The following is a 114233-nucleotide window of genomic DNA, read 5'->3' on the forward strand; positions in this document are numbered from 1 at the left end:
CGGACACCCCATGCCTGGTGGTGGACGTGGACGTCGTCGCCGACAATTACCGGAAGCTCCGCCGCGCGCTGCCGCGGGCGGACATCTACTATGCCGTAAAGGCCAATCCGGCCCTGCCGGTGCTCGAACTCCTGGCCGGGCTCGGCTCTTCGTTCGACGCGGCGAGTGCGTGGGAGGTCGACCGCTGCCTGGAGGCCGGCGGCCAGCCGGCGCGCATTTCCTTCGGCAACACCGTCAAGAAGCGCCGAGACATCGCCCACGCCTATGATCGTGGCGTCCGCCTCTATGCCTTCGACAGCACCGCCGAACTGCAGAAGCTGGCGGCCGAGGCCCCTGGCGCCCGGGTCTACTGTCGCATCCTGACTGCCAGCGACGGCGCCCGTTGGCCCGCTCAGCCCCCGAAGTTCGGGTGCGAACTCGACATGGCCCGCGACCTGATGATGCAGGCCGCCGACATGGGGCTGGACCCCTACGGCATCTCTTTCCACGTGGGCTCGCAGCAGACCGACCCGGCGGTATGGGATGTGGCCATCGGCCGCGCCGCCATGGTGTTCTCGGACCTCCGCGACGCGGGCTTGGAACTCCGCATGCTCAACCTCGGCGGCGGCTTCCCGGCCCGCTACCGCGGCGACGATCTGCCGCCGGTGGAGGATTTCGCCGATGCCGTCATGCTGGCCATGGCCCGCCATTTCGGCAACCGCATGCCGGATATGATCATCGAGCCCGGGCGCTCGATCGCCCGCCGAGGCGGGCGTGATCCGCACCGAGGTGGTGCTGGTCTCTCGCAAGCGCTACGACGACCCCCGGCGCTGGGTGTACTTCGACGTCGGCAAGTTCGGCGGCCTTGCCGAGACCATGGATGAAGCCATTCACTACCCGATACGCACCCCCCATGACGGCGGGGCGGAGGGGCCGGTGGCGATCGCCGGGCCGACCTGTGACGGCGCCGACATCCTCTACGAAAAGACGCCCTACACCCTGCCGCTGAAGCTCAGAAGCGGCGACCGGGTGGAGCTTTTGTCGGCCGGCGCCTACACCTCGGTCTACGCCGCCCAGCGCTTCAATGGCTTTGCGCCCATGACGGAGTACTACATCTGAGAGCGGAGCCCCTCGGGCGCCTTGCCGTAGCGGGCGGCGATGATTTGGGCGAGGATGGCGACGGCAATCTCGCCCGCCCGGCGGCCGCCCAGGTCGAGGCCGATGGGGCCGTGGATGCGGGCGAGGTCGTCATCGCCGAAGCCGAGCCCGCGGAGCCGCTCCCGGCGGCTCGCCTGGGTCTTACGGCTGCCGAGCGCGCCCACGTAGAAGGCCGGCGAACGGAGCGCCGCCTGCAGGGCCGGATCGTCCAGCTTGGGGTCGTGCGACAGGGTCACGACGGCGGTCTGGCCGTCGACGCCGATGGCGGCCAGCGCCTCGTCGGGCCACTCGTGAGAGAGGGTGAATCCTGCGAAGCGCTCCGGTGAGGCGAAGCTCAGGCGCGGATCGACCACCGTAACGGCGAACCCGGCAAGCGCCGCCATCGGCGCCAGGGCCTGGGCGATGTGGACGGCGCCGACTATGATCATCCGCGACCGGTGGCTGAAAACGGTCGCGAACAGGTTGCGGTCGTTCGCCCCGAGACGGAGGCTTCGGTCCTGCGCCAAGGCGGCTCGCGCGTCTTCCACCATTTCCGGTGCGAGCGTCAGATCGCCCGAAACGCCGGCGGCGTCGACCAGCGCGTGCCGTCCGCTGTCGAGATCGGTCACCAGCGCCAGCGGCGGGTTGTCGACGAGCGCCCGGACCATCGCCGGCTCCGCTGCAGCCTCGACGAACACGCTGAGGCGCCCGCCGCAGGCCAGCCCGACCTCCCAGGCGCGATCATCGGGAATGCCGTACTCCACGAGGCGCGGCCGCCCCTCGTCCAACACTGCCAGTGCCTCCGACACCACCGACCCCTCGATGCAGCCGCCGGAGACGGAGCCCTCGAAGCGCCCGTCATCGCGGATGGCGAGCAGGCTTCCTGCAGGGCAGGGAGACGACCCCCAGGTGTCGACGACGGTGGCCACGGCGACCTTATGCCCGTCGTTCAGCCACCCCAACGCCTGCGCCAACGTCCGCGTCTGCTCGTTCATACGAGGGAGACCCGCTTACGCACTCGCCCGTCACTTGCAGCCGCCGGGTGCGGTGCGCTGCAGCTTGACGCCGGCCAGCGCCTGGACCTGGGTCACGGTCGCGTCGGGAGTCTTGTCGGCGATGCCCCGGTAGTGCTTCAACCGCGCCGCGTTGATGCGTTCCACCAGCGCGGAGATGGCCGCCGGGGTTCCCGGGCAGGCGGCCAGCATGCCGTCGGAGCGCTCGACCACCTGACCGGCGGCCTTGGCTTGATCGACGCTCTGGGCGTGAACCGGAGGGCCGAAGCAGCACGCTGCGACGGCCACCGCGGCAACGACCGGCCCACCGCCAGACCCAACATCCTGTGCCGCAGACACCTGCAGCAAGTCCTGGCCCGTGTCCTCCTGGCCCGTGTCATCATCGTCCAAGGCGTTGCCGTCATCAGAACAACTCCGGATTCTTGCTGATCAGGTCTTCCAGTTCCCGGTCGACCTTGACCCGCACCTCGTGCTCGATCTTGACGTTCATGTTGATGGTGATCGGCTCCTTCGGCGCTTCCAGCGCGACCCGCGGCGTACATGCCGAGCCCAGCAGCACCAGGATCATCAGCGCTTGGTTTCGTGCGTCGGTCATCTCTGGTTTAGCCTGTCCTGGATCCGGTCCGGGAGCGTCACGCCCAATAGCCCGCTCAACACGACCCGATCGAGATCGCCGCTCAGATTGATGTTGAACACGAACGGATATCCTTCCATGAAATCCGGGTTCTTGCCAGAGATACTGACGCTGCTGGTCCAGCCGCGACCGGAGCCGCCGTCGACTTTGATCTGCAGGGACTCGTAGTGGAAGTTCTCCAGCGCCTGCAGGGCAAGGCCGAGCCCCTGACCCTGCCCCTGTGGCTGCAGCGCGGCCGGCGACGCGCCAGGCGTGTAGCGCAGCACCCCCGGCTGCTCGGTCGCCAGCACGCCGCCGTCGATGCCGAGCGCGCCATCCTCGAACAAGATGGGGATGCGACCGCTGACCTCGCCGGTCGCCGTCGCCGCTTCCAATTCCGCCAGATCCAGCAAGGCCTGCAGGTCCAATCCGGCGACGTCGAGGGCGCCGCGGTACGTTGGGCCCTCCAGGTCCATCCACCCGTCGGCCTGATCCACGCGGCCGCCGAGAAGATCTGCCGCGGCGCGCGTGATGTGGAGTCGCCGGCCGTCGTCGAGGTCGAAGCGAAGCTGGACGTCGGTGATCGGCACGCCCGCCTCGATGCGGCCGATGGTGATCGCCTGCATGGACGACGCCTGCAGCGGGGCGAAGCCGGTGATGCGGATGGCGCCGTCGATGTCCTGCAGGCGCGCGCCGAATGCCTGCATCGAGACGGTATCGAGCCGGATCCGCAGATCCGGTCGCAGCCGCTGGCCGTTCCAGGTCAGCCGGCCGCTCGCCGCCACCCGGCCGTTCACGTCGGTGACCGGCAGCGCGAGCGATGGCGCAAGGACCTGCGGCTGCAGCCTGCCGGGCGCAAAGCGGACGGGTTGCAGCGTGACCTTGGCCTCGCCGATACCGGTGTCGCGATCCCAGGCTCCGGAAACATCGGCCTGCACGCGCTCATCGGCGGCGCCGAGTCGGGCGCTGACGGCTAGGGTGCCGTTGACCTGCGACGCCGAGGTCGTGAAGTCGAGACTGCCGCTGATCTCGGCCTTGTCGTCGGCGGGAATCTGGACGACGCCGTTGAACTGCACCGCGCCGCGGTACCCGTCGGTGTCCTCGCGCGCAAACACTTCGCCGTCGATGTTGAGCCGGGCGCCGACCGGGCCCTCGACGGTGACGGCTGCGTCCTCGATCGCGATCGCCGCGACCGTCCAGCCGCCGCTGCCGTTCACATCGTCTGCCGGCGGAAGAGCCTCGAGTCCCTCAATGACGGCGCCATCCCCGCTCAAACGAATCGTGGCATCGAGACCCTGCACGTCGATCCGGTCGATCCGCTGCTCCAGCAACGCGCCCGGGGTCGAGGCGAGCCCGAGGCGGCGGACGGCGATCCCGCGATCCTGCCCGATGCGAAGGTCCGTCACCACCAGGCGCTGCAGGTCCGCCTCCTGCACGGCCAGCGCCGCCGGCGCCACGCCCGCGTCAGCCAGGCCACGGCGGATGGCCACGGCCGCGAGGTCGCGGCGGAACGCCACCGCCGCGGCCGCAAGAGCCGTTACGGCCACGGCGACAAGCAGCGCGGCGATGCCGGCGCGGCGGAGGACACTGCGCCTGGGCGCGGGTTGCTCGCTTGCGGGTCCTTCGGCCATGGCCTGCTGCATTTACCGTTCGTCAACCATAAGACCGTATCGTCGCCATCCTATCTCGGCAAGCGGTCCGGCCCTCATCCCGATCCTCTCCCGCTCGCGAGATCGAGGTGCGAAGCGGATCGGCGAGGAGCCTGCTTTAGCGGGAAGGCGAGGGCGTCTTGCGCGCCGTCGAGCGTCCGGAAGGGAAAGATCAGGAAGGGTAAGACATGCCTGCAGCGGTAGAATCCGCGTTCGATATCGCACTGTGGTTCGTCGACGCGGCGCTTGAAACCGGCGAGCATCTGCAGCCTCAGAAGCTGCAGCGCCTGTTGTTTCTGGCGCAGGCGTATTACGCCGTCCTGCACGAGGGGCGCCCGCTGATGCCGGCGGTGTTCGTCGCCGACGCCCTCGGCCCGATCGAACCCAACGTGTTCGCGGCGTTCGCCAAGGGGCGGCCGCACCTGGAGTCGTCGCGATTTCTGCCTGCGGCGGCGGAGGCGGTGTTGCGCGGCGTGTGGCGCCGCTTCGGGCATCAGTCCGCAGACGCGCTGGCGCGGTTGATCAAGGAAACGCCGGCGTTCCACGAAGCCCGCCGACGCGGGCACCGGGCCGAGATCCCGCTGGCGGCGATGGTCGCCGCGTTCGCCGCTGCCGACGGGCCGCCGAGCGCCGACAAGATTGTCCGCCCGACCGTGATGTGCACCCAGAACGGCCGGCCGGTCGTGGTCAAGACGTGGCTGCCGAAGGCCGCCGCACGCAGTTAGCTCAGCCTCGGCGTTGCAGGACGTCCCCGCCCGGCCAGCTTCAGATTGAGCAGCATCAGCAGCACGAAAACGGCCGCGCCGGCGAGGTGGATCCACAGGCCCAGCGGCCACAGCAACACGACGCCGAGCGCTGCGAACAGGATGCGCATCACCCAGCCGAGCGGCGCCTCCGCATAGCCCTGCAGGGCCGCGGTCAGCGCGTAGATGCCGGCGGTGCCGAACACGAAAATGGTCAGCGCCGCGATCACGTCGCCGGACAGGAACGGCGTGTAGGCGAACAGCAGCGGCACGATGTAGAGGCCCTTGGCGATCTTCCAGGCGGTAAGCCCGGTGGCCATGGCCGGGGTGCCGGCGATGGCGGCCGCGGCGAAGGCAGTAAGGCACACCGGCGGCGTCACGTTGCTGTCCTGGGACAGCCAGAAAATGATCATGTGCGCCGACAGGAGCGCGGTGGTGAGCAGCGCCGCGTCGAGGGTCTGCTGGATGACCATGCCCTTCATGTCCGGCGGGATCTTGTCGATCAGCGCCGCCGCATGGTCGGGCGCCATCGGCGTCCCCAGCGCGCCGGCGGCTTGCGGATCGATCAGCATCAGCACCGCCCGCGCCGCCTCGGGCACCGCGCCGGACGCCACCGCTTCGATCAGATGGCTCTGGACGATCAACTCGTAGATGGCCGGGGCGGAGAGGGTGCCGAGGACGATGTAGGCCGCCGTTACCGGCAGCCCCATGCCGAGCACCAGGGAGGCGAGCGCGACCAGCACCAGGGTAATGATCAGGCTGCCGCCGGCCCAATCGGTGACCATCAGCGAGAACGTGTTGCCGATGCCGGTGGTGCCGATGACGTTGACGATCAGCCCGACCGCCACCAGCAGCACCGCCACGCTGATCATGTTGCGGGCGCCTAGCGCCAAAGCCTCGAGGATCGCCCACGGGCCCATCCGTTGGGGCGACAGCCACGACGCGATGACGACGGAGACGATGCTGAAACCGGCGGCATAGGTCGGGGTAAACCCGTAGATCAGCAGCGCGATCAGCACCGCGATGGGGATCAGCGAGTGGCCGCCGTCCCTTATAACGTCGAGGAAGCGCGGGTTGTCGTCTTCCTCCATGCCGCCGATGGCCTTGCGCTTGGCTTCGATGCGCACCCAGAACGCGACGGACAGAAAGTACATCAGCGCCGGCAGGGCGGCGACGGCGATGATGGTGAGGTAGGGAATACCGGTGTAGCTCGCCATGATGAAGGCGCCGGCGCCCATCACCGGCGGCATCAACTGGCCGCCGGTCGACGCCGACGCTTCGACGCCGGCGGCGAAGCGGGCCTTGTAGCCGGCTTTCTTCATGAGCGGGATGGTGATGACGCCGGTGGAGACGGTGTTGGCGACGGCCGAGCCGGAGATCGAGCCCATCAGCCCGGAGCCGATTACGGCTACCAGGCCGGGACCGCCGACGAAACGGCCGGCCACGCTCCGCGCCAGGTTAATGATGAAGTCGCCGGCGCCGGAGCGCACCAGGAACGCGCCGAATAGAATGAACATGAACACGTAGGTGGAAGAAATGCGGGCGATGGTGCCGAACATGCCGTCGGTGCCGAAGAAATTACGGAACAGCACCGTCTCGACCGTCAGCCCCGGAAACTGGAAGACGCCGCCGACATAGCGCCCCCACCAGGCGACATACGTGAGCGAAATGATGATCAGCACCGGAATCAGCCAGCCGGTGGTGCGGCGGGTGAACTCGATGGCGAGCACGATGCCGAGGATGGAGACCATCCAGTCGCGCCACAGGAAGGTGACGCCGCGTTCGAACAGTGCCTGCTCGTTCCAGATGAGATAGACCACGGACAGCAACGCCAGCAGTCCGATCACGAAGTCGACCGGCAGCAGCGCCCGCTGCAATCCCGGCTTCCGCGTCGCGATCAGCGGGAAGGAGAGGGCGCACAGGAAGCCGAAAGTGCCGAAGTGGATGGCCGAGGTCCACAGCTCGGAGAGAGTGCCGAGAGTGTTGAAATAGAGGTGGGCGAGGGATGTGGCGATCCCCGCCCAGAACACGATGCGGCCGGCGACGGTATGCTCGCCGCGCACCACCGCCTGCGTCTCGCCAATCTCCTTGTCGAGATCCGCGCGTTCATCCGCCATGACGCCATCCTCCCCAGCAGCGACGGGGCAGCCGGTCCGTTACTTCGGCGGCATCAGCTTCTCCGGAATGTTGACGCCCTGCTCCTGGTAGTATTTCGCGGCGCCCGGATGCAGCGGGAACGGCAGGCCCGCGATGGCCTTCTCGATCGCCATGACTTTTGTCGCGTTGTGGATCCCCTGCAGAAAAGCGAGATTCTCGTAGATCGCCTTGGTGATCTTGTAGACCGCCTCCTCATCCACGTCGGCGCGAACCGCCAGGAAGTTCGGCTGGGCGATGGTCATGATGGGCTTGGACTGGCCGGGATAGGTCTCCGCCGGGATTTCGTAGCGGGTCCACAACTCCAGCCCCGCCTCTTCGTTGACCTGATTCACCTGCTCGTCGGTGAAGTCGAGGACCCGCATGCCGCTGCCGAGCGCCGCCGCCGCCTGGGCGATCGCCGAGACCGGCACGCCGGCCGGGATGTTGGCGCCCTCGATGGTGCCGTTCTGCAGCGCCTCGGCGCTTGGTCCGTAGCCCAGGTAGGCGAGATCGAATGCTTCGGGATTGATGCCGATCCCTTCCAGGATCGTCCGCCCCGAGCCTTCCGTCCCGGAATTGCGTTGGCCGATCGAGAACTTGCTGCCCTTGAGGTTGTTCATGTCCGACATGTCGCCGCTCTTGACGTTGCCGGCGCGAACCACGAAGTGCTCGACGTTCTGCCACAGCATGGTCACCGAGCGCAGGTTCTTCTGCGGCCCCTCGGCCTTGACCTGGCCGGTGCCGTTCCATGCCCAGGCGCCGTAGAGGCCCTGGAGAATGGCGAACTGGGCCTGGTCCTCCCGCATCAGCTTGATGTTCTCGCCCGACCCGGCGGAGGTGATCGCCGATATCGAGATGTTCTCGGTCGGCTGTAGCTTCACCTTGATCAGCGTGGCGAGCGCGACGCCGACCGGGTAGTAGGTGCCGCCGGTGGTCGCCGTCCCCATGATATAGGAGCGTTCCTCCTGCGCACGGAGGGGGGTGACGCCCGCCGTCGCAGCGACCGCCGCTGCGAGCAGCATCAGTACAGAGCGCCGTGCGATCATTGTCCTGGAATGGGTCATTCGTTTCTCTCCCTCGGTTGTCGCGAATGTGCCGGATCGGCCAGCGACGACATCTTTACAGGGCAGGCACTCCGGCTCGCCCGTCTTTTCGTTAACCATAGAGCGTGAACCGCAAGGATCAAGCGTGGCGATCGAGCACAACGGTTATCGGTCACTTGCCTATTTTTCATGCACACGCCATGGCTTGCGCAAGCGGCGTGCATCTGTATGATCGAGGCAAGGCTTGCGAACGCTGATCCTTGCCTTCCAACGGCGGGGGAAGACTCCGAATCTTAGCGGACACACGGCCTGACCACCTTGACCGCCGCCGGTATGGCGGCGACTGGGCGGGTGGCACGGGGATTGCTCCGCTTTCCGGACGGACCGGAGCACGAGCCCGGAGAACGAGCCCGAAGAACGAGCCAAGACTTCCAGAGGTGCGGACGCGTGTCGATAAGCGTGAGCGATGTCTTCGACGAAATGCGCGGGTTCGATGGCGAGGTGCGCGCGGCTTACAGGGGCTACGAGACGTGGCTCCGGGACATGCCGTTCGATCGCCTCGCCGAAAAGCACCAGCGCGCCGATGCGTTGTTCCGCCGCCTCGGCATCACCTTCGCCCTCAGCGGCGACGTCGACGGCGGCGAACGGCTGATCCCGTTCGACATCATCCCGCGCATTCTGGCCGCAGAAGAGTGGGCGGTCGTCGCCGCCGGCGCCTGTCAGCGCGTGCAGGCGCTCAATGCCTTTCTTCACGACATTTATCATGAGCAGGAGATCCTGAAATCCGGCGTCGTGCCGGCGAGCCTGGTTCTGGACAATCCGGCGTTCCGCCCGGAGGCGCTGGGGCTGGACCTGCCGCGGGGCGTGCACGTACACGTCGCCGGCATCGACGTGGTCCGCGTCGGCCCGGACGAGTTCCACGTCCTCGAAGACAACGCCCGCGTGCCGTCCGGCGTCTCCTACATGCTGGAGAACCGCGGCACCATGATGCGGTTGTTTCCAGACCTGTTCGCCCGCCAGGCAGTGGCGCCCGTCAACCACTACCCGGAAGTGCTGCTGCGCACCCTCAAGGCGGTGGCGCCGCCGGGCGTGGTCGATCCGTCGGTGGTGGTACTGACTCCCGGGCACTACAACAGCGCCTACTTCGAGCACGCCTTTCTGGCTCGCGAGATGGGGGTTGAGTTGGTGCAGGGCGTCGATCTCGTCGTCGACGACGGCCGCGTCCATGCGCACCACCGAGGGGTTGAAGCGGGTCGATGTCATCTACCGGCGGATCGACGACGACTTCGTGGATCCGCTGGCGTTTCGGACGGATTCCGTCCTCGGGGTCCCGGGGTTGCTGTCTGTCGTTCGCACCGGCGGCGTAGCCATCGCCAACTCCATCGGCACCGGCATCGCCGACGACAAGGCCATCTACGTCTACGTGCCGAAGATGATCGAGTTCTATCTCGGCGAGAAGCCGATCCTCAAGAACGTCACCACATTCAGCCTCCGCAACCCCGACGAACGGGCCTACGTGCTCGAGCATCTGCAGGAGCTGGTGGTGAAGGAGGTGGCCGGCGCGGGCGGTTACGGCATGCTGATCGGGCCGGCAAGCACTGCAGAACAGCGGGATGCATTCCGCGCCAAGATCCTCGCGGAGCCGGAGGCATTCATCGCCCAGCCGACCCTCGCGCTGTCCACCTGCCCGACGCTGATCAACGGGAGCATCGAGCCGCGTCACGTGGATCTCAGGCCGTATGTGCTGACCGGGGAGACGACGACGGTGGTGCCGGGGGCGCTGACCCGCGTCGCGTTGCGCAAGGGCTCGCTGGTCGTCAACTCGTCCCAGGGCGGCGGCACCAAGGACACCTGGGTTCTGGAGCAGTAGGAGGAGCGTATGCTGGGGCGCACGGCGAACAACGTCTACTGGCTGGCGCGCCATGTGGAGCGTGCCGAAAACCTGTCGCGGCTGCTGGCGAGCACCTACCACATGTCGCTGCTGCCGCCCGGCGACGGCAACGGCACACGGCACTGGGAGGCGCCTCTGGCACTCTGCCCCGACCCTTCCTCGTTCGCCGCGCGCCACGATGCGGTGACCGCCGCCACCGTTATCGACTTCATGGCGCTCGACACGGATAACCCCGGCAGCATTCGCTCCAGCATTCGCCAGGCGCGGGAGAACGCGCACGCGACCCGCAACGAGTTGACCACCGAGGTGTGGGAGGCCATCAACCAGACCTACTACGAGCTGGAATCTCTCAACTACGCCAAGTTGCTGGACCGCGGATTTCAGGAGTTCTTCGACTGGGTGAGGGAGCGCTCGCATCTCTACCGGGGCGCCGTGTTCGGCACCATGCGCCGCGGCGAGGCGTTCACGTTTTCGCGGCTCGGCACCTTCATCGAGCGGGCCGACAATACCGCCCGGTTCCTGTCGCTCAAGTGGGGCCTGCTGACGCCCGGCGCGTCGCGGCCGGTCGCCGCCGAAGACTACTACCGATGGGGCGCGCTGCTGCGAGCGTTCAGCGCGTTCAAGGCCTACCGGGAGGTCTATTCGGTCATCATCGACCCGCGGCGGGTGGCCGAGTTGCTGGTCCTGCGGCGCGACATGCCGCGCTCGCTGTTTGCATGCGCAGGGGAAACCCTTTCGATCCTCGACGATATGCGGGGCAATGCCGACTGCACCCGCCTCGCCCGTCAGATCTACACGCGCATGGAGGTTAGCCGCATCGACGGCATCCTGCGATCGGGTCTGCCCCGTTACCTGAACGAGTTCGTTCGCCGCAACAGCGAACTGGATGGTCTAATCGGCAAGGAGTTCATGCTCGTCCCATGAGGTTGAACATCATTCATGAAACCCACTACCGGTTTCAGTCGTCGGCGCAGCACAGCATCCAGTACCTGCGGCTGACGCCGCGACCGGATCCGTGCCAGCATGTGCGCAACTGGCGCCTGTCGACGCCGGGCAAGTTGCGGAGCTGGATCGACGGCTTCGGCAACATCGCCCACATTTCGGTACAGGCGGGTCAACACGACGAGGTGGCGGTGGTCGTGCGCGGCGAGGTCGAAACCGTCGACACGGCCGGCATCGTCTCTTCCGATGACGGCTTGCCGCCGCTGATGTTCCTGCGCCAGACCAGGTTCACGACGCTCGGCGACAGCATCCGCGCCTTGGCGGAGCCGTTCCGCGAGCGCATCGACGACGAGGGGATGATCGCGGGGCTGCACGCACTGATGCTGTCGGTCAACGGCACGCTCGATTATCGGCCGGGTCTCAGCGACGTCGCCAGCACGGCTGCGGAGTGCATCGACAACGGACACGGCGTCTGCCAGGATTTTGCGCACCTGTTCATCGCCTGCTGCCGTTCTCTCGGCGTGCCGGCGCGCTACGTCAGCGGCTATCTCTACGACGACGGAGCCTCCCGGGGCACCGTCGCCAGCCATGCCTGGGCCGAATCCTATGTGGACGATCTGGGCTGGGTGTCGTTCGACCCGACCAACGGCTGTTCCGCGACGGAAAGCTACGTGCGCCTTGCCGTGGCTCTCGACTATGATGGCGCGTCGCCGGTGCGCGGCGTCCGCAGGGGCGGCGGCATCGAGGAGATGAGCGTCCGCGTCGAGGTCCTCAGCGAGACCCAATAGCCCCACTGATGCAGAACGGGGGAGGCGCCGCCTACATGGCGGAGCGGCGCAGGTGCCAAGCCGCGGCAAGGTCGCCGCGGAACGTCGGGGCGGCGATGGCAATGAGGGCCTCGGCGCGGGCGTCAACCGACAGGCCGCGGAGGTCGGCGATGCCATGTTCGGTGGCGACCAGGTCCACGTCTCCCCGCGCGACGCTCACCGCGGTGCCCGACTCCAGTTGCGGCACGACCCGGGACACCGTGCCGCGCCTGGCTGTGGCCGGCAAGGCAACGACGGAAAAACCCCCCTTCGACAGGCGGGCCCCGCGCATGAAGTCGGTGATGCCGCCGGCGCTGGAGATCTGGCGGCCGCCGATCATTTCGGCGTTGACCTGGCCGAGCAGATCCACCTCGATCGCCGCGTTGATGGCGGTGAAGCGGTCGATGCCGGCGAGGGTGCCGATGGCGTGGGTCCAGCCAACCGGCGCGAAGCGGACGCGGGGATCGTCGCGCACGAACCGGTAGAGGGCGTCGGAGCCCCACGCGATGCCGGTGGTGATGGCGTCGTCCCGCTCGGCGATGGCGCCCGCCTGCACCAGCGGCAGTACCGCGTCGGTCAGTGCTCCGGCATGGATAGCGAGGTTGCGCTTGTCGGCGAACGCCGACAGCACGCCCTGCACGCCGCCGATGCCGACCTCCACGGTGTCGCCGTCGTGGATGAGCGACGCGAGGTGACCGCCGATGGCGGCGAACACCGGGTCGACCGCGGCGGCGCGGCCGGCGAGCGCGCAGGGGGCCTCTATCACGTAGTCCAGCTTGGCGTAAGCCAAAGTGGTGCCGCGGGTCCGCGGCATCAGCGGGTTGACGTGGGCGACGGTAGCGCCGGCCATGTCAAGGATCGCCGGCGCAAAGTCGTTGGCGATCCCGAGGCTGACCCGCCCCGCGTCATCCGGCGGGGAGACATGCAGGAGGGCGAGGTCGACGACCTCCCTGTCCCGAAGATGCGTGTAGATGCCGACGTACGACACGGGCACATAGCCGACCCTGCCGGCCGCGAATGAGTCACGCAACTCGGGGCCGACGAAGAACGCCGTCGACCGCGCCTCCGGATGGAGTCCGGCATAGTCGGTGCAATTGTGGCCCGGGAGCCAGACGCCGGTGAAACGGACGCCGGCGGCGGCGTCCGGCGTCGCCTTGAGGGCGTCGACGACGAGCGCCGATTCGCCCTCCAGCCCCGGCGCATACACCGTCATGCCGGGGCGGAGCAGGCCGGGGAGGTCTTCCGGCTTGATGGACCGGGGCATGTCGCAGTTCGCCTATCCCGTCATGGGCCGTCATCGCGAGGAGGCGGAGCCGACATGGCAATCCGCATGGCGCCGGATGCCGACCCCTGGATCGCCCCGCACCTTGGCCGAAGATGCCCGCAAAGACGACGGTTTGCAACGAGCGGCGGCGTTACGATCCGGCGCCGCGCGGCTTCGGCGCCGGATCGTGCCCCGCTCCGTTCCCGCTACGGCACCGCGCGCCCGTCCCCGTGGGCCGCGATCATCTCGCCGTAGTCGTGGAGAAAGACCGAGCCGCGGACGGTCCGCTGGACGTTGATGCTGCGACGGTCGTCGTCGTCGACCTTTCGCCGCACGAAGTCGAGCGCCGCCAGGCGGTTGAGCCCGCGGGTCACGGCGGCCTTCGAGATCCCAAGGGCGGACGCCAGTCCGCGCACCGTGTGCGGCGGCGGGGTGAGATAGACGGTGAGCAGGATGGCCATCTGCCGGACGGACAAGTCGGGGAGGTTGCTGCGGACGGAACTCACCAGGGTACGGTGCCACAGTTCCAGCCCGCCTCGCGACGTCAGAGGGACGAGCTTGTCGGAAGCGTTCATTGTCGGGGTCTTCGCGGGTTGCGGGTGCGCGCACCGGAGCACTATACCACTGCCGGGGGTGGCGGTCTGCGTCCGTTGCCGTTTTTCCCCATCTGCTCTAGTCTCTTTCCCGCCAGACGGCCGGATGGCCGCCTTCGGCGCTGCGGCGACGCGGCGCCGGGGGAGGAAAGTCCGGGCTCCACGGAAACACGGTGCCGGGTAACGCCCGGCGGGGGCGACCCCAGGGAAAGTGCCACAGAAAGCAAACCGCCCGGTCCGGCCTGCACGCCCGCCAGGGCCGCAGGCGGCGACCTCGTCGCCTTCGGCAGGCGCACCGGGCAAGGGTGAAAGGGTGCGGTAAGAGCGCACCGCGGCTCCGGCAACGGAGACGGCACGGTAAACCCCACCGGGAGCAAGACCAAGTAGGGACGGCACGCCGGCGGCAACGCCGGCAGGCGGAGTTTTCGCGCCGCCGTCCGGGTCGGTCGCGCGAGGCGCCCGGAGACGGGCGTCCCAGATGAATGGCCGTCGCCTGCTCGCAGTGCGGGTACAGAACCCGGCTTACAGGCCGTCTGGCGCCATCTCCCGAACGGCAACTTCAGAAACGACCGGCGCCGCGACCGTGACCGGCAAAATGGAACATTTGACGAACAAATAACGGGCGGGTTGCGAAGGCGTCGTTGTTGAGACAAGGCGGCGCCGCGGCAAGATGTTCGCTCCTTGAATTCCCGGGTTTGTTTCAGGAGCTTCAGAACGCCATTCATGCCGACCTGTTAACAGCCGCTCTTCAAAACTTTGTAGAGGAAGTGAATCCAATATCTCCCATTGACCACCATTGCATCCCATGGTATCCCATTTGGTATCAGGGAATGCTTCGAAAACGTGCGCGTCCCGCCGGCGTTGGGTGGGCGAGATGCAGCGGGGACGTGAGGAGCCGTCATGGCTCTGCTGATCGGGCGATTCGTCAACAAGATCGACGCTAAAGGGCGAATATCCGTGCCGAAGGCTTTCCGCGACTCGCTGTCTGTCCAGAACTCCGACTTCGCAGGCGTCTACGCATTCCCGCATTTCAAAGCAGCAGCCATCGAGCTTTGCGGCGAATCCTTCATGCAACAATTGACGGACAGGATTGACAATCTTGATATGTTTTCGGACGCGCGCGACGATTTGACGTCTATCCTTTTGGAAAGCGCGCATCCTTTGCCGTTCGATCCGGAGGGCCGCATTACGCTGCCGAAGGAACTGATCAGCCATGCTCATCTTGACAAAGAAGCATTGATTGTTGGCCGCTCCAAGAGCTTCCTGATCTGGGAACCGACCCTTTACAAGGAGCACCGGGCGCTCGCCTTCGAGCGGGCCCGCACCACCGGCGCCACCCTCAAGCTGCGCACGCCACAGGAGGTCGCCCCGTGAGCGACCTCGGCTCCAATGTGCCCCCCGATGTGCGCCCTCCTGTTCCCCCGCATGTCCCGGTGATGCTGGCGGAGATGCTGGACGGTATGGCTCCGCGCGCCGATGGCGTGTACGTGGACGCCACCTTCGGCGGCGGCGGCTACACGAGGGCGCTGCTCGACGCGGCGGCGTGCCGAGTTTGGGGCATCGACCGCGATCCCGATGCGGTGGCCCGAGCGGATGTGCTGTGCCGCCGTTACGCGGGCCGGCTGACCGTGCTGCCCGGATCGTTCGGCGACCTCGCAAATGGTCTTGGCACGGCGGGGATCGATCGGGTGGACGGCATCATCTTCGATCTGGGCATGTCATCGCAGCAACTGGAGACGCCCGAGCGCGGCTTCTCGTTCCGCCTTGACGGTCCGCTCGACATGCGGATGGACCCGTCCGTCGCCGTCAGCGCCGGCGACGTGGTCAACACTGCCTCGGCGCAGGATCTCGCACGCATCCTCCGCAGCTACGGGGAAGAGCGCTCGGCGCGGCGCATCGCCCGCGCCATCGTCGAGGCGCGGGAAACGGCGCCGATCATCCGGACCGGGCAGCTTGCGGCGATCGTGCATCGGGTGCTCGCTGGCCCGCCGACCGGGATCGACGCGGCGACCCGCACCTTCCAGGCGCTCCGCATCTACGTCAACGACGAACTCGGGGAACTGGATCGGGGGCTGCTTGCCGCCGAGCACCTGCTCGCGCCTGGCGGGCGGCTGGGCGTCGTCGCCTATCACTCGCTTGAAGACCGCCGCGTCAAGATGTTCATGCGCACCCGCAGCGGTGTCGCCCCGCGCGCCTCCCGCCATCATCCGGACGGCTCCGCAGAGGGCAGCGCTCCCAGCCTGCGACTCGTGCACCGCCGTGCGCTCCGCCCGACGGCCGCGGAGATCGCCGCCAACCCTCGCGCGCGTTCAGCCCGCATGCGCGTTGCGGAACGCACTGCGGCGCCTGCGTGGCCCTCTTCATCGGAAGGCGGGCGCACGGAAGCCTTGCCGACGGATCGTCAAAGCAGCGACGACCGGTCGACGCACGACCGGCGAACAACGGACCAGCGGGCAGCAGTCCAGCCATCAGCAGACAGGAGAGCGGCATGAACGCCGGTTTCTTCCGACAGACGACCCTGTTGTTCATGGTGCTCGCCATAGGGCTGGCGCTTGTCCTGTTCGGCGTCAAATACGAGGTCCAGGACGTGGAAGAGGAGTTGGCGCAACTCGACCAGGACATCGCCAACGAGCGCCGCAGCATCCACGTGCTCCGCGCCGAATGGGCGTACCTCAACAACCCCGACCGGCTTCGCGGTCTCGCCAAGTCGCACCTGGATCTGCAGCCGTTGGCGCCCGAACAGCTTGGATCGTTCGCTTCCCTGCCGTGGCCGACGCCGCCGACACAAGCCGGGATCGCCTCTGCGCTGAAATCCGGGCCCATCAACGTCCCGTCGACGGCGTCCCGCTGGAGTGCCGAGCCATGAGCGGTCTTCAGCACAAGGGCAGTCTGGAAACCGCCCGCGGCACCGCGGTTCGCCGCACCGTGCGGCTGGAAGGCGCCTATTCGCGAACTCTGGACGTCGCACGCAATCGGCTGGTCGTCGCCGGGATATTCTTCCTGTTGGCGTTTCTGGTGATCGGCGGGAGATTGGTGACGCTGGCAGCCATTGGCGGCGGCACGGAGCGGGCCGCCGCTGGCGGCAGCGCCTGGGTGGCGGGCCGCGGCGACATCTTCGACCGCAACGGTGTCCTTCTCGCCACCAGCCTGCCGACACCCTCGTTATACGCCGATCCCTCGGAGGTCCTGGACCCCATCGAGACCGCCCGGCGGCTCATGCAGGTGTTCCCGGACCTTGATCGCACCGTCTTGCTCAACCGGCTGTCGCGAGATTGTCGTTTCGTCTGGATCCGCCGCAATATCACGCCGGAGGAACAACACGCCGTCAACTGGCTCGGTCTTCCTGGTCTCGGCTTCCGCATCGAGGCGCGCCGCGTCTATCCGCACGGCTCGATGGTGTCCCACCTCGTCGGCTTCACGAACCGTGCCGCTCGCGGCGTCGCCGGCGCCGAAAGTGCGTTCGACGCCGAACTTGCGGCGGATCTGCCGGTCACCCTCTCCGTCGACGTCGGTGTCCAGAGCATCCTGCACCAGGAATTGATGCGGACGATCAAAACCTTCCGCGCCGTCGGCGCCGCCGGCGTGGTGCTCGATGCGGAGAACGGAGAGGTCCTGGCGATGGTGTCGCTGCCGGACTTCGACCCCAACGATCCGGCCTCCGGCGACGAGGAGCTGCGCTTCAACCGCGCCACCCAGGGCGTCTACGAAATGGGCTCCACGTTCAAATTGTTCACGGCGGCGATGGCGCTCGACAGCGGCACCGTAACGCTTGAGAGCGGCTATGACGCCAGCCGCCCGATTCGAATTTCGCGCCATACGATTCGGGACTTCCATCCGGAAAATCGGTGGCTCTCGGTACCGGAAATCCTTGTTCATTCATCGAATATCGGCGCCGCCCAGATGGCGCTTGACGTCGGAGCGGGCCTCCAGCGCAAGTACTTGCAACAACTTGGTCTGCTCACGGCGCCGGGCATCGAACTACCGGAGGTGGGCAAGCCCTTGCAGCCCGGACAGTGGCGTGACGTGAACACGATGACGATCGGTTTCGGACATGGCATCGCGGTGAGCCCGCTGCAGGTCGCCTCCAGCGTGGCGACCGTGGTCAATGGCGGCGTTCAGCACCGCCCGACCATCGTCCGCCGCGAGGCGCCGCGTCCGTTGGGCGAACAGGTTCTGTCTGCGCGCACCTCGGAGCGGATGCGGGCGATGATGCGGCTCGCGGTCATGCGCGGCACCGGCACCAAAGCGGACGTTCCCGGGCTCCGCGTCGGCGGCAAGACGGGCACGGCGGAGAAGCTGATCGGCGGCCGCTATAACCGTAGCGCCAAGCTGGTTTCCTTCGTCGGGGCCTTCCCGATCGATCATCCGCGCTACGTGGTGGTGGCGGTGGTCGACGAACCGAAAGGCACCCGAGAGACCTACGGTTACGCGACCGGCGGTTGGGTCGCGGCGCCGGCGGTCGGCCGCATCGCGGACCGCATCGCGCCGATCCTCGGGGTCGAGCCGGTGATGGCGGACATCGAGGAGATCAAGGCGCGGGAGCGGGGCGAACACCGCATCATCCCCGCGGTGCTGCGGGGCGACGCCCCGATGACCGCGTTCCTCCGGCAGGCGATGGCCCAGGCGCGGGGACGACCCGGTGCGGCTCACTGACTTGCTGAATGGATTCGATGTCGAGGTGACGGGTACGACGGAGAGCAAACGAAGCCACATTACGGGTTTGACCAGCGACTCACGGCAGGTCAAGCCGGGCTACCTGTTCGCGGCATTGCCGGGTGGCCGGACCGACGGCACTGCCTTCATCTCCGAATCTATCGCCCGCGGCGCCGCCGCGGTGCTCACGCGGGCGCCCGACTTCGAGCGGCGGGAGTCCGTCGCGGTGATCGTTGACGCCAACCCACGGCGCCGCCTCGCGCTGCTGGCAAGCCGCTTCTACGGTCGGCAGCCGGATGTCGTCGCCGCCGTCACCGGCACCAACGGCAAGACCTCCGTCGTCAGTTTCCTGCGCCAGATCTGGACGCATGCCGGCCGCGCGGCCGCCAGCGTCGGCACGCTCGGCGTTCAGGCGCCGGACGCCGCGCGCTCCGGCAGCCTAACCACCCCCGATCCGGTCGAGTTGCACGCGACCCTCGCCGAACTCGCCGACGCCGGCGTCGATCATCTGGCGCTGGAGGCGTCGAGCCACGGGCTCTCCCAGCACCGGCTCGACGGGGTGCGCATCGCGGCGGCGGCGTTCACCAACCTCACCCGCGAACACCTCGACTATCACGGCTCAATGGCGGATTATCTCGACGCCAAGCGGCGTCTGTTCGCGGAGCTTGTAGACGCCGGCGGCAGCTGTGTGGTCAACGCCGACGATGCCGCCGGTGCGGAAATGATCGCCGCCGCCGAGCCGCGCGGAATCGCGGTCATGACCTACGGGCATGCCGGACGGGACGTGCGTCTGACGGCTATCACGCCGGCGGCCGAGGGTCAGCGGCTCGAACTGGTCGTCGAAGGCAAGACACACTGCGTGTCAGTGCCTCTGGTCGGCGTCTTTCAGGCATCCAACGCGCTATGTGCAGCCGCCCTCGCGATGGCGACCCGGGTTCCGGCCGAGGTGACGGTCCAGGCACTGATGGCGCTGCAGGGGGTGCGTGGACGCCTGGAGCTGGCAGCGCGACTCGACAGCGGCGCGCGCGTTTATGTGGATTACGCCCACACGCCGGATGCCCTGGCGGCGGCGCTGGCGGCGCTGCGTCCGCACGCCGCCGGTCGCCTGATCGTCGTGTTCGGCTGCGGCGGCGACCGCGACGCGGGCAAGCGACCGGAGATGGGGCGGATCGCCGCGGTCCTCGCAGACCACGTCATCGTCACCGACGACAATCCACGCGGCGAAGACTCCGCCGCCATCCGTCGCGCCATCCTGGCCGGCTGTCCGAGCGCGACGGAGATCGGCGACCGCGCCGAAGCCATCGCCGCCGCGGTCGCCATGCTGGGTACGGGCGACGTGCTCCTGATCGCCGGCAAAGGACACGAGACCGGCCAGATAGTCGGCGACCGCGTCCTGCCGTTCGATGATGCCGCGGCGGTTCGCTGCGCGGCCGCCGGGAGGCAAGCATGAAGACTCTTCCGCAGCCATTGTGGACCGCCGCGGAGGCGGTTGCGGCCGTTTCCGGTCGCAGCGACGGCGCCTGGCGGGCTACCGGCGTCTCCATCGACAGCCGCACGGTGGAGCGGGGGGACCTGTTCATCGCGCTCGGCGGTCCGAACTTCGACGGGCACGACTTTGTGGCCGAGGCGCTCGACAAGGGTGCGGCGGCGGCCATGGTCGCTCGTCGTCCCGGCGACGTGGCCGGCGACGCGCCGCTGCTGTTCGTCGACGACACGCTGGAGGGGTTGTGCGCCCTCGCCCGCGCCGCGCGCTCGCGGAGCCGGGCACGGGTCATCGCGATAACCGGCAGCGTCGGCAAGACCGGAGTCAAGGAGGCGACCCGCATCGCGTTGTCGGCCCAGGCGACCACCGCGGCCAGCGAAGGCAGCCTCAACAACCATTGGGGCGTGCCGCTCAGCCTCGCCCGTCTGCCGCGCGAGGCGCGGTTCGCGGTGTTCGAACTCGGCATGAACCATCCGGGAGAGATCACGCCGCTGGCGCTGCTGGTACGCCCGCACGTCGCCGCCATTACGACCATCGAGGCGGTCCACCGGGCGCACTTCTCCTCGATCGAGGCCATCGCCGATGCCAAGGCGGAGATCTTCGTCGGCGTTGAGCCGGGCGGGGCGGCGGTGCTCAACCGGGACAACGACCAGTTCGCGCGTCTCGCACAGGCGGCCGGCGCAGCGGGAGTGGCGGCGGTAATCTCTTTCGGCCGTCATCCGGACGCCGGGGTTTGCGCGATCGAGGAACTGACCGACTCGGCAGGGTCGTCGGTGGTTGCCCGGATCGCCGGCGAAACCGTGGAGTACCGGTTGAACGTGCCGGGGCGGCACTGGGTCGGCAACAGTCTCTGCGTCCTTGCCGCAGTGGCCGCCGCCGGCGGCGACGTGCGCGCCGCGGCCCGGGCGCTGGCGGCATTCACGCCATCCAAAGGCCGCGGCCAGCGCTTCATCATTCGAGTGGAGACCGGCGCCTTCACCCTGATCGACGACAGCTACAACGCTTCGCCGGTCTCCATGGTGGCGGCGCTCGACGTGCTCGGCAGCATGCGCCCCGGATCAACCGGCCGTCGCATCGCGGTGCTGGGCGACATGCTGGAACTGGGCGACGGCCCGCGGCGCTGCATCCCGCCCTGGTCGACCCGCTGCCCGCGCACGAGGTTCGACCTGGTCTTCACCCGCTGGCAGCGAGATGATCCACCTGTTTGACGCTCTCCCGTCGGAGATGCGGGGCGGACACGCGCCCGATGCGGCTGCCCTGGCGCCGCTGGTCTCTGCCTGCGTGCACTCCGGCGACGTGGTCGCGGTCAAGGGCTCGGCGGCTAGCCGGATGGGCCTCGTCGTCAACGCCCTGAAGGCGCTGGATGCCGGCGTCGACGCCCACCATGCCGACAGCCGCACCGCTTCGCGGACGTAAGGGAGGACGCCCGCGTGCTGTATCACCTGCTCTTCCCCCTGGCAGACCAGATCTCGTTCCTGAACGTGTTCCGCTACCTCACGTTTCGGACGGCGGGCGCGGTGGTGACCGCGCTGGTCATCAGCTTCATCCTGGGGCCGTGGCTGATCCGCTGGCTGAAAGCGCCAGCCGCGGCGGCCAGCCGATCCGCGACGACGGGCCGGAGAGCCATCTGCTGACCAAGAAGGGCACGCCGACCATGGGCGGCTTTCTGATCCTGATCGCGCTTGCTCTGTCGACCCTGCTGTGGGCCGACCTCGGCAACGGCTTCATCTGGGTGGTGCTGTGCGTCACCATCGGCTACGGCACCATCGGCTTCCTCGACGACTACCGCAAGGTCGCGCTCCGCAACTCGAAGGGCATTCCGCCGCGGCTTAAGCTGTTGCTGCAGCTTGCGATCGCCGGGGTGGCGGCGGTATGGATCACGGCGCTGACGACCCCCGACCTGCGTCAGACCCTTGCTGTCCCGTTCTTCAAGGACGTGCTGCTGCATCTCGGCTGGTTCTTCGTGCTCTTCGGCGATGCTGGTCATCGTCGGCGCGTCCAATGCCGTCAACCTGACCGACGGCCTGGACGGCCTCGCCATCGTGCCGGTGATGATCGCCGCCGCCACCTTCGCGCTGATCGCCTATCTCGCCGGCAACGCCATCTTCGCCAACTACCTGCAGATCCACCACGTGCCCGGCTCCGGCGAGCTGGCCGTGCTGTGCGGCGCGTTGATCGGCGCCGGGCTGGGCTTCCTCTGGTTCAACGCGCCGCCGGCCATGGTCTTCATGGGCGACACCGGCTCGCTGGCCTGCGGCGGCGCGCTCGGCGCCATCGCGGTCGCCACCAAGCACGAGCTGGTGCTGGCCATCATCGGCGGCCTGTTCGTGCTCGAGACCGTCTCGGTGATCGTCCAGGTCGTGTCGTTCAAGCTGACCGGCAAGCGCGTCTTCCGCATGGCGCCGCTGCACCACCACTTCGAGAAGAAGGGCTGGGCGGAGCCCACCATCGTCATCCGCTTCTGGATCATCGCCTCGATCCTGGCGTTGGCCGGCTTGGCGACGCTGAAGCTCAGGTGAGGCGGCGATGACGATCGATCTCACCGTCCTCGGTCCCCACCCCGTCGCCGTTCTCGGCCTCGGCCGCAGCGGCCTCGCTTCAGCTCAGGCGCTGGCGGCGAGCGGAATCGCTTGCTGGGCATGGGACGACGACGCATCGGCCCGAGCGCGCGCGGCGGTTGCCGGCGTTTCGCCGGTTGATCTTGCTACCGTTGATCTGTCCCAGGCGAAGGTGCTGGTGCTGAGCCCCGGCATCCCGCACGGGCATCCTTACGCGCATCCGGTCGTCGAGCGGGCTCGGCAGGCTGGCTGCTCAGTCGTCTGCGATGTGGAGCTGCTCGGCCAGGCGCAGCCCGACGCGGTGTTCGTCGGCATCACCGGCACCAACGGCAAGTCGACCACGACGGCGCTGATCGGCCACATCCTTGCGCACGCCGGGCGGCGCTGCGCCGTCGGCGCCAACATCGGCGTTGCGGCTCTGACCCTGCCGCCGCTCGGGGCCGGCGGCATCTACGTGCTGGAGCTGTCGTCCTACCAACTCGAATTGATGCCGACACTGGCGTTGTACGTCGCCGTTCTGCTCAACATCAGCCCCGACCACCTCGACCGCCACGGCGGCATGGACGGCTACGTTTCCGCCAAGCGCCGCGTTTTCCGGGGCCAGTCGGCGGGCGCCACCGCCGTCATAGGCGTCGACGACGCCGGCAGCCGCGCCATTCGCGACGGCCTTCCGCCCGAGACCGTGATCCCGATCTCCGGCCACGGTGGCGTTGCGGGCGGGGTCTACGCGGAGGGCGGGCTTCTCATGGACGCGCGCCGCGGCGCGGCGACGGCGGTCCTGGATCTGAGCGCGGCGCCGGCCCTTCCCGGCGCGCACAACGCCCAGAACGCCGCAGCGGCGTTCGCGACGGCGGCGGCGCTGGGGGTTGAGCGCGACGTCATCGCCGCCGCGATCTGCAGCTTCCGCGGCCTCGCCCATCGCCAGGAACTGGTCGCGGTGATCGATGACATCGCCTACGTCAACGACAGTAAGGCGACCAATGCGGACGCCGCGGCGCGGGCGCTCGCCTGCTACGACGCCGTCTACTGGATTGCCGGCGGGCGCGCCAAGGAGGGTGGGCTTGCCGGCCGTCGCCCCCCACCTCGCGCGCGTCCGCCACGCTTTCCTGATCGGCGAGGCGGCGGAGCCGTTTGCGGCCGAACTCGCCGGCCGGGTGCCGACCAGCCTGTGCGGCACCCTGGCTGCGGCCGTTGCCGCGGCGCGGGCCCAGGCCCACAGCAATGGCGTCGCTCGTCCCACGGTGCTGCTCTCGCCGGCGTGCGCGTCCTTCGACCAGTTCGAGAATTTCGAGGCGCGCGGCGACAGCTTTCGGCATCTGGTGGAGGCGATCGGCGCATGACCACATTCGCCCGCACCGACACCAGTTTGCTGAGCCGCTGGTGGTGGACCGTCGACCGATGGACCCTCGGCGCCGTCCTGTTGATGGTGTCCGCCGGCGTGGTGCTCATCATGGCGGCGTCGCCGGCGGTGGCGGAACGCTTCGGCTACCAGGCATTTCATTTCGCCCAGCGCCAGTATGCCTATCTTCCGCTGGCGCTCGCCGCGTTGTTTCTGACCTCGACCGAGGCGTGCTGGCGCCGCATTGGCGTCGTGGCATTCTGCGTGGCGCTGGTGCTCACCGCTGCTCACCCTCTTCCTCGGGCTGGAGATCAACGGGGCGACCTCGCTGGCTCTGATCGGCGGCCGTCTCGATCCAGCCGTCGGAGTTCCTCAAGCCGGCCTTTGCCGTGGTCTCGGCGTGGCTGATCAGCGCCGGGCGGATCGATGCGCGCTTTCCCGGCGGCATCCTGGCGCTGCTGGTCGGCGCGACCGTGCGCTGCTGCTGCTGCCGCAGCCGGACCTCGGCATGGACCGTGATGGTGGCCTTCGGTGTGGGGCGTGCAGTTGTTCCTTGCCGGCCTGCCGCTGACCGTGATCGTGCTGATCGGCTTTCTGTTCCTTGCCGCCGGGGTCGGCGCCTATTTCACCTTCAACCACGTGCATATGCGCGTCGATCACTTCCTCGACCCGACCGCCGGCGACGGCTTCCAGGTAAGCCAAGCGTTGGACGCCTTCCGCCAGGGCGGGCTGGTTCGGCCGCGGTCCGGGCGAGGGTCGGGTCAAGGAAATCCTCCCCGACGCCCATTCCGATTTCATCCTTGCCGTCGCCGGCGAGGAGTTCGGCCTGGTCGTCTGTCTCCTGATCGTCGGCCTGTTCGCGTTCGTGGTGCTGAGGGGGTTTGCGCGGGCGCTCAAGGACGAAGACATGTTCGTGATCCTGGCCGCCGCCGGCCTGCTCGCCCAGTTCGGCCTTCAGGCCCTGGTCAACATGGCGTCGACCATTCACCTGATCCCGCCCAAGGGCATCACCTTGCCGTTCATCTCCTACGGCGGCTCGTCGCTGCTGGCGGTGGGGCTGGGCATGGGCATGGTGCTGGCGCTGACCCGCCGGCGCCCGGCGGCTGGGGTCTGGATGACCCCGCCATTCCCCGATCATGCCGCCGCGGCGGCCCCGCTGGTCGTCCTTGCCGCTGGCGGCACCGGTGGCCACATGTTCCCGGCGGAATCGCTTGCGTCGGAGTTGATGTCGCGCGGCGTCCGTCTGGCGCTGTTCACCGACCGCCGCGGCGGCGTCTTCGGCGGGACCCTTGATGCGCTCGAGGTGCATCGTCTCCATGCCGGCGCCGTCGCCGGTGGCAGCCTGGCGCAACGCATGGTCAGCCTGTACCGGCAGGCGCGAGGCTTCGTGCAGGCGCGAAGGCTGCTGAAGCGCCTGAAGCCGGACGCGGTGGTCGGCTTCGGTGGCTATGCGTCCGTGCCGACGATGCTGGCCGCAGTGTCCACGGCTCCCCGCATGCCGACGGTGATCCACGAGCAGAACGCCGTGCTCGGCCGGGCGAACCGGCTTGTCGTCAGCCGCGTTGACCGCATCGCCACCGTATTCGGACAAGTCAAAGGCGTTCCCCCCGCTGCCGCCGCCAAAGTCGTGCGGGTCGGCATGCCGGTGCGCGCGGCGTTCCTGAAGAGCCGCGCGGCGCCCTATCCCGACCTGAACCACAGCAGCACCATCCACATTCTCGTGCTCGGCGGTAGTCAAGGCGCCCAGGTGTTCGCCGAGGTGGTGCCGGTGGCGCTGGCCCCCTGCCTCCGGCGCTCAGCGGCCGGATCCGGGTCGCGCAGCAATGCCGCCGGGAGGACCTGGACACGGTCCGCGAGACGTATCGCAGCATCGGCGTCGAAGCGCAGGTGTCGATGTTTTTCCGCGATGTGCCGGAGCGACTGGCCGCAAGCCACCTGCTGATCGCCCGCGCCGGCGCCTCCACGGTGGCCGAGATGGCCATCGTCGGACGCCCCGCGATACTCGTTCCGTATCCTCACGCCGCCGACGGTCACCAGGCCGCCAATGCCCTCGCCGCCGCCGCGGCCGGCGCCGCGTGGGTGTTCCCGCAATCTAAGTTCACGCCCGATGCCTTGGCAGAATGCCTGGACTACGTCTTTGCCGACCCGGAACACCTCTATCAGGCCGTGGAACGGGCCTGGACGTTCGGTCAGCCCGAGGCGGCCGAACGGTTCGCCGACGTCGTGTGCGAGCTTCTCGCCATGGCCGGCGGACCTGAGGGGAGGGCAGCGGCATGAAGACGCTCCCCCTCGACGTCGGCACCATCCATTTCGTCGGCATCGGCGGCATCGGCATGAGCGGCATCGCCGAGGTGCTGCACAATCTCGGCTACGCCGTCCAGGGCAGCGACCTCGCCGACAACGCCAACACGGCGCGGCTGCGGGCGCTCGGCATTCCGGTCCGCATCGGCCACGACGCGGCCAACCTCGGCGAAGCGCGGGTGGTCGTCGTCTCCACGGCGGTGCGGGGCGACAACCCGGAGGTAGCCGCCGCCCGCAGGGGCTTGGTGCCGGTGGTGCGCCGCGCCGAAATGCTGGCTCAGATCATGCGGCTCAAGTGGTCGATCGCCGTAGGCGGCACCCACGGCAAGACGACGACCACGTCACTGATTGCTTCGGTCCTATACGCCGCCGGGAAGGACCCGACGGTCATCAACGGCGGCATCATCAATGCGTGGGGCTCCAACGCCCGGCTCGGCGACGGCGACTGGGTGGTCGCCGAAGCGGATGAATCCGACGGCACCTTCCTCAAGCTGCCGGCAACGGTCTGCGTCGTCACCAACATCGATCCCGAGCATCTCGATCACTTCGGCAACTTTGATGCGTTGCGGGAAGCATTCGTCGCCTTCATCTCCAGCGTGCCGTTCTACGGGTTCGCCGCGCTGTGCACTGATCACCCTGAAGTCCAAGGGATCCTGCCTCGGGTCTCTGATCGTCGCATCGTCACCTACGGCTTCAGCCCGCAAGCCGATGTCCGCGCCGTCAACGTCGAGGCGAAGGCCGGCGGCGGCATGGGTTTCGACGCCATCATCGCCGATCGACGGAGCGAGACCGTGCGGCGGATCGACGGCCTCCGCCTGCCGATGATCGGCCGCCACAACGTCCAGAACGCGCTCGCAGCGGTGGCGGTCGCCGCCGAGCTCGGCATCGGTGACGAGGTGCTGGCCGATGCGCTGGCCACATTCGGCGGGGTCAACCGCCGCTTCACCCGCACCGGCGAAGTCGACGGCATCACCATCATTGACGACTACGGCCATCACCCCGTCGAAATCGCCGCGGTGCTGGAGGCGGCGCGGAACGTCACGGACGGTCGCGTCATCGCCGTCGTCCAACCCCATCGCTACACCCGCCTGCACTCGCTGTTCGGAGAGTTCTGCGCCTGCTTCAACGATGCCGACGCCGTCGTGGTCGCCGACGTGTATGCCGCCGGCGAGGCCCCCATCGCCGGCGCCGACCGCGACGCGCTGGTCGCGGGACTGCGGGCCCATGGTCATCGCCGCGCCCTGCCGCTTGCCAGCGCCGACGACTTGGCCGCCACCGTCGATGAGTTGGCGGCGCCGGGCGATCTGGTGGTCTGCCTCGGCGCCGGCACCATCACCCGATGGGCCCACGACCTGCCGGGCCGGCTGGCCGAGATCCGCCGCCAGCCGATGCGACCTTCGTCGATGCCCGACGAGAGGGCGGCACGATGATGCCGGCGCTCCATCATTCACACGGGCTGATCGAGCGGTTGCCGATGGTGCGTGGCCGCTACACCGCGGGGGCGCCGCTCTCCGGCGTCACCTGGTTCCGCGTCGGCGGCCCGGCGGAGGTCCTGTATCGGCCCGCCGACGCCGACGATCTGGCCGCCTTCCTCGCCGCCAGGCCCAAGGATGTTCCGCTGACCGTCCTCGGCGTCGGCTCGAACGTGCTGGTCCGCGACGGTGGCGTGCCGGGGGTGGTCATCCGCCTCGGACGCGCGTTCGCGGCGACCGAGACGCGGGGGACGGAGATTGTCGCCGGCGCCGGCGCGCTCGACGTCACCGTCGCGCGTGTCGCGTCCGACTCCGGGATCGCCGGCCTGGAATTCCTGATCGGCATCCCGGGGACGATCGGCGGCGCGCTCCGCATGAATGCCGGCGCCTTCGGCGGCGAGATCAAGGACGTGGTGGTTGCCGTCGACGCCCTCGATCCGGCCGGCGACCGCAAGAGCCTTGAGCCTGACGACCTCGGCTTCGGCTACCGTTCGAGCGCCGTGCCCGAAGACTGGATCTTCGTCGGCGCGCGTCTCGTCGGCAGGCCCGACGAGCCCGACGTCATTGCCCGGCGCATAGAGGACATCCGCACCCGACGCGACGCGACGCAGCCGACCCGCGTGCGCACCGGCGGCAGCACCTTCGCCAATCCGCCCGGCCATTCGGCATGGCGCCTGATCGACGCGGCCGGTTGCCGCGGACTCAGGGTCGGTGGCGCCGTCGTCTCGGAGAAGCACTGCAACTTCCTGATCAACACCGGATCGGCGACCGCCGCCGACCTGGAAGCGCTCGGCGAGGAGGTGCGACGCCGGGTATTCGAAACCTCGGGCGTCCGTCTCGATTGGGAGATCCGCCGCATCGGCGTTCCGACGGCGGCGCCCGCGATCCGCGGGGTTTCGCAGCCATGACCCATGTCGCGGTGCTGATGGGCGGATGGTCGGCGGAGCGGGAGGTGTCGCTGGTGAGCGGCGCCGCCTGCGCCGAGGCGTTGCGGGCGGCCGGCTACGACGTCACCGCCATCGACGTGCGGCGGGATGTGGCGGCGCTCCTCGCCGCCCTGACGCCGGCGCCGGACGTGGCGTTCAACGCGCTGCACGGGCGCTACGGCGAGGACGGCTGCATCCAGGGACTGCTGAACATCCTGGGCGTCCCCTACACCCATTCAGGCCTGCTCGCGTCGGCATTGGCGATGGACAAGCCGATGGCGCAGCGCCTGTGCGCCCATGCCGGCATACCGGTGCCGGAGCATCGGGTAGTGGATCGCCGCGCCGTTGCCGCCGGCGCGGCGATGTCGCCCCCCTACGTGCTGAAGCCCCTCAACGAGGGCTCCAGCGTCGGCGTGCACATCGTGCTGGAGGGCGAGGCGTCGCCCCTTGCCGACGGCGACTGGAGCTTCGGCGACCAGGTCATGATCGAGCGCTTCATTCCGGGTCGCGAACTGACGGTGGCAGTAATGGGCGAGCGGGCGCTCACCGTTACCGAAATCACCACGGCCCGCGGGTTCTACGACTACGACGCCAAATATGCGCCCGGCGGCTCCGTGCATGTCGTGCCGGCGGACCTGGAGTCGACGGTGTTCGAAGAAGCGCTGCGCCTGGCGCGGCTCGCCCACGCCACGCTCGGCTGCCGCGGCGTGTCCCGCGCCGACTTCCGCTTCGACGGCCGCGCCCTCTTCCTGCTCGAGGTCAACACCCAGCCGGGCATGACGCCGACGTCGCTGGTCCCGGAGCAGGCCGCCCACGTCGGCCTCGCGTTTCCGGATTTGGTTCGCTGGATGGTGGAGAACGCCCAATGCGACTCCTGAAGGTTCCATCGTGGCGGATCCCCGCCGGCGGCGGCGCGGCGCGGCGCGGGCAGGGTCGGAAGCGCGTTCTGCCGTGGTGGCGGACGCGATCAGCGCGGGTCGGCGTGACGCTCCTCGGCGGGCTGCTGGTCATCGCCGGCCTCGGCGCCGTGGTGCACTCCGGCTGGCCCGCGCGGGTCGCCGATCGGCTGGTGCAGGCGGCGGTCGCCGCCACCGTCGACGCCGGTCTGGGCGTGCGGGAGATCTACGTCGCTGGTCGCCACGAGACGTCCCGCGCCGCCATCCTGGACGCCCTCGCCATCTCGCGGGAGACGCCGATCCTGGCGATCGATCTCGAAGCGGCGAAGGTGCGGGTCGCGGCGCTGCCGTGGGTGCGCAGTGTTTCGATCGAACGGGTGCTGCCCGACGCCATCATTGTCCGCATCCGAGAGCGCCGGCCGCTGGCTCTGTGGCAGCACAACGGCGCCTTCGCGGTGGTCGATAGCGACGGCGCGGTGATCGACGACCGCAACGTCGGCCGGTTCAGTGACTTGCTGGTCGTCGTCGGCGACGATGCCCCCGGCCACGCGGCGGACATCATCGCCATGCTGAGCCGCCATCCGATGCTGCAGCAGCAGGTCCAGGCCGGGGTGCGCCGCGGCGGCCGCCGCTGGGACCTCCGCCTCACCAACGGCATTGACATCCGGTTGCCGGAGGAGGGCGTGGCGGAGGCGCTGGCGCGCCTCGACGACTACCAGGCGCGGCACGACGTGCTCGGCCGCCGCATCACGGTGCTCGACCTCCGCTTTCCCGATCAGGTCATCGTTCGCCAGGCGGCGCCTCCGGAGGAAACTTTGGTGAAACAGGGTCGGGACACATGAACGCAAACGGCCGAGGCCACTGACGTGAAGAAGAATGCCAGAACGGCGCCAGCAAGGATGCGCAGCGGGCGTCTCGCCGCGCTCGACGTGGGCACGACCAAGATCGCCTGCCTGATCGCAGAGCCGGCGATGGAGGGGGACCTCCGCATCGTCGGCTTCGGGCACCACGAGTCCTATGGGGTGCGCCGCGGCAACATTGTCGACCTCGACGCCGCGGAGACGGCGATTCGAGCGACCGTCGAGGCGGCGGAACGGATGGCCGGAGAGAACATCCGGGAGGTCGTGGTCAACGTCACCGCCGGCGTGCCGCGCTCGCGCCTGATCCCCCACGAGGTGGCGATCGCCGGCCACGAGATCGGCGACGTCGATCTCCGCCGCATTCTCGACAGCTCCGCCATCCTTCACGAGATTCCCGAAGACCACGACGTGCTGCACGCGGTGCCGGTCGGGTACAGCGTCGACAGCACGCGCGGCGTCCGTGATCCGCGCGGCATGTTCGGCCAGCGCCTCGGCGTCAACCTGCACGTCATCAGCGCCGCGAGCGGGCCGGTGCGCAACCTCGCCACCTGCATCTACCGCTGCCACCTCGACATCGCCAAGAAGGTGGTGTCGCCCTACGCTGCGGCGCTCGGCAGCCTCAACGGCGATGAGGCGGATCTCGGCGTCACCGTCATCGACATGGGCGGCGGCACCACGACGTTCGCCGTGTTCTTCGACGGCGAGGTCATCCACACCGACACGATCTCGGTCGGGGGCGCACAGGTCACCAGCGACATCGCCCGCGGCCTGTCGACGCCGCTGGTGCAGGCGGAACGCATCAAGACGTTGTTCGGGAGTTGCGTCCCGTCGCCGACGGACAACCGCTTTGTCATCGAGGTGCCGCCGATGGGCGAAGAACCGACGGGGGAGCCAAGCCAGATACCGCGCACCAATCTGGTTGGGATCATCGCCCCGCGGATGGAGGAGATCTTCGAGATGGTGCGCTCGGGGCTGGAGGACGCCGGTTTCGACCGGCTATCCGGGCGCCTGGTGGTCCTCACCGGCGGCGCCTGTCAGCTTCCCGGCGCGGCGGAGCTGGCGGGCAAGATTTTGGACAGGCAGGTGCGCATCGGCCGACCGCGGCCGATGCCGGGCCTGCCGGACGCGGCGTCAGGGCCGGCCTTCGCCACGGCGATGGGTTTGCTGCGTTACGCCGCCGAGAACACCGCGGAGGCCGACACGACCCTCTACCAACCCGCGGAAAAACTGCCGGGCCGCTTCGGCCGGCTCGGCCACTGGCTGCGAGAGAACTTCTAGGGCCCACAAAACTGGCATGACATCTGGAGTGGAGGCAAACATGACCATCAATTTCAGCATACCCACCAAGGCACCGGTTCCCGAGTTGAAGCCGCACATCACCGTCATCGGCGTCGGCGGCGCCGGCTGCAACGCCGTCAACAACATGATCCGGTCCCACCTCGAAGGCGTCGACTTCGTTGTCGCCAACACCGACGCCCAGGCCCTGGCACAGTCCATCTCGGAGCGTCGAGTCCAGCTCGGCGTGACGATAACCCAGGGGCTGGGCGCAGGATCCCGGCCGGACATCGGGCGCATCGCCTCGGAAGAATCACTCGAGGAAATCGTCGAGCAGCTTCGCGGCTCGAACATGGTTTTCATCGCCGCCGGCATGGGCGGCGGCACCGGCACCGGCGCCGCCCCGGTCATCGCCCGCGCCGCGCGCGAACAGGGCATCCTTACCGTCGGCGTAGTGACCAAGCCGTTCCATTTCGAGGGCGGCCACCGCATGCGCATAGCCGAAAAGGGCATCAGCGAGCTGGAGCAGTTCGTTGACACCCTGATCATCATTCCCAACCAGAACCTGTTCCGGGTCGCCAACGAAAAGACCACCTTCGCCGACGCCTTCAAGATGGCCGACGACGTGCTCCAGTCGGGAGTTCGCGGCGTCACCGATCTGATGGTTTGCCCGGGCCAGATCAACCTCGACTTCGCCGACATCCGGGCGGTGATGAGCGAGATGGGCAAGGCGATGATGGGCACCGGGGAGGCCTCCGGCGAGCGCCGGGCGCTGGAGGCGGCGGAGGCCGCGATCTCCAACCCGCTGCTCGACGATGCCACGATGAAGGGCGCCCGCGGCATTCTCATCAACGTCACCGGCGGCGACGACATGACGCTCTTCGAGGTGGACGAGGCCGTCAATCGCATCCGTTCCGAAGTCGACCCGGAAGCCGGGATCATCTTCGGCACGACGTTCGATAACGACATGAACGGGGTGATGCGGGTGTCGGTGGTGGCGACCGGCATGGATATCGACGCATCGGCCAAACCGGTACCGACCTTGCTCAACTTGTCCGATGCCGTCTCCAAGCAGCGCCCGACAGAGCAGAAGATCGTCGTCGGCAACACGGCCGTCGCGGCGATGCCCGATGCCGAGACCGAAGCCCACCACCACCGCTACAGCCTCGGCAACGGCTCAACCGGTGGCCAACCCGCTGCCGCCCAGAGTGCCGCTTTGCACGAAGCGGCATCGACGGACGAGGCCGCGGCCCCGTCGAACGACGTCCAGCGGGACGCGTTCATCCCTCCGCAGCCGGTCGACGCCGCTAACGCGGCGGCGCCTCAGGCCGGGTCAGGTCATGTGGGCGAAGATCGTCCGGCGAAGCACGGCGTTGCGCAATTGATCGCCCGGGTCACCGGCGCCGGCCGCGCAACGCGTCCGACTATCGTTGATTCGGGGACCGAGCGAGGCCGCAGCGAGCCGCACCCGTTGGAGCGGCCGCGGCGGTTGGGTGGTGTCAAGGCCGATGAGCGGCTGCCAGTGTCGGAGCCGACTGAAGATCTCCTCGATATCCCTGCGTTTCTGCGCCGCCAGGCAAACTGAGCAACCTTGGGTCTCGCAGGGTAACACTTGGTAACACAAGGTGATTTGAGTGCTTCCGGTGTTCTTGTTACCAGTTCACGTGAGGCACTCCACAAGGGAGTGGACGGTACAGACGAGCGGCGACAGGGCGTCAGCGTGCCCCGTTGCCGCAGCGTTTTGCGAGCGGGAACTCCAGCCGTGCGGGACATGACGTGCGAGAGATGACGACAGGCGTGTACACCGAGAGTCCGAGCGTCGAACGGTTCGACGCTCGGAGGTTTGTCGCGCAGAAGACGCTCAGGAGCCCTATCCACTGCTCGGGGGTGGGCCTCCATTCCGGCGCGTCGGTGTCGATCCGGCTGCGGCCGGCGGAGCCGAACACCGGCATCAACTTCGTTCGCACCGACCTCGGCGGCAACACGGTCATTCCCGCCATCTGGAGCAATGTCGTCGACACGCGGCTGTGCACGGCCGTCGCCCGTGACGGGGTGTCGGTCGCGACGGTGGAGCACCTGATGGCGGCTCTGGCCGGCCTCGGCATCGACAACGTGGTAGTCGAGGTCGACGGGCCGGAGTTGCCGATAATGGACGGCAGCGCCGCGCCCTTCGTGTTCCTGATCGAGTGCGCCGGCGTCGTGGATCAGGTCAGTCCTCGTCGTGCGTTGAGGATGTTGTCTCCCGTGACCGTCGAAAGCGACGGCTGGTCGGCCACTCTCGGCCCCGGCAACGGGTTCTCGGTGACCATGGAGATCGATTTCGAGAGCGGCGCCATCGCCCGCCAGACCATCAACCTCGGCCTGCACAAGGGCATGTTCAAGCGCGAGTTGGCGCGGGCGCGGACCTTCGGTTTTCTCGACGACGTCGAGCGCCTGCGGGCCGCCGGTCTGGCCCGCGGCGGTTCGCTGGACAACGTCGTGGTGGTGAGCGGCGACGCGGTCCTGAACGACGAAGGATTGCGCTACGAGGACGAGTTCGTGCGCCACAAGGCGCTCGATGCAGTGGGTGATCTTTACCTCGCCGGCGCGCCGATCATCGGCCATTTCGAGGGCATTTGCACCGGTCACTTTGCCAACAACAAGCTTCTGAAGGCATTGTTCGAATCGGAAGAATCGTGGGCTTGGGACATGGTCCGCTCCGGCGATGACACGGCAGCCCGTCCCGTCGCATCCTGGCAGGCGAGCCGCCTCGCCCGCGCCGTCGGTCTCTGACCTGTCGCCGGGCGCGGACGCCAACCTCGAACAGCATCGTCTCAGCCGCTCCCGCGATGACCTTAGTTTTAGGGGCGGTGTCTCTGCCTTGCGTTCTCCCGGTGCAGGCATGATAAGATCGTGGCGCACTTCGGGACGTGGGAGAGGACGCTTGATCAGTCATGGTCGCAAGCTGCGGGTAGGCCGCTGTCGCGGCAAGGGCTTTGCGGCGACACTTGCGCTGGCCGCATTGCTTGGGGTCGTGGCGTGCTCTTCCGACGACGAGGTGGCGTACGAGGAACGGCCGGTCACGGAGCTCTATGACGAGGCCATGGTCTCCATGAAGGACGAGGAGTACAAGAAGGCCGCCGTAGCCTTCGACGAGGTGGAGCGACAGCACCCGTACTCGCCGTGGGCGACGCAAGCGCAGTTGATGGCGGCCTACGCCCATTACGAGGCAAACGAATACATCGACGCCATTGCCGCCCTCGACCGCTACATCCGGCTGCATCCGGCCAATCCGGATGTCCCGTACGCGTACTACCTCAAGGGTCTCTCCTACTACGAGCAGATCTCCGACGTGAGTCGCGACCAGCGGATGACGGAGGACGCTCTCGCCGCCTTCACCGAGCTGGTCGCCCGCTATCCGGAGAGCGAATACGCCCGCGACGCCAGGCTCAAGCTCGACCTCATCAATGATCATCTCGCCGGCAAAGAGATGACCGTCGGCCGGTATTACCTGCGCCAGGGCCACTACCTCGCCGCCATCAACCGCTTTCAGCGCGTGGTCGCCCAATACGAAACGACGACGCACGTCCCCGAGGCGCTGCACCGCCTGGTGGAGGCGTACATGGCTCTCGGCCTGACCGAGGAGGCGCGCAAGTCGGCGGCCGTCCTTGGCCACAACTTCCCGGGCAGCGAGTGGTACATCGATTCGTATGAGCTGGTCGAGAACAAGGACTCCCGGCCCGAACAGGAGCCCTGGTACAAGCCCTGGTGATTGGGGAGCATGCTGGCCGCGCTCACCATTCGCGATGTCGTCCTCATCGACCGTCTGGAGCTCGAGTTTGGCAGCGGCCTCGCCGCGCTGACCGGCGAGACAGGAGCCGGCAAGTCCATTCTGCTGGACGCCCTGGGGCTGGCGCTCGGCAGCCGCGCCGACGCCAGGCTGGTCCGCCACGGTTCTTCGCACGCCTCGGTCAGCGCCCGCTTCGAGGTCGCCGCCGATCACCCGGCGTACACGATGCTGCAGGAGCAGGGGATCGGTGCATCAGACGACGGCATCGTGCTGCGCCGGACGCTCGGCGCCGACGGCCGCTCCCGCGCCTACATCAATGACCAGCCCGTCGGCGTCGCCCTGCTCCGCCAGGTCGGCGAGACCCTGGTTGAGATCCACGGCCAGTTCGAAAGCCAGCGCCTGCTCGATCCCGCGAGTCACCGCGAACTGCTTGACGCCTATGGCGGGACCCAACCCAGCGCCACCGCCACGGCGTTCCGCGACTGGCGCGATGCGTCGCGGGCGCGCCGCGCCGCCGCCGAGGCGCTGGAGGCTGCCAAACGCGACGAGGATTACCTTCGCCACGTCGTCGCCGAACTGGAAAAGCTGGATCCCCAGGTCGGGGAGGAAGCGGAGCTTGCCGAACGCCGTGCCTTCCTGATGAACGCGGAGAAGCTTGCGGTGGCTCTCGAAGACGCCGCTCGCGAACTGAGCGGAGGCGAGCGCAGCGTCGATGCGGCGCTGCGAGGCGCCCTCCGCCACCTGGAGCGCATCGCCGAGCGGGTGGAGGGTCGTCTTGAGCCAGTGATCGCCAGCCTGGAGCGGGCCGCATCGGAGGCCGAAGAGGCGGAGGCGCAGCTCAACCGGGTCGCCGCCGATCTCGATCTGGATCCGCGCCATCTGGAAGAGGCGGAAGAGCGCCTGTTCGCGCTTCGCGCCCTCGCACGCAAACACGCCTGCGCTGTCGACGATCTGGCGAGGCTACGCGACGACCTGACCGCGCGGCTGCTGGCGCTCGAAGACGGGTCGGATCGGCTGGCCAGGTTGCGGGAAGATGAACAGGCGGCGCGTCGGCGTTATCAGGATGCCGCGGCGGCGTTGAGCGCGGCGCGCCGCGACGCCGCAGTGCGTCTGGACGCGGCGGTGGCCGACGAGTTGGAGCCGCTCCGCCTCGGCAAGGCGACCTTCGTCACCGGGATCGACACCCTGGATGACAAGGACTGGGGCGAGGCCGGCTGGGACCGGGTCGCGTTCGAGATTGCGACCAACCCCGGCATGCCGCCCGGCCCGATCAGCCGCATCGCGTCCGGCGGCGAACTCGCCCGCTTCATGCTGGCGCTCAAAGTGGTGCTCGCCCGCGCCGACCCGATCTCGACCTTGATCTTCGACGAGGTCGACGCCGGCATCGGCGGCGCCGTCGCCGCTGCGGTCGGAGAACGCTTGGCGCGCCTAGCGCACGACGTGCAGGTCCTGGTCGTCACCCATTCTCCGCAGGTGGCGGCCCGCGGCGACAGCCACTGGCGGATCAGCAAGATGGCCGACGCCGATCGCACCACGACCATCGTCGAAGGCCTAGATGCCGATGGCCGCAAGGAGGAAATCGCCCGCATGCTGGCCGGCGCCCGCATCACCGACGAGGCCCGCGCCGCCGCCGACCGCCTGTTGCACGTCACGCCGCAAAGCCCTCTGCAAGGCACTGGCACATGACGCCGGGGACGCTTCGGGAGATTTCCGTGGAACGGCTGACGCACGATCAAGCCGAGCAGGAACTGGAGGCCCTGGCGGCTGAGATCGCCGGTCACGACAAGGCCTACCACCAGGACGACGCGCCGATCGTCACCGACGCCGAGTACGATTCGCTGCGGCGGCGCAACGAGGCGATCGAGGCGCGCTTCCCGGACCTGGTCCGCGATGACAGCCCGGCGAAGCGGGTCGGCGCACCGCCTGCGGCGGCATTCGCCAAGGTGACCCACCGCCGGCCGATGCTGTCCCTCGCCAACGCCTTCAGCGAGGGCGAGTTGCGCGAGTTCGTCGCTAGCGTCCGCCGGTTCCTGAAGCCGCTCCGCGACGATCCGAGCCTGCCGCTCGAGATGATGGCCGAACCCAAGATCGACGGCCTCTCGGTGTCGCTCCGCTACGAGCACGGTCGATTCATGCAGGGCGCGACCCGCGGCGATGGCGCCACCGGCGAGGATGTCACCGCGAACCTGCGAACGCTCGCCGACGTCCCCGCACGCATCGACGGCGGGCTGGAGGTCATCGACGTGCGTGGCGAGGTCTATATGAGCCGCGCCGACTTCGCCCAACTCAACGAGCGCCAGCGGGCGGCGGGAGCCAAGGTGTTCGCCAACCCCCGCAACGCCGCCGCCGGATCGTTGCGGCAACTCAACCCCGCCGTCACCGCCGGCCGCCCTCTCCGCTTCTTCGCCTATGCGTGGGGAGAGATCAGCGGAACCGTCGCCGACACCCACGAGCGCTTTCTGGTCCGGCTCGGCGACTGGGGCTTCCACGTCAACCCGGAAGCGCGGCTCTGCCGTGACGTGGACGAGATGCTGGCCTTCTACCGGAACCTGGAGGGACGGCGACCCAGCCTGCCCTACGACATCGACGGCATCGTCTACAAGGTCAACCGTCTCGACTGGCAGGAGCGCCTCGGCAGCGTCAGCCGCGCGCCGCGCTGGGCGATCGCTCAGAAGTTTCCGGCCGAGCGGGCGCAGACCGTGGTCCAGGACATTCGCGTCCAGGTGGGGCGCACCGGCACCCTCACCCCGGTCGCAGAACTGGCGCCGGTGACCGTCGGCGGGGTCGTGGTCTCGCGGGCGACGCTGCACAACGAGGACGAGATCCGCCGCAAGGACGTGCGGGTCGGCGACACCGTGGTCGTGCAGCGCGCCGGCGACGTTATCCCGCAGGTGGTCGCGGTGGTCGCGGAGAAGCGCCCCGCCGGCTCCGGGCCGTTCGCGTTCCCGGACCATTGCCCCGAGTGCGGCAGCATCGCGGTACGCGAGGCGGGGGAAGTAGCGCGCCGCTGCACCGGCGGCCTGATCTGCCCGGCCCAGGCGGTCGAGCGCCTCCGCCACTTCGTGTCCCGTGACGCCTTCGACATCGACGGCCTCGGCGCCAAGCACGCAGAAGCTTTCTGGCGCGACGGCCTGCTCAACGGCCCCGCCGACATCTTCCGGCTGGCAGAGCGCGCCGACGAGATCAGTGAGCGGGAAAAGTGGGGCAAGCGGTCGGTCGACAACCTTCTTGCCGCCATCGACGCCCGACGCCGCATCCCCCTCGACCGCTTCATCTACGCCCTGGGCATCCGCCAGGTCGGCCAAGCGACGGCCCGCCTCCTCGCCCGCCACTACGGCTCGCTCACAGCATGGCGCGCTGCCATGCAGGCGGCCAACGATCCCGACAGCGACGCGTGGCGCGAACTCGTCAACATCGACGGCATCGGCCCGTCGGTGGCGGCCGATCTTGCGGCGTTCTTCGCCGAGCCCCACAACCGGGAGATCCTCGACGACCTGGGCTCGCTGCTGACCATCGAGCCCGTCGCCGCTCCCGCCACCGCAACCGCGTCCCCGGTCGCCGGCAAGACCGTGGTCTTTACCGGCACCCTCGAAACCCAGACCCGCAGCGAAGCCAAGTCCCGCGCCGAGGCCTTGGGCGCCAAGGTCGCCGGCTCCGTCTCCAAGAAGACCGACTACGTCATCATCGGCGCCGACGCCGGCATCAAAGCCCAAAAAGCCGCCGCCCTCGGCGTCACCACCTTGACGGAACAGGAGTGGCTGGAGTTGATCGGCGGCGGTTGACGAGGGTGAAACGCTAAGCGGTTGAGGTGTTGCTGCGACATGATACTGTCATTAAGACACAGGGACCTGGAGCCGCTTTACGAGAACGGCCGGCGCGAGCAAGCTCCAGCCTGACACCGTGGCGAAAATCCGACGCATCTTGGCGCGGATGGACGGCGCTGAGACAGTGAGCGACATTGATGCTCCGGGATTCAGGTTGCACCCCCTCAAGGGAGACCGGCAAGGCTTCTGGGCCGTCTCGGTCACGGGAATCTGGCGCATCATCTTCCGTTTTGTCACCGAGAACGCTGAAGATGTCGATTTGGTCGATTATCACTGAGGATACCCGCAACATGCCCATGTTCGACCGCCTCACCCCGGCGAACACCTCCGCGAGGACTGGCTCACCCCGCTCGGTCTGACGGTGACGCGGTCCGCAGACATCCTCGGCGTCGCCCGCAGGACTCTCGATGCCATCGTCAACGGCCGCGCCGGCATCTCCCTAGATACGGCCATCCGCATCTCCAAAGCCTTCGGCGGCACCTCAAGGTAGTTTTTCCCTTCTACGTGTGCTCCTCCTCGGTAAGTGAATCTTATAATTTTACCGAGCGTTAAAATCCAGGGCAACAAAGGGTGATTTCTCATTTTGCCCATGGCGACGGCATCAAAGACGTCCGAACAGGCGAACCCGGGCTATGCATGCACACGTCGGAATACGCTTCGGCTAATCCACCCGACGCATGAAGCTGGCTTGAGTGTATTACCCGCCATGCGGCAGGGCGGCGAGGCCGCAGCGGCGGGCGGCGGCGGCGAGGGCGCGGTCTTTGGTGGCGAGCGGCAGGGCGCTGCGCAGGGCCAGCTCCAGGTAGGCGGCGTCGTAGGTGGTCAGGTGTTCGGCGCGGGCCAAGGCTAGCACTTGGCGCAGCGCCCGAGCAGGGCCTTCATGGTCCGTGACGATCGGAAGCACGGCGATCGGCTCAAGGCGGGCGCTCGTGTCAGCGGCGCTCAAACGTCCGCAGCGTTCGGCCTGGATCAGCACGTTGCCAAGCTCGAGGTGCCAGAGAGCCGGAACCAGCGCGCCGTCGTCACGCACGCGCTGAAGGATGGCGTCGGTCTCGGGTGAGGCTTCGTCCTCGAAACACCACGCCACCGCCACCGAACAATCGAGAACCAAGCCGGCCACTGCCGCTCACCGGCGTCCTTCATCCCGCAAATCCTTCCAATCGAGATCGCCAAGCGTAACGCCCCGGCGTGCGGCCCTGAGGCGGGCGATGCTCTCGTCCATCCGGGCGCGGTCGGCGGCCGCCTCCGGGACCAGCCGCGCGATTGGCTTGCCGTGCTTGGTGATCACGACCTGCTCGCCGCGCGCGACGCGGTCGAGCAATGCCGAGAAATGGGTCTTGGCCTCAAACGCGCCGACGGTGATCATGACGTTGCCAAATTCAGCCAGAAACTCAGACTAGTCTAACGATTTGGACTGTTGCGGTCCAGCGGGTTGCGGCGATTGCTGACGGCGCATGGTGTCCTGCTGTACGCAGCGCGGAAGGGCGGCGAACGGCACGTTCTCGTTGGCGAACCGCACCGCGCGCAATGCCGGTTCCAGGGGAAACACTCGCTCGTCGCGCAGCATGTCGCCGGCGCAATGGAGACAAACGCGAATGTCCTCCCGGGTCACCCTTCATTGCGAGCAGAGCCGCAGGTCATGCGCGGCAATTCGGGAACCTGATGCGGTGCCATAATCTGGATTGCCACGTCGGTTGCGCCTTCTCGCAACGACAAGCTTGACGACTGATCAGCCCGCCAACTCCGCCAAGTCCTCGTACAGCGCCAGCGCTTCGGGGTTGGCTAGGGCGTCGGTGTTCTTGACGGGGCGGCCGTGGATGGTGTCGCGGACGGCGATCTCGGTGATCTTGCCGCTCTTGGTGCGCGGGATGTCGGCGACCTGGATGACCTTGGCGGGGACGTGGCGGGGGCTGCAGGTGGCGCGGATGTGCGCCTTGATGCGGCTGATCAGCGTCTCGTCCAGCGTCAGCCCGGGCCGCAGCACCACGAACAGCACGATGCGCACGTCGCCCTGCCAGTCCTGGCCGACACAGATCGCCTCCACAACCTCGTCGAGGCGCTCCACCTGACGGTAGATTTCGGCGGTGCCGATGCGCACCCCGCCGGGATTCAGGGTCGCGTCGGAACGGCCGTGGATCACGAACCCGCCATGCGCTGTCCGCTCCACGTAGTCGCCGTGGTGCCAGACGCCCGGAAAGCGCTCGAAGTAGGCGGCCCGGTACTTGACGCCATCCGGGTCGTTCCAGAAGCCGACCGGCATCGACGGGAACGGCGCCGTGCACACCAGTTCGCCCTTGCCGCCGCGCAACGGCTTGCCCTCGTCGTCGAACACGTCGACGGCCATGCCGAGCCCCGCGGTCTGGATCTCGCCCCGCCACACCGGCGCGATCGGGTTCCCGAGGACGAAGCAGGAGATCAGGTCGGTGCCGCCCGCGATGGAGGCCAGATGCAGGTCCGCCTTGATGTCGCGGTAGACGAAGTCGAACGCCTCGGGGGCCAGCGGCGAGCCGGTCGAGGTCATGGTGCGCAACGTCGCGAGCGCGTGGGTTTCGCGCGGCCTCAACCCAGCCTTCGCGACAGCGTCGATGTACTTGGCCGACGTGCCGAACAGGGTCATGCCCTCGCCATCGGCGTAGTCGAACAGCACGTTGCCGTCGGGGTGGAACGGCGAGCCGTCGTAGAGCAAGAGTGTCGCCTGGCTGGCGAGGGCTGAAACCAGCCAGTTCCACATCATCCAGCCGAGGGTAGTGAAATAGAACACCCGGTCGTTCGGCCGGATGTCGCAATGCAGAAGATGCTCCTTCATGTGCTGGAGGAGGGTGCCGCCGGCGCCGTGGATGATGCACTTGGGCACCCCGGTGGTGCCGGACGAATACATGATATAGACGGGGTGGTCGAACGGCAGCCGCCGGAACGGGATGGTCTCCTCGGGCTCGATGTCGGCGACGAATTCCGCCAGCGTCACCGCGTCGGCGATCCCGTCGAGAGGCGGCGCGGCGCGGGTGTAGGGCACGACAACGCAGTGCTGCAGCGTCGGCAGCCTGGGCCGGATCTCGGAAAGCTTGCCCATGACGTCGACAGTCTTGCCGCCGTAGAAGTATCCGTCTGCGGCGAACAGCACCTTGGGCTCGATCTGGCCGAAGCGGTCGAGCACCCCCTGGACGCCGAAGTCGGGCGAACACGACGACCACACGGCGCCGAGGCTGGTGCTCGCCAGCATGGCAATGACCGACTCAGGCATGTTGGGAAGGTACCCTGCGACCCGATCGCCGACGCCGACGCCGGCCTGCCGCAACGCCTGGGCGAGGCGGGACACATCGTCGTACAACTCGCCGAAGGACAGCCGCCGGCGTACCCGATCCTCGCCGCGGAACACGATGGCATCGGCGTCGTCGCGACGGCGCAGAAGGTTTTCGGCGAAGTTGAGCTTGGCTCCCGGGAACCACCGCGCCCCCGGCATACGGCCGCCGTGTTCCAGAACCGGAAGCCCCCACGTTTCGGCGCTGACGAAGGCGAACTCCTTGAGGCTTTGCCAGAACTTCTCCTTCTCGGCGATCGAGAAGGCGTAGAGGGCGGAATAGTCGGGGACGTTGACGTTCCAGTCGCTCCCGACCTCCTCCATGAAGCGGGTCAGGTTGCTCTCCAGGACGCGGCTCCGGCCCGGCCGCCACAGAGGTTCGGACACCATTTGCCTCCCCATGTCTTTCATTTCTCGTGTGCCAGACGCAGTATGCGGAGGCGGTTCGACCCGCGCAATGTCAACCTCCCGAGCGCCGTGGGACGCTGCCGGCTCGGAACCCGACGCAACCAATGGCCTTCCACGTCACTCTCGCCGATCGCCGCAACGCCTTGTCGGACCCGCTGCGCGCCGCCCTGTTGATGATTGGCGCCTGCCTCTGCTTTGCGAGCATGCTGACCCTTGTCCGCTACCTGTCCGCGGACATACACCCGATCCAGTCGGCTTTCTTCCGCAACCTGTTTGGGCTGTTGGCGCTTCTGCCGTGGCTGGTGCGGGACGGACTGCCCGGCTTGAAGACGCGGCGGTTCGGCGCCCATCTGGTGCGCGCGGCGTTCGGCCTGACGGCGATGGTCTGCTTGTTCCTGTCGGTGAGCCTGATGCCGCTCGCCGAGGCGACGGCGCTGACCTTCACGGCGCCCTTGTTCGCGACCGCCGGCGCGGCGCTGTTTCTGGGGGAGACGGTGCGAATTCGACGCTGGGCCGCCACCGTCATCGGCTTCTGCGGCACCCTGATCATCCTGCGGCCGGGCGCGGAGACGCTGTCCGGCGGCGCCGCGGTGGCGCTTGCCGCTGCCGCATTCATGGCGGCGGCGATGCTGATGATCAAGCTGCTGTCCCGCACCGAGAGCCCCAACGCCATTGTCTTCTATTTCGGAGCATTGGCGACGCCGGCGTCGTTCGTCATCGCGCTGTTCTTCTGGACGACGCCGACGCCGGTGATGTGGCTGTGGTTTGCCCTGCTTGGCGGTGTCGCAACCCTCGGCCAAGTGCTGCTGACCCGCGCCTTCGCCGCCGCCGACGCGTCGGCGGTGATCCCGTTCGACTTCGCCCGCCTGGTGTTCGTCTCCGTGTTCGCGTACCTCCTGTTCGGCCAGATCCCCGACCTTTGGACCTGGATCGGCGCCGCCGTCATCTTCGCTGCCGTCCTCTACATCACCCACCGCGAATCCCGCCTCGGCGCCGCCAGACCCCCGCCGACGACGTAGGCACTACCCGCTCCGCGTGCTTCGCGTGCTCATCTCCCCCCGCGGAACGGCGATTGCCGTCGTGTCCACTTTTCTGTACTTTTCCAGGAATGGACGGGTTCGAGTGGGACGAGCGGAAACGCCTCGCGAACATCGCCGAGCGAGGCGTCGATTTCCGTATCGCCGCCCGCATCTTCGCCAGCCCGGTGCTCGAAGCCGAAGATCGCCGCGGACAGCACAGGGAAACCCGGTTCCGCGCGTTGGGCCACGTGGGCGACGAATTCTTCCTGGTGGCCTACACGTGGCGCGGGATCAACCGGCGGATCATCAGCGCTTGGAAGGTCGGAGAAGATGGCAGAAGACGATATCAGGCACTACTCGCGCGCTGAGCTCGAACAGATGGCACGAGACGGCGACACAGTCCCGACCCGGGCGGACGCGCCGGAGATCCGACTGGACGAAGCCTTCTGGCGCACCGCCCGCCTCGTCGTCCCCGGCAACAACGGCAAGACCTCGGTCCACCTGCGCCTCGACCCCGAGGTCTTGGAGTGGTTCCGGAGCCAGGGCAAGGGCCACTTGACCCGCATGTCTGCCGTCCTCCGAGCCTACATGGAGGCTAACCGCGACAAGCGGTAGCCGTGAAGCCGGCTTACGCTGCGGATGCCGATGCTGTATTCACGCCAGGGCGGCGAGCAGGTACTTGGAGCAAACCTGCGGTGTTGCCGCCCAGTGCTTAGCGCCTTCATCGCGCCGCGTCTTCCCGTAAGGCTCGACAATCGCATCCGGCCGCGTCTTGGCGTCGACGGGCCGGTTGCGCGACGCGAGCAGGTCCCGGAACCGCTAGACCCAATAGGTATGAACCCGATTGCTGCAATGGGTAAGGAAACCTGCATTTCGAACGCTCAAAACAGCAGCCGGTACAGCAGCGGTATCAGGATCGCGGTGGCGAGGGCGTTGAGGCCCATGGCGAGGCCGGAGAAGGCGCCGGCGACGTCGCTGACCTGGAACGCTCGGGCGGTGCCGATGCCGTGGGCGGCGACGCCGATGGCGAGGCCGGCGGCGCGCTCGTCGCGGATGCGGAGCAGGCGGAGGAGACCGGTTGCGGTCATCGCGCCGGTGATGCCGGTCAGGATGACGACGACGGCGGTCAGGGTGGGGAGGCCGCCCAACTGCTCGGAAATGCCCATGGCGACCGGCGCGGTCACCGACTTCGGCGCCAGCGACAGGACTGTCTTTTCAGAGGCACCCAGGAGCCAAGCGATGCCGACCGCGCTCGCCGCCGCCGTCAGCGCGCCGCTGATCACCGCGACGAGGATGGCGAGCAGCGAGCGCCTGACCTGCTGCACCTGGCGATAGAGCGGAACGGCGAGGGCGACCGTGGCCGGGCCAAGCAGAAAATGGACGAACTGGGCGCCTTCGAAGTAGGTGCGGTAGTCGGTGCCGGTCAGCCACAACAAGCCGACGAGGGCGACAACGGCGATCAGCACCGGATTGACCAGCGCGTTGCTGCCGCTCAGCCGATAGAGCCACGTTCCGCCGAGATACGCCAGCACGGTCAGGGTGAGCGCCAGCAGCGGGCTCGCGGCCAGGTAGACCCAGATGGCCTGCAGATCGGTGGTCATCGCCGCCCGTCTCCACTACTGGCGTCTGCGCTTCTGTCATCGCCGGCGTTGCCGCGGTCGTCGTTGCCGCGGCTGAGCAGGTGCATGACGAAGGCGGTGATGGCGATGGTCAGCACCGTGCTGGCGATCAGCGACACGGCGATCGGCACCAACTCGGCGGCGATCAGGTTCGCGTGCAGCATGACGCCGACGCCCGCCGGCACGAACAGCAGGGACAGGTGCGCGAGCAGCCCGTCCGATGCTTCGGCGAGGCCGGCAGGGATGCCGCCGCGCATCATGAGCCCGGCGAACAGCAGGACCATGCCGGCGACCGGACCGGGAACCGGCAATCCCGACGCCACGACCAGCACTTCGCCGGCCAACTGACAGACCAGCAGCAAGGCGAAGAAGCCAAGCATCGGCCTCGTGCTCCCTTCCGTCAGGTTGCCGTGGGGCCCGTCTTACCAGAGGACACCGGGCTTGGCCAACCGCGGGCGCTTCCGGTCGCGGCGGCGCTTGCACCTGAGGGCGCAGGGCGTATCATGCAGTCCCCCGGCAGGGAATGGACTTCCCAGCAGAAGCGCTTGGGATCTGGAGCGCGTGAGGACCAGCGGCGGAACCGGCATGAGCAGGAGCATCGTCTTTCTCGACCGCGACACGCTGGCGCCGTCTGTCAACCTGCGGCGGCCGGCGTTCGACCATCGCTGGACGGAGCACGGCCGCACGCCGGCGGAAGCGGTGGCAGAGCGCTCGGCCGATGCCGACATCGTCATCAGCAACAAGGTGCCACTGCGCGCCGACGCACTGACACAACTCCCGAACCTGAAGATGATCGCCGCAGCCGCCACCGGCACCGACATGATCGATCTGGACGCGTGCCGCGAACGCGGCATTGTCGTCTCCAACATCCGCGGCTACGCCGTCCGCACCGTTCCCGAGCACACGTTCGCGCTGATCCTGGCGCTCCGCCGCAACATCCTCGCCTACCACGAGTCCGTACGGCGCGGCCGCTGGCAGGAGGCGAAGCAGTTCTGCTTCTTCGACCATCCCATCGCCGACCTTCACGGCAGCCGCATCGGCATCATCGGCGAGGGCGCCAACGGCCAAGGCGTGGCGGCATTGGCCAGAGCGTTCGGGATGACGGTCATGTTTGCGGCCCACAAGGGCGTCAGCGGCCTCGGGCCGTTGTACACGCCGTGGGACGACGTGCTGGCGACGGCCGACGTCATCACCCTGCACTGTCCGCTGACCCCGGCGACCCGCGGGATGATCGCCATGGCGGAGTTCCGCGCCATGTGCCGCCGGCCGATCGTCGTCAACACCGCCCGCGGCGGCCTCATTGACGAGGCCGACATGGCGACGGCCTTGCGAGAGGGCCTGATCGCCGGCGCCGCCGTCGACACCACCCAGCCGGAGCCGCCGCCTTCCGACAGCCCGCTGATGCAGCTTCTCGACCATCCCCGGTTCATCCTCACCCCCCACGTCGCCTGGGCCAGCCGCGAGGCCATGCAGACTCTCGCCGACCAACTCATCGACAACATCGAAGCGTTCGCCGCCGGTCGGCCACAGAACGTCGTCGTCGGCGGGCGCTGATCCGTCGTGGCTGACGGATCCACCGACGACATCCTGGAAGCGCTACGGCGGCTGGGCGTGATCGGAGCCAGCGAGAGGCCCGTCTGCACCGCGCTCGCCGGCGGCGTGTCGTCCGACATCTGGCGCGTCGACAGGGCCGACGGGCCGGTGTGCGTCAAGCGCGCGCTGCCCCGCCTCAAGGTCGCAGCCGACTGGCAGGCGCCGGTGGAGCGCAACGCCTTCGAGGTGCGGTGGTTCGAGACGGTGGCGGCAATCGAGCCGGCAGCAGTGCCCCGAATCGTCGCCCATGATCCCGGCGCCGGCCTGTTCGTCATGGACTACCTGGATGCGGACCTCTATCCGGTGTGGAAGGAGGAACTGCACGTCGGCCGCGTCGATCTTGTCACCGCCGCCATCGTCGGCGGGCGGCTCGCGCGCATCCATGCCGGCACCGCCGACCGGCCGGCGTTGGCGCGGCGGTTCGAGTCCGACGCCCTGTTCCATGCTCTCCGGCTCGAGCCTTACCTGGAAGCCGCCGCCCGCGCGCATCCGGACCGGGCCGAGGCGTTGACGGCGCTGGTGCAGGTCACGGCGGCGACCCGGCGCGTGCTGGTGCATGGTGACGTAAGCCCCAAGAACATCCTGATCGGCCCGGCCGGACCGGTGTTCCTCGACGCCGAATGCGCGTGGTACGGCGATCCGGCGTTCGATCTCGCCTTCTGCCTCAACCACCTGCTGCTGAAGTGCCTGTGGACGCCGCGGGTCCGCGAACGCTATCTGCAGGCGTTTCACGCCATTGCCGACAGCTACCTCCGCGGCGTCACCTGGGAGCCGGCAGCGGCGGTGGAGGCGCGCGCCGCGCACCTGCTACCGGGACTGATGCTGGCGAGGGTCGACGGCAAGTCGCCGGTGGAATACATCGAAGCCGAGGCGGATCGGGAGCGGGTACGGCGGACGGCGCGGCGGCTTCTGGCGATGCCGGTTGAGACGCTGGCGGAGGTGGCTTCGATCTGGGCGGACGAGCTGGCGAGACGAGCATGAGTGCCACCGCCATCGCCGAGGTGCGCGGCTGGCGGGTTTGGGACTCCCGTGGGCGGCCGACCGTGGAGGCGGAGGTGCTCCTTGCCGGCGGCGCCAGCGGCCGCGCCATCGCGCCGGCCGGCGCATCCTGCGGCAGCGGCGAAGCGGTTGATCTGCGCGATGGCGGGCCGCCGTTCGGCGGCTACGACGTGCGCGACGCTTTGTCCCGCATCAGCACCACCATCGCGCCCGCGCTGAGTGGCGCCGACGCGGCCGACCAGGCGGCGATCGACCGCGCCTTGATCGACCTCGATGGTACGCCGGACAAGTCTCGCCTCGGCGGCAACGCCATGATCGCCGTCTCCATGGCGGCCGCCCATGCTGCTGCGGCGGCCGCCGGATTGCCGTTGTGGCGGTGGCTTGGCGGCGAGGCGCCGCCGCGGCTGCCGCTACCAGAGATCCAGATCTTCGGCGGCGGCGCCCACGCCGGCCGCCGGGTCGACGTGCAGGATTTCATGGTCATCGCGGTGGGCGCGGAGAGCTATGCCCAGGCCCTCGACTGGTCGTCGGAGGTGTATCGGTGCGCCGGGGCGCTTATGGCCGCCGACGGCCGGCTCTACGGCGTGGCGGACGAGGGCGGCTGGTGGCCGGCATTCGACGCCAACGAGGACGCGTTCGCGCTGATCGTGCGCGCCATCGAGTGGGCCGGGTTGATCCCCGGCGAGGACGTGGCCATCGCCATCGACGTCGCCGCTTCCGAGTTCGGCCGCGGCGGCCGCTACCGCCTCGCTCTCGACGAATCCGACCTCGACAGCGACGGGATGTGCGAGCTGTTGCTGGACTGGATCGCGCGCTACCCGATCGTTTCGGTCGAGGACGCTTTGGCCGAGGACGACGACGCCGGCATGACGGCCTTCACCCAAGCCGCGGGCAGTCGGGTGCAGGTCGTCGGCGACGACTACACGGCAACCGATGCGGCGCGCATCCAGGCAGCCGCGAAGCGCGGCGCCTGCAACACGGCCCTGATCAAGCCCAACCAGGCGGGGACCCTGACCGAGACGCTTGCGGCATTGCTTGCGGCCCGGCAGGCCGGTTGGGGCGCCATCGTCTCCGCCCGCTCCGGCGAAAGCGAGGACGTTACCATCGTTCACCTCGCCGTCGGCTGGGGCGTCGAGCAACTCAAGGTCGGCTCTTTCGCCCGCTCCGAGCGGCTCGCCAAGTGGAACGAGGGCCTCCGCATCGCCCGCGCATGCGGTGCAGACGGATCATTGCCGCCGCGGACCGACTTCGCCTGGAGCCGCTCGACGGGAGCCTGATGAGCGACCGCGCCTCAATCGACCAGTCGTTCGAGCGCGCGTGCGATCGCAAGCAGGCGGCGGTCGTCGTTGCGCCGCCCGATGATCATCAGGCCTACGGGCAAGCCGCCGCTGGCGCAGGGTATGGAGACGGCCGGCCGATCGATGAAGTTCCAGACGGACGTGTTGCGCAACACCATGTTGTTGATGTGAGCGTAGGCCACATCGTCCACGAGGTCGTCGAAGCGCGGCGGGACGATGGCGACGGTCGGCGTCAGCAGAGCGTCAAACCGGTCGGTCGCAGCCTCGACCTCCGCGCTCAGGGCGGCGCGAGCGTGGAGCAGGTCGATGTAGTCCGCCGCGGACTGTTCGGCGCCGCGCTCGATCCTTACTCTCACTCGAGGGTCGTACCTCTCGCCGTGGCGAGACAAGAGGTCGCGATGCCAGGCATAAGCCTCGGCCGCCGTCAAACCGCCCTTGCCGTTCAGGTCCGGAATGCGGTCGACCTGAGGAAGCGGGAGGTCGTGAACGTACGCATGGCCGCGCTCGACCCGCCGAACGGCGTCTTCGAATGCTGCGGCGACGGTCCGGTCGAGCCCCTCCAACACGTAGCTTTTCGGCAGACCGAGACGCAGACCCGGAAGCTCGGCCGGCTCTGTGGCGACGAACGCCGCGCCGGTGAGCACGCCGTCCAGGATGGCGCAGCAGGCGACGCTCCGCCCGATGGGACCAACGCTGTCAAGCGACGATGAGAGTGGCAGCACCCCGCGCCGACACACCCGCTTCTGGCTCGGCTTGAAGCCGACGAGCCGGCAGAAGGCGGCCGGAATGCGCACCGAACCGCCGGTATCGCTGCCGATGGCCGCCGCCGCCATGCCGTCGGTCACCGACACGGCGCCCCCGGAGGAGGAGCCGCCGGGAACCCGCGCCCGATCGACCGGATTGCCGGGGCAGCCGTGGTGCGGATTGAGGCCCAGCCCCGAGTAGGCGAACTCGGTCATGTTGGTGCGGCCGACAACGACGGCGCCGGCGGCGCGCAGCCTCGCCACGACGGGCGCGTCCCGTTCGGCTGGCGGAGCATCCTCGAGTACGACGGAGCCGGCCGTCGTGACTTGGCCTTTGATGTCGAACAGGTCCTTGATCGATACCGGCACACCGGCGAGCGGAGACGGGACGACGCCGTGGCTTCGCAGCAGATCGCTGGCGCGCGCCTGGGCCAGCGCCGCCTCGCGGTCCACTCGCGTGAAGGCGCGCCGGCCCTCTCCGTCCGGGTCCTCGATGCGAGCCAGCGCCGCTTCGGTCAAGGCAAGGCTGGTGGTCCGGCCGGAGTCGAGGTCGGCGGCAATGGAGAGGATGGTCGCGCTCCGGGACACGGAGGGGGTCCCGAGCCGCGTTTCAGCCGGCCATCATGCGGCTCGGCAGCCACGTCGCGATGGCCGGGAAGGCGACGAGGATGACGACGGCCACGAGCATGACCGCAAAGAACGGCAACGCCGCGCGACCGATGTAGAGGATGTTTCGCCCGGTCAGCGACTGTATGACGAATAGGTTGAAGCCAACCGGCGGCGTGATCTGGGAAATCTCCACGACCAGAACGATGTAGATGCCGAACCACACCAGGTCGATGCCGGCCGTCTGGACCATCGGGATGATGATCGCCGTGGTCAGGACCACGATCGAAATGCCGTCCAGAAAACACCCCAGCACCACGAAGAACACGGTCAGCGCGGCGAGCAGGGCATAGGGAGACAACCCCATCTCGTTGATCCAGGTCGCCAGCGCTCGCGGGATGCCGGTGTAGCCCATCACCGTCGTCAGGAAGGCGGCGGAGCCAAGGATGAACGCGATCATGCACGAAGTCCGGGTGGCCCCGTAGAGGCTTTCCTTGAAGGTTGTCCAGGTCATGCCGCCGGTGAGGGTGGCGATGAGCAGCGCCCCGACAACGCCGAGGGTGGCGGCTTCGGTCGCGGTGGCGACGCCCACGTAGATCGAGCCGATCACGGCCGCGATCAGCAGCACCACCGGCAGGAGCAGGCGAAGCCGGTGCAGACGTTCCCTCCATGACAGGGTCTCGGCCTCTTTCGGCAGGCGACCGGGATGGAGCAGGGCCCACGCCATAATTAAGCCCATGAGCAGCAGCACCAGAACCAACCCGGGAATGACGCCAGCCAGGAAGAGTCGGGCGATGGAAACATTGGCCGAGACCCCATAGACGATCAGGATGATCGACGGCGGGATCAGCAGCCCCAAGGTTCCCGAGGCGGCGATCGATCCGAGGGTCATGCGCTCGTCGTAGCCCCGTTGGAGAAGCTCCGGGATCGCCATTTTACCGACGGTCGCGGCAGTCGCCGCCGATGAGCCGCTGACGGCAGCGAAGATCGCGCAACCCAGTACGTTGACATGCAGCAACCGCCCCGGCAGCCGCCCCATCCAAGGGGCAAGTCCCTTGAACAGGTCCTCTGAGAGGCGGGAGCGGAACAGGATCTCCCCCATCCAGATGAACAGCGGCAAAGCCGTCAGTGTCCAACTGCTCAGTGCGCTCCAGATGGTGCTCGGCATGACCAGGGTGACCGGGGCGTTGGTGAACAACACCATGCCGACGACGCTGATGGTCAACAGCGAGACCGCGACCCAGATGCTGGTCCCGAGGAGGAATAGGAGGGCCAGCGCCAACAGCGGGCTAAAGGCGAGGGGGTCCATGGCGCCTATTCACCCATGACCTCGTCAGCGGTTCCTTCGGCATCCTCATGGCGGCGATAGACCGGCTCACGGCCGCTCAGCACCAGAACCAACTGTTCGACGATCGCAACTTCAAGCAGGATGACGCCGAGCGCCATTGCGGTCTGAGGGATCCACAGCGGAACAGCCAACAGCCCCGTCGACAGGTCGCCGAAGTCGTACGAGTCCCAAACCATCAACGCTGCCGAGTAGGCGAGCAAACCTACGAAACCGGCCGCGATCAGCAGACACCAGATCTCCACGGCGGTGCGATAGCGGGGCTGCAGCTTCTGAACGAACAGACTGACCCGGATGTGGCTGCCCATGCGCAGTGTCCAGGCCAGCGCGAAAAAGGTGGAAGCCGCCATGGCGAAGCCGGCGAACTCCGCCCCTGATGGCACCAGGAACCCGAGCAGCCGACCAAGGATCTGGGCAAGCGTGAGCAGCCCCACGGCCGCAAGGAATATGGCGGCGAGGATCCCCCCGCCATGAAAGAGCCAGTCGAGGGCGCGCATGAGCGGTCGACGGCGTCAGTTGCTGCTGCGGTAGCGCTCGATCACCTTGCTTCCAGCGTCGCCGGCGCTCGACTTCCACTCCTCGAGCATCTGGTCGCCCACCTTCTGCAACTCACCTTGCAGCTGTTCCCCCGGCTTCTCGACCTGCATGCCATGTTCGGCCAAAGTCGCGATCAATCCCTCAATGACCTCCGGAGCCCGTTTCCACGCCCGTTCCTCGGCCGCTTTCGCAGCCTTCAGCACGGCCTTCTGGCCCTTCTCGTCCAGGTTCTGGAACGTGCGTTCGTTGACGACGACAATGTTCCAGGGAATGAACGCCCGGACATCGTAGAAATAGCTGACGAAGTCCCACGCCTGAGAGTCGACGCCCGTCGCCGGAGATGTAAGCATCGCCTCGATGACCCCGGTGGAGAAGGCCTGCGGCACTTCGGCCTGCTGAATGGTCACCGGCCGGGCGCCCATCAGTTCGGCCATGCGCGCCGAATTGGGATTGTAGGCCCGAAAGCTGACGCCCTGCAGGTCACTCAGCGACTTGAGGGGCTGATCGACGTAGATGCCCTGCGGCGGCCACGGCTGGATGAACAGTAAGCGCAGGCGCTTCGGTTTCAGCGCTTCCTCAAGGGCCGGGCGGGCCGCTTCCGCCAGTTTGCGATTGGAGTCGTAATCGGTGGCCAGGAACGGGACATTGTCGATGCCGAAGATAGGGTTTTCGTTGCTCTGCATCGACACGAAGTATTCCCCGATGGGGACTTGGCCCGTCTGCACCGCGCGCGGCACGTCCGGCTGTCGAACCAAGGAGTCCTCCGGGTGGAGAACGATCTCGATGTCGCCACCGGACTCCTTTTCCACGTCGTCGACGAATTCCTGAATGTTCACGGTCATGTAGTTCCGCTCGTTGGAGCGGACCGGCATGTCCCATTTTTCAGCAAGCGATGGCGTTGAGAAGCCGACCGCGGCGACGAGGGCCGCGAAAAAGCCCAATTTCGCAATCTTCATGACATTTCCTCCGCAATTTGCTCTATCGGAGACGCGGTCGGCTGTGATCGGCTGCCGCCCCGCGAAGGGTTAGGCAGCCAGTTCGGCTTTCGAAAGATCCCATAGCAGTCGGTAGGTGCCTGTCCAGATGAGCTTGGCGCCCTCCAGCTGATCTGGTCTCAGCGCGTCTTCGCACGCCGAGCGCACGGCTTCGACGCCGGTGCCGTCGATCACGACGTACCAATCACCGGCGCCGTTGCTGGCCGCGTCCGCTCCGCTCAGCGGTTGCGACAGTTCAGGATCGCTTTCCAGGAGATGGACCGAGACGATGCCGTCCCGCGCGATCGTCTCCGGGAACCGCTCCGCGATGCGGTTGCGCAGGCTGCTTGCCTCTGGCCCTGATGGGCGCAGGCGAGCGAACACGATCGCCGAGCCACGACCTTGACCCTGGCTCGCTCCCACGCGAACGAGGGCCCGGGTCGCGTTGCGGAACCGGGCGATGTTGTCCAGCGACCACTGCGTCTGGTGTGCGACGCGCTCCCGATAGGGCGGGCTGCTGAGTACGTCGAATGTTTCCGTGGTGTAGAGCGCCAAATATTTGACCGGCGCCTGGTGGGCAATGTAGCGGCGGGCCTCGAGAAAGCCCGCGATGGCGACGCGCTCGGCTAGGTGTTCCTTGTCGTACCAGCGATTGAAATCCGGCTCATGCTCCGGATCGATATCCATGCAGTTGACAAGTAGTCCCGTTCCCGCCAGCGGCATGTGCGTTCCTTCACTCGCTTATGACATGCGCACGTCAAAGTGCTCTCCAAGCCATTTCATGTCAACAAGTCCGTCAAGCGATCAGGAGAAGGGAGCGATCGTGGCGCCGCCGGCCTCCAGAGCGGCGCGGATGCGGCGGGCCATGGCGACCGCCGCCGGGTTGTCGCCGTGGACGCATACGGTGTCGATATGAGCCGGAAGCTTGGCGCCGCTCACGGTGGTGATCGCCTGCTCCTCCAACATGCGCACTACCCTATCAGCCGCGGCATCCGGGTCGTGGATCACGGCGCCCTCTTTCTTGCGCGAGGTCAGGTTGCCGTTGTCGTCGTAGGTGCGGTCGGCATACACCTCGCGCACGATCCGCAAGTCATGGGTCTCGCCGGCGCGTTCGGTGGCCATCCCGGGCATCACCATGAACACCAGTTCAGGATCAATCCGGCGGATGGCGTCCGCGATGGCGTTTGCGATATCCTGATCGACGGCGGCACGGTTGGCGAGGGCGCCGTGGGGCTTGACGTAAGTCACCTTGTGGCCGGCCGCCGCGGCCACCGCCTGGATGGCGCCGATCTGGTACACCATCATCTGCACGATCTCCTCGGGCGTGTCCCCGATGATCTGGCGCCGCCCGAAGCCCCAGAGATCGAGGTAGCTGGGATGAGCGCCGACCGCCACGCCGTTCGCTAGCGCCCGCGTGATGGTCCGGTGCATGACGAGGGGATCGCCCGCATGGAAGCCACAGGCGACGTTGGCGCTGGTGACGATGTCGAGCATGGCGTCGTCGTCTCCGAGCGTGTAGACGCCGAAGCTCTCGCCCATGTCGCAGTTGAGATCGATTGCGATTCCCATGATCCAGCCCTTCTGCTACTGGTTTTTCAGTTTGTTGGAGATCGAACATGATTAAAGTTCAATCTTCTGTCCAGCCGCGGCAGCGCGCCCGCTTCCTGCCGGCCGGCGATGCGGCGCTCGTGGTGGAACTCGGGGAGTCGATCGACGACGTGACCAACAATCGCGTCCTCGCCCTCGATGCGCTCTTGACCGGTGCGGGCATCGCCGGCGTGGAGGAGACCGTCCCGACGTATCGCTCGCTCCTCGTAGCCTACGATCCCGGGACCGTTGCGTTTGCGGACTTGGTGCGCCGGTTGGAGCTTTTGCTCGATGAGCCGGAGGATTCGGTTGCCGCTCCGGCCGGGCGCCGGTGGAGCCTGCCGGTCGTCTATGGCGGCTCCTTTGGCGAAGATCTGCAGTTCGTCGCCAACGCCAGCGACCTCAGCGAGGAGGAGGTTGTTCGCCGCCACGCCGAGGCGGAGTACCGGGTCTATATGATCGGATTCCAGCCGGGGTTCGCCTATCTCGGCGGGCTCGATCCGCAGCTTCATCTGCCGCGCCGGGCGGATCCGCGCGCGACGGTGGAGGCGGGCAGCATTGCCATCGGCGGCTCGCAGTCGGCGGTCTACTCGGTGGCGTGCCCGAGCGGCTGGCACCTTGTGGGACGTTCGCCGGTTCGCGTGTTCGACTCACGCCGCGAGCAGCCGTTTCTCCTGTCCGCCGGCGACCGCGTGCGCTTCCGTCCGTTGCCGGCCGAAGCTTGGGAGCCGCTTGCACGCCGGGCCGATGCCGGGGACGTCGTTGCCGAGGAACTTCCGGAATGAACGCAGCCTTGCGCGTGGAGACGCCGGGCCCGCTGAGCACCCTTCAGGACTTCGGCCGTCGCGGCTGGCGGCGCTTCGGGGTTCCGGTGTCGGGAGCCATGGATCCCGTGGCGCTGAGCATCGCCAACGCGCTGGTGGGCAATCCGCCGGGCGCCGCCGCTGTGGAATTGACGTTGATCGGCGGCAGCTTCGTCGTAGAGGGAGCGGCGGTGCGGATCGCGTTGGCCGGCGGCGACTTCCCCATGTTCATCGACGGCAGCCCCGCTGCCGCCGCGTGCAGCCATACCTGGGAAGCGGGGCAGAGCGTTCGCATCGGCAGCACGCGGCACGGCGTGCGCGGCTATCTGGCGGCCGCCGGCGGGTTCGCAATCGAGGCGATGCTGGACAGCCGCTCCACCCATGTGCGTTCAGGCCTCGGCGGCCTTCACGGCGGACCGCTAGCTGCGGGTGACCGCTTGCCGCTGGGGGAGGCGGAGCTTGCCGTTCCGGACCAATGGCTGCCGCCGGAGCACATGCCTCACGCCTTTCCAAAGGTGCGGGTCGTTCTCGGCCCGCAGGACGACCACTTCACCACGCAGGCGATCGCACGTTTCCAGGCGACGGACTACACGATCTCGCCGCATTCCGACCGCATGGGCTATCGCCTTTCCGGCCCTCCGCTGGAGCACAGCCGGGGCTTCGACATCATCTCCGACGCCACCGTGCCGGGCAGCATCCAGGTTCCCGGCACTGGAGAGCCCATCGTCCTGATGGCCGACGCCCAGACCACGGGCGGCTATCCCAAGATCGCTACAGTCATCAGCGCGGACCTGCCGGCTCTCGGACAACGCCGCCCCGGCGACCATCTCCGTTTCGAAGCTGTGACGCTAGAGGCGGCGGTCGCGGCTCGCCAGGCGTTGGTCCGCTGGCTGGCGGCTCTGCCTCGAGTGCTGGTCCCGGTCGGGCGCGGCCCCAACCCGGAGCGTCTGCTCGCGGCCAACCTGATCGGCGGGGTAACCGACGGGGACGCCTTCCTTTAGCCGCCGCAGCACTGTCGGGCCCGACGTGAAGCTCGGCTAAGACGTGAAGCTCGGCTAAGGAGGGCCGTCCGCGTCCGCCGGCGGCGTTGCCTCGGTCGCGTCACGCCGCCGCGCGCCGATCATCCATCAGACGGAGAACGACGAGCCGCAGCCGCAGGTGGACGACGCGTTCGGGTTCCTGATGGCGAAGTAGGAGCCGATCAGGTCCTCGACGAAATCGATCTCCGAGCCCTGCAGGAGACCGAGGGAAACCTCGTCGATGACGGCAGCGACCCCGTCCCGCTCGAACACCCGGTCGTCAGCGTTCACCTGGTCATCGAGGCTGAACCCGTACTGGAAGCCGGAGCATCCGCCGCCGGAGACCGACACCCGCAGTTTCAGCTCCGGATTGCCCTCCATGGCGGTCAGCACGGCGATTCGGCCGGCGGCGCTCGCGGACAACTGCAAGCCGGACTGGTCGATGACGTTGGTTCCCACGGCCATCTCAATGGACTCCTGATGCGCGGACGAGAGTAATCTTCCGATATGGTTGTGTTTCTCTAAATGTAGTCCAACCGCGCGGGCTGTCAAAGGGGACGATGCGGGCGGCCGGCGGCTTGTCCGGAACGGCATCGTTGCTTGCGGTGCCGGCGGTTTGTAGGCTCTGAACATGAATCAGGACCACACCCTGGCGCCGTTTGCGTGTCGCGCCGCCGACAGCCGCGGGCGTCGGCACCCGGAGCCGGAGAGCGCCAGCCGCACCTGCTATCAGCGGGACCGCGACCGTATCATCCATTCGGCGGCGTTCCGGCGGCTAGAATACAAGACCCAGGTGTTCGTCAACCACGAAGGCGACTTCTTCCGCACCCGCCTCACCCACAGCCTCGAGGTGTCGCAGATCGCCCGCTCCGTCTGCCGCAGCCTCGGCCTCAACGAAGACCTGGCGGAGGCCCTCGCGCTCGCCCACGATCTCGGTCATCCACCGTTCGGCCACGCCGGCGAGGACGCCTTGAAGGAAATGATGGAGCCGTTCGGCGGTTTCGACCACAACGCCCAGAGCCTTCGGGTGGTGACACACCTGGAGGCGCGCTATGCCGACTTCGACGGCCTCAACCTGACCTGGGAAACGCTGGAAGGCCTCGTCAAGCATAACGGCCCGCTGGTCGGCGCTCATGCCAGCCGCCCGCTGCCACAAGCGATCGCCGAGTACGTCGCCGGCTATGATCTGGAACTCGACACCTATGCGGGCGCCGAGGCCCAGGTTGCGTCTCTCGCCGATGATATCGCCTACAACAACCACGACATCGACGACGGCCTGCGCGCCGGCCTGTTCAGCATCGACGATCTGGGCGTGGTGCCGCTGGTCGGACCGGTTCTCTCGGAGGTGCGGGCGCGGTATCCGGTGCTGGAGCCGACTCGCCTGATCCACGAAGCGGTGCGCCGGCTGATCGGGTTGATGATCGCCGACCTCATCGGCGAGACGCGCCGGCGCCTCGAAGAACTGGCGCCGCGCTCGCCCGCCGACATCCGCGGCCACAGCCGCCCGATCGCCGGCTTTTCCGCGGCAATGGAGGACAACGACCGCGCCCTCAAGGCGTTTCTGTTCAAGCACATGTACCGCCACTACAAGCTCAACCGCATGACCAGCAAGGCCAAGCGGGCGGTCCGCGAGTTGTTCCGGCTGCTGGTCGAGGAGCCGGGCTGTCTGCCCACCGACTGGCAGCGAACGGCGGGCCGGGCGTCGACGCCGCAGACGGCGCGGGTGGTCTGCGATTACGTGGCCGGCATGACCGACCGCTACGCCCTCGACGAGCACCGTAGGCTGCTCGATGTCCAGTCGAGGAGCTCATGAACCTCTTTCAGTTTTTCGCTGATGCCGTGAGCGACGCGGTGGCGGCGCTGGCGGGCGACGGGGTGCTGCCGGACGGCCTTGACACCGCCCGCGTCGCGGTCGAGCCGCCGCGCGACGCCGGCCATGGCGACGTCACCACCAATGCCGCCATGGTGCTCGCCAAGTCGGCGCGAATGAAGCCTCGGGAGCTCGCCGCCGCACTCGCCGGGCGGCTGGCGGCGATGGAGTCGGTTGCCGACGTGGAGGTCGCCGGTCCGGGCTTCATCAACCTGCGCCTGGCGCATCCCTTCTGGCATGAACGGTTGCGGGACATTTTGAAGGCTGGCTCGGCTTACGGAGATTCGACCAGCGGCGCCGGAACCGCGGTCAACATCGAGTTCGTGTCCGCCAATCCCACCGGGCCGCTCCATGTCGGTCATGGCCGCGGCGCCGTGGTCGGCGACGTGTTGGCGGCGCTGCTGGAAAAGGCCGGCTACCGCGTCACCCGCGAGTACTACGTCAACGATGCCGGCGCGCAGGTGGACGCGCTGGCGCGCTCGCTGCATTTCCGCTATCGCGAAGCGTTGGGCGAGGATGCCGGGGCGTTTCCGGAAGGTCTGTACCCCGGCGACTATCTGGTCCCGGTCGCCGAGGACATGGTTCGCCGCGACGGCGACCGCTGGCGCAATGCGGAGGCGGGCGACTGGCTGCCGGCATTCCGCGATGTCGCCGCAGAGCGCATGCTGGCCCTGATCTCGGACGATCTGGCGCTGCTCGGGGTGCGCTTCGACGTGATGACCTCGGAGCGGCGCTTGGTCGCCGACGGCAAGGTGGAGGCCGCGCTGGCGACGCTTGCGGAGATGGGCCTGCTATACGAAGGCGTGCTGGAGCCGCCGAAGGGCATGCTCCCCGACGACTGGGAGCCGCGGCCGCAGACGCTGTTCCGGGCGACGCTCTTCGGAGACGACGTGGACCGGCCGCTCAAGAAGTCCGACGGGTCGTGGACATATTTCGCCACCGACATCGCCTACCACCTCGACAAATACCGCCGCGGCTTCGCGTCGATGATCGACGTGTGGGGGGCCGATCACGGCGGGTATGTCAAGCGGATGCGGGCGGCGGTCAAGGCGATCAGCGACGGCCACGCCGATCTCGACGTCAAGCTTTGCCAGATGGTCAATCTGCTCGACGGCGGACAGCCCGTGAAGATGTCGAAGCGGGCAGGGTCTTTCATCACCATGCGGGAGGTTGTCGAGCGGGTCGGCCGCGACGTTTTCCGCTTCGTCATGCTGACTCGCAAGAACGACGCGCAACTGGACTTCGATTTCGAGGCGGTGGTGGAGCAGTCGCGGGAAAATCCGGTGTTCTACGTCCAGTACGCTCACGCGCGCTGCCGCTCGGTTCTCCGTCATGCCGCCGGAGAACTGGGCGCCGGCGCCGTCACCGACGCCGCCCTGGCGGCGACGGCGCTCGAGCGGCTGACGGATCAGGCGGAACTCGATCTCATCCGCCAGTTGGCGGCGTGGCCGCGCCTGGTGGAGACGGCGGCGGCGGCGCACGAGCCGCATCGTGTCGCCTTTTTCCTGCAGGAAGTTGCCGCGTCGTTTCATGTGCTGTGGACGAAGGGCAAGGACGACGCCCGACTTCGTTTCATCACGCCGTCGGACGTACCGATGACGCTCGCCCGTCTGGCGCTGGTCCGCGCCGTTCAGGCGGTTCTCGCGTCCGGTCTCGAGGTCTTTGGCGTAGAACCCGTTGAGGAGTTACGGTGATGGCTGAACGCAAACCCATCCATTTCAGTCCCCGGCAACCGCCGTTTCCGGATCCGAACGAACTTGCGGTGGAGAGCCAGCCGCAGAGCCGCCGCGGCCGCGGCTCATGGGTGATCGCAGCGCTGCTCGTCATCGCCCTTGTCTTCGCGTGGTGGGGCTGGAACGGCGAGGACGAACAGGTCGCCGGGGTCGAGCCGGAGGTGATTCGCGCCGATCCAGAGCCCGTCAAGGTGAAGCCCGACGAGCCGGGCGGAATGACCGTCGAGGATCGCGACAAGCTGGTCTACCGCCGCCTGGCGGGGGAGGAGGAGCCCGATACCGTCGAGCGCCTGCTGCCGCCGACCGAGGAGCCAATTGCGCCGCCTCAGCCGCAGCTTCATGTCGAAAGCGATCAGCCGCCGCCGCCGCCGGCGTGGCTGGCCGAGGACAGCGAGCGCGTGAACGGGCAGGCGTCGCAGCCCGACGATGCCGCCCCGGCCGGACCCGCCGATCCGTCGACGTCAGGGAACGGAAACGCTGCGGCTACCGGAGTGGGCACCGCCGCTCCCACGTCTCGGCCTGCCCGCGACGATCAGCGTGCTGAATCGGCGGCGGGATCGGCGGCCCCCGCGGACTCCGCCCAACCATCCGATGCCGGCCGCGCGCCAGAGGTGAGCACCGCCGCCGTCTCCGCTCCGCCGGCGTCGACGCGCGGTGGGGTCTACCAGATACAGTTGGCGGCGGTGAGCTCCGAGGAACGGGCGGAGAGCGCTTGGGCAGGCTATAAAGCCAAGCACGGTGATCTGCTCGGCGACCTGGGATCACAGGTGGTGCGCGCCGATCTCGGCGACAAAGGCGTGTTCTACCGGCTGCGCGCCGGTCCCATTCTCGGCGAGAACAACGCGCGGGCGCTGTGCAACAGGCTGTCGGGCCGCGGCGTCGGATGCATGGTCGTGCGCCCCGGTGGCTAGGGAGCGGGGCGCGCCGCCGCGGGCAGTCATCTTCGGCGTCGCCGGCGCCGAGCTTACAGATAGCGAGCGGCGGTTTCTGGCCGAGTGGGATCCGCTCGGCCTCATCCTGTTCGCCCGCAATTGCGCTGCACCTGACGCCGTCCGCGCCCTCGTCGACGACTTCCGCGCCGCCGTCGGACGCGCCGACGCGCCCGTGCTCATCGACCAGGAAGGCGGGCGGGTGGCGCGCCTCAAGCCGCCGCACTGGCGGAGTGCGCCGGCGCCGGCCGTATTCGCGCGTTTTGCCGCTGCCGACGTGGCGCGCGCCTGCGAGGCGTGCACGCTCAATGCCAGGCTTGTGGCGGCGGAGCTTGCGGCGCTGGGCATCACCGTCGATACCCTGCCGATCCTCGACATCCCGCAGCCCGGCGCCGACCCGGTCATCGGCGACCGCGCCGCCGGCGACACGCCGGAACTGGCCGCGCGCCTTGGCCGCAGCACCTGCGAAGGGCTGCTGGCGGAGGGCGTGCTGCCCGTGATCAAGCACATCCCCGGTCATGGACGCGCCGCTGTCGACAGCCATCGGGCGCTGCCCATCGTCGACGCCAGCCGGGACGAACTGGAAAGAGTCGACTTCGCGCCGTTCCGCCGCCTAGCCGACATGCCGTGGGCGATGACCGCGCACGTGGTCTACACCGCCATTGATTGCGAGGCGCCGGCGACTACATCTCGAACGGTCATTGGCGACATCATCCGCGGCGCCATCGGCTTCGACGGCCTGTTGCTGAGCGACGACCTGTGCATGGCGGCGCTCGCCGGACCTCCGGCGGCGCGGGCCGAAGCGGCGGTCGCCGCCGGATGCGACGTGGTTCTTCACTGCAACGGCGATCTCGATGAGATGCACGCCGTCGCCGCGGTCGCGCCGCTTCTGTCGGACGCGGCGCTGACCCGTCTCGCTCGGGGAGAGCGAGCGCGGCTTGAATGCCGAGACAAGCGACCGGCGGACAGCGTCGCCGCCCGGCTGGAGGCATTGATGCAAGGCCAGCCGGTGGCGTGGAAACGAGGATCGAACGCGTGAATTTCGACATTGACACCATCCTGTTCACGCTGTCGGTCTGGGTCATCCCGGTGCTGTTGGCGATCACCTTCCACGAAGCTGCGCACGGCTGGGTAGCGCATCGTCGGGGCGACGACACCGCGTTCCGCCTGGGGCGAGTCACCTTCAACCCGCTCCGCCACATCGATCCGTTCGGCACGGTGCTGCTGCCGGCGCTGTTGTTCATCGGCTCGGGCGGGCGGATGCTGTTCGGCTTCGCCAAGCCGGTGCCGGTCAACTTCGCCAACCTGCACCAGCCGCGCCGCGACATGGTGTTGGTCGCCGCCGCAGGTCCCGGCATCAACATCGTTATGGCCATCGTCGCGGCAGCGGCTATCCACCTGGTGCCGCTGTTGTCCGGCGACCTTGCCGAGTGGGTGGCCTACAACCTTCGCAACGCCGTCTGGATCAACGTGTTGCTCGCGGTGTTCAACATGCTGCCGGTGCCGCCGCTGGACGGCGGCCGCGTCGCCGTGGGCCTGTTGCCGCCGGCGCTGGCGGTGCGGTGGGCGGCCCTCGAGCGTTACGGCATTTTCATCGTGCTCGGCGGCATTTTCCTGGTGCCGTGGCTGGGCGCCCAAGTCGGGCTCAGGCTCGACGTGTTCGGCTGGCTGGTGCTCCTGCCGGCTTCGCTGCTGGCGCAAGGAATCTTCACTCTGGTCAACATCGCATGAGGACGGCACCTGCATCATGGCGCCTGCATGACGGTACAGGCATGACGGTACGGGCATGACGGGCGCAGCGGACGCGCCGGGCGACCGCGAGGCGGCGCCGGCCGGCCCACAGTTCGTCGTCGATATCGACGGCTACGAGGGGCCGGTCGACGTGCTGTTGACGCTGGCGCGCGCCCAGAAGGTCGACCTCAGGCAGGTGTCGATTTTGCAGCTTGCCGATCAGTACCTGGCGTTCGTCGCCGCGGTGCGCAGCGCCAGCCTTGAACTGGCGGCCGAGTATCTGGTGATGGCGGCGTGGCTCGCCTACCTGAAGTCGCGCCTGTTGCTGCCCGAGCCGCCCGGCGACGAGGAACCGACCGGCGAGGAAATGGCCGCCGCCCTGGCGTTCCAGCTCCAGCGCCTCGAAGCGGTGCGGGACGCGGGCGCCCGGTTGATGGCCCGACCGCGCCTCGGCCGCGACGTGTTCGCTCGCGGCCAGCCGGAGCCGGTGGCGGCGACCACCACCACCGTCGTCGTGGTCACCCTCTACGATCTGCTCAAGGCCTACGGCGAGCATGTGCGGCGCCGACAGCCGCAGGTGCTGGCGGTCGAACCGTCCGAGGTGTATTCGGTCAAGGATGCGCTGGCATGGCTGACACGCGCCCTCGGCCGCTCGCCCGGCTGGGAGAACTTGTGGAACTTCCTGCCGCCGCAAACCGCGGAGGAGTTGCGCGGCGGCCGTCTCCGCCTCACCGGGCGCTCTGCCCTGGCGGCAACGTTCGCCGCCAGCCTCGAACTGGCGCGGCAGGGGCGGGTGCGGCTGCGTCAGGCCGGCGCGTTCGGGCCGATCTACATCAACGGCGCGCCGGACGGAGACGGTGCTGCGGATGGCCCTCCGACCGGTGACGGGACGGTGGTGCGGCCGTGACCATGGTCGATCCCCTGCATTTGAGGCTGGTGGAGGCGCTGCTGTTCGCGTCCGCCGAGCCGGTCGGCGAGCGGCAATTGGCCGAAGCGCTGCCGGACGGCGTGGCTCTCCGGCCGCTGTTGAACGTCTTGCAGCAGCACTACCGGGAGCGGGGCGTCAATCTGGTCGGCGTCGGCAACTCCTGGGCGTTCCGCACCGCGCCCGACCTCGGGCCGTTGCTCGGTCACCATCGCACGGTGGAGCGCAAATTGTCGCGCGCCGCGCTCGAGTCCCTCGCCATCATCGCCTATCACCAGCCCGTCACCCGCGCCGAGATCGAGGAGATCCGCGGCGTGAAGATCGGCAAGGGCACCATCGACGTGTTGCTTGAGGAGGGCTGGATCCGGCCCGGCCACCGGCGCCAGACGCCCGGCCGGCCCGTCACGTGGGGCACCACCGAGCGCTTTCTCGACCATTTCGGGCTGGCGGGGCTCGATGAACTGCCTGGCGTCGAGGAGTTGAAGGCCGCCGGGCTGCTGGACACGCGCCCCGCCATCCAGGCCTACGGCGCCAGCCCCGATTCCGGATCAACCGACGACGACGAGACCGACAGCGAATAACGGCGAGGTGGTCCCGTTGCGGCTGTCGGAGGTTTCTGTCATGATCGGCCTAGGATCGAGAACCAAACACGAAAGAGCGCACGCACATGGGCAGTTTCAGCATTTGGCACTGGCTGATCGTCCTCGTCGTTGTCCTTATCCTGTTCGGCGGCAAGGGCAAGATTTCCCAGATCATGGGCGACGTCGGCAAGGGCTTGAAGTCGTTCAAGAAAAGCATCAAGGACGACGACGAACCTGCGGATCGTCGATCGGTGGACGAGCCGCGGGCGCTGAACTCCGGCGCGGAGGATGTCGCCGGACCGATGCCCGACCGCGACCGGGTAGCGAAGTCCTGACTCCGAACCGCACCGGTTCCGCTTAGCACCACCTGTGGCGCCCGAGGCGACATCCCGCCATGTTGGACATCGGCTGGCAGGAGCTACTGATCATCGCGGTGCTGACCGTCATCGTGGTCGGCCCTAAGGACCTGCCGCAGGCGCTGCGGACGGTCACCGCCGTGCTGCGCAAGGCGCGCGGTCTGGCGCGTGAGTTCCAGAACGGCGTCGACGACATGATCCGGGAGGCCGAACTCGATGACGTCAAGCGCCAGGTCAACAGCGCGCGCCGCCTCGACCTGGATGCCGAAGCGCGCAAGATCATCGATCCGGCGGGGACCTTGACCGAGGATTTCGACCCGGCCGAGTTCGCCCGCGACATCAAGCACCGGGTCGAGGGCGTCTCGGCCGCGCAGACTGCACCTGTCCCCGCCGCTGCTCCCGCGGCTCCGGCCTCTCTCGCAGCGCCGCCGGCGCCGAGGGAGGCGGAAGCAGCGGATCCGCCGCAACCAAGGTCTTGACGAAAGCACCATCGGCACGTGGCGGACGACGACTTCGAACAGGCCAAGATGCCGCTCCTGGAGCATCTCACCGAGTTGCGCCAACGGCTTCTGTACAGTGCGACCGCCGTTCTGGTGCTGTTTTTCGTCTGCTACTACTTCGCCCCGCAGATCTATGCGTTTCTGATGCAGGCGCTGGCGGATGTTCTCGCCCGCACCGGCGGCGACAGGCGCATGATCTACACCGCCTTGTATGAAGCGTTTTTTACCTACATCAAGGTGGCGCTGTTCGCGTCCTTGTTCATCAGCTTTCCCATCATCGCTTCGCAGATCTGGATGTTCGTGGCGCCCGGCCTCTATCGCCATGAGAAGCGCGCGTTCCTGCCATTTCTGATCGCAACGCCGATCCTGTTTTTCCTCGGCGGGGCTCTGGTTTATTACGTGATCTTCCCGCTCGCCTGGAGCTTCTTCGTGAGCTTCGAGTCCCCCGGCGGCAGCGGCGCCTTGCCGATTCAGCTGGAAGCCAAGGTCGATCAGTACCTGTCGCTGGTCATGCGATTGATCTTCGCCTTCGGGCTGTGCTTCGAGTTGCCGGTGGTGTGCACACTGCTCGGCCGCGCCGGCATGATCTCCTCGCAAGGCATGAGGGAAAAGCGCCGCTACGCCATCGTCCTGGCGTTTGTCGCCGCCGCCATCCTCACCCCGCCGGACGTGATCAGCCAGATCGGGCTCGCCGTCCCCATCATCCTGCTCTACGAGATCTCCATCATTGCGGTGCGCATGGTCGAACGGAGCCGGGACCGCGCCGCTGCCGAGGCCGACGCCCAGGCCGACGTTTAACGTCGCGCCCGCGCCGAACAACGCCATGGGCACCGGAGGTGGGGGCCGCTACAAGACGCCATGAGCACGCGCGTCGCCATCCGCATCGGCTACCACAAGTGCGCCTCGACGCATCTCGGGCTGCAGGTCCTGCCGAAACATCCGCAGATCCGACACCTGGGAAAGCCTTATTCGGCGGATGACCCGGTGCGCGAGGTGGTGGAAAGCATCATCGATGCCCGCCCGTTCGATCTCCGGCGCTGTCGCGATCTCGCCGCCGCCCACGTCATGCCGTCCGGGGGGCGGGCCGTCGTCTCCATTTCAGACGGCCGCCTCGCGATGCGGTCGTGCACCGCAGCCTCCGACGTGGCGGAGCGTCTCCAGGCCGTATTCGGCGGCGGCCGCATCCTGATCACCATCCGCCGGCACGTCGATTTCGTGACATCCCTATACGTCCAGGACATCGGCACCGGCCGCACCGTAGCCGGCATCGACGACTGGATGGCGGCCAACTGGGACACCGGCCTCACGCTCCGCAGCTATGCGGCGTTCGCGCCGGTGATCGCCCGATACCGGCACACGTTCGGCCAGGATCGCGTGTGGGTGTCGCTCCTCGAGCAATTCACCGACGACATGCCAAGCGTCGCCGCCGGCCTCGGCGCGTTTCTCGGCGTCGACAGCGCAACGCTGCTGACGCTGCTGATGGCGGCGCCCCGCAACCCGCGCATGTCGATCCTGCAGGCGCGCCTCGGCGGCAAGAAGCGCCGCGGCTACGCCGTCGCCAAGGCGGTGGCGCGACGCCTGCCCGATCCGGTGCTGGCTCTCGCCGCGCGCCTGACCGGGCACCACCGGCGGTTCGAGCCGCGCCTCGGTTCGCATTGGCGCCGGACACTCGCGGCGCTGGCCGAGGAGGACTGCGCCGCGCTCAAGGAGGAGTTCGATCTCCCCGTCGACCGCTATCGCTATCGCCCGTGATGCGGCTCATCGGATGCCTGGTCCGGCCGCTGGTCAATCTCGGTCCCTTGACCGGTGTTCGGGACTCGGCTAACCCCCAAGAGGCAGGCCGACGCGGGGAGCGCTGATGTTCGACATTCGCTGGATTCGAGACAACCCGGAGGCCTTCGACCGCGCCCTCGCCCGTCGCGGCCTGCCCGCGCGGGCCGCGGAGCTTGCGGCGCTCGACGCGGCACGTCGTGAGACCCTCGCCGAGGCCCAGTCGATCCAGACCGAGCGCAACAGCCTCTCGAAGGACATCGGGGCGCGTAAGGGCCGGGACGAGGACGTGAGCGCGCTGCTCGCCGAAGTAGGCGCGTCCAAGGACCGCCAGGCCGAGGCCGAGGACAAGGCCCGCGCCGAAGGGGCCGCGCTCGACGAGGCTCTCGCCGCCATTCCCAACCTGCCGGCGGACGACGTCCCCGACGGCTTCGACGAAGCGGCCAATGTCGAGGTTCGCCGCTGGGGCGAGCCGCCGGCGTGGGAGTTCCGCCCTCGCGACCACGTGGACATCGGCGCGAGTCTCGGGATGATGGACTTCGACCGTGCCGCCAAGCTGTCGGGCGCCCGCTTCGTGGTGCTGAGCGGCGCGCTGGCCCGGCTGGAACGGGCGCTGGCGGCGTTCATGCTCGACCTCCACACGACCGCGTTCGGCTACACCGAAGTCAATCCGCCAGCGCTGGTCCGCGACCGGGCGCTGTTCGGCACCGGCCAGCTTCCCAAGTTCGGCGACGACCTGTTCAAGACCGGCGACGGCTTCTGGCTGATCCCCACCGCCGAGGTGCCGCTCACCAACCTGGTCGCCGGCGAGATCCTGGACGAAGAGACGCTGCCGCGGCGGGTGACGGCGATGACCTGGTGCTTCCGGTCCGAGGCCGGGGCCGCCGGCCAGGACACCCGCGGCATGATCCGCCAGCACCAGTTCACCAAGGTCGAATTGGTCAGCATCACCAGGCCCGAGGATTCGGACGCCGAACTGGAACGCATGACCGCCTGCGCCGAGGAGGTTCTGAAACGCCTGGGGCTTCCCTACCGGGTCGTCGCGCTGTGCGCCGGCGACATGGGTTTTTCGGCCCGCAAGACCTACGACATCGAGGTGTGGCTGCCGGGCCAGGACCGCTACCGCGAAATCTCCAGCTGCTCCACGTGCGGCGACTTCCAGGCGCGGCGCATGAACGCCCGCTATCGATCGAAGGGGGAAAAGGGCACCCGCTTCGTCCACACCCTCAACGGCTCCGGCCTCGCCGTCGGGCGCACCTTGATCGCGGTGCTGGAGGCCTATCAACAGGCCGACGGTTCCGTCCGCATTCCGGACGCGTTGCTGCCCTACATGGCTGGGCTCGAGGTCATCACCGCCGATGCATGAGCCGATCGATCTCGCCGACGCGCGCGTGCTCATCTCCAACGACGACGGCATTCACGCGCCCGGTTTGAAGCTGCTGCAAAAGATCGTGCGGCGTCTTGCCCGGGAGGTGTGGGTGGTGGCGCCGGATTCGGAACAAAGCGCCTCCAGCCATTCGCTGACCATGCGCCGCCCGCTCTACGTGCGGCGTCTGTCGCCACGCCGTTACAGCGTCGACGGCACGCCGACCGACAGCGTCCTGCTCGCCATCCACGAAGTCATGAAACAGAAGCCGCCGGACTTGATTCTCTCCGGGATCAACCGCGGCGGCAATCTTGGGGAAGACGCGGCCTATTCAGGAACCGTGGCCGCCGCCATGGAAGGCACCCTGCTCGGGTTCCGCTCGATCGCGCTCAGCATGTATTACAGAGACCGGGCCCATGTACGCTGGCCCACCGCCGAACGGTGGACCGGCGAGGTGCTGGCCCGCCTCGCGGGCATGGCGTGGCCCAAGGACGTGCTGATCAACGTCAATTTCCCGTGCGTGCCGGCCGAGGCGGTCACCGGCATCGAGGTGACGCGCCAGGGCCGCCGCAAAATCGGCGGCGCCATCACCTCCGGCACCGATCCCCGTGGCGACACCTATTACTGGATCGGCTACGGGCGGCGCGAAGACCGGGATCTCGCCGGCAGCGATCTGGAGGCGGTGTTCCGCGGCGCCATCTCCGTCACGCCGCTCACCCGCAACCTCACGCACGAACCCTCGCTCGCTCCGCTGCGCGCCCATCTCTCCGGCGGCAACCGGCCGGCATGAGCCCCGATTCCCGCAAGATCCGGCTGGTGATGACGCTCCGGCGGGCCGGCGTGACCGACACTCGGGTGCTGGCGGCAGTGGAGCGCATCCCGCGCGATCTGTTCGCGCCGCCGGCCTTTATCGACAAGGCATACGAGAACACCGCGCTCCCCATCGGCTTCCACCAGACCATGAGCGCCCCCATTGTCGTCGCGCTGATGACCCAGGCGCTGGAGTTGAGGGAACGCCAGAAGGTGCTGGAGGTGGGGACCGGCTCCGGCTACCAGGCGGTGGTGCTGTCGCGGCTGTGCCGGCGTGTCTACACCATCGAGCGCTATCGCGAGATGCTGTCGCAGGCCGAGGAGCGCTTTGCACAATTGCGTATCACCAACATCACGTCGCGGGTCGGCGACGGCACCTTCGGCTGGCCCGAGCAGGCGCCGTTCGAGCGAATCATCGTCACCGCCGCGGCCACCGACATCCCGCCGTTGCTCGCCGCGCAGCTTGCCGATGGCGGGGTCATGGTGCTGCCGATCGACGACGGCTCCGGCGGCCAGAGCCTGATTCGCGTGCGTCGCGTAGGGGTGGAGCTCGATACCGAGGATATCGGAGAAGCGCGTTTCGTGCCGCTGGTGGCGGGTGACGAGCCGCGCGGTTGACGGGCGCCGGCAACGTGAGCGAAAATACCCGCATGTTTGCAGGTTATGCGCGTATCGTGCTGCGGCTCGCCGTTCTGACGTTGGCGTTCGTGCCCGTCCTTGGTTGCGGATGGGCCGAGTGGCCGCCGCCGGCGACGCGCGCGCCGGATACCACCGCTGCGGTGACGCCGGTTGCCCGCGCCGATCCCATGCCGCGCGGGGTCGTCGACATGGCGGCGCTGCCGACGGCTCCGTTCGCACCCGGCGCCTCGGCGCCGCTCGTCGTTCCCGCCGAAGTGACGGTGGGCGAAGGCGACACGGTCTACGTGCTGGCCCATCGCTACCAGGTGCCGGTGCGGACGATCATCGACAGGAACCGGCTGCGCCCGCCCTACCAGTTGCAGGCCGGGGATCGCATCGCGATGCCGCAACGGCGCGAGCACGTGGTGCAGCCGAACGAGACGCTGGAAAGCATCGCCCGAAGCGAGGGCGTCGATCTCTACCTGCTCGCCGGCGCCAACGGGCTGATCGCACCGTACCGGGTGAGTCCGGGCCAGCGCCTGACGGTGCCGATCGTGACCTCCCGTGACGACGCCGGCGAACCCGGTACCGACGGCGCGGGGCCGGTGGCGGTTGCCAGCCTGTCGACGGTTGAAGCGCCGCCGGCGATGGCTGAAAGCCGCGCGCCGCCGCCGGTCCCGCCGACAGCCAATCCGACCGACATGCTGGAATCGGCTTCGGCCGTTGCGCCCGCGCCGATGCGAAAGCCGCTGCCCGACCTCGGCGATGGCTTCATCTGGCCCGTCAGAGGCAAAGTCATCTCCGGTTTCGGCCCCAAGAAGAAGGGGCGTCACAACGACGGCATCAACATCGCCGTCCGCCGCGGCACGCCGGTGCGGGCGTCCGAAAGCGGCGTCGTCGCCTATGTCGGCAACGAATTGCGCGGCTTCGGAAACCTGATCCTCATTCAGCACGCCGACGGATGGGTATCGGCGTATGCCCACAACGACGCGCTGCTCGTGGCGCGCGGCGACACGGTCTACAAGGGGCAGGTGGTGGCGCGGGCGGGCAGTTCCGGCAGCGTCAACCAGCCCCAGCTCCACTTCCAGCTCCGCAAGGGCAAGCGCGCCGTGGACCCCCGCAAACACCTGATCTCCGGCACCTGACGGCTGTCGCCGCGGGTAGTCGCACGAAGTCCTGCGCAAATGCGGCGTTCGTGGCGGATTTGTCCGGCACAGCTTCCGCTAACACGTTGATGATTTTGAATTTGTGTCCGTTCGACGCGCTGCGATGTATGCGGATGTATGCAAATGTATGCGCCAGCTCACGCGAAGGTTGTGTTTTGCTACCTTGATGTGCTCGGCGTGCAGCATTGTCCGGTCGGCCCCTTCAAGGCAATTTTCAACATCTCGGTGCACTGAAACTTAACGTGAACATAATACCGGCGGCACCTCCGGTCAACGGCCACCCCCGCCTCGTTCTCCGGCGCTGAACGGTGGGTGACGGGATTCACCCTGATCCACTTTGCGTGGCCGCTACATATCCGATGCCGACGCAGGGCAGGTTGGTGGAGGGCGGCCGGCTGCGCAATGCACGCCGCGTGCCGCTTTGCCTACGCCCAGCCGCCCGCGAACGGCATGACGTGGCCGGTGATGAAATCGGCGTCGGGCGACGCGAGGAAGGCGATCAAAGCGCCCAACTCCTCCGGTCTCGCCAGGCGGCCGAGCGGCACGTTGTCGGTGATCTTCTTGAGCGTCGCGGCGTCGGCAAGTAGCTCGGGCGGAAAGTACGTGGGGCTTTCGACGAAGTTGGGTGCGACGGCATTGACCTGAATGCTGAACCGCGCCAGTTCGCGGGCGAGGGACACGGCCAGAGCGTTGGCCGCGCCGCGGGCGGCGACGTACGTGCTGTAATTGGGCAGCCCGCGGAGCGGCGCCGCCGAGGTCACGAACAGGATCTTGCCGTCTCGCCGCGCCTTCATCTGCGGGACCACGGCCCGGGCGAGGGCGAACGGCGCCACAACCATGGCTTCGAGGCCCGCCCGCAGGTCGTCGAGGTGGGCGTCCTCGACCGCCGCCCGGATCGCCGGGAAGGCGTCGTTGTTGACCAGGACGTCGATGTGCCCGAACGCCGCGGTGGCCCGCTCCACGATGTCCTCGGGCCGCTGTTCCGCCAAGGGATGAAGGCCGGGGTGATCGGCCGCGAACGCATTGCGGGTCGCGTCGCAGGTGAACTCGGCGTCATGGCAGAGAACCGTCATGCCTCGGCCGGCCAGCGCTTCGGCCGCCGGCCGTCCGGCGAAGTGGTTGACATGGGTGACCAGCGCCACGCGACCCTGTGCCATGGGCAGTGCTCCCTTGTTCAGGCTCCGTCGAGGCGCCGACCGAGGCGCCCAGCCAAATCCTGGATGAATTGCCAAGCGACGCGGCCGGAGCGGGCGCCGCGGGTGACCGACCACTCGTTGGCGAGCGTCCGCAACGTCTCGGGCTCGATGTCGAGGCGATGGCGCTCCGCGTAGCCTTCGACGATGTCGATGTAGGTTTGCTGGTCGCAATTATGAAACCCGAGCCAGAGCCCGAAACGGTCAGAGAGCGAAACCTTCTCTTCGACCGACTCGGCCGGATTGATGGCGGTCGAACGCTCGTTCTCGATCATCTCCCGCGGCATCAGGTGGCGGCGGTTGGACGTGGCGTAGAACACGACGTTCTCGGGCCGGCCCTCGATGCCGCCTTCGAGCACCGCCTTCAGGGACTTGTAGTCGGCGTCGCGGCCATCGAACGACAGATCGTCGCAGAACAGGATGCAGCGACGCGTCGTCTGCCGCAGGCGCTCGAGCAGGTGGGGCAATGTGCCGACGTCCTCGCGATGGATCTCGACCAGTGCCAGCGAACCCGGCATCTCTTCGTTGATTGCGCCATGCACCGCCTTGACCAGCGAACTCTTGCCGGTGCCGCGGGCGCCCCACAGCAGCGCATTGTTGGCCGGCAGGCGACACGTGAAGCGGCGGGTGTTGTCGAGCAGGATGCCGGACTGGCGATCGATTCCCTTGAGGAAGTCGAGAGAGACGCGGTTGATGACCGGCACCGCCTGCAGGCGGCGCTCGTCTGCAAACCAGATGAAGGCGTCCGCCTCGCCGAGGGCGGCGCTGCGCTTCGCCGGCGGCGCCAGGCGCTCCAACGCTTCCGCAATGCGGAACAGGACGGCATTTTTCTCAGCATCGCGCATCGCCACGTCCTATAACAGGTCGGACCAGCCCTGTCACAACCCCCGCTGCGGTCGGCGTTTGCGTTTGCAACGGCGGCGCGGGCGGGTATAGTCCGGCCTGGTTTCATACAGGTTCGAGCGGCGAGACCGCGGGTTGAGGGAGTTTCCGATGTTGATTGCGGCGGCATTCGCGCAAGAGGGGGGCGGGGCTGCGGCCAGCCCCCTGGGGGGCCTCGAGGCGTTCCTGCCGATCATCCTCATTTTCGTGGTGTTCTATTTCCTGCTGATCCGCCCTCAGCAGAAGAAAATGAAACAGCACAAGGAAATGCTGGCGGCGGTGCGGCGCGGCGACAAGGTGGTGACCGGCGGCGGCATCATCGGCACCATCACCAAGGTCATCGACGACAACGAGGTCCAACTCGAAATCGCAGAGAACGTGCGGGTGCGAGTGCAACGGGCGATGATCGCGGCGGTGCTGACAAAGCCTCAGCCGGCCGGCGAGGCCAACGACAACCCTAGCGGCGGCGCAGCAGGCTCAGGCGGCGGCAAACAGGGCGGCGGCTCGATGCTTAGCAAAATCCTCGGCGGCAAGGGCAATTGAGCGCTCTTGCGTGCGGCGCGCATGTCCGCACGGGATCTGCATCAACCCTCGGAACGTCAGCGGTGAAGCGAAGCCGGAGCGCTCATGCTTTCGACAGGCTCGGCATGAGGCACCTCTTTTCCTTTAGGCGCAATACCTCACCCTGAGCCTGTCGAAGGGTGGGCCCGCGGCAAAAACGGGCTCTTAGTCGGTCGCAATGGTCCATTTCACCAAGTGGAAAATCGCCCTCGTCGTGCTCGTCTGCGTGGCCGGGCTGTGGTGCGCATGGCCGAACCTGTTGTCCCGGGACACGGCGGCGGCCTTGCCCGAGTGGCTCCCCGTGCCCGAGCAGATCAACCTCGGCCTCGACCTGCGGGGCGGCTCCCATCTGCTGCTCGAAGTCGAGACCGGCGTCGTCATCCAGGAGTTGATGGAGGCCCTGGTCGATACGGCGCGGGCCGAACTGCGTCAGGCGCGCATCCGCTACACCGGGCTCGGCGCCGACGGAGCCAGCGTCCGCGTCACCATCATGGAACCAGGCCGGCTCGACGAGGCAGTGAAACTGCTTCGCGACGCCGATGCCGATACCGCCGTCAGCGTCGATGGCGATCGCATCACCTTGACGATGACCGATGCCGCCATCGCCGACCGCCAGCGTTCGGCGGTCGCCAAGACGGTCGAGATCGTGCGCCGCCGCATCGACGAGACCGGCGTGCGCGAGCCGACCATCGTCCCGCAAGGCGACGACCGGGTGCTGGTGCAACTGCCGGGCATCGACGATCCCGAGCAGATGAAGCGGTTGCTCGGCAAGACGGCCAAAATGGCATTCCACCTCGCCGACGACCAGACCCCGGTTGCGGAAGCCTTGGCCGGGCGCGTGCCCCCCGGGTCCATGCTTCTGCCCTTGGACAGCCAGCGCGAGGGGCGCGGGCAGCAGCAGCGGATCGTCGTGCAAAAGCGGGTGGTGGTCAGCGGCGAGCACCTGATCGACGCCCAGCCGACGTTCGATCAGCAGAACAACATGCCGATCGTCAGCTTCCGCTTCGACACGGTCGGCGCCAAACGGTTCGGCGACGCCACCAGCAAGAACGTCGGTCGCCGCCTCGCCATCGTGCTGGATGGCCGCGTCATCTCGGCGCCGGTGATCCGCGACGCCATCCTCGGCGGCAGCGGCATCATCACAGGCGACTTCACCGTCGAAGAAAGCAACGAGCTGTCCTTGCTGTTGCGCGCCGGCGCGCTGCCGGCGCCGCTCAGGATCCTGGAGGAGCGCAGCGTCGGGCCGGAACTGGGCGCGGATTCGATCACTGCCGGCGAAGTGGCGGGGGTCGTCGGGCTGGTGGTCGTGGCGATATTCATGGTCGTCGCCTATGGCTTTTTCGGCGTGCTCGCGGATCTGGCGCTGCTGTTCAACATCGTCCTCATCGTCGCCGCGCTGTCGGTGCTGCAGGCGACGCTGACGCTGCCCGGCATCGCCGGCATCGTGCTCACCATCGGCATGGCGGTGGACGCCAACGTTCTGGTGTTCGAGCGCATCCGCGAAGAGGTGCGGGCGGGACGCACGCCGATCTCCGCCATCGACACTGGCTATTCCCGGGCGACTACAACGATAATCGACTCCAACCTGACGACCCTGATCGCGGTGACGGTGCTGTACGTGTTCGGCTCCGGTCCGATACAGGGCTTCGCCGTAACTTTGGCGCTCGGCATTCTCACCTCGTTGTTCACGGCGATCATGTTGACGCGCATGTGGGTGGTGCTATGGCTGCGGCGCACCCGCCCGAAGGTCATACCGATTTAACGCCCGAGGAACAGGACACCATGCGCGGCATATCGTTCGTTCCGGCCAACACCCACATCCCCTTCATGGCGGCCCGGCGGGTGTTCCTGGCGGCATCGGCGGGGCTGGTGATCGCGTCCCTCGCGCTGTTCGCGGTGCGCGGACTCAACTACGGCATCGATTTCGTAGGCGGCATTCTCATCGAGGTGCAGACTCAGGGTCCTGCCGACCTGCCCGACCTGCGCACGCGCCTCTCCGGGCTCGGCCTCGGGGAAATCGCCCTCCAGGAGTTCGGCGAGCCGAACGAGATCCTCATCCGAATCCAGAAGCAGGAGGGCGGCGAGGAAGCGCAGCAGCAGGCGATGGAGGCGGTAAAGGCTGAACTGGGGTCGACGGTCGAGTACCGGCGCACGGAACTCGTCGGGCCGAAGGTCAGCAAGGAGCTGTTCTGGAGCGGCGTCGAGGCCGTGGCCTTCGCGCTCGTCGCCATGCTCGTCTACATCTGGTTTCGCTTCGAATGGCAGTTCGGCCTCGGCGCGGTGATCGCGCTGGCCCACGACATCATCTCGACCATCGGCGTGTTCGCGCTGCTCGGCCTCGAATTCAACCTGTCGACGGTGGCGGCGATCCTCACCATCGCCGGCTACTCAATCAACGACACCGTCGTGGTGTACGACCGGGTGCGCGAGAACCTGCGCAAATACAAGACGATGCCGTTGCCGGCGCTGTTCGACGGGGCCATCAACGAGACGCTGTCCCGCACCACCATGACCAGCATGACCACGTTGTTCGCCCTGCTCGCCCTTTACCTGCTCGGCGGCGAGGTCATTCGCGGCTTCAGCTTCGCGATGATCTGGGGGATCGTGGTGGGGACCTATTCGTCGATCTGCATCGCCGTGCCGCTGCTCATCTACATGAACCTGCGTCCTTCCGGCGGCGGCGGCGAGGCGGCGGTAACGGCGCCGGCGGAGAAAGCGTCATAGCCGACATGTCCGGCCTCGACATCACGCCCTCGATGGCTCCCGGCCGCCAGGTCATCCAGGGCTATGGCGGCGGCGGCTTTCGCATCTCCGGCCGGCGCCACGTCGGCTCGTGCATCGTGTTCCTGGAGCGGACGCTGACGTGGTCGGCCGGCGAGCGCGACCACATCACTGCTGCATCCCTTGGAGCGGTCATGGAGGCGGGTGAGTCCGTCCGCATCCTGCTGATCGGCGCCGGCCGCGGCGCGTCAGAGCCGGTGCCGGCGGTGCGGGAGGCCTTGCGCGCCCACGGCATCGTCGTGGAATGGATGGACACCGGCGCCGCATGTCGTACCTTCAACGTTCTGGCGTCCGAAGATCGGCAAGTCGCGGCGGCGCTCATCGCCGTCGATTAGATTGGTGGAGGAGAAGGAATGATCAGGATGAAACACAGCCTCGTCGGCGTGGCGGCGCTGCTGCTGATGGCATCGGCAGCCTCGGCGGAAGTCAGAACCGAAGAGATCACCTACGACGTGAACGGCCAAAGCTTCACCGGCTACCTGGCCTACGATGACGCAGTCTCGGAAAAGCGTCCCGGTGTCCTGGTCGTGCATGAATGGTGGGGGCGCAACGACTATGCCCGCAAGCGCGCCGAGATGCTGGCCGAACTCGGCTACACCGGGTTCGCGCTCGACATGTACGGCAGCGGCAAGGTCGCCGACCATCCCGACGACGCCAAGGCGTTCATGCAGGAGGTGACCTCCAACATGGACGCCGCGGAACAGCGTTTTGAAGCCGCCAAGGAAGTGCTGGCCTCGCACCAGACGGTGGATGCGGATCGCATCGCCGCCATCGGCTACTGCTTCGGCGGCGGCGTCGTGCTGCACATGGCGCGCACCGGCGCCGATCTCGACGGCGTCGTCAGCTATCACGGAATGCTGGGCACCAAGACTCCCGCCCAGCCGGGGGCCGTCAAAGCCAAGGTCCTTGTGTTCACCGGCGGCGAGGATCCGTTCGTGCCGAACGAGCAGGTGCAGGCGTTCAAGGACGAGATGGAGGCCGCCGGCGCCGATCTTCGCGTCGTCGTCTACCCCAAGGCCAAGCACAGCTTCACGAACCCCGCCGCCGATGCCGCCGGGGCAGAGTTCAACATGCCGCTCGCCTATGACGAGTACGCCGACGAGAATTCCTGGAAGCTCACCAAGGGTTTCTTCACGGACATCTTCCCGGAAGTGGAGTAGCGCCCGGACGCCGATGGTGCGCGTAATGAGCCGATGGTGCGCGCAATGAAGTGACAGCAGGAAAGACGCGACGGCGTGCAGCGGCGCGCAGACGGTCTGCGCCGCTGCACAGGTTCCGTCGTCAGGCCTTGGCGGAGGCCAGGGTCTTGGCGACGAAGTCCCAGTTGATCAGGCTGTCGATGAACGCCTGCACATAATCCGGCCGGCGGTTCTGGTAATCGAGGTAGTAGGCGTGCTCCCACACGTCGCAGGTCAGCAGTGCCGTTTGGCCGTGCACCATCGGCGTGTCGGCGTTGCCGGTCTTGGCGATCTTGAGCTTGCCGCCCTCGGCCACCAGCCAGCCCCAGCCGCTGCCGAACTGGGTGGTGCAGGCGCTCTTGAACTCCTCGGCGAACGTGTCGAACGAGCCGAAGGCGCTGTCGATCGCGCTCGCCACGTCTCCCGACGGCTTGCCACCGCCGCCCGGCTTCATGCAGTTCCAATAGAACGTGTGGTTCCACACCTGCGCCGCGTTGTTGAACACGCCGGTCTTTTCGGAGTTCCCCGCCACCGCCTTGATGACGCTCTCCAGGTCCTTCGATGACAGCTCCGTGTCCTTGGTCATGTTGTTGAGGTTGGTCACGTAGGTGTTGTGATGCTTGCCGTGATGGAATTCCAGCGTCTGCGCTGAAATATAAGGCTCCAGGGCAGACTTATCGTACGGCAACGGCGGTAGTTCGAAAGCCATGGCGGTTTCATCCCCTGTCCGGAACATCCAATATCAGAGTGTCCTCAACATATGTCCGGCGGCCGCGGAAGAAAAGGGCGGTGCAGCCGCCCTCGCCATTGAGCGGAGTCACCGCCAGCCCAGAAGCCAGCGCAGCCAGGCCGATCCATAGCAGCGGTGGCGTTCGCCCGGTTCCAGTTCGACGCGCTCGCTGAGCGGATCCTGGTGGCGAAGGCGCCGTGCCAGCTTGCGCGCCCGGCACAGCGCGATGGCGCTGTGCAGGCGCGGCCCGCGGGTCTTGAAATGCCACGGCAGCAGCGCCGCCTCGCTCAGCAGGTGATCGACCCCGTCGAGCAGACGATCGAGCACGGCGCGGGTCTGGCCCTTGGCCGTCGGCGCCCGCAGGTGCACGACGCTGATCGCCGCATCATCGACGAACTGCTTCGGAATTCCGAAGGCGTGGATGGGCTTGGCCGGGTTGCGGCAATCGCGCATCCGCTTCAGAATCCACAGCGCTGCGCACATCTGGTCAAGCGCCGACTTGCACTCCTTGGTGTTTTCGCCGGCGACGCTCAGGAGGTGGAGGCCGACCGGCGACGCCGCCTTGCGGCAGTGGGCGCGGAGATCCCCCCAGGAATGGAGGTCGGCGCCCGCCACCAGATCGCGGAGCGCCGCGAGCACCTGATCGAGCGGCTCCGCGGGCGCCCGGAAGCGGTCGAGACTGGCGCGGAGATCGTCCACGGCGTCCCGCGCATCCCCCGACCACGCCACGTCCACCGGGTGGCCGGAGAGCCGCGCCCGCAGACCGTCGATCCGCTCCAGCCGCTGTCTGCGGCTGAGCCACGTGCTGTCAGCCAGTTCTTCGCCGACGCGCACAAACCGCCCGACCGCGTCGACGTGGGCGCGAAGCGACTTCGGATACACCGATGGCAACAGCGAAAAATCGCCGCCCCCGCCCGGCTTGACGGTCATGATCGCGGAAATGGCTCGAATGGCTGGAATTCTCATCGCCCCCGGAGGTGGTTGCGTCCCATATAGCGCAGGACACACCAAGGCGGTGCGCTAAAGTGGCGCGCCCGGATGGCAAACCGGCCACATTCGAGGCTCGCTGAAGGGAGCGGGCGAGGAAATGCCGCAGATCTCCTATGTGGCGGAGCAGGTGCGACGTCACGACAACGACCGCTTCATCTGTTCGCTGTTCGCCGCGCCTGCAGCGCGGACGGGGCTGCACGCCGTCCACGCCTTCAACATCGAGGTGGCGCGCACCCGCGAGCTGGTCCGAGAGCCCGTTCTCGGATTGATGCGGCTGCAATGGTGGCGCGACGCGATCGCCGCTATTGCCGCCGGCCGGCCGCCCGACCATCCGGTCGCCGCTCCTCTCGCGGATGCCATGGCCCGTTTCGATCTGGATCGCGAAGACTTCGCGCGGCTGCTGGACACGCGCGCGCTTGATTTCGAGGACGAGCCTCTTGCGGACATGACGGCGCTGGTCGCCTACGCCGACGGCACCTCGGCGACGCTTGCGCATCTCTCCCTCCAGGTGGTCGGGGTCGATAGCGCCGCTGATCCGGCCGCCGCAGAGGCGGCACGCGCTGCGGCGCGGGATGTGGCCGTCGCCTGGTCGCTGGTCGGGCTGGTCCGCGCCGTGCCGTTTCATGCCCGGGCGCGGCGCTGCTACCTGCCGGCGGCGGTGTGCCGTGATGCCGGGCTGGATGTGGCGACGTTGTTCGACCGCGGCCCGACGCGTGGACTGCCGGCCGCCGCGGAGGCGGTGGCGACGGTCGCACGCCAGTACCTGCAAGCGGCCCGTGGCAGGATGGATCTTGTACCGAAGGCGGCTTTGCCGGTCCTGTTGCCCGCAACCATCGCCGACCTCTATCTGCAACGCCTGCAAGCGGCCGGCTTCGACCCTTTCGCGCCGCTTGTCCAGCACGCCGGCGCGGGCCGCCTGCTTCGCGCCGCCTTCGCCGCGCTGCGCGGCCGCTATTGAACGACTCAAACGGACATACGTGACGCAGGCCCGTCCGGAAAGGTTTTCTTCATGACGGTCAGGATGGCGGCAGAGATCGGGGACGCGAAGGCGACCCCGAGGATCCCGAAGAATACGCCGAACAGCAGCTGGACGATGAGGACCGCTGCCGGCGGGAAGCTGATTGCGCGTTGCACGAACTGCGGGGTGATCACATAGCTCTCCGCCGTCTGGACGGCGACGTACAGCGCCAGCACATATAGGCCCATCGTCGGACTCTGGGCCAATCCGATCAGCAGCGCGGGAATCGCCGATACGATCGGACCGAGGTACGGTACGAAAGAACACAGCGCCGCGACGATTCCGAGCGCAATGAAGAGGGGCATGCCGATCAACCACAGCCCCAACCCGGTGAGCACCCCGACCGTCGCCATCGACATCATGCGGGCGAAAAACCACCATCTCAGCGTCGCGGCCACGGCGCCGAGCAGATCGCCGACCTGATCGCGGCGTGCAGGTGGCGTGATCCAGAGCAACCCGGCCGTGTATCCGCTCGGGGCGAGGGCCGTATACAACCCAATGAACGCAATCACGACCAAGCCGCCGACGACGGACAACGCCGCGCCTGCCGCGCTCATCAGCCCGCCTGCCGCCGCGCCGAGTTGATCGGCGATCGACGAGGGAGTCAGTCCCGACATGACGCTGCTGAGGAAGCTTTGCTCTAGGCGCTGGCGTATGCTGTCCCAGGAAGAACGAAGCTGCTCCTCCAGTTGCGTCAACTGATCGCCCACGTGGGGACCGATCCACCAGCCCGCCAAGCCGATCACCACAACGACGCCGGCGCAGATGATCGCGAGGGACCACGTAGACGGGATTCCCATGCGTCGGCTGAGCCAACTTCCCGCCCCGTGCAGCACTGTCCCGGCCAGAATGCCGGCGAAGATGAGAATGATCGTCGGCCCGGCCCATGACAGCAGCAGGAGGGCGAGGGTGATGCCGATCGCGGCCCACAGGGTGATGTTGATCCGCCGCAGGCGCCAGTCGGCGCGCATGGGCTCGGCATCGCTTTGGGATTGATTGCCGACGCCGGCGTCGCTGTCGTTCATTTGAACGGGCCTCTCCAAGCTCACGCCGAAACCATCGACCTCATCTGAAACAGCGCCCGCACGCATCAGGTTCCGCTCGGAGGCGTTTTGCGTGCCGGGCCACCTGGTCCACGCGCCGGATCGCGCGCGCCTTCCCGGCCCCCTCTGATGGCTGGAAGGGGAGGGCGTACAATGCGACGAAAAAAAGGCACGCATCCATTGCGGGAAATCCTCCGATGACGTATAGTCGCATGAGTGGCATCAAGCCGATGGCCACACCAGAACACCACGACGGTGCCGCAGGTCGGCGAGGGAGAGTTGATGGAGGATGCGACGGTGAAGGATCGGGCGCTGGTCAGCGTCGTCATCCCGACCTACAATTCGGCTCTGACCGTGGAACGGGCTTTGCGTTCCGTTGCGGCGCAGACGTACCGGCCGATCGAGGTAATCGTCGTTGATGACGCCAGTCAGGACGATACCCTCTGTGTTGTTTCCAAGTGCGCAGCCCCGTGGCTTCGCGCGGTCAGGCGCGACGTCAACGGCGGCGCATCTGCTGCAAGAAATCTCGGTGTTCAGGAAGCCCATGGGACATACGTCGCGTTTCTGGACTCCGACGACGAGTGGTCACCGACAAAGCTGGAACAGCAGGTGGCCATCATGGAACAATATCCGGCCAGCAGCATCGTAGCCTGCAATGCCGCCATCATCCGACACGAACGGTCGCCGCTCGACGCAGGCCATGCGAAGCGCGATCTCTTCAAAGGATCGATGCCGACGACCGGTGTCTACACCTGGGATCAAATGCTTGTTCGCAGCCTGGTTCACACGTCGTGCACGCTCATTCGCCGCAAGGACATCCTTGCGGCAGGCGGGTTCGATACCCGCTTGACGGTCGCCGAGGACTGGGACTTGTGGTTGAAGCTGGCGCGTCACGGCGATATTCGTCTCATAAAGGACCGGCTGAGCACCCTGCACGACGTCCCGCAAAGCTTGATGAAACGCAACCGGTCTCTCCGCTACAAGTGCAGACTTGCAGTGCTGAGGTCGCGTCTCGCCGATGACCCTTCGCGTCTTGACGGCCGCAGCAAACGCGCCATTACGGCGGTTCACTGCGAGACGTGCAGCCACAACGCCTTCGTCGAAGGACGCCCGCTCGAGGCGATCAAGATTTTGATGCACGCAGTGATACTAGCCCGCTCGCCACATCCCCTTCTGCGCAAGTTGAACAAAGCGATGGGCCGGGTTCTCGCCAAGATGTACAAAGTGCATGATGATCAATCCCATTCCACGACAACCCGGTAACGCTCGCTGGCTACGTTCCAAGCCATTCTAAGATTGCCGTGATGAGCCTGAAGAAACAAACCATCACCGGATTCCTCTGGGTAGCATCGACCAGGATGGCATCACGGGCCGTAACCATTACGGCGACGATAGTCTTGGCACGGCTGTTGAGCACGGACGACTTTGGGCTGCTTGCGACCGCGCTCATTTTCCTGGCATTTTCGGAAATCGTCGGGGAACTAGGTGTAACGACGGCGATCATACAAAAAAAAGAACTCAGCAAATTAGATCTTGATACGATATTCATATTTTCAATAGTGCTTAGTTTATCTACATTCGGCGCTCTTTTCTTTATTTCTCCAATAATATCAGCATTTCTTGACGCTCCGGCGCTTTCATCGGTGATTCAACTTGCCGCCCTTTCAGTCATTTTTACGGGCATCCGGGCTGTCTCGGTCGGTCTGCTGACGAAAGAAATGCTTTTCAAAAAGCGATCTTCCGTCGATTTCTTCTCGATCGTTTCTGGAGGCGTCTTGGCGATCTCTCTTGCCTACAGCGGCTTCGGGGTGTGGAGCCTGGTGTGGGGGCGGATCCTTCAAAGTTCTCTGGGAGCAGGTTTGGCATTCTACCACACGCCGTGGAAGCCGTCGTTCCGATTCTCATTCTCAAGTCTGAAGTCCATGATGAATTTCAGTCTGCCCAACTTTGGCTCTCAGATCCTTTACTTTCTGTCAGAAAAATCCGGACCTTTCATCATCGCTAAAATGCTTGGCGTAAACCTTCTCGGGTACTACACAATAGCAATGAACACATCCTACGGTCCTATGCACCAGTTAGTAAACACAATATATCAAGTATGTTTCCCAATGTTTTGCAAGCTGGAACAAAAAAGCACGCCTCTTGACCGGGCATTCTGCAAGGTTTCGTTTATCGTAGCATTCTTCGTTGTACCATCTATGGTTGGTTTGATTATAGTTGCTGACGATTTCATACGTGTCGTACTGACGCCCAAATGGTTGCCGAGTCTCTTCGTTCTGAGGGTTTTTTGTGTCCTCACCATCATTACGTCACTGAGCGCCGCCATTCCCCATGTTTTGCTGGCCCGACATAAGCAGTACGCGATGCTGCGGTTCGATATGGTCTGCGCGGTTGTCTTTCCGGCCGCCGCCCTGGTGGCTGTCGCATACGGCATCGACGGCGTTGCCGTGGCTTTCCTCGTGGTGCGGTCGATGATGGTCGCTTATCTTTACCGGCTTGGTCTGTTTGAGCTGAAACTCAGCGTCAAAGACTATTTGTGGAGCCTGGAGCCGGCCATTACAGGAACTGCATTCATGGCGATGTTTGTCATCGCCTTCCAACACAGCATCGCCTTGGTAGCAGAACCCAGCGTGACCGTAGGGCTTTTTGGCAGTTGCGCTGCCGGCCTTTTGTCCTACGTCGCTTTTGTTTATTTTTGCCGTCCGGCCGCTGTTCGCGAATTCCGGTCTATCGCGCAGAACATGCGTGCCTGATCTAAACCTTATCTGGTAGAACGCTCTCCTGATGGCCCTCCGCCGAGCACCGATTCCGGTCTGATCTCGAATCCATCAACGCACTTGCGACGAGTGTCCTGAATTGTCCAGACATCCGCCAGCGCAGTCTTCGCGCCCTCACGCCGTTGACGACCGGACGCCCGCAATGCGGGATGTCGTGACGTCTCGATGGTTCGCAGTCCTGATGCTGCTCGCCGTTGCGGTGACTCTGCGGTCGATGCCGCTATGGGAGGTCGCGCGCTTCGATGAGCTTTACCACGTCCTGGCGGCGGAAGGCTGGCTTGCGACGAAGGAGTTCCGAATAGGCGACGGGATCTACGACCGCGGTTCCGTGTTTACGTTGCTCACCGCGTTGTCCTTCAAGCTGTTCGGCGTGAGCCTTGAAGCCGCGCGTTTGCCATCGATCATTGCGGGTGCGGCGCTTGTCCCGCTGGTGTTCTTGTGGACGTCGCGCGTCGCCGGAAACGGAGCCGCTTGGTTCGCAGCGGGCCTGCTGTGCATCGACCCGACCGCCATAGCCATCTCGCATTTTGCGCGCTTCTACGCTCTGCAAGGCTTGTTGGTGTGGCTGGCGGCAATCGGGACGTATCGCCTGTTCACGACACGGAACTCCGCGTTCTCCTTCGTCGGGATCGCAGTGGGCAGTGCAGCGTGTTTTCTGGTTGCGCTGGATCTCCAGGTGACGTCACTGACGGGCCTTGCCGGAATGCTGGCGTGGGTTGGTGCGATGTTCGTGCTTCCATGGCTGTGGTCCCGGCCTGTTCCGGAGCGGCTGAAGTGGCTTGGCGCCGGCGCCACCGTCGCCATCATCGGCGGCTTCGCCGTGATCTATAGCGGCATGGCCGCTCGGCTGTTGGATGTTTATACGGGTGCGGAGCTGTGGACGGCGGGACAGAAAGGGATCTTCTGGTTCTATCACTGGCTGTTCCTGAAGGATTACCCTCTGCTCTGGTCTTTGGCGCCGGTGGCGATGATCGTTTCCCTGGCCGTGCGACCTTTGCCAAGTTCCTTCTGCATATCGATTTTCCTGGCCAGCGTGCTCATCCTGTCTTTTGGTGGCAGCAAAGGTCTTCGGTTCGTATACTTTACGTTACCGTTCTTTTTCGTGTTCCTGGGTATTGCTGTCCAGGCGGTGCTTCCCTCGTTACTCAAGTACCTTCGAACCATCTTCGCAGCGGCATGCTCAGGCATTCACCTGCGGTTGTCGGAGCGCGTGGTCGCCGTCCTTCCTGGGGCGTTGCTGGCCATCGTTGTTGTTGCGACGCCTCCCGTGTCGATGACGTTGGCGATGATCTCAGGATTGGTGGATGCCCCGATGACCATCAAGGAGCGGTGGCCGGAGGCAGCAAGCAAACTAGAACCGTGGCTTCGGAACGAACCCTTCATCCTGGCCGGAAGCGAACTCCACGTGTTGCACTACCTGGGGCGCTTTGACATCGCCCTGAGCAAGAGCAGGCTGGGCGAACTGGAAGATCCAAGTGAGTTCAGTCGCGATCATCGAACCGGGCAACCGGTAATCAGCACGGCGGCCTCTCTGGAACGAATATTGGATTGCGTTTCGGAGGGTTTGATCGTCTCTACTGAAAGCTACTGGGGTCGCGGTTATGAAATTGACGAGTCGATGGCGAACCTGATCGAGCGTCGCACCGTGCGGCTCGATGCGCCCAGCGGGATCAGGGCGTATCATTGGAAAAGCGATGCCCGAGGTTCGGACGCGTCGTGCGAGCGTGTTTCGGGCCTGCTGCAGCGAGAATCGCAGGCGCTCCGGCCCGGCGGCACGGGAGACGCCGGCGAACGGGGCGTGAGCGCCGCCCGAGGCGATTAGCCGCACCGGGCGTTTGGCGACGCCGGTCAGCATGAGCGGGCGAAGTGGGCCACTAAAGGTCTGACCGGTAGGGCGACGCCTCGGCGGCGAGCCGCCCTTCTTCCTCCATGGCGGCCCGTTCGCGCATGAGGAAATGGTCGAGGGCATCGCGGAAGCGGGCGTCGGCGATCCAGTGGGCACTGAAGGTGCGAACGGGCAGGTACCCGCGCTGGATTTTGTGGGGCCCCTGAGCGCCGGCTTCGACCCGTGACAGCCCGTGCTCGATGGCGAAGTCGATGGCGCGATAGTAGCACACCTCGAAATGCAGGAACTTGGCGGCCTCCGTGCAGCCCCAGTAGCGGCCGTAAAGGGCGTCGGGCCCACGGATGTTGAGGGCGCCGGCGATCGGCTCGCCACTTCCCAACTCCGCCACCACCATCACCACAGTGTCGCCAATGCGTTCGGCCAACAGCCGGAAGAAGGCGCGGTTGAGGTAGGCGTGGCCCCATTTGCGCGCGTGGGTGTTGCGGTAGAACCGATAGAACGCGTCCCAGTGCCGGGGCTCGATCTGCCCGCCGACCACTGTGCGGATGCGGATGTCCTGGTCGGCGACGGCGCGTCGCTCCTTGCGGATTGCCTTGCGTTTGCGGGACGACAGCGCGGCGAGGAAGTCGTCGAAGCTTTGGTAGCCGCGGTTGAGCCAGTGGTACTGCTCGCCGACCCGCAGCAGAAAGCCCCGCGCGCCGAGCCGGCGCCATTCACACTCCTCGGCAAACGTGACGTGCGCTGACGACAGGTCGAGGCGCCCGACCAGTTGGACCATTGCGCCGGCCAGCGCGTCAGCGGTGGCTGCCGGAGCGCCCGGCTGCAGCAGCAGCCGCGGGCCCGGTACCGGCGTGAACGGCACGGCTGCTTGCAGCTTGGGATAGTACTGCCCGCCAGCCCGCTGATAAGCATCAGCCCATGCCCAGTCGAACACGTATTCGCCATAGGAATGGCTCTTGAGATAAAGCGGTGCGCAGCCGATGAGTACACCGTCGCCGTCGTGGGCCGCCAAGTGCTGCGGCATCCATCCGGTTTCTGCCGACACGGCGCCCGACTCCTCGAGCGCCGCCAGGAAGGCGTGCCGGACGAAGGGGTTGCGAGTTCCGGCGCAGGCGTCCCACGCCGCGGCGTCGACGTCGCCGATCGCCGACAGAATTTTGACGGTCATCGACGAACACTTGCCCACGCCGTCAGGCATAAGCGGCCGCACCGGTCATGATCATCGCCGGCCGCGCGTCATTGGATGCTGAAACGTTGGGCTCCGAGTTCCGGCGCCGGTGTTTCCAACCGCATCCGGCGTTGGTGCTCGATCCGGCGTTCCTCCGCGTCCTGACGTTCGCGGCGATGGACGAGGTTGCGGCGTTCGCGCTCCAACAGCGTCTCGCGAGATACGTCGCCGAGATCCTCCCGGCGCAACTCGGCCGGCTTCCGCATCGTGCGCGAGTCGATCTGATCGAGGGTGCGGTCGATGCTGCCGAGGCGGCCGTCGATGCGGCTCTGCTCAATGGCGAGGCGGCGCGCCAGCGCGGCGTCGGGCGGCGGATCTTGCCCGCCGAAGTCACCGTCGAACGAAGCGCGCGATCCGCGGCTGTAGCGCCGATGCTGGATGTTCGGGTTGGGCTTGTCATCCTTTTGTTCGCGGAGTTTCTGCAGGCGCGGATCCGTATTCAGCGCCTCGATGTTGGTCGTGTCGTAGGATTGGCGCCGTTCCGGCCGACTTGCCGTTTCGGCGGGAAGACGCACGTCGTCAAGCCGCGGATCCACGGTCGGCGCGCCGGTGCAAGCGGAGATTGCGACGCCGGTCACGGCAGCAAGCATCGGGATGATCCCTGCGACGCGCCCAGGCAATGCACTTCGCCAACCCATGAGGCGCAATGGAAACTTGGTGATCGTCATGCGATATACTTAAGGGCGCGGACTGGTCTCCTCAATGGTCCGCAGCCGTTCCTCGCGGAGGATGCTGCCATGAGCCTCGCCGACCGGTTGGGTGCGGTATCGTTGGCGATCCTGGTGGGCGCCTGTGCAAATTCCGTGACCACCGGGCACACCTATCGGCACCCCGCCGCCCGCAACTTCGCGCAAGGCGTGATGGTGTCCGGGCCGCTGCTGATCGAGGTGCGCGGCGATCCGTATGCTGTGGAACGCGCCGAGCGCGATGCGGCGGTGCTCGCCGCCACCACCCGCGCCTTCAGCTGGAACGCGCGGCCGCGGCTCACCACGGACCCGGATGCGGCCGGCAGCCGCGACCTGCGCCTGGTCATGGGGTTCAACGCCGGCGGCGGCGGCGGGCGCGGCCAGTGCCTCGGGCGCAGCGAAGGCGGCGAGCCGCTGCCGGAGGGCGCGGTCGATCTCCAGGCGACCCTATGCGACGCAGACGTGCCGCTTTCCAACGCCTACGGCCGGCTGCCGCAGAGCATGGGGCTCGAAGATCCGGCTTTCGCCAATCTGATCTGGCTGGTCGTCCACGAGGCGTTTCCGAGGGAGATGCAGCGGCGTGAAGGCGGGATGATGCTGATTATGGACTGAAGAACAGACGCTGCGTCAGCGCTCCCGAAACGCTTCGCTCCGGAGTTTGAGCACCGGGGTGATCAGGTAGCGCAGGACCGTCTTGGCGCCGGTGTGGATATCCACGGTGGCCTGCATGCCGGGGGTGATCGGCAGCCGGGCTTCGTCTTCGCCGAGGTAAGGCCGAACGGTCTCGACCACGACGCGGAAGTAGGAGAGGCCGTCGCCCGTGGTGCTGGCGTCGGGTGCCACGTGGACCACGGTGCCGTCGAGCCCGCCGTAGCGGACGAAGTCGTAGGCCGAAATCTTGACCGTGGCCGGCTGGCCCTCGCGGACATAGCCGCGGTCGGTCGGGCTGAGCTTGGCCTCCACCACCAGTTGGTCGCCGGTCGGGACGATCTCCATGATGGGGGCACCGGGGGCGACGACGCCGCCGATGGTGTTGGTACGCATGTTCTGGACGATGCCGTCGATGGGGCTGCGAATGTCGGCGCGGTCGCCTTGCTCGGTGGCTTCGGCCCAAAGCTCCTGCAGCCGGGCAAGGCTGTTCTCGGTCGTGATCAGATCGTCCTGGACTTGACGGCGAAAGCGGATCTCCACGTCGGCGATCTTTTGCGTGACCTCGGCAACGGCGGCGCGGGCGCGCGGCACGGCCGGAACGAGGCTTTGTTTCTCGCCCTCCAGCTCCTCGACCTCGGCGGCCAGTTGCAGGTGCTCCATGCGTGCCGTGAGGCCCCTGGACAACAGGCCGTGCGACAGGCGCAGGCGTTCCCGCGCCAGTTCCAGGTTCTTGCTCACGGCGCGGAGGCGCGCTTCCAGTTCCTCGACCTGCAATTCCCGCTGTTCGAGTTGGAAGCGCAGCACCGTCAGCGCCGACTCCAGCTCCTTGCGTCTCGCCTCGAACGCGGCACTCTCGGCCTCGGCCAGCGCCGGCTGGCGCTCTGCCGGTTCCGCCGGCAGCGCCAGCTCGCGCATCTCCACTTCCGCCGTCAACCGCGCCCGGCGCAGCGCTTCCCCGTCGAGCCGCGCCTGCAATTCGTCGCGGTTGACGCCGAGGGAGCCCAGGTTGAGCCTGACCAGCGCGTCGCCGGCCGCCACCTTGTCGCCTTCCCGGACATGAATGGCTTCGATCATCCCGCCTTCCAGGTGCTGGACGACCTTGACCCTGCCTTGCGGGATGACCTCCCCCGGCGCCACAGACACTTCGTCCAGCTCCGCGAACGCCGCCCACCCGGTCAGAGCGAGCAGCAACACCACAAGCGGCCACGCGACCCGCCGCCACGTCGGCAGCGGATGGTCCGCGAGCAGCGCGTCCAGGCGCGTCATTCAGGAGCGTCCGCGGCCTCGACCGCCGCCGAGGTTCCGGCGGCGGCCGATCGGGCGGTGCCCAACAGGCGCGGCAACACCTGCGCGGCCGGCCCGCTTAGCGCCACCCGGCCGTTGTGCATGCCGATCACGGTGTCGCAAGCCGCCAGCAACGCCGGGCTGTGTGTCACCATCACCACTGTCCGCTCACGCCCGATCCGCCGCACCGCTGCGCTCAGCGCCTGTTCCGCTTGGCGATCGAGGCTGCTGGACGGCTCATCCAGCAGCAGCACCGGCGGGTCGCCGAGCATCGCCCTGGCGATGGCGATGCGCTGGCGCTGCCCGGCCGACAACCGATGGCCGGCTTCGCCGACTTCGGTGGCGTAGCCCTCCGGCAGATCGGCGATGACCGCGTGCACGCCGGCCGCCTCTGCCGCGGCAGCGATCACGTCGTCCGCGGCGTCGGGTCGGCGGTGGGCGATGTTGTCGCGGATGGTGCCGGAGAACAGGGCGCACTCCTGGGGCACGTAGCCGATCCAGGCAGCGAGTTGCGCCCTCGTGAATTGGGCGATGTCGGCGTCGTCCAACAGGATCCGGCCAGCCGCCGGCGTGTACAGGCCCTGCATGAGCTTGAGGAGCGTCGTCTTGCCGCAGCCGTTGCGGCCGATGATGCCGTAGACGCCGGGAGCGGTCAGGGCGAGGTGCAGGGAGTCGATGACCGGCCGCGCCGTTGGCGCGAAGGTGAAGCTGACCGCTTCCACGCTGATGTTGCCCTTGGGTCGCTGGAGGGTGATTGCGGCCTCGCGGCGTTCTTCCGCCAAGGCGAACATTGCGCCCAGCCGCGTCGCGGATTCGCGGAAGCCGACGTATGTTCGCCACGAGCCGACCAGTTGCGTCAGCGGGCCGAGCATGCGGCCGCCGAGGATGTTGGCCGCAATCAACGCGCCGATGGTGAGTTGCTGGTTGATGATGGCGATGGCGCCGACAGCGGTCAGCAGCACCGTCGTCGCCATGGTCAGTGTGGTGCCGAGGCCGGCGTAGCCGTCAGCCCTGGCGCCGCGGATCAGGGCGCGCTCGATGGTGTCGGCCTGCTTCTCCTCCCACGCCGGCCGCATGACGGCTTCGAGCCCGAGCGCCTTGACGGTGGTGCGTCCGGCGACGAGTTCGGCGATCAGCCGGTCACGGGCCAGACCGGCGTCTTTTTCGCTGCTGCTGGCGGCGGAGACGGCGCTTCCGGAGCGCCAGGCGACCAACAAAAACACCGGCAGAACCGCTAACAGCACCCAGGCCACCGGCGGCGCGATGATGAAGGTGAGGGCGAGGAACAGCAAGACGAACGGCAGGTCGACGACGAGCACCGCGGAGGCGCCGGAGACCGTGTTGCGTACCACGTCCACGTCGCGAAACAGCGTCTGCCAGTGCGATGTCGCTTGCGATTCCAGGGTGCGCAGCGGCAGGGCCATCAGCTTGTCGAACAGGCGCCTGCCGACGATGACGTCGGCGCGCAGGGCCACCGTCTGCATGATCCGTGCCCGGGACTGGCGAAAGACGAAGTCGAAGGCGATGACCACGACCATCCCAACCACCAACCCCTGCAAGGTGCTGAGCCCGGCGTGGAACACCACCCGGTCGTACACCTGGAGCACGAACACCGGAACAGCCAGGGCGAGGACGTTGATGCCTGCCGACAGCACCAGTACCTCGCGGAAGGTCGGCGTCAAGGTGCGAAGGAAGGGGCGGAGCCAGGTACTCGAATGGGGACCGGTCATGCCCCACAATATACATGATGAAAAGCCTCGGCTCCAGTCTCGTCATGGTTGTCGTGGCGGCCTGGGATTGCCGCAACGTCTGTGTTGGTCCATGGTCTTGCCTGTACCGTTCAGTCCCTGGATGCTCCGGCTCAATCATGCCGAACCTGCTTCGCCTTCGCCGTCGCGCGTCTGATGCGCCTCGTCCGCGCGCCGGCGGCGGCCGCGAGCGGTGGATCGGGCTGGCGCTGCTCGGGATGCTCGTGGCTGCCTATGCCGCGGATCTCGGGCCGATCACGACTCTCCGGGCTAAGTTGTTCGACGTGATGCAGGCGGCCCGGCCGCGCGCCGTCACTCAGCACCCCGTCATCATCGTCGACATCGACGACGACAGCCTCGCCGTCCATGGACAATGGCCGTGGCCGCGCACGGTGCTGGCGCGGTTGGTGGAGCGGTTGACGGAGATGGGGGCCGCGCTCATTGGGTTTGACATCATATTTCTTGAACCCGATCGCCTTGATCCGGGCAGGCTCGCCGGATCCCTTGATGGTCTCGATGCGGAGACGCGGGCGCGCCTGCAGGCGATGCCCGATAACGACGCGGTTTTCGCCAACGCCATCCGTGCGAGCCGCGTGGTGCTCGGCCGCGTTGCGGCAACGCGGGCTGCGGCCGATCCGTTCTTGTCGGAGTCTTCCGAGCCAAGCCCTTTGCCGCCGCTGGCGTCGAGGATTGCCGTCCGGCGATCCGAAGGGGTGCCCAGCTTGGCGAGATTGTTCGTGGACGCGCCGGTACTGCTCCGCAACATCCCGGAACTGGAAGCGGCCGCGGTCGGGCATGGGCTGTTCAGCCTGTTTCCCGAGGCGGACGGAATCGTCCGCAGGGTGCCGATGGCCGTCGTTCACGATGGCGATCCGCATCCGACCCTGGCCCTTGAGATTCTTAGGGTTGCATTCGGGCAGGACAGCGTTGTGGTCGAGATGGATGCAGCCGGCGTTGCGGCGGTGCGCATCGCTGCGGGCATGGTGATCCCGACCGACCGCCTCGGCCGTGCCTGGCCTTATTTTTCCGGACCTGATCCGTCCCGCAGCGTATCGGCTCACGAAGTGCTGTCGGGCACGGTCGACCCGGCGCGCATCAGGGACCGCCTGCTGCTGATCGGCACGTCTGCCAGCGGCCTCCTCGACATGTGGTCGACGCCGGTGGAGCCCGCGGCTTCCGGCGTCGCGATCCACGCGCAACTCATCGAGAACGCGCTGGCGGGCACCTTCCTGCACCGGCCGCGGTTCGCCAAGACCATCGAGCTAGCGCTCTTGGTCGTCGGCGGCGGACTCATTCTCTGGCTGATCCCGCGGCTCGGCGCCGGCTGGACTCTGGTCCCGTTCGTGCTGCTGACCGGGGGCGCCATCGCCGCATCGTGGACGCTGTTCAGCGTCTATCGCGTGCTGATCGACGTGGGCTTCGCCGTCATCGCCATGCTGCTATTGTTCACCGTTCTCAGCGTCGCGGGCCGGGCCCGCGAGCAGGCGGGCCGCCGCCGCATCCGCACCGCGTTCTCCCGCTATCTGGCGCCGGCCATGGTCGAACGCTTGGCGGAAAATCCGCAAGGACTCCGCTTGGGCGGCGAGACTCGAACCATGTCGATTTTGTTCTGCGACGTGCGCAACTTCACCGCCATTGCAGAGGCGTCCCGGCGCGACCCGGAAGGCCTGACGCGGCTGATCAATCGGGTGTTGACGCCGCTCACCGAGGTCGTCCTGGCTCGACACGGGACGGTCGACAAATACATCGGCGATTGCCTCATGGCGTTCTGGAACGCCCCCCTGGACGACTCGGACCACGCGCGCCATGCCTGCCTGGCGGCGTTGGAAATGCAGGCGGCGATGCACAGGGTCAACGAAACGCCAGGTCGAGAGGTGACGGATTCCGGTCCGCCCGGTCCGCTGGCGGTCGGCATCGGCATCAACACCGGTGCCGTGGTGGTCGGCAACATGGGTTCCGATCAGCGCTTCGACTATTCAGTGCTGGGTGACGCCGTCAATCTGGCGGCGCGGTTCGAAGCACTGTCCAAGGACTACCGGCTCGGCATCATTGTCGGCGAAGAGACCCGGCTGGCGGCGGAAGATCTGGCGTTCCTCGAAGTGGATTGGGTGCAGGTGCGCGGCCGCGGCGAAGCGTCTCGCATCTTTACGGTCGTGGGAGATGAGGAGGTTGCGTCGACAGCAACGTTCCGTAGCCTTGCCGATTCCCATGCGCGGCTGTTCGCGGCCTTTCGGCAGCAGCAGTGGCGTCAGGCGCTGGAGATCCTCGAAGCCTGCCGGCAAAGCACGGACGGCTGGCCCATCGCCGGGCTCTATGATGTCTACGAGCAGCGCCTGCAGGCACTGGCCTCCGATCCGCCCCGACCCGACCGGGACGGCGCCGGGGATGCAACACCCGAAACATCCCACAAGAGCGGATAGAGGGTGGCGCGGTTGACGCAACGTCTGCTTGGCGACGCTCCTGTCGCCGCCCACGCCGCGGCGGCGTTGATGGTGGCGGCGCTGGTGACGCTGCTGCAGGTTCTGCGTCTGGATCCGGTGGTGCCGCTGGCCGATGCCCACGGGTACGGGTCGATCGCGCTCGACTTGCATCGGTACCACACCTTCACCGACGGCTCCGAACTGTCGCCGTGGCCGCAGCCGGAACCGCCGCCCGGCATGTTCGTGGCGCCGTTGTATCCGTCCCTGGTCGCCGGCGTTCTGGCCATGGATCTCGACAGCGCCGACCGTCTCGCCTGCATGCTTGAGCACCGTGCGCGGGCGGTCGAGGCCGGGTGTGACCTCGACCTCGGCCTTCTGGTCTCGGTGCAGGCCGCGTTGGCCACGATCTCGGCGTTTCTGGTGTTCGTCGCCGGCAGTCTGGTCTGCGGCTCGCTCGCCTGCGCCTGGCTGGCGATGCTGCTGGCGCTCGCTACCGGCGAGTACGCGCTCTATGCCGTCCAGATCCTCACTGAAAACCTGATGTTTCCGCTGTTCACCGGGTTTGCCATCGCTGCGGTTCTTGCATGGCGGCGGCCGACGGTGGTGCGATGGTTGGCGGCCGGGCTGCTGGTCGGCCTGGCGGCGCTGGTTCGGCCCTCGTTCGCCTACCTGTTCTACGCCAGCGTCGTGTTCGCGTTCGTCGGACTCGTGGTTCGCGGGCGTGGCCGCGTCGGTCGCACCGCGCTGATGACGTCAATGCTGGCGCTGGGCTACGGGATCGTGGTGGCGCCGTGGGTCACGCGCAACGTCATGCTGCTCGGCGTCGCCGACATTACGGCGGGATACGGCGGCCATGAACTGGCGCTGCGCCTGTCCTACAACGCCATGACATGGCAGGAGTGGCTGGTGGCGTTCGTCTACTGGCTCCCCGGCTTCGGCGACAGCCTGGCCGCGACGCTGTTCGACCCCGACTTGTACGAGCGCTTGGCGTTCGACCATCTCGACGGCTATTACCGCATCGGCCAAACGTTCTACCGCAAGACGCTCGCTGCGGCCGGCCGCCCCGAGGCGCACGTCGCCTATCTGGTGCAAACCTTCATGCTTGCCGAGCCCATCAAGCACGTGATGGTGACGTTCGCCCTTTTGTGGCGCGGGCTATGGGTCGCCAAGGAGTGGGGTCTGGTCGCATTCGTCTGCTTCGTGCCGATGGCGGTGGTCGCGGTGCGGCGCCGCTGGAGCGAAGCGATCGTGTTCGTTCTGCCGCCGTGGTTCATGGCCGGGTTCCACGCCTTCGTTTCGGTCAGCGTCGTCCGCTACAATCTGATTCTCATTCCGTGCTTCGCCATCGCCATGGCCTGGGCGATGCTGCTGCTTGCACGCGCCGTGCGGTTCCTGCTCTCGAAGGTCAGTTGATCAGCAACGGTGTTTGGTGAAGGTAGCGGTCGTTGTCGATCTGCTTCACGAGAAAATCCGCAACGTCGGCCCGCGAGATGGCGCCGGCCCGCCATGACCGCGGATCGCACAGCACCTGATAGGCGCCGGTGTGAGCACCATTGGTGAGCAGCCCCGGGCGGGCGATGATCCAGTCGAGGCTGCTGTTGCGGATGATCCGCTCCTGCACGTCCTTGTCGTCGTACGCGCGCTTGAGCACGATCGGAAACACGATGGTGTTGTAAATGAAGCCGCCCTTGCCGCGGCTGTCGCCGGCGCCGAAGCCGGTGACGCAGATCAGCCGTCGCACGCCGGACTCGGTCATCGCCTCGACCAGCACCCGTGTCGCCGTGGAAAACAACCGCACCGGCTTCAAGATGAAGTCAAGGCCCGCCGTCACCCCCAGGGACTGGATGACCACGTCGACGCCGCTCAGCGCGCCCGCCACCACGCTGCGGTCGAGCGCGTCGCCCGACACCTTTTCGAGCGCCGGGTGGTGTACGGGTATTCCGTCGGCCGTTCGCGCCAGGGCCCGAACCCGATGGCCGGCCTCCAGGGCCTGCCTGACGGTCTCGAGGCCGATCCCCTTGCTTGCGCCGACGACAAGAACCGTGGTCATCGGACCACCTCCATCGTTGCTCTGCATCAAGAGTTGCGAGCCGGGGCGATCGTCTTCAAGGGATTTCGCCCGCTTTGCGCAAGACGACCAGAAAGCCCGTGCCGAGGACTCCGGCGGCGACCCCCCGCCGATCTTCGAACAGTTGGCGGAACGGCGGAAAGATCGCCCCGGCTTTTTCGATGCCGAGGCCTGCACGCTGCGCCATCGCAGCGACATTCTCGAACGGGTGCTCGTTGAGCGGAACCCGCGGGCGGCCCAGCGCGTCGGAGATGCGAAGCGCGAGCCGGTGCAACGGCGCCCGGTGGTTGCGCCACACCAGGATCAGCCGGCCCCCCGGCGCGGCGATGCGGGCGAGTTCGCCGAGCAGCGCAGCGACCTGCTCCCGCTCGCACTGCTGCAGGAATTCGATGCAGGTGATCGTCTCGAACGTGTCGTCCGGGAACGGCAGCGCGAAGGCGTTGCCGCGCACTGCACGCAGGCCGTTGCGGGCGGCGCCGCGGCAGGCGAGGGCGTTGTAATCTACACCGAAGACTTCGAAGGCACGCGCCGCCAGCGGCAGGGTCACCAGCCCGAATCCACAGGCGACATCCAGGACCCGCCCGGGCCGGGGGCCGACGAGATCGAGGATCAAGCGCCGTTCCTGGCGAAACCAGAACGGCGAGACGTAGCCCGAGGCCCGCGGATCATCAACACCATAGCGCGACGACCACGTGTCGTAGACGCCGTCCGCGCCGCCGTCTGGCGCTTCGTCCTGGCGGGTGTCGCTGTTCATGGTGAGCCTCTGGTATTCCGTTCTCATTTAAAGGTCGGCGAGGTGGCGAGTGAGCCAGCCGCCGGCAGGCCGCGCCACGGTTGCCGGCAGATGGCGCCATACGCGCGTCGCCCAGCCGTATTTCTCGTAGATCCGGATCGGCGTCGGGGCCAGCAGCGCGATCGGCACCGGCGTGCAGCCCCATTGACTCTTGAAGCGCCAGGTGGGACTCGCGTAGGGCGAGCGGCCGAAGTCGAGGATGTCGCAGCCGGAGGCGCGTGCCGCCGCAATCGCCCGCCAGTAGAGCAGGTGGTTCGGCGATTGTGCAAAAGCCGCCGGGTCGGCGGCCATCCACGGCACCCACGCCAGCCCGCCGTCCAGGATCAGCACCATCCCGGCGACCGGTCGCCCCTGGAGCGACAGCATGATGAAGCGGGCGTCGATCGCGGCGTGGTCGGCGAGCGCGGCGAACAGATGCGCTGGAAGCGCGGGAATGCCGTGTCGTCGTTGCAAAGTGTCGGCGAGAAAGCGATGAAGGCGCAACGCCAGGACGGAATCGTCGGCCTCTTCGACCGTGTAGTCGGCCCGCCACGCCTGCTTGAGCTTCCGGCGGCACGCGGGCTTGATCACCCGTGTCAGAATGTGCTCCTCATCGTGCCCGGCCAACGCCAGGCGGGCGGCCACCGGGTGATTTGGTTCCGGATCGCAAGCGGTCGAGTTCAGCACGCGGATGAGGTAGGGGTGTCGGCCCGCATCGTGAACGAGCTCATCGACCTCGGACATCGACACGTCCGTGTAATTGAGCAGCGGCAGGTACGACAGGACGAAACGTCCCGGCACCAGCGACGGAACCCGGACGAACCGTCCGGCCGCGCGAAGCCTCAGCCCGCAGATGACAAATTCGCGCCAGGCGGCCGCGAAGCCGGAGCTGTGCGGCCGGTGCATCCTTGCTCGTTGTGTGGGCGGGAAGGGCGGGTGCCGCATGCAGCATGCTTTAGCGGAGCGAACGCATCCGGACAACCGCGACAGCGGCGGCTTTGTTAGCCGGCGAAGCGGGGGAGCATGGACCAGGGGCTAGAGCGGCGATCGGCGGTTTGGATCTGGGGGGTGTCGATCCTCGTGTCCGGCGCAGCCTTGGCCTGGGTCCTCTCGCAACTTGACCTCTCCGACCTCGCGCGGGTGCTGACGAACGTCAAGCCCGGCTTCATGACCTTGGCGCTTGCCGCCTTGGTGACGGAAACGGTGCTGGCGTCGGTGCGTCTGCGGGTGCTGCTCGCGCCCCGACCCGCGGCGGGATTCGCCGACTGCGTCAAAATGACCAGCCTCCATGGCGTCTACCTGGTGCTGCTGCCGGCTCGCATCGGAGAACTGGCGTACCTTTTGCTGCTGAACCGCATCGCTCGGCAGCGGCTCGGTGCCGCAGTCGGAAATCTGGTGTATCAGCGTCTTTCCGACACGGTGGTGTTGGCCGTTCTATTCCTGTCGACGGTGCTGTTGGCCTTCATGGAGCACGCCCGATCGATCGTGCTGTGGTTCATCATCGCCGGCGGCAGCGCGGCCGTCCTGGCGTGCTGGCTCAGCCTGCCCCGCCTGTTGACGATGGTCAGCGTGATCTGCCTGCAGTGGTTCGGACGGCGGGCGAGGCTGGCGCGGACGGTGGTGCTGCTCGCGCTGCAGGCCAGCCGCTGGTCGCGGCGGATCATGCGCATCCAGGTGCGTCTTTCGGTCCTTGCCCTGACCTTTGGGGCATGGCTCGCGGCGGCGGCAACCGTCGTCTGTTTGTTTCACGCCTTCAATGCCGCGCTCGACTGGGAGCAGATGGTTCTGGCGGGCATAGCCGTCCAGGTGATCGGCGCAATCCCTGTCTACACGGTCGGCGGCCTCGGGGTCGCTGAAGCAGGGTTGGCCGGGGTGCTGATGGCGTTCGATGTGGAGACGGCACGAGCGGTGACTTTGGCGCTTGCGGTGCGCCTCGCCCTGGTGTTGGGGCAGGTGGCGGTGCTGGCGCTGGTTTTCCCGGTGGCCGCGGCGGCCGGTCACCTTGCTCCGGCGTCCGGGGCCCGGCCCGGCACATAGTCCGGCGCATCTGCGAATTCCCCGGCGGCGATGCGCTCTGCCAGCGGCGGCGCTGCGCCGTCTGCCAAGACCGCCCGCAGCCGCTCGAAGGTGCGGCGGCGATTGAGGGACAGGAGCAGCGACGCGACGCGTCCGGCGCCGGCGAACCGCACCAGCCCCTCCTCGGCGTCCACATCGTATGGGTGGCAGTAGGTCCACAACCCCGTCCCCGCCCGCCGCCGCAGCAACGCCTGCAGGCCCTGGATCGGCAGATAGCGCAGGTAGATGCCGCCGAGGAAGGGGAACACCAGCGGGCCGAGGCGCGCCACCGGGCAGGGAAGTTCGACGAGACCGCTGATCCAGCGGAACGGGTGTGGCGGCGCCATCGGATCGCCGTAAAGGGGACTGGCTGCCGGCATCACGCTCGACGAGTAGTGAAAGCCGAGGTCGCGGAGGACACCCGCCGCCCACGGCGTCCGTGGTGTCATCGAGAACACCGGCGCGCGGAACCCCACGACCGCGACGCCTGCGATGTCCTCAAGCATGGCCTTGGCAGTCGCCGTATCGGCGCGGAAGGCCGACTCGTCTGCTTGGTCAATGGGGCGGTGATCCAGGCTGTGGCAGGCGACCTCATGGCCGTGCGCCGCGGCGGTACGGATCAGTGCCGGCTGCGCGCGGGCGACGCGGCCCACGGCGAACACCGTGCCACGGACTTGCATCGATTCGAGAAAGTCCAGGATGCGCAAGGTGTTTGCGACAACGCGTGAAGCGCACGCGGCGGCGTCTCGGTGGTACTCGAGATCGAGAGTGAACGTTACGGCAGGGTGACCCCGCGCACTTTCGGTTGACGAAGCTTGCGGTGCAAAAACGCCAGCTTGCGGAGAGCCCGCGTTTGCCGGAGAATGATGTTGGGAGGAAAAACCACACGCACTCATGGACGTTCAAGACTTGCGAGACGTAAGGCAATGATGAGAACGGGTCATTATCCGTCCCGCGGATTGTCCGATGTCGAACTGCCGCCGCTGCTGGAGCCACCGGTCATTGCGGTTGTTGTGCCTTGCTTCCGGGTCAGGAACACGATTGTTCAGATCCTAGCGGGTATCGGACCGGAAGTGGCCTACATATTCGTGGTGGATGATTCTTGCCCCGAGGACAGTGGCGGGCTCGTCTGCGCGACGTGCAGCGATCCTCGGGTCACGGTGCTTCGGCATGATCGCAACCAGGGCGTGGGCGGCGCCACCATCACCGGCTATCGCGCCGCGATGCAGACGGACGCGACCATTGTCGTCAAGCTCGACGGCGACGGCCAGGCAGATCCTGCGCTGATCGCGGCGATCGCCAATCCGATCAGCCGCGGCTGGGCCGATTATGTCAAAGGCAACCGCTTCTTCAGTCCCGACGACCTTGTGGAGATGCCCCGCAAGCGTCTGATTGGCAACGCGATGCTGTCGCTCATGACCAAGCTGTCGTCCGGCTACTGGTCGGTCATGGATCCCACCAACGGCTTCACGGCCGTGTCCACCCGAGTGCTGCAACTCCTCCCGCTCCACAAGGTAAGTCGGCGTTACTTCTTCGAGAGCGACATGTTGTTTCGCCTGAACACGATCCGCGCCGTGGTTCAGGATTTTCCGATGCGCGCCTGCTACGGCGGAGAGGTCAGCAACCTGCGCATTCGCCAAGTCTGGCCGTCGTTCCTGGTGGGCCACGCCAACAACACCGTGCGGCGGATCATTTATGGCTATTTCCTCCGGGGCTTCTCCATCGCGTCGATCGAGCTGGCGCTGTCGTTTCCGCTCGTGACGTTCGGGACAGTTTACGGCGTTCAACAATGGATGGCCCACGCCGCCCTCAACATCGTCACCCCGGCCGGCACGGTCATGCTCGCCGCCTTGCCGATCATCCTCGGTGTTCAATTCCTTCTGGCTTTCCTCAGCCACGACATTTTCGCCGAACCGCGGGTGCCATTGGTGCGGCTGATCCACCGCTCGGTCACGGCGACTTTTGAAGTTGACGCGACCTCCTTCGATCAGCCGGTGTATCCAGCAGCCGACCAGGTGTCGCTGGAACCGAAGGCCTGAAGGTCGCATCGCCCGGGCGGCTCAAAGGTCCAGCGTCACCTCGACGATGTCGTCTTCCAGAATAGACCGGCTTTTGAAGCCCATGCCGGTCACCATGGACAACATGCGGAAGTTGTCGCGCAGCACTTGGCCGACGATCTGCCGCGTGCCACGGCTGCGGCAATAGTGCACCATCTTGTCCAGCAGCTTCCATCCGAGCCCCTGTCCCTTGACGTCGGAGCGCACGAGAATGGCGTATTCGGCGGTCTCGTTGTTGGGGTCGGTAACGGTGCGCACCACGCCGAGAGTATCCATGCCGACGCCGGTTCCGGCCGGCGCGGTCGCGATGAACGCCATCTCCCGGTCGTAGTCGATCTGCGTCAATCGCGCCATCTCGGTATGGGGGAGCCGGCTGATGGACCCGAAAAACCGCAAACGGATGTCTTCCGGACTCACCCGCGACAGAAACTCGTAGTGTGCGGGTTCGTCTTCAGGCCGGATCGGCCGCAGCAGCACCCGCTGCCCGGACGGCAGCACCAAGTCCTCCTCCAACTCCTTCGGGTAAGGGCGGATGGCCATGCGCCGGTCCGCTTCGGCCGAAACGGAAGCCACGCGGAGTCGCTGCTCCATGGCGACGACGCCCTGATCATCGACGAGGAGGGGATTGATCTCCAGTTCGACGATCTGCGGGAGATCGACGATGAGTTGGGAAATCTTGACGAGGGTCAGGCACAACGCCTCCATGTCGGCGGGAGGCACCTCCGCGCTGCCCGCCAGAGTGGCAGCAATGCTCGTGCGCGAAATCAACTCCTGCGCAAGGTTCATGTTGAGGGGGGGCAGCGCAACGGCGCGGTCCCCGGACAGATGCCCGGCGAGACCGCCTTGGCCGAAGACGATGACCGGGCCGAATACCGGGTCGCCCGACATGTGGATGCGCACCTCGCGGCCGTAGCGGCGGAGCGGCGACCGCTTCACCAGCAGCCCCGCCGGCGATGCCCCCGGGTGTTGGCGTTGGAAGGCCGCCAGCAAGGCTTTGCCGGCGCGCCGCACCGACGCGCGGTCATTCAGGTAGGACGACACCCCCGGCGGCTCCAAACCGGCCGCATCCTCTCCGGCCAGCACCCTCAAGAACACGGGAAAGCCTAACTGCTCCGCCCGTTCTGCGGCTTCGGCCGACGTGGCGGCAACGGCAGTCTTCGCCAGCGGGATGCCATACGCCGCCAGAATGGCGCCGGCGTCGGCTTCGTCCACATCCACAGGGCCCGACGTCAGCACGGCCGCGATTTTCCGGCGCGCCAAGTCGGTGTCGGGGGTGAACTCCAGCGGTGTCGAGTCCGGCGTCTCCATCAGGATCTCCTGATTGCGCCGGAAGCGCACCATGTGCATGAACGCGTCAACTGCCTGGGTCGGCGTATCGTAGGTCGGCACACCAGCCGCGGCAAACCGTTGCCGCCCGGCTTCGGCCGTTTGGCCGCCCATCCAACTGGTCAGGACGTTTATGCGGCTGCTTTTCGCCACGCGCGCGATGGCCTCCGCCGCATGAACGCTGGACTGGGTTCCCGTCGGGCTGTGGAGAACCATCAAAGCGTCGACCTCTTTCGCGTCGAGCAGAATGCGCGCCGCCGCTTCGTAGGTCTGGTACGGAGCATCGGTGGCAATGCTTACCGGGTTGTTGCGGTAACCCCCATTGCCCACCACACGCTCAAGCTTGCCGATGGTGTCGCACGACAGTTCGGCGAGATGCCCGCCTTTGGTCGCCAGCGTATCCGCGGCCATGATCGCCATGCCGTAGCCATTGGTGAGAATCGCCAGCCTGTCGCGTTTGAGTGGCCGCACCCGCGCCAACGTCTCCACCGCCGCAAACAGCTCTCCGAAGCTGTACACGCGCAGAATGCCGGCGCGGCGAATGGCGGCGTCATAGACATCGTCGGCGCCTGTCGGCGTACGCGAGCGGAACTGGGAGACGCGCTGGCCCTCCGGCGAGCGCCCGGCCTTGATCACGATGATCGGCTTATTGCGGCTGGCGCCGCGCGCCGCCGACATGAAAATTCGGCCGCGGCTGATGTTCTCCACATAGAGGAGAATGGCCCGCGTCATCGCATCGCTGCCGAGGTAGTCGAGCACGTCGGCCACGTCGATGTCGATGGCATCGCCCAGGGAGACGAAGTGGGAGAACCCGATATCACGGCGCCGGGCCCAGTCGAGGACGGAGGAGCAGATGGCTGCGGATTGCGACACGAAGGCAACGCCGCCTGTTTCCGCCGGCAGGTGACCGGTGCTGGCGTTGAGTCCGATATGCGGCACCATCAGGCCCATGCAATTTGGCCCGAGAACGCGCATGCCGAATGGCTGCGCCGCGGACCGGATGGCGTCGTGGAAGCCGCGCCCGTGCGGGTCCTCGGCAAAGGCGTCCGTCGGCGACAGCACGATCGCCGCACGCGTTCCGCGTTCGCCCAGTTGACGGAGGCTGGAGGGAACCTCTGCGGGGCTAACGCTAAGGATTGCCATGTCCGGGGTGAGCGGCAGCTTGGCGATCCCAGGATAGCACAGCACGCCCGAGATGGCGACATGGCGGGCGCTGACCGGCATCACCGGCCCCTGGAACTGTCCCTGCAGCAGGTTGCGCATGACCCGGCTGCCCGGGTTGTCCGCGTCGGCGGATGCACCGATAACCGCCAGCGAGCGAGGGTAGAACAGCTTGTTTAAATTGCGAATCGGCATGGAGGAGACGATGCGTCACCGGCAATTGGAAGCACAAGGCAGCGGTCGCGACCATCTTACCCATGGCTTGATCCCAGTCTAGAGGTTATGCTGCACTGCAGCAACTGAAGTAGAAACCGGGCTTGACGGCAAAGGCACAGGGGTCACTAAGGCGTTGAATTCACCTTGTATCGGGGTTTGCGAGATCGACGGCGAAACCGGGTTCTGCCGTGGCTGCTATCGGACGGTGGATGAGATTGCGGCTTGGCGCGATGCGAGCCCTGACGTCAAGGAAGGCATACTCGCTCACACCGCCGCCCGGCGGACCGGCCGGGGCACCCGCGACGGGGACGGATGATGCGTGCCGGCCCTGAGCCAAGAAGGTGAGGGCTTAGCTCTGACGCATCAATGCGTCCGCTTCGAAAACGACAACCTCACCCTTCGACACGCTCAGGGTGAGGTACTGGTTTGAACGGCGGAAACGTGGTGAACCGAAAGGCGAGCCAGCAAAAACAGTATCTTATGCTGAGCTTGGCTGAAGCATAGGCCCCCTCGCAGCATGAGCGCGCCGTACGCGGCAGTTACGACTTTTTCGTCGTTGCTGTTTTCTTGGGTTTGCTGGAAGCTTTCGTCGCAGTTTTTTCGGCCGGCGTTGCGCTCTGCTTCTTGTCTGCGCCCGCAGCGGATGCCGTTTTCTTGAGAGTCTTGTCGGTTTTGCCGGATTGCTTCTCGGACGCGCCGGACTTGACCGGCTTTTTCTGCTCGGCCGACGACGCGGGCTTTCCGGTCGGCTCCTCCTCATTCTTCGCAGGTTCGTGCCGCGCCGACGGCATCATCGCTTCGGTCGCGACCTGCATGGTCTTGAACACTTGCTGCTCCGCCTCGACCCAGAACTGCATCGCCATGCCTACCGGCCGCCCGGCCGCTTCCCACATGAAGTAGGCCACTTCGCGGACGCGATGCTGAAAATCCTGAGACATCTTCTGGATGTCGTTGCTCATGATGGTTACCTTTGCTGCATCAACTTACAACCTGCGGCAACTTAATGCAGGCTGGCGTAAGCCTGCACCAAAAATTGTTGGAAGCCCTGTTATTTTGTTGCAAGAAGGCTGAATCGCGTGGCGGCCCATGACCTGATGCGACGGCTGTTTCAGCGATTCTGCGGGAGGACAGCACCGCGCTGCCGGTCGGAGGACCAGGATGAAGGCGGAGTTCCGCAATCGGCGGTGCTCGCCTACCGCTGGCGCCAGCGCGAGCCCGAGGTGATTCTGGTGACGTCACGAAGCACCAGGCGCTGGGTTCTCCCGAAAGGCAACCTCGAGCCAGGGATGACGCCGGCCGAATCTGCGGCCAAAGAGGCCTTCGAGGAAGCGGGCGTGCTGGGAACGACGGACGCCCGCTGCATCAGCACCTACACATACGTGAAAGCCGACGAGAGCGCCGGCCGGCGAAGGTGCCACGTCCAGGTCTTTCCCATGCTGGTGCAGACCGTGTGCGAGGACTGGCCGGAACGGAAGCAGCGGGATCGTGTCTGGATGACGCCGGAGCAGGCTGCGCGGCGGGTCGACGAATCGGAGCTGAAGGCGCTGTTGATCGACTTTCGTCGCCATCTGCAGTGAGGATTCGAACAACGGGGCCTCTTGTCGGCGACGATTTGAATTCCCACACTCACGCAAAATTACTGTGAAGAATCGCGGCGGGATCGACAGAGGCAACGTCATGGCGGGTGGAACGGGCACGGAAAGAGGCATCGTCTGGCGGCAGCCCGATGGCGCCGTCGTATCCTGCGAGGAGAAGCTCAAGGTTCTGAACGAGAATTTGGAAGAACTCCGCCAACAATGTCAGGACGCCTTCGAAGATGCGCTCCTGATGGGGTGCGACGAAGCACAGGTGCGCAGCGTGTTCGCGGCGCTCTTGGACTCCATTCACAATCCCTACCGCAAGGATTGATTCCCGCAGCGTCGGAGCCAGCGGTGTGGGTGGCGCTTACGGATAGCGGCATACCTGCCCCGTCACCTCCACGTAGCCGCGCGCGCCGGCGGCGAGGTTAAAGCGGTATTCCTGATCGGCGACGACAAGCTGCAGGTTTAGTGGCAAGACGCCGGAGAACTCCCATTCCTTGCCGCTGATGTGGGTGATGCGCACCTGGATCGGCTCCGCCGTGTCGAACCAAGCTTCGATGTTGCCGGCGGCGTCGCGGGCGGTGGCGCCGGTAGCCCGGACGATCAGCGTGCCGTTCGCGAACCGGGTGGAATCGGCGGCTCCCCTATTGAGCGGCGTCGGGATCACGAAACGCTTGGTCTCCGGGTCATCCGTGCATTCGTCCTCTTTCCGGGCAGCGTCGATGACGAAGCTCAAGCGTTCGCTGGGAACGCCGGCGTCGAGCTTGGCACGAACCAGGTCGAACAACTGCTTGAGGTCGCCGGCCGGGACTTCCCGTTGATAGCGCTGACGCCATTCCTCCGCATGGGCGCGGGCTGCGGCGACCTCCGACTGCTGTTCGGCATCGCGCTCGCGGAGGTCGGCCACCGTCGTCGACAGAGTGTCGATCTCCCGCTCCAGGCGCGTGACCTCCGTGCCGGCGAGCCGTGCGCCCTCGTCGTATGCCCAGTAGCCGGCGAGGCCGATCAAGCCGAGCGCCACGATCCACTTAAACAGGGTCCAGCGCATGCGCCGCCGGCGCCGCCGCCTGTCTTCCCCTAACCCAAAAGCCATACTGCCTTCCGTCTCCGTCGGATACGGGCCGCATCATTACCCGGTCAGGGACTCAAAGTGAAGGGACTGGCGCCCATTGCAGGTGAACGCTCAGCGGCCTCTGGCTTTCATCGGCACGGCGGGAAGGCTCTGAAGGCGTCCGCCGCCGGCCGCTGCAGTGCCATTGTGCGTGCTTACCGCGCGCTCGAACTCCTCGGCCGGCAAGGGCCGGCTGAACAGGAAGCCTTGCCCCATGTGGCAGCCGTGCGCCTTCAGGAACTGCAACTGATCTTCGGTTTCAATGCCTTCCCCGACAACCTCCACCCCCAGCCGGCAGGCCATGGCGATAATCGCTTCGACAACGGAAGCGTCGCCCGCATCCGCCGGAACGTCGGCGACGAACGTCTTGTCGATCTTGAGCGTCGTGACGGGATACTGCGACAGATACTTCAGGCTCGAATAGCCGGTGCCGAAGTCGTCGAGGGACAGGCGGACGCCTTGTGCCGCCAGCTCGCGCAAATTGTTCTTGGTTTGCGGCAGCTCGTCCATCAGGAGCCCCTCGGTGATCTCCAACTCGATCGCTTGGTTGTCGATCCCGTGCCTGTGGAGGGTTTCGCTCAAGGTGTTCAGCAGGTCGCGGCCGCGGAACTGGCGGCTGGAGATGTTGACGGCAACGCGCGGTGCCGGGAAACCCCGGCGCTTCCAGTCGGCGATCTGGCGGCACGCCGTGTCCAACACCCACGCGCCGATCGAGACGATCAGGCCGGTATCTTCGGCGAGCGGAATGAAACGTTCCGGCTCAACCGAGCCGAGTACCGGGTTGACCCATCGCAGCAGAGCTTCCGCGCCGACCACCTCCATGGTGCGCAGATCGTAGATCGGTTGATAATGGAGGCAAAGTTCATCGCGCTCCAGCGCGCGGAGCAGGTGACTTTCGAGCCGCATCCTCTCCACGGCGCGACGGTTCAGATCCGTCGTGAAGTACTGGAACGTGTTGCGCCCTTGTTCTTTGGCGCGATACATCGCCGCGTCGGCGTTCTGCATGAGGAGATGAGCGTGCGATCCGTCGTCGGGGGCGACGGTCACCCCGATGCTCACTGTTACGAACGCCTCGTCGGCCCCCAGTACGAATGGGGTCGCGAACGCGTCGATAATCTTCTGGATGACTGGTTCCGCCTGATCGGCCGAGGACAGCTTCGGCAGGATCACGGTGAACTCGTCGCCGCCGAGGCGGGCGACGGTATCCTCGGCGCGGACGCATCCAGTCAGCCTGTCCGCCGCCATCTTGAGCAGCATATCGCCGGTGGCGTGGCCGAGCGTGTCGTTGATTTTCTTGAAGTTGTCCAGATCGAGGAACAGAACGCCGACCTTGTGATCGTGGCGGGTGGCGCTGAGGATCGCGCCACGAAGGCGGTCGAGAACGAGAACTCGGTTGGGCAGGCCGGTCAGAGCGTCGAAGTTGGCTTGGCGCTCGAGTTGGAACTCGTATTCCTTGCGCAGCGTGATGTCGGCGACGGTGAACTGATAGGCCGTCTCTCCTTGCCACGAGACCCGCTGCACCTGTGCCTCGTTCCAGATCAGCGTGCCGTCGCGGCGGAGGCCCTGCACCTCGTAGCGGATCGGCGCTGTCTTCCCGGCATTCCGGTTCGCCCGATAGCGCCGGACGCGGTCCCGTTCGCCCGGTGCATAGAGTACATCCAGCGTCGGCAGGGCGAGGATCTCGGCGGGGCTGTCGTAGCCGAAAATCGAGGCATACTGTTGGTTGGCGAATAGTGGCTTGCCGTCGCGCTTGATGACGATGCCAAGCAGGGAGCCTTCCACGAGCGCACGAAAGCGCTGCTCGCTCTCGCGAAGAGCTTGTTCACCATGCTTCCGGTCGGTGATATCGATCGACACAGTCACCACTTGCGGAGAGTTGCCGTCTTCTGCATTCAACGGCGCCTTGGTGGTCAGAAACACCCGCTTCCGTCCCTGGATATCCGTGATGGTTTCCTCTACGTCCGTGAGCGTCCGATCCTGCGCCAGGACAGCGCGGTTAAGGGCTTCGTGCCGATCGCCGTAGTCGGGATCGAACACCTCGTTCAATGTCTTGCCGGCGACGTCGTTGACGGCCAGCCCGAAAACCTGCTCATGGTATTCGTTGAGCAGGGTGATCACCGCGGTCTCATCGGCGGCCCTGATCAGGGCCGGAACGGTGTTGACGATACGCCGGAGATTGCGCTCCCGCTGCTGCAGCTCTTCCGCATGGCGGCGGAGCGCGGCCGCCAGCTGCGTTTCCAGGGAGGAGGCGCGGTTGCGCAGCGTCTGTTGCTGGGCGCGGAGTGTGAGCAGGTGGCGCGCGCGGATGCAGAATTCGCGGGGGTCGACCGGGCTCAGAAGGAAATCACTGGCACCGGCGTCGAACGCTCGGTAGCGGCATTCCTTGTCCTCGAACGCCGTGACCACGACGATCGGGATGTCGGCGCCGACCGGCGATGCGCGGCAGCGGTAAATGAGTTCCTCGCCGGACATGCCGGGCATCACATAATCGGTTACGATCAGATCCGGTCGGTCAGCCGGGAGTGAGTCCAGCGCATCGGCGGCACGACAATAGGTGCGGACGACCACTCCCTCTCCTAGCTGCTCGGCGCAGCTTCTCAGGATCCTGAGGTTCAACGCGCGGTCATCGACGATGACAACGACTGGCATATCCTGTCCCGCTTTCTACGAGGCACCCGTCTTGCACGAACGCCACGGCTCCCCATTCGGGATTACTGCCTTTCTCGTTCGACGATCAATTAATATTAGATGGGAGCCGATGTTCGTCTGCATCTTCGCCTATCAGAACCGATCATGGAGCAGCGTATCCAAATAAGTGTCCTGTAATACAGATCATGCTTTCCGTTCAGCCGGTGGTGCTTGCTCAGCACGAAGCAAGAACGATTGTTGTCGGACATCGAAATCAACACACACGGTATAGCGGCATAAACGTCGTGCTTCATCAACGCATTTTTGTGGTGTACCCCGTCTGGGTGTAGGATGAGCATGCTAATGCCAAAGTACCCTCGGTGCAACGTTACCGAACAGCAACTCACCACAGCGACGGGAAATGAAATCATGCACGTACGGCCAGAGATGAGGGCGGACGCCCTGAGAACTGCCACCGCCACCGATCTTCGGTGGACGATCGGATCGCCGGCAGCGGCGACGGCGGCGATGCCGCACCCGCTGTTCGACGCTCCAATGACACCGTATGAAGGAGACGATCAGCCCGAGTGGCTGGCGACGCCGGAGCCACTCACCGAACTGGTCGTGGATTACGAACGTCAAGGGCGGCTGTTATGGTGGAGGATGGCGCCGACGGGGCGCCCGAGTTTTACCGAAAGCCTGCTCGCCGACATGCACGCGTTCGGCGACGGGCTGGAGGCGGCGTTCCGTCGCGACGGCGCGGGGGCCGTTCATCCTCTGCGCTATTTGGTTCTCCGCTCCCGCCTGCCCGGCATTTTCAACCTCGGCGGCAATCTCGCCCTGTTTCTGGACTTGATCGAGGCGGGCGATCGCGCGCGCTTGACGGACTATGCCCGCGCCTGCGCCGGTGGCCAGCACCGGATCGCGGAGCGGTTCGGTCTGCCGGTGTGCACGATCGCTCTGGTTCAGGGGGATGCACTCGGCGGCGGATTCGAAGCAGCCCTCGCCAACGATGTCATCATTGCCGAGCGCAGCAGCAAGTTTGGTCTGCCGGAGGTCTTGTTTGGCTTGTTCCCGGGTATGGGCGCCTACAGCTTCTTGTCCCGGCGTCTCAATGCGACCGCGGCAGAGCGCATCATCCTGAGCGGCCGCATCTATACAGCGGAAGAGCTCCATGACATGGACATCGTTGACGTAGTCGCCGAGGATGGTGAGGGAGTCGATGCGGTCTACGACTTCGTCGCCCGCAATGACCGGGTGTGGGGAGCGAAGCAGGCGCTACTCAAGGCGAAGAAAATCGTCCAGCCAGTTCCGCGGGCGGAACTGATCGACATCGTCGATTTGTGGGTGGAAACGGCGATGGCGCTGTCGGATGCGGATCTGCGGCGGATGCGGCATCTTGTTAAGGCACAAGACCGTCGCCGGGCGAGACGGCACGCGCACTGAGCAAGGACACGCTCGCGGGACACCCGAATCCATATGAACACCATCCGGCGCAAGCCTGTGGAACGGATCGCACCATGACATCGACGTGATGTAGCCGCGCAACGGTTTGCCGGGCATTGCGGCAGCCGTGGCGATGTCCGCATGCGGGCAACAAAAATCCTTGCGCCAACAGGCGCCTTGCGCCTTGTCGCCGTTGCGCTCATCCTCCAAACTCTGCCCGTTTTGGGGGACGAAGCGATCGCCCGTCGGTTCTCTAGCCGACCTGAGTCTGGAGGGTATAGTGCTGCAGCGCAATATTGGCATGAGTGTGGCGGTCGTCGGTTTCGGGATCATCGCGATTGCGTCGTTGGCGACGGGGCCAGCATGTGCTGCGGGCTTCGCGATACGCGAACAAAGTGCGACGGCGCTCGGCAACGCCTTTGCAGGCAGCACGGCGGGCGCCGAGGATATCACGTACAGTTATTTCAACCCGGCGGCGATGGCGCGCCAGCCGGATAGCGCCGTGGCGGTCGTGGGCAGTTATATCATGCCGCGTTCGGAATTCACTGGATCCGCGTCGAGCACCGTGACCGGAACCCCGACCGGAGGCGGCGACGGAGGCGATGACATCGCCGTCGATGCTCTAGTCCCGGCAACATTCGCAATGTGGGCGGTGCAACCGAGCCTGCGGCTGGGACTGGCGGTCAACGTGCCGTTCGGGCTGGAGACCGACTATGACGACGGCTGGCGCGGGCGCTATCATGCGCTCCGCTCGCGGCTCCGGACCGTAACCGCGACGCCGATGGTGTCATACCAGGTCAGCGACATGATCGCCCTCGGCGCCGGGATGCAGATCCAGTACATCGACGCCAAGCTCAGCAACGCCGTCGATTTCGGTACCATCGGGGCATTGAGCGGCATCCCGGGCGCCGTCCCTGCGGCGCAGGACGGATCTGCCGAGGTCAACGGCGACGACGTCGCGGTCGGCTTCAATCTCGGGGTGCTGGTCGAGCCGTGGGAGGGCACGCGCTTCGGCGCGGCGTTCCGCTCGAAGATCGATCATGAGCTGGAAGGCGACGCCGATTTCCGCTTCGACAGCGCCGGCGTCGGGGCCGCGCTCTCGGGCGCGACCGGCCTTTTTGTGGACACCGGCGCGAAAGCCAGCGTGACGACACCGGAGATGGTATCCTTCGGCGTGCATCAGGACATCGACGCCCGCTGGTCGGTGATGGCGGAAGCGGCGTGGACGCGGTGGAGCCGGTTCGAGGAGTTGCGGATCCGCTTCGACAATCCAGCGCAACCGGACAACTTTACCGAGCAGGACTGGGACGACAGCTGGTTCTTCGCCGCCGGGGTCACGTTCAGGCCTGATAACCGATGGGCTCTGCGCGCCGGCTTGGCCTATGACCAGACGCCGATCCCTGATGACCGGCGGACACCGCGGATCCCGGCCAGCAGCCGCACCTGGCTCTCCGTCGGCGCCTCGTTTCAGCCGCTCGACAGCCTGCAGGTCGGCATCGGCTACACCCACCTGTTCGTGGACGACGGCTCTATCGATCTCGCCGCCGGCGATCCCGGCAACACCTTCCGTGGCAACCTTTCCGGCGAGAGCGAGAACGCCGTAGACATCTTCACGCTGCAGCTTTCGTGGGCGTTCTGATGACGACGCGGGCGCTGGCTACTTCGGATGCCGGGGTCGGAGCGTGACGCAAGACAGCGAGTTGCTCGCCCTGTTGCGGGACGTCGGCAGCGACGAGACGCAAGCCGTTGAAAGCCGCGTCGACGAGGCGAGCTTCCGGCGCTTTCTCGCCGCCGACTGGAGCGGGATGCCGCGAGCCTCGACGTTCGCGACGCGGGATGGAGCGTCGCTCGCGTACCGCCACTGGCCGGCGGACAGCGATCGCGCCCTGGTTCTGGTGCACGGCTCGGCCGGCCATGGGGGGCACCTGCACGTCCTGGCACGGGCCATCGCCGCGCGCGGACTGGCCCAGGTTTACGCGCCGGACATGCGCGGCCACGGGCTTTCATGCCCCGGCCCCGCCGTCTCCTACGCGCAGCAGATGCGGGACGACATCGGCGATCTGGTCGCCCGTGTCCGGGAGCGCCAGCGCCCGTCCGCCATCATACTCGGAGGCCATTCGGCGGGTGGCGGTCTCGTCGTCCGTGTCGCCGCCAGCGACATTGCCAGCGACGTTGCCGCCTACCTGCTGTTGGCGCCGTTCCTCGGTGCGCGGGCGCCGACCACGCGACCGGGCCTCGGCGGCTGGATCCGTCCTTTTCCCAAGCGCATCGCCGCCCTCAGCGCGCTGAACGAACGCGGCATCCCGTGGCTGAACCAAGTCCCCGTGCTGGAGTTTAACCAGCCGCTGGCGGCGCGCGACGGGCGCGAAACGCTGTCATGGCCCTACGCAACAATGATGGCGTTCGATCCCGGTTCCTGGAAGGCCGGGCTCGCGGGCATGCGCGGCGACCAGTCGGTTTTGGTGCTGGTCGGCGCCCGCGACGAGTGCTTCCTGCCGGAAGCCTACGCCGAGACCGTCGGCGGACTCGTCTCACACGCCCGTACCGAGATCATCGGCGAACTCGGGCATTGGGACCTGCTTGTCATGGGCGACGTGATCGACCGGGTGACGATTTGGCTCAGTCGGCTCCCCTGACACTGATCGCGGCGGCGGAGTTTTATCGTGTTGTTCTTCAAACCGGAACGTCAACCGAGTACAGAACCTCACCCTGAGTTTGTCGAGGGTAAACGCAGGTCGGAGGGTTCGATCCAGTGCGGCAGGGAGAACGGCAGATTGACGCCGGCGGAGTGCCGCTACGCCCCGGTCCCGGCCTTCATGTCGCGGTGACGCTGGCGGTCGCCCTCGTCTGTCTCGTGGCCGGCTTGCTGATGCCGATCATGGAGGTTAGCAACTTGTGGATTTTTCATGGCTCATATTCGATCGTCGACGGCGTCCGCATCCTGGTGGAAACGGGCGACATCCTCATCGCCGTCATCCTCACCGCGTTCTCTATCGTCATGCCGATGGTGAAGATCGGCGTGCTTCTGCTGCTGTGGCAGCGGCTCCGGGCCGGGTCGCTGACCTCGAGCCGGCTTCCGGCCGTGTTCGAAGCCATCGGCAAATGGTCGATGCTCGACGTGTTCGTGGTCGCGGTGGTGGTGGTCGTCGCCAAGGCCAGCGCCCTCGCCGACGCCGGCATCGGTCCCGCTGTCTTCCCATTCACCGTGGCCGTTGTGCTGATGTTCTACTGCACCCGCAAGATCCGACGCGCCCTGGCAGACAAGCCCCCTGTTGCACCTCATGCGGGAGGTTGAAATCCGACGCTACCATATAAAGAAGCGCTAAGAATCATATACAGAAAGTTGATAAACTTCTTGCTTTTGCGCGCGTTTTCGTTGTATCCCGCAAACGCGATCAAAGACACGCTGGTCGCAGCTAGCGCGTAGCG

At 66.8% G+C, this 114233-nt stretch carries 100 protein-coding genes, 1 other RNA gene and 9 pseudogenes; 72 read left to right on the forward strand and 38 right to left on the reverse strand.

The features are described 5' to 3' along the window. Positions 1 to 26 precede the first annotated feature (26 nt). Positions 27 to 1098 (forward strand): annotated as a pseudogene (locus IPM60_16980) (type III PLP-dependent enzyme). Here IPM60_16980 and IPM60_16985 read toward each other — a convergent pair. The 4 genes from IPM60_16985 to IPM60_17000 are packed head-to-tail and all read right to left on the reverse strand — an operon-like array spanning position 1089 to position 4373. Then, positions 1089 to 2111 carry an XdhC family protein gene (locus IPM60_16985; GenBank protein MBK8909497.1) on the reverse strand — a complete coding sequence of 341 codons (1023 nt, stop codon included), beginning with the start codon at positions 2109 to 2111 and terminating at the stop codon, positions 1089 to 1091. The pseudogene IPM60_16980 and the gene IPM60_16985 sit on opposite strands and share 10 nt — an antisense overlap. Before the next feature lie 30 nt (positions 2112 to 2141). After that, positions 2142 to 2519 carry a DUF1318 domain-containing protein gene (locus IPM60_16990; GenBank protein ID MBK8909498.1) on the reverse strand — a complete coding sequence of 126 codons (378 nt, stop codon included), beginning with the start codon at positions 2517 to 2519 and terminating at the stop codon, positions 2142 to 2144. Positions 2520 to 2532: 13 nt separating this feature from the next. Next, positions 2533 to 2724, reverse strand: coding sequence for a YnbE family lipoprotein (locus IPM60_16995; protein ID MBK8909499.1), 192 nt, complete (start codon positions 2722 to 2724; stop codon positions 2533 to 2535). Beyond that, positions 2721 to 4373, reverse strand: coding sequence for a YdbH domain-containing protein (locus IPM60_17000; protein ID MBK8909500.1), 1653 nt, complete (start codon positions 4371 to 4373; stop codon positions 2721 to 2723). The genes IPM60_16995 and IPM60_17000 overlap by 4 nt, the downstream gene beginning before the upstream one ends. 206 nt (positions 4374 to 4579) lie before the next feature. On the opposite strand from IPM60_17000, the gene IPM60_17005 reads away from it, so the two are divergent. Further along, positions 4580 to 5116, forward strand: coding sequence for a hypothetical protein (locus IPM60_17005; protein MBK8909501.1), 537 nt, complete (start codon positions 4580 to 4582; stop codon positions 5114 to 5116). Here IPM60_17005 and IPM60_17010 read toward each other — a convergent pair. Beyond that, on the reverse strand, positions 5113 to 7251 hold the full coding sequence (locus IPM60_17010; GenBank protein MBK8909502.1) for a TRAP transporter permease: 2139 nt from the start codon (positions 7249 to 7251) through the stop codon (positions 5113 to 5115). The genes IPM60_17005 and IPM60_17010 overlap by 4 nt on opposite strands. A 39-nt stretch (positions 7252 to 7290) precedes the next feature. Further along, positions 7291 to 8316: a TAXI family TRAP transporter solute-binding subunit gene (locus IPM60_17015; protein MBK8909503.1), complete on the reverse strand. Its 1026-nt coding sequence runs from the start codon at positions 8314 to 8316 to the stop codon at positions 7291 to 7293. Positions 8317 to 8793: 477 nt separating this feature from the next. Between IPM60_17015 and IPM60_17020 the strand changes: the two are divergent. From IPM60_17020 to IPM60_17030, 3 genes and pseudogenes are all read left to right on the forward strand, one after another. Next, positions 8794 to 10183, forward strand: a pseudogene (locus IPM60_17020) (circularly permuted type 2 ATP-grasp protein). Between the two features lie 9 nt (positions 10184 to 10192). Further along, the gene (locus tag IPM60_17025) at positions 10193 to 11128 is read left to right on the forward strand and encodes an alpha-E domain-containing protein (GenBank protein ID MBK8909504.1); all 936 of its coding nucleotides are present in this window, start codon (positions 10193 to 10195) and stop codon (positions 11126 to 11128) included. Then, positions 11125 to 11934 carry a transglutaminase family protein gene (locus tag IPM60_17030; protein ID MBK8909505.1) on the forward strand — a complete coding sequence of 270 codons (810 nt, stop codon included), beginning with the start codon at positions 11125 to 11127 and terminating at the stop codon, positions 11932 to 11934. Before IPM60_17025 ends, IPM60_17030 begins: the two co-directional genes overlap by 4 nt. A gap of 31 nt (positions 11935 to 11965) precedes the next feature. On the opposite strand, the gene IPM60_17035 is transcribed toward IPM60_17030, so the two are convergent. Next, complete coding sequence (locus IPM60_17035) at positions 11966 to 13216, reverse strand: acetyl-CoA hydrolase (protein ID MBK8909506.1); 1251 nt, start codon at positions 13214 to 13216, stop codon at positions 11966 to 11968. Positions 13217 to 13422: 206 nt separating this feature from the next. Continuing rightward, positions 13423 to 13791, reverse strand: a complete 369-nt coding sequence (locus tag IPM60_17040; protein MBK8909507.1) for a MarR family transcriptional regulator — start codon at positions 13789 to 13791, stop codon at positions 13423 to 13425. Between the two features lie 112 nt (positions 13792 to 13903). Here IPM60_17040 and rnpB point away from each other — a divergent pair. The 23 genes and pseudogenes from rnpB to IPM60_17155 all read left to right on the forward strand — a co-directional run bounded on the left by rnpB (position 13904) and on the right by IPM60_17155 (position 39655). After that, positions 13904 to 14350, forward strand: an RNA gene (gene rnpB, locus IPM60_17045) — RNase P RNA component class A. A gap of 359 nt (positions 14351 to 14709) precedes the next feature. Beyond that, positions 14710 to 15183: a division/cell wall cluster transcriptional repressor MraZ gene (locus tag IPM60_17050; protein MBK8909508.1), complete on the forward strand. Its 474-nt coding sequence runs from the start codon at positions 14710 to 14712 to the stop codon at positions 15181 to 15183. Positions 15184 to 15245: 62 nt separating this feature from the next. Beyond that, positions 15246 to 16301 carry a 16S rRNA (cytosine(1402)-N(4))-methyltransferase RsmH gene (rsmH, locus tag IPM60_17055; protein ID MBK8909509.1) on the forward strand — a complete coding sequence of 352 codons (1056 nt, stop codon included), beginning with the start codon at positions 15246 to 15248 and terminating at the stop codon, positions 16299 to 16301. Beyond that, a complete protein-coding gene (locus IPM60_17060) occupies positions 16298 to 16675 on the forward strand; it encodes a cell division protein FtsL (protein MBK8909510.1) in 378 nt (125 codons plus the stop codon). Before rsmH ends, IPM60_17060 begins: the two co-directional genes overlap by 4 nt. Beyond that, the gene (locus IPM60_17065) at positions 16672 to 18462 is read left to right on the forward strand and encodes a penicillin-binding protein 2 (protein MBK8909511.1); all 1791 of its coding nucleotides are present in this window, start codon (positions 16672 to 16674) and stop codon (positions 18460 to 18462) included. Before IPM60_17060 ends, IPM60_17065 begins: the two co-directional genes overlap by 4 nt. Further along, entirely contained in the window at positions 18449 to 19912 is a 1464-nt protein-coding gene (locus tag IPM60_17070) for a UDP-N-acetylmuramoyl-L-alanyl-D-glutamate--2,6-diaminopimelate ligase (GenBank protein MBK8909512.1), read from the forward strand. The genes IPM60_17065 and IPM60_17070 overlap by 14 nt, the downstream gene beginning before the upstream one ends. Then, positions 19909 to 21361 (forward strand): annotated as a pseudogene (locus IPM60_17075) (UDP-N-acetylmuramoylalanyl-D-glutamyl-2,6-diaminopimelate--D-alanyl-D-alanine ligase). Before IPM60_17070 ends, IPM60_17075 begins: the two are co-directional and overlap by 4 nt. Positions 21362 to 21375: 14 nt before the next feature. Then, positions 21376 to 22464 (forward strand): annotated as a pseudogene (locus IPM60_17080) (phospho-N-acetylmuramoyl-pentapeptide-transferase). A gap of 7 nt (positions 22465 to 22471) precedes the next feature. Then, positions 22472 to 23843 (forward strand): annotated as a pseudogene (locus IPM60_17085) (UDP-N-acetylmuramoyl-L-alanine--D-glutamate ligase). Continuing rightward, a pseudogene (locus IPM60_17090) lies at positions 23840 to 24932 on the forward strand (cell division protein FtsW). Before IPM60_17085 ends, IPM60_17090 begins: the two co-directional pseudogenes overlap by 4 nt. A gap of 24 nt (positions 24933 to 24956) precedes the next feature. Continuing rightward, positions 24957 to 26119: pseudogene (gene murG / locus IPM60_17095) on the forward strand (undecaprenyldiphospho-muramoylpentapeptide beta-N-acetylglucosaminyltransferase). Next, on the forward strand, positions 26116 to 27573 hold the full coding sequence (locus IPM60_17100; protein ID MBK8909513.1) for a UDP-N-acetylmuramate--L-alanine ligase: 1458 nt from the start codon (positions 26116 to 26118) through the stop codon (positions 27571 to 27573). Before murG ends, IPM60_17100 begins: the two are co-directional and overlap by 4 nt. Continuing rightward, positions 27570 to 28523: a UDP-N-acetylmuramate dehydrogenase gene (gene murB / locus IPM60_17105; GenBank protein MBK8909514.1), complete on the forward strand. Its 954-nt coding sequence runs from the start codon at positions 27570 to 27572 to the stop codon at positions 28521 to 28523. The genes IPM60_17100 and murB overlap by 4 nt, the downstream gene beginning before the upstream one ends. Continuing rightward, positions 28520 to 29419, forward strand: coding sequence for a D-alanine--D-alanine ligase (locus tag IPM60_17110; GenBank protein MBK8909515.1), 900 nt, complete (start codon positions 28520 to 28522; stop codon positions 29417 to 29419). The genes murB and IPM60_17110 overlap by 4 nt, the downstream gene beginning before the upstream one ends. After that, complete coding sequence (locus IPM60_17115) at positions 29407 to 30279, forward strand: FtsQ-type POTRA domain-containing protein (protein MBK8909516.1); 873 nt, start codon at positions 29407 to 29409, stop codon at positions 30277 to 30279. Before IPM60_17110 ends, IPM60_17115 begins: the two co-directional genes overlap by 13 nt. A gap of 57 nt (positions 30280 to 30336) precedes the next feature. After that, entirely contained in the window at positions 30337 to 31575 is a 1239-nt protein-coding gene (ftsA, locus tag IPM60_17120) for a cell division protein FtsA (protein MBK8909517.1), read from the forward strand. Between the two features lie 40 nt (positions 31576 to 31615). After that, positions 31616 to 33157, forward strand: coding sequence for a cell division protein FtsZ (ftsZ, locus tag IPM60_17125; GenBank protein ID MBK8909518.1), 1542 nt, complete (start codon positions 31616 to 31618; stop codon positions 33155 to 33157). Positions 33158 to 33357: 200 nt separating this feature from the next. Then, positions 33358 to 34344: a UDP-3-O-acyl-N-acetylglucosamine deacetylase gene (locus IPM60_17130; GenBank protein ID MBK8909519.1), complete on the forward strand. Its 987-nt coding sequence runs from the start codon at positions 33358 to 33360 to the stop codon at positions 34342 to 34344. Between the two features lie 109 nt (positions 34345 to 34453). Then, positions 34454 to 35323, forward strand: coding sequence for an outer membrane protein assembly factor BamD (locus IPM60_17135; protein MBK8909520.1), 870 nt, complete (start codon positions 34454 to 34456; stop codon positions 35321 to 35323). 9 nt (positions 35324 to 35332) lie between these two features. After that, positions 35333 to 37027 (forward strand): DNA repair protein RecN, encoded by a 1695-nt coding sequence (gene recN / locus IPM60_17140; GenBank protein MBK8909521.1) that lies wholly within the window; start codon positions 35333 to 35335, stop codon positions 37025 to 37027. Beyond that, positions 37024 to 39123, forward strand: a complete 2100-nt coding sequence (gene ligA / locus IPM60_17145; protein MBK8909522.1) for an NAD-dependent DNA ligase LigA — start codon at positions 37024 to 37026, stop codon at positions 39121 to 39123. The genes recN and ligA overlap by 4 nt, the downstream gene beginning before the upstream one ends. A 39-nt stretch (positions 39124 to 39162) precedes the next feature. Next, positions 39163 to 39442: pseudogene (locus IPM60_17150) on the forward strand (type II toxin-antitoxin system RelE/ParE family toxin). Positions 39443 to 39469: 27 nt separating this feature from the next. Then, positions 39470 to 39655 (forward strand): annotated as a pseudogene (locus tag IPM60_17155) (HigA family addiction module antidote protein). Positions 39656 to 39862: 207 nt separating this feature from the next. Here IPM60_17155 and IPM60_17160 read toward each other — a convergent pair. The 4 genes from IPM60_17160 to IPM60_17175 form a co-directional block, all read right to left on the reverse strand. Further along, positions 39863 to 40285 carry a type II toxin-antitoxin system VapC family toxin gene (locus tag IPM60_17160; protein MBK8909523.1) on the reverse strand — a complete coding sequence of 141 codons (423 nt, stop codon included), beginning with the start codon at positions 40283 to 40285 and terminating at the stop codon, positions 39863 to 39865. Positions 40286 to 40291: 6 nt separating this feature from the next. Next, a complete protein-coding gene (locus tag IPM60_17165) occupies positions 40292 to 40531 on the reverse strand; it encodes a type II toxin-antitoxin system Phd/YefM family antitoxin (protein ID MBK8909524.1) in 240 nt (79 codons plus the stop codon). Positions 40532 to 40561: 30 nt separating this feature from the next. Further along, complete coding sequence (locus IPM60_17170; protein ID MBK8909525.1) at positions 40562 to 40732, reverse strand: hypothetical protein; 171 nt, start codon at positions 40730 to 40732, stop codon at positions 40562 to 40564. A gap of 162 nt (positions 40733 to 40894) precedes the next feature. Further along, complete coding sequence (locus IPM60_17175; GenBank protein ID MBK8909526.1) at positions 40895 to 42853, reverse strand: acetoacetate--CoA ligase; 1959 nt, start codon at positions 42851 to 42853, stop codon at positions 40895 to 40897. A 122-nt stretch (positions 42854 to 42975) separates the two neighbouring features. Between IPM60_17175 and IPM60_17180 the strand changes: the two genes are divergently transcribed. The 3 genes from IPM60_17180 to IPM60_17190 all read left to right on the forward strand — a co-directional run bounded on the left by IPM60_17180 (position 42976) and on the right by IPM60_17190 (position 44505). Continuing rightward, positions 42976 to 43890: a DMT family transporter gene (locus IPM60_17180; GenBank protein ID MBK8909527.1), complete on the forward strand. Its 915-nt coding sequence runs from the start codon at positions 42976 to 42978 to the stop codon at positions 43888 to 43890. A gap of 89 nt (positions 43891 to 43979) precedes the next feature. Then, positions 43980 to 44258: a BrnT family toxin gene (locus IPM60_17185; GenBank protein ID MBK8909528.1), complete on the forward strand. Its 279-nt coding sequence runs from the start codon at positions 43980 to 43982 to the stop codon at positions 44256 to 44258. After that, positions 44221 to 44505, forward strand: coding sequence for a BrnA antitoxin family protein (locus IPM60_17190; GenBank protein MBK8909529.1), 285 nt, complete (start codon positions 44221 to 44223; stop codon positions 44503 to 44505). Before IPM60_17185 ends, IPM60_17190 begins: the two co-directional genes overlap by 38 nt. Positions 44506 to 44771: 266 nt before the next feature. Here IPM60_17190 and IPM60_17195 read toward each other — a convergent pair whose 3' ends face one another. Beyond that, a complete protein-coding gene (locus IPM60_17195) occupies positions 44772 to 45491 on the reverse strand; it encodes an LrgB family protein (GenBank protein ID MBK8909530.1) in 720 nt (239 codons plus the stop codon). After that, a complete protein-coding gene (locus IPM60_17200) occupies positions 45488 to 45889 on the reverse strand; it encodes a CidA/LrgA family protein (protein MBK8909531.1) in 402 nt (133 codons plus the stop codon). The genes IPM60_17195 and IPM60_17200 overlap by 4 nt, the downstream gene beginning before the upstream one ends. Positions 45890 to 46094: 205 nt before the next feature. Here IPM60_17200 and IPM60_17205 point away from each other — a divergent pair, with 205 nt between their 5' ends. From IPM60_17205 to eno, 3 genes are read left to right on the forward strand one after another with little or no spacing between them, the layout of a single operon-like run. Then, on the forward strand, positions 46095 to 47063 hold the full coding sequence (locus IPM60_17205) for a D-2-hydroxyacid dehydrogenase (GenBank protein MBK8909532.1): 969 nt from the start codon (positions 46095 to 46097) through the stop codon (positions 47061 to 47063). 6 nt (positions 47064 to 47069) lie between these two features. Then, positions 47070 to 48083, forward strand: a complete 1014-nt coding sequence (locus IPM60_17210) for an aminoglycoside phosphotransferase family protein (protein MBK8909533.1) — start codon at positions 47070 to 47072, stop codon at positions 48081 to 48083. Beyond that, positions 48080 to 49378, forward strand: a complete 1299-nt coding sequence (gene eno / locus IPM60_17215) for a phosphopyruvate hydratase (GenBank protein MBK8909534.1) — start codon at positions 48080 to 48082, stop codon at positions 49376 to 49378. Before IPM60_17210 ends, eno begins: the two co-directional genes overlap by 4 nt. 14 nt (positions 49379 to 49392) lie before the next feature. Here the strand turns inward: eno and IPM60_17220 are convergent, their stop codons facing one another. The 6 genes from IPM60_17220 to IPM60_17245 form a co-directional block, all read right to left on the reverse strand. Then, positions 49393 to 50712, reverse strand: a complete 1320-nt coding sequence (locus IPM60_17220) for an amidase (GenBank protein MBK8909535.1) — start codon at positions 50710 to 50712, stop codon at positions 49393 to 49395. Between the two features lie 40 nt (positions 50713 to 50752). Next, on the reverse strand, positions 50753 to 52057 hold the full coding sequence (locus IPM60_17225) for a TRAP transporter large permease subunit (GenBank protein MBK8909536.1): 1305 nt from the start codon (positions 52055 to 52057) through the stop codon (positions 50753 to 50755). A 5-nt stretch (positions 52058 to 52062) separates the two neighbouring features. Continuing rightward, positions 52063 to 52590: a TRAP transporter small permease gene (locus IPM60_17230; protein ID MBK8909537.1), complete on the reverse strand. Its 528-nt coding sequence runs from the start codon at positions 52588 to 52590 to the stop codon at positions 52063 to 52065. Between the two features lie 15 nt (positions 52591 to 52605). Beyond that, positions 52606 to 53586, reverse strand: coding sequence for a TRAP transporter substrate-binding protein (locus IPM60_17235; GenBank protein ID MBK8909538.1), 981 nt, complete (start codon positions 53584 to 53586; stop codon positions 52606 to 52608). A gap of 69 nt (positions 53587 to 53655) precedes the next feature. After that, positions 53656 to 54327 (reverse strand): hypothetical protein, encoded by a 672-nt coding sequence (locus IPM60_17240; protein ID MBK8909539.1) that lies wholly within the window; start codon positions 54325 to 54327, stop codon positions 53656 to 53658. An 81-nt stretch (positions 54328 to 54408) separates the two neighbouring features. Further along, the gene (locus IPM60_17245; protein ID MBK8909540.1) at positions 54409 to 55167 is read right to left on the reverse strand and encodes a 5-oxoprolinase subunit PxpA; all 759 of its coding nucleotides are present in this window, start codon (positions 55165 to 55167) and stop codon (positions 54409 to 54411) included. Between the two features lie 53 nt (positions 55168 to 55220). On the opposite strand from IPM60_17245, the gene pxpB reads away from it, so the two are divergent. Both pxpB and IPM60_17255 read left to right on the forward strand, forming a co-directional pair. Next, the gene (gene pxpB / locus IPM60_17250; GenBank protein ID MBK8909541.1) at positions 55221 to 55976 is read left to right on the forward strand and encodes a 5-oxoprolinase subunit PxpB; all 756 of its coding nucleotides are present in this window, start codon (positions 55221 to 55223) and stop codon (positions 55974 to 55976) included. Continuing rightward, a complete protein-coding gene (locus IPM60_17255) occupies positions 55973 to 56995 on the forward strand; it encodes a biotin-dependent carboxyltransferase family protein (protein ID MBK8909542.1) in 1023 nt (340 codons plus the stop codon). Before pxpB ends, IPM60_17255 begins: the two co-directional genes overlap by 4 nt. 126 nt (positions 56996 to 57121) lie before the next feature. On the opposite strand, the gene erpA is transcribed toward IPM60_17255, so the two are convergent. After that, complete coding sequence (gene erpA, locus IPM60_17260; protein MBK8909543.1) at positions 57122 to 57478, reverse strand: iron-sulfur cluster insertion protein ErpA; 357 nt, start codon at positions 57476 to 57478, stop codon at positions 57122 to 57124. Positions 57479 to 57644: 166 nt separating this feature from the next. Between erpA and IPM60_17265 the strand changes: the two genes are divergently transcribed. The 15 genes from IPM60_17265 (at position 57645) to IPM60_17335 (ending at position 71347) form a co-directional block, all read left to right on the forward strand. Next, the gene (locus IPM60_17265; GenBank protein MBK8909544.1) at positions 57645 to 58826 is read left to right on the forward strand and encodes a deoxyguanosinetriphosphate triphosphohydrolase; all 1182 of its coding nucleotides are present in this window, start codon (positions 57645 to 57647) and stop codon (positions 58824 to 58826) included. Next, complete coding sequence (locus IPM60_17270; protein MBK8909545.1) at positions 58823 to 60577, forward strand: arginine--tRNA ligase; 1755 nt, start codon at positions 58823 to 58825, stop codon at positions 60575 to 60577. Before IPM60_17265 ends, IPM60_17270 begins: the two co-directional genes overlap by 4 nt. Continuing rightward, positions 60577 to 61527: an SPOR domain-containing protein gene (locus tag IPM60_17275; protein MBK8909546.1), complete on the forward strand. Its 951-nt coding sequence runs from the start codon at positions 60577 to 60579 to the stop codon at positions 61525 to 61527. Before IPM60_17270 ends, IPM60_17275 begins: the two co-directional genes overlap by 1 nt. Then, the gene (gene nagZ, locus IPM60_17280) at positions 61520 to 62584 is read left to right on the forward strand and encodes a beta-N-acetylhexosaminidase (protein ID MBK8909547.1); all 1065 of its coding nucleotides are present in this window, start codon (positions 61520 to 61522) and stop codon (positions 62582 to 62584) included. The genes IPM60_17275 and nagZ overlap by 8 nt, the downstream gene beginning before the upstream one ends. Continuing rightward, positions 62581 to 63276 (forward strand): site-2 protease family protein, encoded by a 696-nt coding sequence (locus tag IPM60_17285; GenBank protein ID MBK8909548.1) that lies wholly within the window; start codon positions 62581 to 62583, stop codon positions 63274 to 63276. The genes nagZ and IPM60_17285 overlap by 4 nt, the downstream gene beginning before the upstream one ends. A 55-nt stretch (positions 63277 to 63331) precedes the next feature. Further along, positions 63332 to 64183, forward strand: coding sequence for a segregation/condensation protein A (locus IPM60_17290; protein MBK8909549.1), 852 nt, complete (start codon positions 63332 to 63334; stop codon positions 64181 to 64183). A 2-nt stretch (positions 64184 to 64185) separates the two neighbouring features. Continuing rightward, complete coding sequence (scpB, locus tag IPM60_17295) at positions 64186 to 64782, forward strand: SMC-Scp complex subunit ScpB (GenBank protein ID MBK8909550.1); 597 nt, start codon at positions 64186 to 64188, stop codon at positions 64780 to 64782. 86 nt (positions 64783 to 64868) lie between these two features. Further along, positions 64869 to 65117: a twin-arginine translocase TatA/TatE family subunit gene (locus IPM60_17300; protein MBK8909551.1), complete on the forward strand. Its 249-nt coding sequence runs from the start codon at positions 64869 to 64871 to the stop codon at positions 65115 to 65117. Positions 65118 to 65176: 59 nt separating this feature from the next. Beyond that, entirely contained in the window at positions 65177 to 65617 is a 441-nt protein-coding gene (gene tatB, locus IPM60_17305; protein MBK8909552.1) for a twin-arginine translocase subunit TatB, read from the forward strand. A 48-nt stretch (positions 65618 to 65665) separates the two neighbouring features. After that, entirely contained in the window at positions 65666 to 66436 is a 771-nt protein-coding gene (gene tatC / locus IPM60_17310; protein ID MBK8909553.1) for a twin-arginine translocase subunit TatC, read from the forward strand. A gap of 60 nt (positions 66437 to 66496) precedes the next feature. Next, positions 66497 to 67390, forward strand: a complete 894-nt coding sequence (locus IPM60_17315) for a hypothetical protein (protein ID MBK8909554.1) — start codon at positions 66497 to 66499, stop codon at positions 67388 to 67390. A gap of 106 nt (positions 67391 to 67496) precedes the next feature. Continuing rightward, complete coding sequence (gene serS, locus IPM60_17320; GenBank protein MBK8909555.1) at positions 67497 to 68774, forward strand: serine--tRNA ligase; 1278 nt, start codon at positions 67497 to 67499, stop codon at positions 68772 to 68774. Further along, entirely contained in the window at positions 68767 to 69564 is a 798-nt protein-coding gene (gene surE, locus IPM60_17325; GenBank protein ID MBK8909556.1) for a 5'/3'-nucleotidase SurE, read from the forward strand. The genes serS and surE overlap by 8 nt, the downstream gene beginning before the upstream one ends. After that, complete coding sequence (locus IPM60_17330) at positions 69561 to 70202, forward strand: protein-L-isoaspartate(D-aspartate) O-methyltransferase (protein MBK8909557.1); 642 nt, start codon at positions 69561 to 69563, stop codon at positions 70200 to 70202. The genes surE and IPM60_17330 overlap by 4 nt, the downstream gene beginning before the upstream one ends. A gap of 14 nt (positions 70203 to 70216) precedes the next feature. Then, entirely contained in the window at positions 70217 to 71347 is a 1131-nt protein-coding gene (locus IPM60_17335; protein MBK8909558.1) for a peptidoglycan DD-metalloendopeptidase family protein, read from the forward strand. Positions 71348 to 71793: 446 nt separating this feature from the next. On the opposite strand, the gene IPM60_17340 is transcribed toward IPM60_17335, so the two are convergent. Together IPM60_17340 and IPM60_17345 are read right to left on the reverse strand one after the other, a co-directional pair. Further along, positions 71794 to 72525 carry an SDR family oxidoreductase gene (locus tag IPM60_17340; protein MBK8909559.1) on the reverse strand — a complete coding sequence of 244 codons (732 nt, stop codon included), beginning with the start codon at positions 72523 to 72525 and terminating at the stop codon, positions 71794 to 71796. Positions 72526 to 72542: 17 nt separating this feature from the next. Next, positions 72543 to 73406 (reverse strand): ATP-binding protein, encoded by an 864-nt coding sequence (locus tag IPM60_17345; protein ID MBK8909560.1) that lies wholly within the window; start codon positions 73404 to 73406, stop codon positions 72543 to 72545. 148 nt (positions 73407 to 73554) lie between these two features. Here IPM60_17345 and yajC point away from each other — a divergent pair, with 148 nt between their 5' ends. From yajC to IPM60_17370, 5 genes are all read left to right on the forward strand, one after another. Further along, entirely contained in the window at positions 73555 to 73986 is a 432-nt protein-coding gene (gene yajC, locus IPM60_17350; GenBank protein MBK8909561.1) for a preprotein translocase subunit YajC, read from the forward strand. 196 nt (positions 73987 to 74182) lie between these two features. Then, a complete protein-coding gene (secD, locus tag IPM60_17355; GenBank protein ID MBK8909562.1) occupies positions 74183 to 75766 on the forward strand; it encodes a protein translocase subunit SecD in 1584 nt (527 codons plus the stop codon). A gap of 20 nt (positions 75767 to 75786) precedes the next feature. Continuing rightward, on the forward strand, positions 75787 to 76728 hold the full coding sequence (secF, locus tag IPM60_17360; protein ID MBK8909563.1) for a protein translocase subunit SecF: 942 nt from the start codon (positions 75787 to 75789) through the stop codon (positions 76726 to 76728). Positions 76729 to 76733: 5 nt separating this feature from the next. Next, entirely contained in the window at positions 76734 to 77120 is a 387-nt protein-coding gene (locus tag IPM60_17365) for an Mth938-like domain-containing protein (GenBank protein ID MBK8909564.1), read from the forward strand. Positions 77121 to 77138: 18 nt separating this feature from the next. Continuing rightward, positions 77139 to 77945 carry a dienelactone hydrolase family protein gene (locus tag IPM60_17370; GenBank protein ID MBK8909565.1) on the forward strand — a complete coding sequence of 269 codons (807 nt, stop codon included), beginning with the start codon at positions 77139 to 77141 and terminating at the stop codon, positions 77943 to 77945. A 121-nt stretch (positions 77946 to 78066) separates the two neighbouring features. Here IPM60_17370 and IPM60_17375 read toward each other — a convergent pair whose 3' ends face one another. Continuing rightward, on the reverse strand, positions 78067 to 78672 hold the full coding sequence (locus IPM60_17375; protein MBK8909566.1) for a superoxide dismutase: 606 nt from the start codon (positions 78670 to 78672) through the stop codon (positions 78067 to 78069). 108 nt (positions 78673 to 78780) lie between these two features. Continuing rightward, positions 78781 to 79623 carry a squalene/phytoene synthase family protein gene (locus tag IPM60_17380; GenBank protein MBK8909567.1) on the reverse strand — a complete coding sequence of 281 codons (843 nt, stop codon included), beginning with the start codon at positions 79621 to 79623 and terminating at the stop codon, positions 78781 to 78783. 157 nt (positions 79624 to 79780) lie between these two features. Between IPM60_17380 and IPM60_17385 the strand changes: the two genes are divergently transcribed. Further along, complete coding sequence (locus IPM60_17385) at positions 79781 to 80641, forward strand: squalene/phytoene synthase family protein (protein MBK8909568.1); 861 nt, start codon at positions 79781 to 79783, stop codon at positions 80639 to 80641. A gap of 5 nt (positions 80642 to 80646) precedes the next feature. Here the strand turns inward: IPM60_17385 and IPM60_17390 are convergent, their stop codons facing one another. Next, complete coding sequence (locus tag IPM60_17390) at positions 80647 to 81726, reverse strand: AI-2E family transporter (GenBank protein MBK8909569.1); 1080 nt, start codon at positions 81724 to 81726, stop codon at positions 80647 to 80649. Between the two features lie 234 nt (positions 81727 to 81960). Here IPM60_17390 and IPM60_17395 point away from each other — a divergent pair, with 234 nt between their 5' ends. The 3 genes from IPM60_17395 (at position 81961) to IPM60_17405 (ending at position 86343) form a co-directional block, all read left to right on the forward strand. Next, complete coding sequence (locus IPM60_17395; protein MBK8909570.1) at positions 81961 to 83007, forward strand: glycosyltransferase family 2 protein; 1047 nt, start codon at positions 81961 to 81963, stop codon at positions 83005 to 83007. 41 nt (positions 83008 to 83048) lie between these two features. Beyond that, on the forward strand, positions 83049 to 84497 hold the full coding sequence (locus IPM60_17400; GenBank protein MBK8909571.1) for a lipopolysaccharide biosynthesis protein: 1449 nt from the start codon (positions 83049 to 83051) through the stop codon (positions 84495 to 84497). Positions 84498 to 84702: 205 nt separating this feature from the next. Continuing rightward, complete coding sequence (locus tag IPM60_17405) at positions 84703 to 86343, forward strand: glycosyltransferase family 39 protein (GenBank protein MBK8909572.1); 1641 nt, start codon at positions 84703 to 84705, stop codon at positions 86341 to 86343. A gap of 52 nt (positions 86344 to 86395) precedes the next feature. Here the strand turns inward: IPM60_17405 and IPM60_17410 are convergent, their stop codons facing one another. Both IPM60_17410 and IPM60_17415 read right to left on the reverse strand, forming a co-directional pair. Further along, entirely contained in the window at positions 86396 to 87565 is a 1170-nt protein-coding gene (locus tag IPM60_17410; protein ID MBK8909573.1) for an N-acetyltransferase, read from the reverse strand. A gap of 38 nt (positions 87566 to 87603) precedes the next feature. Further along, positions 87604 to 88185 carry a hypothetical protein gene (locus tag IPM60_17415; protein MBK8909574.1) on the reverse strand — a complete coding sequence of 194 codons (582 nt, stop codon included), beginning with the start codon at positions 88183 to 88185 and terminating at the stop codon, positions 87604 to 87606. A 147-nt stretch (positions 88186 to 88332) separates the two neighbouring features. Here IPM60_17415 and IPM60_17420 point away from each other — a divergent pair, with 147 nt between their 5' ends. Beyond that, positions 88333 to 88893, forward strand: coding sequence for a hypothetical protein (locus IPM60_17420; GenBank protein ID MBK8909575.1), 561 nt, complete (start codon positions 88333 to 88335; stop codon positions 88891 to 88893). Positions 88894 to 88908: 15 nt separating this feature from the next. Here the strand turns inward: IPM60_17420 and IPM60_17425 are convergent, their stop codons facing one another. Together IPM60_17425 and IPM60_17430 are read right to left on the reverse strand one after the other, a co-directional pair. Beyond that, positions 88909 to 90198 carry an HlyD family type I secretion periplasmic adaptor subunit gene (locus IPM60_17425; protein ID MBK8909576.1) on the reverse strand — a complete coding sequence of 430 codons (1290 nt, stop codon included), beginning with the start codon at positions 90196 to 90198 and terminating at the stop codon, positions 88909 to 88911. Continuing rightward, positions 90195 to 91946: an ATP-binding cassette domain-containing protein gene (locus IPM60_17430; protein MBK8909577.1), complete on the reverse strand. Its 1752-nt coding sequence runs from the start codon at positions 91944 to 91946 to the stop codon at positions 90195 to 90197. The genes IPM60_17425 and IPM60_17430 overlap by 4 nt, the downstream gene beginning before the upstream one ends. Positions 91947 to 92083: 137 nt before the next feature. Between IPM60_17430 and IPM60_17435 the strand changes: the two genes are divergently transcribed. Together IPM60_17435 and IPM60_17440 are read left to right on the forward strand one after the other, a co-directional pair. Next, positions 92084 to 94384 carry an adenylate/guanylate cyclase domain-containing protein gene (locus IPM60_17435; protein ID MBK8909578.1) on the forward strand — a complete coding sequence of 767 codons (2301 nt, stop codon included), beginning with the start codon at positions 92084 to 92086 and terminating at the stop codon, positions 94382 to 94384. Between the two features lie 3 nt (positions 94385 to 94387). Next, entirely contained in the window at positions 94388 to 95797 is a 1410-nt protein-coding gene (locus tag IPM60_17440; protein MBK8909579.1) for a hypothetical protein, read from the forward strand. Here IPM60_17440 and IPM60_17445 read toward each other — a convergent pair. From IPM60_17445 to IPM60_17455, 3 genes are read right to left on the reverse strand one after another with little or no spacing between them, the layout of a single operon-like run. After that, positions 95790 to 96434: an SDR family oxidoreductase gene (locus IPM60_17445; GenBank protein MBK8909580.1), complete on the reverse strand. Its 645-nt coding sequence runs from the start codon at positions 96432 to 96434 to the stop codon at positions 95790 to 95792. The two genes, IPM60_17440 and IPM60_17445, sit on opposite strands and share 8 nt — an antisense overlap. Before the next feature lie 55 nt (positions 96435 to 96489). Then, on the reverse strand, positions 96490 to 97206 hold the full coding sequence (locus IPM60_17450; GenBank protein MBK8909581.1) for a methyltransferase domain-containing protein: 717 nt from the start codon (positions 97204 to 97206) through the stop codon (positions 96490 to 96492). A 27-nt stretch (positions 97207 to 97233) separates the two neighbouring features. Beyond that, positions 97234 to 98130, reverse strand: a complete 897-nt coding sequence (locus IPM60_17455) for a GNAT family N-acetyltransferase (GenBank protein MBK8909582.1) — start codon at positions 98128 to 98130, stop codon at positions 97234 to 97236. Positions 98131 to 98292: 162 nt separating this feature from the next. Here IPM60_17455 and IPM60_17460 point away from each other — a divergent pair, with 162 nt between their 5' ends. Continuing rightward, positions 98293 to 99261, forward strand: a complete 969-nt coding sequence (locus IPM60_17460) for a flippase-like domain-containing protein (protein MBK8909583.1) — start codon at positions 98293 to 98295, stop codon at positions 99259 to 99261. Here IPM60_17460 and IPM60_17465 read toward each other — a convergent pair. Continuing rightward, positions 99222 to 100175 carry a polysaccharide deacetylase family protein gene (locus IPM60_17465; protein ID MBK8909584.1) on the reverse strand — a complete coding sequence of 318 codons (954 nt, stop codon included), beginning with the start codon at positions 100173 to 100175 and terminating at the stop codon, positions 99222 to 99224. The two genes, IPM60_17460 and IPM60_17465, sit on opposite strands and share 40 nt — an antisense overlap. Positions 100176 to 100208: 33 nt before the next feature. Between IPM60_17465 and IPM60_17470 the strand changes: the two genes are divergently transcribed. Then, entirely contained in the window at positions 100209 to 101318 is a 1110-nt protein-coding gene (locus tag IPM60_17470) for a glycosyltransferase (protein MBK8909585.1), read from the forward strand. 21 nt (positions 101319 to 101339) lie between these two features. Here the strand turns inward: IPM60_17470 and IPM60_17475 are convergent, their stop codons facing one another. Continuing rightward, on the reverse strand, positions 101340 to 104018 hold the full coding sequence (locus tag IPM60_17475) for a GNAT family N-acetyltransferase (protein ID MBK8909586.1): 2679 nt from the start codon (positions 104016 to 104018) through the stop codon (positions 101340 to 101342). A gap of 154 nt (positions 104019 to 104172) precedes the next feature. Between IPM60_17475 and IPM60_17480 the strand changes: the two genes are divergently transcribed. Further along, positions 104173 to 104355, forward strand: coding sequence for a DUF1289 domain-containing protein (locus tag IPM60_17480; protein ID MBK8909587.1), 183 nt, complete (start codon positions 104173 to 104175; stop codon positions 104353 to 104355). A gap of 223 nt (positions 104356 to 104578) precedes the next feature. On the opposite strand, the gene IPM60_17485 is transcribed toward IPM60_17480, so the two are convergent. Then, positions 104579 to 104998: a DUF2934 domain-containing protein gene (locus tag IPM60_17485; protein MBK8909588.1), complete on the reverse strand. Its 420-nt coding sequence runs from the start codon at positions 104996 to 104998 to the stop codon at positions 104579 to 104581. A 135-nt stretch (positions 104999 to 105133) separates the two neighbouring features. On the opposite strand from IPM60_17485, the gene IPM60_17490 reads away from it, so the two are divergent. Continuing rightward, positions 105134 to 105616, forward strand: coding sequence for an NUDIX hydrolase (locus IPM60_17490; protein ID MBK8909589.1), 483 nt, complete (start codon positions 105134 to 105136; stop codon positions 105614 to 105616). Between the two features lie 100 nt (positions 105617 to 105716). Beyond that, positions 105717 to 105947 carry a hypothetical protein gene (locus IPM60_17495; protein MBK8909590.1) on the forward strand — a complete coding sequence of 77 codons (231 nt, stop codon included), beginning with the start codon at positions 105717 to 105719 and terminating at the stop codon, positions 105945 to 105947. 36 nt (positions 105948 to 105983) lie between these two features. Here the strand turns inward: IPM60_17495 and IPM60_17500 are convergent, their stop codons facing one another. Both IPM60_17500 and IPM60_17505 read right to left on the reverse strand, forming a co-directional pair. After that, positions 105984 to 106712, reverse strand: a complete 729-nt coding sequence (locus IPM60_17500; protein ID MBK8909591.1) for a hypothetical protein — start codon at positions 106710 to 106712, stop codon at positions 105984 to 105986. A gap of 90 nt (positions 106713 to 106802) precedes the next feature. Beyond that, on the reverse strand, positions 106803 to 109379 hold the full coding sequence (locus IPM60_17505; protein ID MBK8909592.1) for an EAL domain-containing protein: 2577 nt from the start codon (positions 109377 to 109379) through the stop codon (positions 106803 to 106805). 408 nt (positions 109380 to 109787) lie between these two features. Between IPM60_17505 and IPM60_17510 the strand changes: the two genes are divergently transcribed. The 4 genes from IPM60_17510 to IPM60_17525 all read left to right on the forward strand — a co-directional run bounded on the left by IPM60_17510 (position 109788) and on the right by IPM60_17525 (position 114099). Then, positions 109788 to 110804: a crotonase/enoyl-CoA hydratase family protein gene (locus IPM60_17510; GenBank protein MBK8909593.1), complete on the forward strand. Its 1017-nt coding sequence runs from the start codon at positions 109788 to 109790 to the stop codon at positions 110802 to 110804. Between the two features lie 280 nt (positions 110805 to 111084). Beyond that, positions 111085 to 112443, forward strand: a complete 1359-nt coding sequence (locus tag IPM60_17515; GenBank protein ID MBK8909594.1) for an outer membrane protein transport protein — start codon at positions 111085 to 111087, stop codon at positions 112441 to 112443. 43 nt (positions 112444 to 112486) lie between these two features. Further along, a complete protein-coding gene (locus IPM60_17520) occupies positions 112487 to 113440 on the forward strand; it encodes an alpha/beta hydrolase (protein MBK8909595.1) in 954 nt (317 codons plus the stop codon). 116 nt (positions 113441 to 113556) lie between these two features. Continuing rightward, a complete protein-coding gene (locus tag IPM60_17525; GenBank protein ID MBK8909596.1) occupies positions 113557 to 114099 on the forward strand; it encodes a paraquat-inducible protein A in 543 nt (180 codons plus the stop codon). The last annotated feature ends 134 nt before the right edge of the window (positions 114100 to 114233 follow it).

Source organism: Rhodospirillales bacterium, assembly GCA_016710335.1.
In the GTDB taxonomy this organism is placed as follows: domain Bacteria; phylum Pseudomonadota; class Alphaproteobacteria; order Rhodospirillales; family Defluviicoccaceae; genus JADJXQ01.

What these genes read in the sequence shown, in the direction of transcription:
- IPM60_16985 (MBK8909497.1), bottom strand. Translation starts at nt 2,111, where the DNA reads ATGAACGAGCAGACGCGGACGTTGGCGCAGGCGTTGGGGTGGCTGAAC.
- IPM60_16995 (MBK8909499.1), bottom strand. Translation starts at nt 2,724, where the DNA reads ATGACCGACGCACGAAACCAAGCGCTGATGATCCTGGTGCTGCTGGGC.
- IPM60_17000 (MBK8909500.1), bottom strand. Translation starts at nt 4,373, where the DNA reads ATGGCCGAAGGACCCGCAAGCGAGCAACCCGCGCCCAGGCGCAGTGTC.
- IPM60_17005 (MBK8909501.1), top strand. Translation starts at nt 4,580, where the DNA reads ATGCCTGCAGCGGTAGAATCCGCGTTCGATATCGCACTGTGGTTCGTC.
- IPM60_17010 (MBK8909502.1), bottom strand. Translation starts at nt 7,251, where the DNA reads ATGGCGGATGAACGCGCGGATCTCGACAAGGAGATTGGCGAGACGCAG.
- IPM60_17015 (MBK8909503.1), bottom strand. Translation starts at nt 8,316, where the DNA reads ATGATCGCACGGCGCTCTGTACTGATGCTGCTCGCAGCGGCGGTCGCT.
- IPM60_17025 (MBK8909504.1), top strand. Translation starts at nt 10,193, where the DNA reads ATGCTGGGGCGCACGGCGAACAACGTCTACTGGCTGGCGCGCCATGTG.
- IPM60_17030 (MBK8909505.1), top strand. Translation starts at nt 11,125, where the DNA reads ATGAGGTTGAACATCATTCATGAAACCCACTACCGGTTTCAGTCGTCG.
- IPM60_17035 (MBK8909506.1), bottom strand. Translation starts at nt 13,216, where the DNA reads ATGCCCCGGTCCATCAAGCCGGAAGACCTCCCCGGCCTGCTCCGCCCC.
- IPM60_17040 (MBK8909507.1), bottom strand. Translation starts at nt 13,791, where the DNA reads ATGAACGCTTCCGACAAGCTCGTCCCTCTGACGTCGCGAGGCGGGCTG.
- IPM60_17050 (MBK8909508.1), top strand. Translation starts at nt 14,710, where the DNA reads ATGGCTCTGCTGATCGGGCGATTCGTCAACAAGATCGACGCTAAAGGG.
- rsmH (MBK8909509.1), top strand. Translation starts at nt 15,246, where the DNA reads ATGCTGGCGGAGATGCTGGACGGTATGGCTCCGCGCGCCGATGGCGTG.
- IPM60_17060 (MBK8909510.1), top strand. Translation starts at nt 16,298, where the DNA reads ATGAACGCCGGTTTCTTCCGACAGACGACCCTGTTGTTCATGGTGCTC.
- IPM60_17065 (MBK8909511.1), top strand. Translation starts at nt 16,672, where the DNA reads ATGAGCGGTCTTCAGCACAAGGGCAGTCTGGAAACCGCCCGCGGCACC.
- IPM60_17100 (MBK8909513.1), top strand. Translation starts at nt 26,116, where the DNA reads ATGAAGACGCTCCCCCTCGACGTCGGCACCATCCATTTCGTCGGCATC.
- murB (MBK8909514.1), top strand. Translation starts at nt 27,570, where the DNA reads ATGATGCCGGCGCTCCATCATTCACACGGGCTGATCGAGCGGTTGCCG.
- IPM60_17110 (MBK8909515.1), top strand. Translation starts at nt 28,520, where the DNA reads ATGACCCATGTCGCGGTGCTGATGGGCGGATGGTCGGCGGAGCGGGAG.
- IPM60_17115 (MBK8909516.1), top strand. Translation starts at nt 29,407, where the DNA reads ATGCGACTCCTGAAGGTTCCATCGTGGCGGATCCCCGCCGGCGGCGGC.
- ftsA (MBK8909517.1), top strand. Translation starts at nt 30,337, where the DNA reads ATGCGCAGCGGGCGTCTCGCCGCGCTCGACGTGGGCACGACCAAGATC.
- ftsZ (MBK8909518.1), top strand. Translation starts at nt 31,616, where the DNA reads ATGACCATCAATTTCAGCATACCCACCAAGGCACCGGTTCCCGAGTTG.
- IPM60_17130 (MBK8909519.1), top strand. Translation starts at nt 33,358, where the DNA reads ATGACGACAGGCGTGTACACCGAGAGTCCGAGCGTCGAACGGTTCGAC.
- IPM60_17135 (MBK8909520.1), top strand. Translation starts at nt 34,454, where the DNA reads ATGATAAGATCGTGGCGCACTTCGGGACGTGGGAGAGGACGCTTGATC.
- recN (MBK8909521.1), top strand. Translation starts at nt 35,333, where the DNA reads ATGCTGGCCGCGCTCACCATTCGCGATGTCGTCCTCATCGACCGTCTG.
- ligA (MBK8909522.1), top strand. Translation starts at nt 37,024, where the DNA reads ATGACGCCGGGGACGCTTCGGGAGATTTCCGTGGAACGGCTGACGCAC.
- IPM60_17165 (MBK8909524.1), bottom strand. Translation starts at nt 40,531, where the DNA reads ATGATCACCGTCGGCGCGTTTGAGGCCAAGACCCATTTCTCGGCATTG.
- IPM60_17170 (MBK8909525.1), bottom strand. Translation starts at nt 40,732, where the DNA reads ATGCTGCGCGACGAGCGAGTGTTTCCCCTGGAACCGGCATTGCGCGCG.
- IPM60_17175 (MBK8909526.1), bottom strand. Translation starts at nt 42,853, where the DNA reads ATGGTGTCCGAACCTCTGTGGCGGCCGGGCCGGAGCCGCGTCCTGGAG.
- IPM60_17180 (MBK8909527.1), top strand. Translation starts at nt 42,976, where the DNA reads ATGGCCTTCCACGTCACTCTCGCCGATCGCCGCAACGCCTTGTCGGAC.
- IPM60_17185 (MBK8909528.1), top strand. Translation starts at nt 43,980, where the DNA reads ATGGACGGGTTCGAGTGGGACGAGCGGAAACGCCTCGCGAACATCGCC.
- IPM60_17190 (MBK8909529.1), top strand. Translation starts at nt 44,221, where the DNA reads ATGGCAGAAGACGATATCAGGCACTACTCGCGCGCTGAGCTCGAACAG.
- IPM60_17195 (MBK8909530.1), bottom strand. Translation starts at nt 45,491, where the DNA reads ATGACCACCGATCTGCAGGCCATCTGGGTCTACCTGGCCGCGAGCCCG.
- IPM60_17200 (MBK8909531.1), bottom strand. Translation starts at nt 45,889, where the DNA reads ATGCTTGGCTTCTTCGCCTTGCTGCTGGTCTGTCAGTTGGCCGGCGAA.
- IPM60_17205 (MBK8909532.1), top strand. Translation starts at nt 46,095, where the DNA reads ATGAGCAGGAGCATCGTCTTTCTCGACCGCGACACGCTGGCGCCGTCT.
- eno (MBK8909534.1), top strand. Translation starts at nt 48,080, where the DNA reads ATGAGTGCCACCGCCATCGCCGAGGTGCGCGGCTGGCGGGTTTGGGAC.
- IPM60_17225 (MBK8909536.1), bottom strand. Translation starts at nt 52,057, where the DNA reads ATGGACCCCCTCGCCTTTAGCCCGCTGTTGGCGCTGGCCCTCCTATTC.
- IPM60_17230 (MBK8909537.1), bottom strand. Translation starts at nt 52,590, where the DNA reads ATGCGCGCCCTCGACTGGCTCTTTCATGGCGGGGGGATCCTCGCCGCC.
- IPM60_17235 (MBK8909538.1), bottom strand. Translation starts at nt 53,586, where the DNA reads ATGAAGATTGCGAAATTGGGCTTTTTCGCGGCCCTCGTCGCCGCGGTC.
- IPM60_17240 (MBK8909539.1), bottom strand. Translation starts at nt 54,327, where the DNA reads ATGCCGCTGGCGGGAACGGGACTACTTGTCAACTGCATGGATATCGAT.
- pxpB (MBK8909541.1), top strand. Translation starts at nt 55,221, where the DNA reads ATGATTAAAGTTCAATCTTCTGTCCAGCCGCGGCAGCGCGCCCGCTTC.
- IPM60_17255 (MBK8909542.1), top strand. Translation starts at nt 55,973, where the DNA reads ATGAACGCAGCCTTGCGCGTGGAGACGCCGGGCCCGCTGAGCACCCTT.
- erpA (MBK8909543.1), bottom strand. Translation starts at nt 57,478, where the DNA reads ATGGCCGTGGGAACCAACGTCATCGACCAGTCCGGCTTGCAGTTGTCC.
- IPM60_17265 (MBK8909544.1), top strand. Translation starts at nt 57,645, where the DNA reads ATGAATCAGGACCACACCCTGGCGCCGTTTGCGTGTCGCGCCGCCGAC.
- IPM60_17270 (MBK8909545.1), top strand. Translation starts at nt 58,823, where the DNA reads ATGAACCTCTTTCAGTTTTTCGCTGATGCCGTGAGCGACGCGGTGGCG.
- IPM60_17275 (MBK8909546.1), top strand. Translation starts at nt 60,577, where the DNA reads ATGGCTGAACGCAAACCCATCCATTTCAGTCCCCGGCAACCGCCGTTT.
- IPM60_17290 (MBK8909549.1), top strand. Translation starts at nt 63,332, where the DNA reads ATGACGGGCGCAGCGGACGCGCCGGGCGACCGCGAGGCGGCGCCGGCC.
- scpB (MBK8909550.1), top strand. Translation starts at nt 64,186, where the DNA reads ATGGTCGATCCCCTGCATTTGAGGCTGGTGGAGGCGCTGCTGTTCGCG.
- IPM60_17300 (MBK8909551.1), top strand. Translation starts at nt 64,869, where the DNA reads ATGGGCAGTTTCAGCATTTGGCACTGGCTGATCGTCCTCGTCGTTGTC.
- tatB (MBK8909552.1), top strand. Translation starts at nt 65,177, where the DNA reads ATGTTGGACATCGGCTGGCAGGAGCTACTGATCATCGCGGTGCTGACC.
- tatC (MBK8909553.1), top strand. Translation starts at nt 65,666, where the DNA reads ATGCCGCTCCTGGAGCATCTCACCGAGTTGCGCCAACGGCTTCTGTAC.
- IPM60_17315 (MBK8909554.1), top strand. Translation starts at nt 66,497, where the DNA reads ATGAGCACGCGCGTCGCCATCCGCATCGGCTACCACAAGTGCGCCTCG.
- serS (MBK8909555.1), top strand. Translation starts at nt 67,497, where the DNA reads ATGTTCGACATTCGCTGGATTCGAGACAACCCGGAGGCCTTCGACCGC.
- surE (MBK8909556.1), top strand. Translation starts at nt 68,767, where the DNA reads ATGCATGAGCCGATCGATCTCGCCGACGCGCGCGTGCTCATCTCCAAC.
- IPM60_17330 (MBK8909557.1), top strand. Translation starts at nt 69,561, where the DNA reads ATGAGCCCCGATTCCCGCAAGATCCGGCTGGTGATGACGCTCCGGCGG.
- IPM60_17340 (MBK8909559.1), bottom strand. Translation starts at nt 72,525, where the DNA reads ATGGCACAGGGTCGCGTGGCGCTGGTCACCCATGTCAACCACTTCGCC.
- IPM60_17345 (MBK8909560.1), bottom strand. Translation starts at nt 73,406, where the DNA reads ATGCGCGATGCTGAGAAAAATGCCGTCCTGTTCCGCATTGCGGAAGCG.
- yajC (MBK8909561.1), top strand. Translation starts at nt 73,555, where the DNA reads ATGTTGATTGCGGCGGCATTCGCGCAAGAGGGGGGCGGGGCTGCGGCC.
- secD (MBK8909562.1), top strand. Translation starts at nt 74,183, where the DNA reads ATGGTCCATTTCACCAAGTGGAAAATCGCCCTCGTCGTGCTCGTCTGC.
- secF (MBK8909563.1), top strand. Translation starts at nt 75,787, where the DNA reads ATGCGCGGCATATCGTTCGTTCCGGCCAACACCCACATCCCCTTCATG.
- IPM60_17365 (MBK8909564.1), top strand. Translation starts at nt 76,734, where the DNA reads ATGTCCGGCCTCGACATCACGCCCTCGATGGCTCCCGGCCGCCAGGTC.
- IPM60_17370 (MBK8909565.1), top strand. Translation starts at nt 77,139, where the DNA reads ATGATCAGGATGAAACACAGCCTCGTCGGCGTGGCGGCGCTGCTGCTG.
- IPM60_17375 (MBK8909566.1), bottom strand. Translation starts at nt 78,672, where the DNA reads ATGGCTTTCGAACTACCGCCGTTGCCGTACGATAAGTCTGCCCTGGAG.
- IPM60_17380 (MBK8909567.1), bottom strand. Translation starts at nt 79,623, where the DNA reads ATGACCGTCAAGCCGGGCGGGGGCGGCGATTTTTCGCTGTTGCCATCG.
- IPM60_17385 (MBK8909568.1), top strand. Translation starts at nt 79,781, where the DNA reads ATGCCGCAGATCTCCTATGTGGCGGAGCAGGTGCGACGTCACGACAAC.
- IPM60_17390 (MBK8909569.1), bottom strand. Translation starts at nt 81,726, where the DNA reads ATGAACGACAGCGACGCCGGCGTCGGCAATCAATCCCAAAGCGATGCC.
- IPM60_17400 (MBK8909571.1), top strand. Translation starts at nt 83,049, where the DNA reads ATGAGCCTGAAGAAACAAACCATCACCGGATTCCTCTGGGTAGCATCG.
- IPM60_17405 (MBK8909572.1), top strand. Translation starts at nt 84,703, where the DNA reads ATGCTGCTCGCCGTTGCGGTGACTCTGCGGTCGATGCCGCTATGGGAG.
- IPM60_17410 (MBK8909573.1), bottom strand. Translation starts at nt 87,565, where the DNA reads ATGCCTGACGGCGTGGGCAAGTGTTCGTCGATGACCGTCAAAATTCTG.
- IPM60_17415 (MBK8909574.1), bottom strand. Translation starts at nt 88,185, where the DNA reads ATGCTTGCTGCCGTGACCGGCGTCGCAATCTCCGCTTGCACCGGCGCG.
- IPM60_17420 (MBK8909575.1), top strand. Translation starts at nt 88,333, where the DNA reads ATGAGCCTCGCCGACCGGTTGGGTGCGGTATCGTTGGCGATCCTGGTG.
- IPM60_17425 (MBK8909576.1), bottom strand. Translation starts at nt 90,198, where the DNA reads ATGACGCGCCTGGACGCGCTGCTCGCGGACCATCCGCTGCCGACGTGG.
- IPM60_17430 (MBK8909577.1), bottom strand. Translation starts at nt 91,946, where the DNA reads ATGACCGGTCCCCATTCGAGTACCTGGCTCCGCCCCTTCCTTCGCACC.
- IPM60_17435 (MBK8909578.1), top strand. Translation starts at nt 92,084, where the DNA reads ATGCCGAACCTGCTTCGCCTTCGCCGTCGCGCGTCTGATGCGCCTCGT.
- IPM60_17445 (MBK8909580.1), bottom strand. Translation starts at nt 96,434, where the DNA reads ATGACCACGGTTCTTGTCGTCGGCGCAAGCAAGGGGATCGGCCTCGAG.
- IPM60_17450 (MBK8909581.1), bottom strand. Translation starts at nt 97,206, where the DNA reads ATGAACAGCGACACCCGCCAGGACGAAGCGCCAGACGGCGGCGCGGAC.
- IPM60_17455 (MBK8909582.1), bottom strand. Translation starts at nt 98,130, where the DNA reads ATGCACCGGCCGCACAGCTCCGGCTTCGCGGCCGCCTGGCGCGAATTT.
- IPM60_17465 (MBK8909584.1), bottom strand. Translation starts at nt 100,175, where the DNA reads ATGAGTGCGTGTGGTTTTTCCTCCCAACATCATTCTCCGGCAAACGCG.
- IPM60_17470 (MBK8909585.1), top strand. Translation starts at nt 100,209, where the DNA reads ATGAGAACGGGTCATTATCCGTCCCGCGGATTGTCCGATGTCGAACTG.
- IPM60_17475 (MBK8909586.1), bottom strand. Translation starts at nt 104,018, where the DNA reads ATGCCGATTCGCAATTTAAACAAGCTGTTCTACCCTCGCTCGCTGGCG.
- IPM60_17485 (MBK8909588.1), bottom strand. Translation starts at nt 104,998, where the DNA reads ATGAGCAACGACATCCAGAAGATGTCTCAGGATTTTCAGCATCGCGTC.
- IPM60_17490 (MBK8909589.1), top strand. Translation starts at nt 105,134, where the DNA reads ATGCGACGGCTGTTTCAGCGATTCTGCGGGAGGACAGCACCGCGCTGC.
- IPM60_17495 (MBK8909590.1), top strand. Translation starts at nt 105,717, where the DNA reads ATGGCGGGTGGAACGGGCACGGAAAGAGGCATCGTCTGGCGGCAGCCC.
- IPM60_17500 (MBK8909591.1), bottom strand. Translation starts at nt 106,712, where the DNA reads ATGGCTTTTGGGTTAGGGGAAGACAGGCGGCGGCGCCGGCGGCGCATG.
- IPM60_17505 (MBK8909592.1), bottom strand. Translation starts at nt 109,379, where the DNA reads ATGCCAGTCGTTGTCATCGTCGATGACCGCGCGTTGAACCTCAGGATC.
- IPM60_17510 (MBK8909593.1), top strand. Translation starts at nt 109,788, where the DNA reads ATGCACGTACGGCCAGAGATGAGGGCGGACGCCCTGAGAACTGCCACC.